The organism is Novosphingobium sp. TK46, assembly GCF_055361525.1.
The window spans coordinates 1,527,456-1,637,181 of record NZ_CM143963.1 but is presented as its reverse complement, the minus strand read 5'-3'; the positions used below and the strand labels follow the sequence as shown (position 1 = coordinate 1,637,181).

Annotated in this window: 114 protein-coding genes and 1 tRNA gene (2 of these 115 only partly in view); 55 read left to right on the top strand and 60 right to left on the bottom strand. The window is 65.1% G+C overall.

What is annotated here, in order from left to right:
- Positions 1-495, top strand: the 3' portion of a protein-coding gene (locus tag ACXJ1Z_RS07875; RefSeq protein ID WP_463780837.1) for an ATP-binding protein. Its footprint begins 351 nt before the window's first position; 495 of the gene's 846 nt are visible here — the last part of the coding sequence; its start codon lies beyond the left edge, outside the window; it ends in the stop codon at positions 493-495.
- 16 nt (positions 496-511) lie between these two features.
- On the opposite strand, the gene ACXJ1Z_RS07870 is transcribed toward ACXJ1Z_RS07875, so the two are convergent.
- The gene (locus tag ACXJ1Z_RS07870; protein ID WP_463780836.1) at positions 512-1,987 is read right to left on the bottom strand and encodes a PQQ-dependent sugar dehydrogenase; all 1,476 of its coding nucleotides are present in this window, start codon (positions 1,985-1,987) and stop codon (positions 512-514) included.
- A gap of 62 nt (positions 1,988-2,049) precedes the next feature.
- Between ACXJ1Z_RS07870 and ACXJ1Z_RS07865 the strand changes: the two genes are divergently transcribed.
- Both ACXJ1Z_RS07865 and ACXJ1Z_RS07860 read left to right on the top strand, forming a co-directional pair.
- Positions 2,050-2,538, top strand: a complete 489-nt coding sequence (locus tag ACXJ1Z_RS07865; RefSeq protein WP_463780835.1) for a GAF domain-containing protein — start codon at positions 2,050-2,052, stop codon at positions 2,536-2,538.
- Between the two features lie 416 nt (positions 2,539-2,954).
- Positions 2,955-3,479 (top strand): glycine zipper 2TM domain-containing protein, encoded by a 525-nt coding sequence (locus ACXJ1Z_RS07860; protein WP_463780833.1) that lies wholly within the window; start codon positions 2,955-2,957, stop codon positions 3,477-3,479.
- A 45-nt stretch (positions 3,480-3,524) separates the two neighbouring features.
- On the opposite strand, the gene ACXJ1Z_RS07855 is transcribed toward ACXJ1Z_RS07860, so the two are convergent.
- The 6 genes from ACXJ1Z_RS07855 to ACXJ1Z_RS07830 all read right to left on the bottom strand — a co-directional run bounded on the left by ACXJ1Z_RS07855 (position 3,525) and on the right by ACXJ1Z_RS07830 (position 9,356).
- Positions 3,525-4,472 carry a ParB/RepB/Spo0J family partition protein gene (locus ACXJ1Z_RS07855; protein ID WP_463780831.1) on the bottom strand — a complete coding sequence of 316 codons (948 nt, stop codon included), beginning with the start codon at positions 4,470-4,472 and terminating at the stop codon, positions 3,525-3,527.
- A complete protein-coding gene (locus tag ACXJ1Z_RS07850) occupies positions 4,469-5,245 on the bottom strand; it encodes a ParA family protein (protein ID WP_463780830.1) in 777 nt (258 codons plus the stop codon). The genes ACXJ1Z_RS07855 and ACXJ1Z_RS07850 overlap by 4 nt, the downstream gene beginning before the upstream one ends.
- The gene (rsmG, locus tag ACXJ1Z_RS07845) at positions 5,242-5,877 is read right to left on the bottom strand and encodes a 16S rRNA (guanine(527)-N(7))-methyltransferase RsmG (RefSeq protein WP_463780828.1); all 636 of its coding nucleotides are present in this window, start codon (positions 5,875-5,877) and stop codon (positions 5,242-5,244) included. Before rsmG ends, ACXJ1Z_RS07850 begins: the two co-directional genes overlap by 4 nt.
- Positions 5,874-7,712: a tRNA uridine-5-carboxymethylaminomethyl(34) synthesis enzyme MnmG gene (mnmG, locus tag ACXJ1Z_RS07840; RefSeq protein ID WP_463780827.1), complete on the bottom strand. Its 1,839-nt coding sequence runs from the start codon at positions 7,710-7,712 to the stop codon at positions 5,874-5,876. Before mnmG ends, rsmG begins: the two co-directional genes overlap by 4 nt.
- Before the next feature lie 68 nt (positions 7,713-7,780).
- Positions 7,781-9,103, bottom strand: a complete 1,323-nt coding sequence (mnmE, locus tag ACXJ1Z_RS07835; protein WP_463780826.1) for a tRNA uridine-5-carboxymethylaminomethyl(34) synthesis GTPase MnmE — start codon at positions 9,101-9,103, stop codon at positions 7,781-7,783.
- Positions 9,093-9,356, bottom strand: coding sequence for a DUF6489 family protein (locus tag ACXJ1Z_RS07830; protein ID WP_463780824.1), 264 nt, complete (start codon positions 9,354-9,356; stop codon positions 9,093-9,095). Before ACXJ1Z_RS07830 ends, mnmE begins: the two co-directional genes overlap by 11 nt.
- A 101-nt stretch (positions 9,357-9,457) precedes the next feature.
- On the opposite strand from ACXJ1Z_RS07830, the gene ACXJ1Z_RS07825 reads away from it, so the two are divergent.
- On the top strand, positions 9,458-10,156 hold the full coding sequence (locus ACXJ1Z_RS07825; protein ID WP_463780822.1) for a dienelactone hydrolase family protein: 699 nt from the start codon (positions 9,458-9,460) through the stop codon (positions 10,154-10,156).
- A 240-nt stretch (positions 10,157-10,396) separates the two neighbouring features.
- Here the strand turns inward: ACXJ1Z_RS07825 and ACXJ1Z_RS07820 are convergent, their stop codons facing one another.
- The 4 genes from ACXJ1Z_RS07820 to hemE all read right to left on the bottom strand — a co-directional run bounded on the left by ACXJ1Z_RS07820 (position 10,397) and on the right by hemE (position 14,113).
- Positions 10,397-11,116: a TerC family protein gene (locus ACXJ1Z_RS07820; RefSeq protein ID WP_463781199.1), complete on the bottom strand. Its 720-nt coding sequence runs from the start codon at positions 11,114-11,116 to the stop codon at positions 10,397-10,399.
- Positions 11,117-11,137: 21 nt separating this feature from the next.
- Entirely contained in the window at positions 11,138-12,394 is a 1,257-nt protein-coding gene (rho, locus tag ACXJ1Z_RS07815) for a transcription termination factor Rho (RefSeq protein WP_463780821.1), read from the bottom strand.
- Positions 12,395-12,616: 222 nt separating this feature from the next.
- On the bottom strand, positions 12,617-13,057 hold the full coding sequence (locus tag ACXJ1Z_RS07810; RefSeq protein WP_463780819.1) for a CopD family protein: 441 nt from the start codon (positions 13,055-13,057) through the stop codon (positions 12,617-12,619).
- Between the two features lie 30 nt (positions 13,058-13,087).
- A complete protein-coding gene (gene hemE / locus ACXJ1Z_RS07805; RefSeq protein WP_463780817.1) occupies positions 13,088-14,113 on the bottom strand; it encodes a uroporphyrinogen decarboxylase in 1,026 nt (341 codons plus the stop codon).
- Positions 14,114-14,464: 351 nt separating this feature from the next.
- Between hemE and ACXJ1Z_RS07800 the strand changes: the two genes are divergently transcribed.
- From ACXJ1Z_RS07800 to ACXJ1Z_RS07755, 10 genes are all read left to right on the top strand, one after another.
- Complete coding sequence (locus ACXJ1Z_RS07800) at positions 14,465-15,310, top strand: pyruvate, water dikinase regulatory protein (RefSeq protein WP_463780816.1); 846 nt, start codon at positions 14,465-14,467, stop codon at positions 15,308-15,310.
- A complete protein-coding gene (locus ACXJ1Z_RS07795) occupies positions 15,307-15,891 on the top strand; it encodes a Maf family protein (protein WP_463780814.1) in 585 nt (194 codons plus the stop codon). The genes ACXJ1Z_RS07800 and ACXJ1Z_RS07795 overlap by 4 nt, the downstream gene beginning before the upstream one ends.
- Positions 15,888-16,745 (top strand): shikimate dehydrogenase family protein, encoded by an 858-nt coding sequence (locus tag ACXJ1Z_RS07790; RefSeq protein ID WP_463780813.1) that lies wholly within the window; start codon positions 15,888-15,890, stop codon positions 16,743-16,745. Before ACXJ1Z_RS07795 ends, ACXJ1Z_RS07790 begins: the two co-directional genes overlap by 4 nt.
- Positions 16,742-17,338, top strand: coding sequence for a dephospho-CoA kinase (gene coaE, locus ACXJ1Z_RS07785; protein ID WP_463780812.1), 597 nt, complete (start codon positions 16,742-16,744; stop codon positions 17,336-17,338). The genes ACXJ1Z_RS07790 and coaE overlap by 4 nt, the downstream gene beginning before the upstream one ends.
- Positions 17,339-17,387: 49 nt before the next feature.
- Positions 17,388-18,071 (top strand): DNA polymerase III subunit epsilon, encoded by a 684-nt coding sequence (gene dnaQ, locus ACXJ1Z_RS07780; protein WP_463781198.1) that lies wholly within the window; start codon positions 17,388-17,390, stop codon positions 18,069-18,071.
- Between the two features lie 24 nt (positions 18,072-18,095).
- Entirely contained in the window at positions 18,096-18,659 is a 564-nt protein-coding gene (gene hpf / locus ACXJ1Z_RS07775) for a ribosome hibernation-promoting factor, HPF/YfiA family (protein WP_463780810.1), read from the top strand.
- A 156-nt stretch (positions 18,660-18,815) separates the two neighbouring features.
- Positions 18,816-19,277 (top strand): PTS sugar transporter subunit IIA, encoded by a 462-nt coding sequence (locus ACXJ1Z_RS07770; RefSeq protein WP_463780808.1) that lies wholly within the window; start codon positions 18,816-18,818, stop codon positions 19,275-19,277.
- The gene (locus ACXJ1Z_RS07765) at positions 19,252-19,740 is read left to right on the top strand and encodes a PaaI family thioesterase (protein ID WP_463780807.1); all 489 of its coding nucleotides are present in this window, start codon (positions 19,252-19,254) and stop codon (positions 19,738-19,740) included. The genes ACXJ1Z_RS07770 and ACXJ1Z_RS07765 overlap by 26 nt, the downstream gene beginning before the upstream one ends.
- 26 nt (positions 19,741-19,766) lie before the next feature.
- Positions 19,767-20,087: a DUF1491 family protein gene (locus tag ACXJ1Z_RS07760; RefSeq protein WP_463781197.1), complete on the top strand. Its 321-nt coding sequence runs from the start codon at positions 19,767-19,769 to the stop codon at positions 20,085-20,087.
- A 190-nt stretch (positions 20,088-20,277) separates the two neighbouring features.
- Positions 20,278-20,925, top strand: coding sequence for a cell wall hydrolase (locus ACXJ1Z_RS07755; RefSeq protein ID WP_463780805.1), 648 nt, complete (start codon positions 20,278-20,280; stop codon positions 20,923-20,925).
- Positions 20,926-20,969: 44 nt separating this feature from the next.
- Here ACXJ1Z_RS07755 and xth read toward each other — a convergent pair whose 3' ends face one another.
- From xth to ACXJ1Z_RS07740, 3 genes are all read right to left on the bottom strand, one after another.
- Complete coding sequence (gene xth, locus ACXJ1Z_RS07750) at positions 20,970-21,743, bottom strand: exodeoxyribonuclease III (protein ID WP_463781196.1); 774 nt, start codon at positions 21,741-21,743, stop codon at positions 20,970-20,972.
- A gap of 11 nt (positions 21,744-21,754) precedes the next feature.
- Positions 21,755-22,078 carry an iron-sulfur cluster insertion protein ErpA gene (gene erpA / locus ACXJ1Z_RS07745; RefSeq protein ID WP_463780804.1) on the bottom strand — a complete coding sequence of 108 codons (324 nt, stop codon included), beginning with the start codon at positions 22,076-22,078 and terminating at the stop codon, positions 21,755-21,757.
- A 73-nt stretch (positions 22,079-22,151) separates the two neighbouring features.
- A complete protein-coding gene (locus ACXJ1Z_RS07740) occupies positions 22,152-22,580 on the bottom strand; it encodes a CBS domain-containing protein (RefSeq protein WP_463780802.1) in 429 nt (142 codons plus the stop codon).
- Positions 22,581-22,706: 126 nt separating this feature from the next.
- On the opposite strand from ACXJ1Z_RS07740, the gene ACXJ1Z_RS07735 reads away from it, so the two are divergent.
- On the top strand, positions 22,707-23,000 hold the full coding sequence (locus tag ACXJ1Z_RS07735; protein WP_463780800.1) for a hypothetical protein: 294 nt from the start codon (positions 22,707-22,709) through the stop codon (positions 22,998-23,000).
- A 15-nt stretch (positions 23,001-23,015) separates the two neighbouring features.
- Here the strand turns inward: ACXJ1Z_RS07735 and ACXJ1Z_RS07730 are convergent, their stop codons facing one another.
- The 5 genes from ACXJ1Z_RS07730 to ACXJ1Z_RS07710 form a co-directional block, all read right to left on the bottom strand.
- Complete coding sequence (locus ACXJ1Z_RS07730) at positions 23,016-23,417, bottom strand: (2Fe-2S) ferredoxin domain-containing protein (protein ID WP_463780798.1); 402 nt, start codon at positions 23,415-23,417, stop codon at positions 23,016-23,018.
- A complete protein-coding gene (locus tag ACXJ1Z_RS07725) occupies positions 23,414-23,845 on the bottom strand; it encodes an acyl-CoA thioesterase (RefSeq protein ID WP_463780797.1) in 432 nt (143 codons plus the stop codon). The genes ACXJ1Z_RS07730 and ACXJ1Z_RS07725 overlap by 4 nt, the downstream gene beginning before the upstream one ends.
- A 76-nt stretch (positions 23,846-23,921) precedes the next feature.
- A complete protein-coding gene (locus tag ACXJ1Z_RS07720) occupies positions 23,922-24,392 on the bottom strand; it encodes a DUF2497 domain-containing protein (protein WP_463780795.1) in 471 nt (156 codons plus the stop codon).
- Positions 24,389-25,891, bottom strand: a complete 1,503-nt coding sequence (locus ACXJ1Z_RS07715) for a TolC family outer membrane protein (protein WP_463781195.1) — start codon at positions 25,889-25,891, stop codon at positions 24,389-24,391. Before ACXJ1Z_RS07715 ends, ACXJ1Z_RS07720 begins: the two co-directional genes overlap by 4 nt.
- 68 nt (positions 25,892-25,959) lie before the next feature.
- Positions 25,960-26,571, bottom strand: a complete 612-nt coding sequence (locus ACXJ1Z_RS07710) for a protein-L-isoaspartate O-methyltransferase family protein (RefSeq protein WP_463780794.1) — start codon at positions 26,569-26,571, stop codon at positions 25,960-25,962.
- Between the two features lie 155 nt (positions 26,572-26,726).
- Between ACXJ1Z_RS07710 and ACXJ1Z_RS07705 the strand changes: the two genes are divergently transcribed.
- The 3 genes from ACXJ1Z_RS07705 to ACXJ1Z_RS07695 all read left to right on the top strand — a co-directional run bounded on the left by ACXJ1Z_RS07705 (position 26,727) and on the right by ACXJ1Z_RS07695 (position 30,472).
- Positions 26,727-28,247, top strand: a complete 1,521-nt coding sequence (locus tag ACXJ1Z_RS07705; protein WP_463780793.1) for a fumarate hydratase — start codon at positions 26,727-26,729, stop codon at positions 28,245-28,247.
- 145 nt (positions 28,248-28,392) lie between these two features.
- The gene (locus tag ACXJ1Z_RS07700) at positions 28,393-29,700 is read left to right on the top strand and encodes a sensor histidine kinase (RefSeq protein WP_463780792.1); all 1,308 of its coding nucleotides are present in this window, start codon (positions 28,393-28,395) and stop codon (positions 29,698-29,700) included.
- Complete coding sequence (locus ACXJ1Z_RS07695; RefSeq protein WP_463780791.1) at positions 29,693-30,472, top strand: LytR/AlgR family response regulator transcription factor; 780 nt, start codon at positions 29,693-29,695, stop codon at positions 30,470-30,472. The genes ACXJ1Z_RS07700 and ACXJ1Z_RS07695 overlap by 8 nt, the downstream gene beginning before the upstream one ends.
- Before the next feature lie 97 nt (positions 30,473-30,569).
- Here the strand turns inward: ACXJ1Z_RS07695 and ACXJ1Z_RS07690 are convergent, their stop codons facing one another.
- Both ACXJ1Z_RS07690 and ACXJ1Z_RS07685 read right to left on the bottom strand, forming a co-directional pair.
- A complete protein-coding gene (locus ACXJ1Z_RS07690) occupies positions 30,570-30,869 on the bottom strand; it encodes a UrcA family protein (RefSeq protein ID WP_463780789.1) in 300 nt (99 codons plus the stop codon).
- 273 nt (positions 30,870-31,142) lie between these two features.
- Positions 31,143-31,433, bottom strand: coding sequence for a UrcA family protein (locus tag ACXJ1Z_RS07685; RefSeq protein ID WP_463780787.1), 291 nt, complete (start codon positions 31,431-31,433; stop codon positions 31,143-31,145).
- Between the two features lie 256 nt (positions 31,434-31,689).
- Here ACXJ1Z_RS07685 and ACXJ1Z_RS07680 point away from each other — a divergent pair, with 256 nt between their 5' ends.
- The 3 genes from ACXJ1Z_RS07680 to ACXJ1Z_RS07670 are packed head-to-tail and all read left to right on the top strand — an operon-like array spanning position 31,690 to position 33,782.
- A complete protein-coding gene (locus tag ACXJ1Z_RS07680; RefSeq protein WP_463780786.1) occupies positions 31,690-31,956 on the top strand; it encodes a hypothetical protein in 267 nt (88 codons plus the stop codon).
- Between the two features lie 43 nt (positions 31,957-31,999).
- Entirely contained in the window at positions 32,000-32,899 is a 900-nt protein-coding gene (locus tag ACXJ1Z_RS07675; protein ID WP_463780785.1) for a diacylglycerol kinase family protein, read from the top strand.
- 10 nt (positions 32,900-32,909) lie between these two features.
- Entirely contained in the window at positions 32,910-33,782 is an 873-nt protein-coding gene (locus ACXJ1Z_RS07670) for a metallophosphoesterase family protein (RefSeq protein WP_463780783.1), read from the top strand.
- Positions 33,783-34,332: 550 nt separating this feature from the next.
- Here the strand turns inward: ACXJ1Z_RS07670 and rpsI are convergent.
- The 4 genes from rpsI to ACXJ1Z_RS07650 form a co-directional block, all read right to left on the bottom strand.
- On the bottom strand, positions 34,333-34,869 hold the full coding sequence (gene rpsI, locus ACXJ1Z_RS07665) for a 30S ribosomal protein S9 (RefSeq protein ID WP_463780782.1): 537 nt from the start codon (positions 34,867-34,869) through the stop codon (positions 34,333-34,335).
- Complete coding sequence (gene rplM / locus ACXJ1Z_RS07660; protein ID WP_463780780.1) at positions 34,869-35,348, bottom strand: 50S ribosomal protein L13; 480 nt, start codon at positions 35,346-35,348, stop codon at positions 34,869-34,871. The genes rpsI and rplM overlap by 1 nt, the downstream gene beginning before the upstream one ends.
- A 166-nt stretch (positions 35,349-35,514) precedes the next feature.
- Positions 35,515-36,318, bottom strand: coding sequence for an aspartyl/asparaginyl beta-hydroxylase domain-containing protein (locus ACXJ1Z_RS07655; protein ID WP_463780779.1), 804 nt, complete (start codon positions 36,316-36,318; stop codon positions 35,515-35,517).
- 94 nt (positions 36,319-36,412) lie between these two features.
- On the bottom strand, positions 36,413-37,477 hold the full coding sequence (locus tag ACXJ1Z_RS07650; protein ID WP_463780777.1) for a COX15/CtaA family protein: 1,065 nt from the start codon (positions 37,475-37,477) through the stop codon (positions 36,413-36,415).
- A gap of 108 nt (positions 37,478-37,585) precedes the next feature.
- Between ACXJ1Z_RS07650 and ACXJ1Z_RS07645 the strand changes: the two genes are divergently transcribed.
- Positions 37,586-37,957: a MerC domain-containing protein gene (locus ACXJ1Z_RS07645; protein ID WP_463780776.1), complete on the top strand. Its 372-nt coding sequence runs from the start codon at positions 37,586-37,588 to the stop codon at positions 37,955-37,957.
- Positions 37,958-37,974: 17 nt separating this feature from the next.
- Positions 37,975-38,970, top strand: a complete 996-nt coding sequence (gene thiS, locus ACXJ1Z_RS07640) for a sulfur carrier protein ThiS (protein ID WP_463780774.1) — start codon at positions 37,975-37,977, stop codon at positions 38,968-38,970.
- Between the two features lie 44 nt (positions 38,971-39,014).
- Here the strand turns inward: thiS and ACXJ1Z_RS07635 are convergent, their stop codons facing one another.
- The 4 genes from ACXJ1Z_RS07635 to ACXJ1Z_RS07620 all read right to left on the bottom strand — a co-directional run bounded on the left by ACXJ1Z_RS07635 (position 39,015) and on the right by ACXJ1Z_RS07620 (position 44,033).
- The gene (locus tag ACXJ1Z_RS07635; RefSeq protein WP_463780773.1) at positions 39,015-39,194 is read right to left on the bottom strand and encodes a hypothetical protein; all 180 of its coding nucleotides are present in this window, start codon (positions 39,192-39,194) and stop codon (positions 39,015-39,017) included.
- A gap of 156 nt (positions 39,195-39,350) precedes the next feature.
- Positions 39,351-41,159 carry an AMP-dependent synthetase/ligase gene (locus ACXJ1Z_RS07630; protein ID WP_463780772.1) on the bottom strand — a complete coding sequence of 603 codons (1,809 nt, stop codon included), beginning with the start codon at positions 41,157-41,159 and terminating at the stop codon, positions 39,351-39,353.
- A 21-nt stretch (positions 41,160-41,180) separates the two neighbouring features.
- Positions 41,181-42,980, bottom strand: a complete 1,800-nt coding sequence (gene ggt / locus ACXJ1Z_RS07625) for a gamma-glutamyltransferase (RefSeq protein ID WP_463780770.1) — start codon at positions 42,978-42,980, stop codon at positions 41,181-41,183.
- Positions 42,981-42,992: 12 nt separating this feature from the next.
- Positions 42,993-44,033: a quinone-dependent dihydroorotate dehydrogenase gene (locus ACXJ1Z_RS07620; RefSeq protein ID WP_463780769.1), complete on the bottom strand. Its 1,041-nt coding sequence runs from the start codon at positions 44,031-44,033 to the stop codon at positions 42,993-42,995.
- A 401-nt stretch (positions 44,034-44,434) separates the two neighbouring features.
- Here ACXJ1Z_RS07620 and ACXJ1Z_RS07615 point away from each other — a divergent pair, with 401 nt between their 5' ends.
- The 10 genes from ACXJ1Z_RS07615 to ACXJ1Z_RS07570 are packed head-to-tail and all read left to right on the top strand — an operon-like array spanning position 44,435 to position 51,405.
- On the top strand, positions 44,435-44,917 hold the full coding sequence (locus ACXJ1Z_RS07615) for an SUF system Fe-S cluster assembly regulator (protein WP_463780767.1): 483 nt from the start codon (positions 44,435-44,437) through the stop codon (positions 44,915-44,917).
- Positions 44,914-46,425 (top strand): Fe-S cluster assembly protein SufB, encoded by a 1,512-nt coding sequence (gene sufB, locus ACXJ1Z_RS07610; RefSeq protein WP_463780766.1) that lies wholly within the window; start codon positions 44,914-44,916, stop codon positions 46,423-46,425. Before ACXJ1Z_RS07615 ends, sufB begins: the two co-directional genes overlap by 4 nt.
- Positions 46,422-46,778 (top strand): hypothetical protein, encoded by a 357-nt coding sequence (locus ACXJ1Z_RS07605; RefSeq protein ID WP_463780764.1) that lies wholly within the window; start codon positions 46,422-46,424, stop codon positions 46,776-46,778. Before sufB ends, ACXJ1Z_RS07605 begins: the two co-directional genes overlap by 4 nt.
- On the top strand, positions 46,775-47,314 hold the full coding sequence (locus ACXJ1Z_RS07600; RefSeq protein WP_463780762.1) for an endonuclease domain-containing protein: 540 nt from the start codon (positions 46,775-46,777) through the stop codon (positions 47,312-47,314). Before ACXJ1Z_RS07605 ends, ACXJ1Z_RS07600 begins: the two co-directional genes overlap by 4 nt.
- Entirely contained in the window at positions 47,311-47,772 is a 462-nt protein-coding gene (locus ACXJ1Z_RS07595; RefSeq protein ID WP_463780761.1) for a hypothetical protein, read from the top strand. The genes ACXJ1Z_RS07600 and ACXJ1Z_RS07595 overlap by 4 nt, the downstream gene beginning before the upstream one ends.
- A gap of 8 nt (positions 47,773-47,780) precedes the next feature.
- The gene (sufC, locus tag ACXJ1Z_RS07590) at positions 47,781-48,524 is read left to right on the top strand and encodes a Fe-S cluster assembly ATPase SufC (RefSeq protein ID WP_463780759.1); all 744 of its coding nucleotides are present in this window, start codon (positions 47,781-47,783) and stop codon (positions 48,522-48,524) included.
- Complete coding sequence (locus tag ACXJ1Z_RS07585) at positions 48,521-49,255, top strand: SufD family Fe-S cluster assembly protein (RefSeq protein WP_463780758.1); 735 nt, start codon at positions 48,521-48,523, stop codon at positions 49,253-49,255. The genes sufC and ACXJ1Z_RS07585 overlap by 4 nt, the downstream gene beginning before the upstream one ends.
- On the top strand, positions 49,252-50,499 hold the full coding sequence (locus ACXJ1Z_RS07580; RefSeq protein ID WP_463780757.1) for an aminotransferase class V-fold PLP-dependent enzyme: 1,248 nt from the start codon (positions 49,252-49,254) through the stop codon (positions 50,497-50,499). The genes ACXJ1Z_RS07585 and ACXJ1Z_RS07580 overlap by 4 nt, the downstream gene beginning before the upstream one ends.
- Entirely contained in the window at positions 50,499-51,008 is a 510-nt protein-coding gene (locus tag ACXJ1Z_RS07575; protein ID WP_463780756.1) for an SUF system Fe-S cluster assembly protein, read from the top strand. The genes ACXJ1Z_RS07580 and ACXJ1Z_RS07575 overlap by 1 nt, the downstream gene beginning before the upstream one ends.
- Positions 51,009-51,045: 37 nt before the next feature.
- A complete protein-coding gene (locus ACXJ1Z_RS07570) occupies positions 51,046-51,405 on the top strand; it encodes a HesB/IscA family protein (RefSeq protein WP_463780754.1) in 360 nt (119 codons plus the stop codon).
- Here the strand turns inward: ACXJ1Z_RS07570 and ACXJ1Z_RS07565 are convergent.
- A complete protein-coding gene (locus tag ACXJ1Z_RS07565) occupies positions 51,402-51,794 on the bottom strand; it encodes a hypothetical protein (RefSeq protein ID WP_463780753.1) in 393 nt (130 codons plus the stop codon). The genes ACXJ1Z_RS07570 and ACXJ1Z_RS07565 overlap by 4 nt on opposite strands.
- A gap of 197 nt (positions 51,795-51,991) precedes the next feature.
- Between ACXJ1Z_RS07565 and ACXJ1Z_RS07560 the strand changes: the two genes are divergently transcribed.
- Entirely contained in the window at positions 51,992-52,999 is a 1,008-nt protein-coding gene (locus ACXJ1Z_RS07560; RefSeq protein WP_463780752.1) for an adenosine kinase, read from the top strand.
- Between the two features lie 28 nt (positions 53,000-53,027).
- A complete protein-coding gene (locus tag ACXJ1Z_RS07555) occupies positions 53,028-53,537 on the top strand; it encodes a 3'-5' exonuclease (protein ID WP_463780750.1) in 510 nt (169 codons plus the stop codon).
- A 2-nt stretch (positions 53,538-53,539) separates the two neighbouring features.
- Here ACXJ1Z_RS07555 and ACXJ1Z_RS07550 read toward each other — a convergent pair whose 3' ends face one another.
- Together ACXJ1Z_RS07550 and purD are read right to left on the bottom strand one after the other, a co-directional pair.
- Complete coding sequence (locus tag ACXJ1Z_RS07550; RefSeq protein ID WP_463780749.1) at positions 53,540-54,067, bottom strand: hypothetical protein; 528 nt, start codon at positions 54,065-54,067, stop codon at positions 53,540-53,542.
- Positions 54,068-54,077: 10 nt separating this feature from the next.
- Positions 54,078-55,358, bottom strand: coding sequence for a phosphoribosylamine--glycine ligase (gene purD, locus ACXJ1Z_RS07545; protein WP_463780747.1), 1,281 nt, complete (start codon positions 55,356-55,358; stop codon positions 54,078-54,080).
- Here purD and xseA point away from each other — a divergent pair.
- The 4 genes from xseA to ACXJ1Z_RS07525 all read left to right on the top strand — a co-directional run bounded on the left by xseA (position 55,357) and on the right by ACXJ1Z_RS07525 (position 59,103).
- Positions 55,357-56,835, top strand: coding sequence for an exodeoxyribonuclease VII large subunit (xseA, locus tag ACXJ1Z_RS07540; RefSeq protein WP_463780745.1), 1,479 nt, complete (start codon positions 55,357-55,359; stop codon positions 56,833-56,835). The two genes, purD and xseA, sit on opposite strands and share 2 nt — an antisense overlap.
- A 27-nt stretch (positions 56,836-56,862) precedes the next feature.
- Positions 56,863-57,066, top strand: a complete 204-nt coding sequence (locus ACXJ1Z_RS07535) for a DUF2093 domain-containing protein (RefSeq protein WP_463780744.1) — start codon at positions 56,863-56,865, stop codon at positions 57,064-57,066.
- Between the two features lie 29 nt (positions 57,067-57,095).
- Positions 57,096-57,971: a M23 family metallopeptidase gene (locus ACXJ1Z_RS07530; RefSeq protein WP_463780742.1), complete on the top strand. Its 876-nt coding sequence runs from the start codon at positions 57,096-57,098 to the stop codon at positions 57,969-57,971.
- 88 nt (positions 57,972-58,059) lie between these two features.
- A complete protein-coding gene (locus ACXJ1Z_RS07525; protein ID WP_463780741.1) occupies positions 58,060-59,103 on the top strand; it encodes an esterase-like activity of phytase family protein in 1,044 nt (347 codons plus the stop codon).
- A 38-nt stretch (positions 59,104-59,141) separates the two neighbouring features.
- On the opposite strand, the gene rpmB is transcribed toward ACXJ1Z_RS07525, so the two are convergent.
- Positions 59,142-59,432 (bottom strand): 50S ribosomal protein L28, encoded by a 291-nt coding sequence (gene rpmB, locus ACXJ1Z_RS07520; protein WP_463780740.1) that lies wholly within the window; start codon positions 59,430-59,432, stop codon positions 59,142-59,144.
- Between the two features lie 144 nt (positions 59,433-59,576).
- On the opposite strand from rpmB, the gene ACXJ1Z_RS07515 reads away from it, so the two are divergent.
- The gene (locus ACXJ1Z_RS07515; RefSeq protein WP_463780739.1) at positions 59,577-60,005 is read left to right on the top strand and encodes a nucleoside deaminase; all 429 of its coding nucleotides are present in this window, start codon (positions 59,577-59,579) and stop codon (positions 60,003-60,005) included.
- 1 nt (position 60,006) lies between these two features.
- Here the strand turns inward: ACXJ1Z_RS07515 and ACXJ1Z_RS07510 are convergent, their stop codons facing one another.
- Together ACXJ1Z_RS07510 and nadC are read right to left on the bottom strand one after the other, a co-directional pair.
- A complete protein-coding gene (locus ACXJ1Z_RS07510; protein WP_463780738.1) occupies positions 60,007-60,699 on the bottom strand; it encodes a ribonuclease T2 family protein in 693 nt (230 codons plus the stop codon).
- Positions 60,696-61,553: a carboxylating nicotinate-nucleotide diphosphorylase gene (nadC, locus tag ACXJ1Z_RS07505; RefSeq protein WP_463780736.1), complete on the bottom strand. Its 858-nt coding sequence runs from the start codon at positions 61,551-61,553 to the stop codon at positions 60,696-60,698. Before nadC ends, ACXJ1Z_RS07510 begins: the two co-directional genes overlap by 4 nt.
- An 87-nt stretch (positions 61,554-61,640) precedes the next feature.
- On the opposite strand from nadC, the gene dctA reads away from it, so the two are divergent.
- On the top strand, positions 61,641-62,924 hold the full coding sequence (gene dctA, locus ACXJ1Z_RS07500; RefSeq protein WP_463780734.1) for a C4-dicarboxylate transporter DctA: 1,284 nt from the start codon (positions 61,641-61,643) through the stop codon (positions 62,922-62,924).
- 80 nt (positions 62,925-63,004) lie between these two features.
- Here dctA and ACXJ1Z_RS07495 read toward each other — a convergent pair whose 3' ends face one another.
- The 10 genes from ACXJ1Z_RS07495 to ACXJ1Z_RS07450 form a co-directional block, all read right to left on the bottom strand.
- Positions 63,005-63,802: a LytR/AlgR family response regulator transcription factor gene (locus tag ACXJ1Z_RS07495; RefSeq protein WP_463780732.1), complete on the bottom strand. Its 798-nt coding sequence runs from the start codon at positions 63,800-63,802 to the stop codon at positions 63,005-63,007.
- A gap of 95 nt (positions 63,803-63,897) precedes the next feature.
- Positions 63,898-65,061, bottom strand: a complete 1,164-nt coding sequence (locus ACXJ1Z_RS07490; RefSeq protein ID WP_463780731.1) for a sensor histidine kinase — start codon at positions 65,059-65,061, stop codon at positions 63,898-63,900.
- Positions 65,062-65,139: 78 nt separating this feature from the next.
- A complete protein-coding gene (locus ACXJ1Z_RS07485; RefSeq protein ID WP_463780729.1) occupies positions 65,140-65,889 on the bottom strand; it encodes a DsbA family protein in 750 nt (249 codons plus the stop codon).
- Positions 65,890-65,899: 10 nt separating this feature from the next.
- A complete protein-coding gene (locus ACXJ1Z_RS07480; protein ID WP_463781194.1) occupies positions 65,900-67,255 on the bottom strand; it encodes a M48 family metalloprotease in 1,356 nt (451 codons plus the stop codon).
- Between the two features lie 110 nt (positions 67,256-67,365).
- Entirely contained in the window at positions 67,366-68,214 is an 849-nt protein-coding gene (locus ACXJ1Z_RS07475; RefSeq protein WP_463780728.1) for a PAS domain-containing protein, read from the bottom strand.
- Between the two features lie 83 nt (positions 68,215-68,297).
- Positions 68,298-69,584 (bottom strand): MFS transporter, encoded by a 1,287-nt coding sequence (locus ACXJ1Z_RS07470; RefSeq protein WP_463780726.1) that lies wholly within the window; start codon positions 69,582-69,584, stop codon positions 68,298-68,300.
- A gap of 51 nt (positions 69,585-69,635) precedes the next feature.
- A complete protein-coding gene (locus tag ACXJ1Z_RS07465) occupies positions 69,636-69,983 on the bottom strand; it encodes a DUF2141 domain-containing protein (protein ID WP_463780724.1) in 348 nt (115 codons plus the stop codon).
- A 65-nt stretch (positions 69,984-70,048) separates the two neighbouring features.
- Entirely contained in the window at positions 70,049-70,783 is a 735-nt protein-coding gene (locus ACXJ1Z_RS07460; protein WP_463780723.1) for a sterol desaturase family protein, read from the bottom strand.
- 134 nt (positions 70,784-70,917) lie between these two features.
- On the bottom strand, positions 70,918-72,348 hold the full coding sequence (locus ACXJ1Z_RS07455) for a DEAD/DEAH box helicase (protein ID WP_463780721.1): 1,431 nt from the start codon (positions 72,346-72,348) through the stop codon (positions 70,918-70,920).
- Between the two features lie 354 nt (positions 72,349-72,702).
- Complete coding sequence (locus ACXJ1Z_RS07450) at positions 72,703-74,058, bottom strand: malonyl-CoA decarboxylase domain-containing protein (protein WP_463780720.1); 1,356 nt, start codon at positions 74,056-74,058, stop codon at positions 72,703-72,705.
- Between the two features lie 230 nt (positions 74,059-74,288).
- On the opposite strand from ACXJ1Z_RS07450, the gene ACXJ1Z_RS07445 reads away from it, so the two are divergent.
- The 7 genes from ACXJ1Z_RS07445 to ACXJ1Z_RS07415 all read left to right on the top strand — a co-directional run bounded on the left by ACXJ1Z_RS07445 (position 74,289) and on the right by ACXJ1Z_RS07415 (position 85,163).
- Positions 74,289-74,362, top strand: a tRNA-Gly gene (locus tag ACXJ1Z_RS07445).
- Between the two features lie 271 nt (positions 74,363-74,633).
- Positions 74,634-75,041 (top strand): hypothetical protein, encoded by a 408-nt coding sequence (locus ACXJ1Z_RS07440; RefSeq protein ID WP_463780719.1) that lies wholly within the window; start codon positions 74,634-74,636, stop codon positions 75,039-75,041.
- Positions 75,041-75,781 (top strand): cellulose synthase operon protein YhjQ/BcsQ, encoded by a 741-nt coding sequence (locus ACXJ1Z_RS07435; protein ID WP_463780717.1) that lies wholly within the window; start codon positions 75,041-75,043, stop codon positions 75,779-75,781. The genes ACXJ1Z_RS07440 and ACXJ1Z_RS07435 overlap by 1 nt, the downstream gene beginning before the upstream one ends.
- A complete protein-coding gene (gene bcsA / locus ACXJ1Z_RS07430; RefSeq protein WP_463780716.1) occupies positions 75,778-80,154 on the top strand; it encodes a UDP-forming cellulose synthase catalytic subunit in 4,377 nt (1,458 codons plus the stop codon). The genes ACXJ1Z_RS07435 and bcsA overlap by 4 nt, the downstream gene beginning before the upstream one ends.
- A complete protein-coding gene (locus ACXJ1Z_RS07425) occupies positions 80,154-83,693 on the top strand; it encodes a cellulose biosynthesis protein BcsC (RefSeq protein ID WP_463780715.1) in 3,540 nt (1,179 codons plus the stop codon). The genes bcsA and ACXJ1Z_RS07425 overlap by 1 nt, the downstream gene beginning before the upstream one ends.
- Entirely contained in the window at positions 83,690-84,163 is a 474-nt protein-coding gene (gene bcsD / locus ACXJ1Z_RS07420) for a cellulose biosynthesis protein BcsD (protein WP_463780714.1), read from the top strand. Before ACXJ1Z_RS07425 ends, bcsD begins: the two co-directional genes overlap by 4 nt.
- Positions 84,153-85,163: a family 8 glycosyl hydrolase gene (locus tag ACXJ1Z_RS07415; RefSeq protein WP_463780712.1), complete on the top strand. Its 1,011-nt coding sequence runs from the start codon at positions 84,153-84,155 to the stop codon at positions 85,161-85,163. Before bcsD ends, ACXJ1Z_RS07415 begins: the two co-directional genes overlap by 11 nt.
- Positions 85,164-85,299: 136 nt before the next feature.
- Here the strand turns inward: ACXJ1Z_RS07415 and ACXJ1Z_RS07410 are convergent, their stop codons facing one another.
- The 4 genes from ACXJ1Z_RS07410 to ACXJ1Z_RS07395 form a co-directional block, all read right to left on the bottom strand.
- Positions 85,300-86,025, bottom strand: a complete 726-nt coding sequence (locus ACXJ1Z_RS07410) for a M23 family metallopeptidase (protein ID WP_463780711.1) — start codon at positions 86,023-86,025, stop codon at positions 85,300-85,302.
- 117 nt (positions 86,026-86,142) lie between these two features.
- Positions 86,143-86,979 carry a ferritin-like domain-containing protein gene (locus ACXJ1Z_RS07405; protein ID WP_463780710.1) on the bottom strand — a complete coding sequence of 279 codons (837 nt, stop codon included), beginning with the start codon at positions 86,977-86,979 and terminating at the stop codon, positions 86,143-86,145.
- Between the two features lie 2 nt (positions 86,980-86,981).
- Positions 86,982-87,455 (bottom strand): peroxiredoxin, encoded by a 474-nt coding sequence (locus tag ACXJ1Z_RS07400; RefSeq protein ID WP_463780708.1) that lies wholly within the window; start codon positions 87,453-87,455, stop codon positions 86,982-86,984.
- Positions 87,452-90,181 (bottom strand): bifunctional [glutamine synthetase] adenylyltransferase/[glutamine synthetase]-adenylyl-L-tyrosine phosphorylase, encoded by a 2,730-nt coding sequence (locus tag ACXJ1Z_RS07395; protein ID WP_463780706.1) that lies wholly within the window; start codon positions 90,179-90,181, stop codon positions 87,452-87,454. The genes ACXJ1Z_RS07400 and ACXJ1Z_RS07395 overlap by 4 nt, the downstream gene beginning before the upstream one ends.
- An 81-nt stretch (positions 90,182-90,262) precedes the next feature.
- Here ACXJ1Z_RS07395 and ACXJ1Z_RS07390 point away from each other — a divergent pair, with 81 nt between their 5' ends.
- Positions 90,263-91,984 (top strand): M28 family metallopeptidase, encoded by a 1,722-nt coding sequence (locus ACXJ1Z_RS07390; protein ID WP_463780704.1) that lies wholly within the window; start codon positions 90,263-90,265, stop codon positions 91,982-91,984.
- An 18-nt stretch (positions 91,985-92,002) separates the two neighbouring features.
- Here ACXJ1Z_RS07390 and chrA read toward each other — a convergent pair whose 3' ends face one another.
- The 4 genes from chrA to sucC all read right to left on the bottom strand — a co-directional run bounded on the left by chrA (position 92,003) and on the right by sucC (position 96,558).
- Positions 92,003-93,211 carry a chromate efflux transporter gene (gene chrA, locus ACXJ1Z_RS07385; RefSeq protein WP_463780702.1) on the bottom strand — a complete coding sequence of 403 codons (1,209 nt, stop codon included), beginning with the start codon at positions 93,209-93,211 and terminating at the stop codon, positions 92,003-92,005.
- A gap of 224 nt (positions 93,212-93,435) precedes the next feature.
- Entirely contained in the window at positions 93,436-94,365 is a 930-nt protein-coding gene (locus ACXJ1Z_RS07380; RefSeq protein ID WP_463780700.1) for an electron transfer flavoprotein subunit alpha/FixB family protein, read from the bottom strand.
- 26 nt (positions 94,366-94,391) lie between these two features.
- Positions 94,392-95,141, bottom strand: coding sequence for an electron transfer flavoprotein subunit beta/FixA family protein (locus ACXJ1Z_RS07375; protein WP_463780699.1), 750 nt, complete (start codon positions 95,139-95,141; stop codon positions 94,392-94,394).
- 217 nt (positions 95,142-95,358) lie between these two features.
- A complete protein-coding gene (gene sucC / locus ACXJ1Z_RS07370) occupies positions 95,359-96,558 on the bottom strand; it encodes an ADP-forming succinate--CoA ligase subunit beta (RefSeq protein WP_463780697.1) in 1,200 nt (399 codons plus the stop codon).
- A gap of 165 nt (positions 96,559-96,723) precedes the next feature.
- Between sucC and ACXJ1Z_RS07365 the strand changes: the two genes are divergently transcribed.
- Positions 96,724-97,518, top strand: a complete 795-nt coding sequence (locus ACXJ1Z_RS07365) for a 3'(2'),5'-bisphosphate nucleotidase CysQ (RefSeq protein ID WP_463780695.1) — start codon at positions 96,724-96,726, stop codon at positions 97,516-97,518.
- 27 nt (positions 97,519-97,545) lie between these two features.
- On the opposite strand, the gene ACXJ1Z_RS07360 is transcribed toward ACXJ1Z_RS07365, so the two are convergent.
- Complete coding sequence (locus tag ACXJ1Z_RS07360; RefSeq protein WP_463780694.1) at positions 97,546-98,805, bottom strand: capsule polysaccharide biogenesis protein; 1,260 nt, start codon at positions 98,803-98,805, stop codon at positions 97,546-97,548.
- 239 nt (positions 98,806-99,044) lie between these two features.
- Between ACXJ1Z_RS07360 and ACXJ1Z_RS07355 the strand changes: the two genes are divergently transcribed.
- Complete coding sequence (locus ACXJ1Z_RS07355; RefSeq protein WP_463780693.1) at positions 99,045-100,505, top strand: LTA synthase family protein; 1,461 nt, start codon at positions 99,045-99,047, stop codon at positions 100,503-100,505.
- Between the two features lie 11 nt (positions 100,506-100,516).
- On the opposite strand, the gene ACXJ1Z_RS07350 is transcribed toward ACXJ1Z_RS07355, so the two are convergent.
- Positions 100,517-101,290 (bottom strand): SDR family NAD(P)-dependent oxidoreductase, encoded by a 774-nt coding sequence (locus ACXJ1Z_RS07350; protein WP_463780691.1) that lies wholly within the window; start codon positions 101,288-101,290, stop codon positions 100,517-100,519.
- Between the two features lie 189 nt (positions 101,291-101,479).
- Between ACXJ1Z_RS07350 and ACXJ1Z_RS07345 the strand changes: the two genes are divergently transcribed.
- Entirely contained in the window at positions 101,480-102,019 is a 540-nt protein-coding gene (locus tag ACXJ1Z_RS07345; RefSeq protein ID WP_463780689.1) for a sterol desaturase family protein, read from the top strand.
- 21 nt (positions 102,020-102,040) lie between these two features.
- Here the strand turns inward: ACXJ1Z_RS07345 and ACXJ1Z_RS07340 are convergent, their stop codons facing one another.
- From ACXJ1Z_RS07340 to ACXJ1Z_RS07320, 5 genes are read right to left on the bottom strand one after another with little or no spacing between them, the layout of a single operon-like run.
- Positions 102,041-103,237, bottom strand: a complete 1,197-nt coding sequence (locus tag ACXJ1Z_RS07340; protein WP_463780687.1) for a glycosyltransferase family 4 protein — start codon at positions 103,235-103,237, stop codon at positions 102,041-102,043.
- Positions 103,234-104,910: a capsular polysaccharide export protein, LipB/KpsS family gene (locus tag ACXJ1Z_RS07335; protein ID WP_463780685.1), complete on the bottom strand. Its 1,677-nt coding sequence runs from the start codon at positions 104,908-104,910 to the stop codon at positions 103,234-103,236. The genes ACXJ1Z_RS07340 and ACXJ1Z_RS07335 overlap by 4 nt, the downstream gene beginning before the upstream one ends.
- Positions 104,907-105,560 carry a histidine phosphatase family protein gene (locus ACXJ1Z_RS07330; RefSeq protein ID WP_463780684.1) on the bottom strand — a complete coding sequence of 218 codons (654 nt, stop codon included), beginning with the start codon at positions 105,558-105,560 and terminating at the stop codon, positions 104,907-104,909. The genes ACXJ1Z_RS07335 and ACXJ1Z_RS07330 overlap by 4 nt, the downstream gene beginning before the upstream one ends.
- Complete coding sequence (locus ACXJ1Z_RS07325; RefSeq protein ID WP_463780683.1) at positions 105,557-106,369, bottom strand: 3-deoxy-manno-octulosonate cytidylyltransferase; 813 nt, start codon at positions 106,367-106,369, stop codon at positions 105,557-105,559. The genes ACXJ1Z_RS07330 and ACXJ1Z_RS07325 overlap by 4 nt, the downstream gene beginning before the upstream one ends.
- A 1-nt stretch (position 106,370) precedes the next feature.
- On the bottom strand, positions 106,371-107,360 hold the full coding sequence (locus ACXJ1Z_RS07320) for a KpsF/GutQ family sugar-phosphate isomerase (protein WP_463780681.1): 990 nt from the start codon (positions 107,358-107,360) through the stop codon (positions 106,371-106,373).
- Between the two features lie 204 nt (positions 107,361-107,564).
- Here ACXJ1Z_RS07320 and kdsA point away from each other — a divergent pair, with 204 nt between their 5' ends.
- The 3 genes in view from kdsA to ACXJ1Z_RS07305 are tightly spaced (at most 60 nt apart) and all read left to right on the top strand, a layout consistent with a single transcriptional unit that may run on beyond the window.
- The gene (gene kdsA / locus ACXJ1Z_RS07315) at positions 107,565-108,401 is read left to right on the top strand and encodes a 3-deoxy-8-phosphooctulonate synthase (protein WP_463780680.1); all 837 of its coding nucleotides are present in this window, start codon (positions 107,565-107,567) and stop codon (positions 108,399-108,401) included.
- Between the two features lie 60 nt (positions 108,402-108,461).
- Entirely contained in the window at positions 108,462-109,490 is a 1,029-nt protein-coding gene (locus tag ACXJ1Z_RS07310) for a phytanoyl-CoA dioxygenase family protein (protein WP_463780677.1), read from the top strand.
- Between the two features lie 57 nt (positions 109,491-109,547).
- Positions 109,548-109,726: the 5' portion of a hypothetical protein gene (locus tag ACXJ1Z_RS07305; RefSeq protein WP_463780675.1), read on the top strand. It continues 148 nt past the right edge of the window; the window shows 179 of its 327 coding nt (coding positions 1-179); its start codon is at positions 109,548-109,550; its stop codon lies beyond the right edge, outside the window.

The following is a 109,726-nucleotide window of genomic DNA, read 5'->3' as shown; positions in this document are numbered from 1 at the left end:
CTCGTGCAGCTTGCGCAGGATGCCATGTCCTCGATGGCGTCGCTGTTTGCCGCGCTTGCCCGGCAGGATCGTCAGTTCCTAATCTTCATCGACGATCTGGGTTTCGAGGAGGACGACGCGTCGGGCCCTCGCCTGCTGCGCTCCTGGCTTGAGGGTGGAGTCGAGGCACGTCCCGCCAACGTCCGGCTCGCCGTAACCTCGAACCGCCGCGTGATCGTTTCACGGTCGATGTCGGAGCAAGATGATCCCATCAACGCACGCGACGTGGTGGACGACCGGCTCGCGCTTGCCGACCGTTTTGGGCTGGCGATCGGCTTTCACAACTGCAGCCAGGACGATTACCTGGCAATCGTGGCTGGATATGCCGCCGAATTCGGTCTGCAATGGCAGGCTGCGGACGCGATCGAATGGGCACAACGGCGCGGTGGCCGATCGGGCCGGGTCGCGTGGCAGTACATCGCGGAACTTGCCGGACGTACCGGCAAGGTCCTCTGATGCCGTCGCCTCTGTCTTAGCGCGACGCTCCACCCGTCGCCGCTGGCGAAGCGGTCTTGGGTGCGAGTGGCAGGGTCGGATCGATCAGCTCCTTTTCCGCCTTCATGTGCTCTGTCACGACCGCTTTTGGCCCGGCGGAGGGCTTGGCCCCCGGCGCCACGACACGCCACACGACGCCGCCGGTATCGTCGCTGACCAGCAGGCCGCCGCTCTTGTCCCAAGCCAGCCAGACCGGACGCCCATGCGCCTTGTCACCGCCCTGCTCCAGGAAGCCGCCAAGCACCGGGACGGGCTTGCCGCGCGGGTTCCCGTTGGCATCGAACGGGACGAAAACCACATCGTAGCCTGCTGGCGGCTTGCGGTTCCACGAGCCATGGCGCGCCACGAATGCACCGTTGGCATAGCGTTCGCCCATGCGATTGCCCGCTGCCGAAAACGTCAACCCGAGTACGGCGGTGTGCGCGCCCATCGCGTATTCGGGCTTGCGGGTGTACTCCAGCATGTAGGTGTCCATCGGCCATGTCACGCGGTCGTCGAACTTGTCTTTCCAATAGACCCACGGCCAGCCGTATTGCGCACCCACCGGTACGTTGGTCAGGTAGTCTGGCACCAGGTCAGGGCCCAGCATATCGCGTTCCTGAACCACCGCCCACATCTCGCCGGTAGAAGGGTTCCAGTCCATGCCATTGGGATTGCGCATGCCGGCGGCATATTGCCGGCGCTTACCCGTGGCGGTGTCGATCTCCCAGATCGCAGCGCGGCCCGTTTCAGCGGCCATGCCGTTGTCCGCGATGTTGGTTGCCGATCCCACCGCGACGTAAAGCTCCTTCGCGTCCGGCGTCAGCAGCAGATTGCGCATCCAGTGATTACCCCCCGCGGGCAGATCCATCAGCTGTCGCGGCTTACCCACCAGCGTCGTGGCGCCCGGCGTGAACGCGAATTCCAGCACTGCGTCGTGGTTGGCGATATAGAGCTTGCCGTTGGCATAGGCCATTCCGGACGGGGAGTGCATATCCGCCTTGCGAAAGACGAAGCGACCTTCCGCTTTGCCGTCGCCATCGGCATCGCGCAGCAACATGACGGTGTCTGGAGACGGATCGGCTGCCCCGACGCGGCCCATGAACAAGGTCATGAAAAAGCCCTTGATGCCGCCTTCGCGCCCACCAGCCGGGGCATTGGTCAACGCAACAAGCACATCGCCATTCGGCAATGTCAGCATCGTTCGCGGATGATCCAGTCCATCGGCGAAACGCGCGACCGCAAGACCCTGCCCGGGTTGCGGGGCCAGATTCGAACCCCAACCCGCTGGCTTGGCCAAGCTGACGCTGGGGATCGTCTGCGGTTCAGGGTCGACGAGCAGCGGATCGGTGCCCGTCGTGGCCAGAGTCGCCTTGTCGGAACGATGCGCCAGCTGGAAGTAGGCGAACAAGCCACCCACCATAACCGCGATGACGACCAGAACGATAAGCGCCTTGCGCTGCCAGCTTTTCATGACGGCAAAGATAGCCTTCGTCAGGCTATGCGACAACTGCCGCGTTGGCTATGCCAGCCGCCATGTTCGACTTTGCACCCCAGACGAATTTGCCCAAACCTCTCCTTTATGCGGAGCTGGCGCAGTCCGCCAAGGCTTTATGCTCCGACGAACCGGACGCGATCGCCAATATGGCAAATCTGGCGTCGTTGCTTTGGCTGTCGATACCGGACCTGAATTGGGCCGGATTCTATCGCGTGATCGGCGACGCGCTCGTGCTGGGCCCGTTCATCGGCAAACCTGCCTGCATCCGCATACCGTTCGGCAAGGGTGTTTGCGGAGCAGCCGCGGCGACGGCATCGACACAGCTGGTACCGGACGTTCATGCCTTCGAAGGCCATATCGCCTGCGACGCCGCCAGCCGTTCCGAACTCGTCGTACCGATCCTGGTGGCTGGGCGCGTTGTCGCCATCGTCGACCTCGACAGCCCCCTGCCCAGTCGTTTTGACGCACAAGACGCAGCAGGTATCGAATTGCTGGCAAGTACGATCGCACCCTTCCTGCAGCGCTGATAGTCGCACTGTCCCGGATTGCTCCGAACTGGCACAGGCCTGCAATCCTACCCGATGAGACTTGGCCAAACATGGCCTCGGATGGTAACTTTGGCGTTAAGACCGATGAACTCGGTAATTTCGATGCGAAAGGACGCCTGATGCCGCTCCGCCCTTCCCTGTCTTCTGCCGCGTCATTCGCGACGGCTGCCCTGATTGTTCTCTGCACGGGCACCGCTGCTTTTGCGGCGGATGGCGGATGGCGAAACGGCAGCTGGTACGATGACGTCGATGTCGGACCCCGACGTCCCGCACCTCCATCACGCGACGATCGACGCTATCCCGATCCGGAACCGCGCCAAGCGCCGCGTGATCTGCGAGACGACAGAACCGCGCAGGAAGAATCACGGTTCTCACAGCCAGGGGCTGATGCATGGTTGGCAGACTGTCGTCGCCGCGTCTCTGCCCGCGATAACGGGGTTGGCGGTGCTGTCATTGGTGGAGCAGTAGGCGGACTGGCCGGCAACCGTATAGCCGGAAGGCACAATCGTACCGTCGGCACTGTCGCCGGTGTAGCGGTGGGCGCGGTAGCCGGATCGGCGATCGACCGCGCGGAAGATCGCGGCACAGCGCAAGATGAGTGCGAGGCTTATCTCGATGACTATTACGCGCGCTATGCCGAGGGGCAACAACCGCAGCCACCCTACGGCTACGACCGTCCCCGATACGCCTCGGGATACGTACCGGCATATACGCCGGCCTATGCGCCCGGATATGCCTACCCCGCCGCAAATTGCTGCACTCCCGTTCAGGTTCAACCCGAATGCACGGAAACGATCGAGTATGTCTATGAGGACGTTCCGGTACCGCGCCGTACTTACCGCCGCGTCGCCAAACGCCAGCGCGTGGTCGCCGACAAGCGCATCAAGATCGTTCCCGATAAGCGCGTCAGCTTGAAGTAGGAGACTGTCCCGCAGATCGTCGAAAGACTGCCTGCGGGATCGAACTCAGATCGACCCACCGGTGAGGCGCTGGCAAACCAGATCAAGCTGGTCCAGCGTCGCGTAACGGATCGTCACCACACCCGATCTGGGATCGGCATCGGATTGGATCCGGACGGGCAAGCCAAGGACTTCTTCGAGCTGACCCTGAACGGCTACGATGTCGGCATCCTCACTGGCATTGCGCGCAGTTCGCGGTCGCCGTGGCGCGGAATCTGCTCGCAAGCTTTGCCTTATCACCTTTTCCACTTCGCGCACCGACATCTGCTTGTCGACTGCGGCTTGGGCTATGGCTTCGGCATCTTCGGATCCGATCAGCGCCCGCGCATGCCCCATCGAGAGCGTCCCGCGCTCTACAAGCTCGATCACGGACTCCGGGAGGGCCAGCAAACGCTGAAGATTGGCGACGTGACTGCGGCTTTTGTCCACCATCCGCGCGATCTCGGCCTGAGTCAGACCTTCGCTCTCGGCCAGACGATTGTAGGCTCGGGCTTCCTCGATCGGATTGAGATCCTCTCGCTGAAGGTTCTCGATAAGTGCGAGCGCCATCACGTCCCGTTCGGATAGCTCCCGGACCAGCGCCGGTATCTCGTGCAGCTTTGCCTTCTGCGCAGCGCGCCAACGACGCTCACCAGCCACAAGCTGATAGCGCCCATCGTCGAGCAGTCGCACGACGATGGGCTGAATAACTCCACGCTGCGCGATCGAAGCTGCCAGTTCCTCAAGTGCTGCCTCATCGAAGTGACGACGAGGCTGATCGGGGTGCGGCACAATCTGAGCGACCGGCAACGTCGCCAATCCCAAAGCACGAGGCTCGTCGCGGCCATCCTGTCCTGATCCTGACGACACTGAAGCCTCACGCCGGGTCTCTCCGAGCAAAGCGCCCAACCCTCGGCCCAATCCCTTCGATTTGGCTTTCGGACCGGTCGGGCTTGTCACCGCTCCCTCGTTCATGCGGCAATCCTTTCCTGGGGCAGGCGCGTAATAAGCTCACGTGCCAGCGCGATATAGGCGCGGCTGCCTGCGCAGGCGTGATCGTAGATCAAGGCCGGCACCCCGTGACTTGGTGCTTCCGACAAGCGAACATTTCGTGGGATCGTGGTCTCGAACACCAGCTTGCCGAGGCATGAGCGCACGTCCTCGGCGACAAGGTCGGTCAGGCGGTTACGTCGATCGAACATTGTAAGTGCGACACCGATGATCCCGAGGTCAGGATTGAAGCGCTGCTGCACGCGATCGACGGTGCTGAGCAACTGGCTCAAGCCCTCAAGTGCGAAAAATTCGCACTGCAACGGCACGAGCAAAGTATCTGCAGCCGTGAGCGCGTTAAGCGTCAGCAAGCCAAGTGATGGCGGGCAATCGATAAGGCAGACATCGTAGCCAAGGTCAGGGCGCAAGGCAGCACGCAACCGATGCGCCCGATCCTCCATCGTCACCAGTTCGATCTCGGCGCCCGACAAATCCACAGTAGCGGGGCAAAGATCCAGCAGAGGTATCGCCGTCGGCATGATGCACTGCTCGATCGGAATCCGATCGACCAGCACATCGTACGTCGACCGCTCCCGCTCACCCGGACCGATGCCAATCCCGGTCGAGGCGTTACCTTGGGGATCGATGTCGATAAGAAGGGTCTTCCACCCCGTCGCGGCCAGCGCGGTTGCGACGTTGATAGCCGTCGTGGTCTTGCCCACTCCACCCTTTTGATTGGCGATAGCTATGCGGATCACGAGGGAGCGTCCTTTCGGCCATGAAGCCTGCCGACCACGACACCTGCGTCGGAATCGGTGATCGACGGTTGAATATGGAAAGCATGACTCCAGCCAACCAAGCTTTCGAGTTCTTGCGCCGCTGAACGTCCTTTGGGCAACACCCAGATCGTGGCGCTTGTGGAAAAGCGCGCCGCCATTTCCAGCAAGGCCGGCAAAGGCGCAAAGGCACGTGCCGAGATTACGTCGAATTTTTGTATATTCATCTGCTCGAGCCGCTGACCAGCCACGTCGACGTTCCGGAGCTTCAGCATCTCCGCAGCACGGTGCAACCACTCGATGCGCCGACCCCGCGACTCCACAAGCGTGACCGTGATATCTGGCCTGAGAGCAGCAATCACCAAACCGGGAAAACCTGCGCCAGCGCCAAGATCGACCCATGATAGGGATGTTTCACGTGGAACATGCAGCAGCAGTTGCGCACTATCTGCAATATGCCTTCGCCAAATTTGCTCGAGCGAATTTGCCGACACCAGGTTCTGGCATTCGTTTTCGACTCGGAGAAGCTCGATAAGGCGATCCAGTATCTCGGCGTCGACCAGCTCGAATTCACCAAGTGTCCATCGCCGGGCGTCTGCTTCCGTTTCGATCATGCTGCGATACGTCGGGCATGAACCAGAAGCGCCGCTAGCGCTGCCGGAGTGATCCCAGGTACCCTGCCCGCCGCAGCCAAATTCGCAGGCCGGGATTTCGCGAGGCGTTCGATCATTTCCGTCGACAGTCCCGGTACGTTCGCGAACGGAAAATCATCGCAGAGGGTCAGCTTCTCACTTGCCCGAAGATCCCGCAACTCTCGCTCTTGCCGTGCGACATAAGGTGCGTAGGCGATGTCTTCCTCAATCTCCGACAGCAATTGTACGTCTAGAAATCCACTCGCCTTCCAAGCCGCAAATTGCGCAGTCCTCGCCTCTTCATGCTTCAACCAATCGCGCAATGCGCGCGGCGCCGCTCCGCCGTTCATTGGACTGAGGGGCAGATCTTGAGAGCGCATGGGCATATCAAGCCGTTCATCCATTTCACTTCGTTGTTCTTCACGACACGCAAACCACGCCTTGCGCTCTTCGCCGATGGCGCCAATTTTCAGGGCCAGAGGCGTAAGCCGGCTCGCGGCATTGTTCGCTCGCAAACGTAATCGGTACTCGGCCCGGGCGGTCAACATACGGTAGGGTTCGCTCACGCCTTGCAGTGTGAGATCGTCTACCATCACCGCAAGATAGCTGTTCGCGCGATCAAGCCTTGGCGGCTCCTTCTCGAGGATCGCACATGCGGCATACATTCCGGCGATCAAACCTTGCGCCGCTGCTTCCTCGTACCCCGTCGTTCCATTGATCTGCCCAGCGCAATAAAGCCCGGCGATATCTTGCAATTCAAGCGTCGGCCGCAAGGCCCGTGGATCGATATGATCGTATTCAACTGCATAGCCAGCAACGACCATTTCAACACTTTCCAGCCCACTCATGGTCCGCAGCATCGTGAGTTGGACGTCGGAGGGAAGCGAGGTGCTAATGCCATTCGGATACACCAGATGGGTGTTCAAACCCTCCGGTTCTAAAAAGACCTGATGTCCGTCACGATCAGCGAAACGATGGATCTTGTCCTCAATCGACGGGCAATATCGCGGGCCCCGGGCATCTATCGCCCCACTGAACAACGGCGAACGATCGAGATTGGCGCTTATCACGTCATGACTTTGAGCGTTCGTGCGGGTGATGGCGCAAAAGACTTGCGGGTTAACGCGTGGTCCACCCATGCTCGACATGGTCCACTGGTCCGGATCCGAGGCTTGCTCGTCAAGGCGCGACCAGTCGATGGTTCGCCCATCGAGCCTTGGCGGTGTACCTGTTTTTAGACGAGACATGGGAAGCTTCAAGTCGCGCAGTTGGTCTGCCATCCGCAAAGCGCTGCCCTCGCCAATCCGTCCACCGTGAAATTGTTCAGTCCCTCGAAACAGCGAGCCGCCCAGGAACGTGCCCGTGCACAGTACGGTCGCTTGCGCTTTCAGGCTGGAACCATCCGCCAACTCGACGCCATTAACCCGACCGCCTCTAACGATCAGCGAGACGGCCTCTCCCGCGATGCAGAAAAGATTGGCATGGCGCGCCAACTGAGCTTGGATGGCGATCTTGAATTTCTGTCGGTCGGCCTGGATGCGCGGCCCTTGGACAGCGCTTCCCTTGGAGCGGTTGAGCATGCGGTAGTGGATCGCCGCTGCGTCAGCGGCCCGACCTATCAATCCGTCGAATGCATCAACCTCGCGAACAAGATGGCCCTTTCCCAAACCACCGATTGCGGGATTGCAGCTCATCGCACCAATCGTCGCAAGATCAAAGGAGACCAGAGCCACCTTTGCCCCCATTCGCGCGGCTACAGCCGCCGCTTCACAGCCAGCATGACCACCACCAATCACCACTATATCGTATTCGTGCATTCGCGGCATTTAGCGTGAAGCACAGCTTTGGTCGAGATCTGCGCAGCGCCGATGTTCCACGTGAAACATCATTTTCCAATGCAGAACCTTGCGAAGAGGGTATCTAGCATATCCTCCGTGGCGGCCCTGCCTAGCAAGCGATCAAAGGCCTCTCGGCTGAACCTCAGCGATTCTGCCTTGATCAGCAAATCCGAAGAACTGCTGGCTTCAGCCAATCCGGTACGCGCAAGCTTCAGCGCATCGGCTTGCCTGCTGTTGAGTGCGATCTGGCTCAGAGGAGGTAAGCGCTGCCGGGCGAAATCAACGAGATCATCTTGAAGCTTGCGAACACCCGATCCAATCAAACCGGATACCTCGTGGCGCGCGCCTGGTTTGCGTTGCGGCAATGGGGCGTCGCAGAAGCTGGCGATTTCCCAAAGCGGTTCGCCCTTTCCCTGATCTTGCTCACCCAACCATAAGACAAGGTCCGCTCTCGCTACAGCCGCGTGAGCGCGCTCGATGCCGATAGCTTCTATCTCATCACCAGCGGTCTCACGTACGCCAGCGGTATCGGTGAAGACGAACGGGATACCCGCCAATGACACATGCCGCGTCAGGACATCGCGCGTCGTACCTGCGACCGGTGCCGTAATCGCTGCCTCGTCCTCAACAAGCCGGTTGAACAGGCTGCTTTTGCCCGAATTCGGTGGTCCAGCGAGGACCACGCGGAACCCGTCCTTCAGCAACTCGGCGCGCGGTCGCTCGAGAAAGGCGTCGATGGATTGAATAAGTTCGGCCAGATCGATCCCATCAGTCGAGGAAAGCGATCCCGCGACATCATCTTCGTCGCCGAAATCCAGCAAGGCCTCGATGCCGGCTGACGCTTCGAGAACCCTATCGCGCCAAGCCTCGACTTGCTTCGACAATTGACCGCCAGCGACAGCAAGAGCCTGCCGACGTTGCGACTCCGTTTCCGCGACCAGCAGATCGGCCAACCCTTCGGCTTCGGCAAGATCGAGACGACCGTTGGCGAAGGCGCGTCGGGTGAACTCTCCCGGTCTGGCAGCGCGCAGTCCCCGAACATCGGCAAGGGTGGCCAAAACCGCCGCCACGACTGCCCTTCCCCCATGAAGATGCAGTTCGGCCAGATCCTCGCCCGTCGCCGTTTTCGGACCGGGAAACCAGAGGATCAATGCGTCGTCGAGTGTCTCACGCTCCCGGTCTCGCAGACGACGGAGGCTGGCTTGACGAGGTGGCGGCAGATTGCCCGCAATGGACGTGAGCGCCAGAGCCGCTTCGGACCCGCTGATCCGGACCACTGCGATCGCTGCGGGAGGGGCGCCGCTCGAAAGCGCGAAAATCGTATCCGTGCTGGCTACAGCAGCGAGATCGCCGGGTCGTTCAATCGCCATCCTTCTTGCCACTGTTTCCGGACATGGCCATCGCTGCTCCGCCTTCCATCAACTGCTGGAACAGCTTCATTCCAAATTGCCCCATGGGCGCCATCTGCTTCGCCATGTCCTGAAGCTGGTCGACGGTGCCCACGCCCTGCATGGCCTTGGTAATGGCGTCCACATAAACGTCGTTGGCGCGCGTGACATCCGGTAGCCCCAGGAACCGCCGCGCCTCTTCCGGCGAGCACTCAACCTCGACATTGACTTTCATCGGGCGCTCCTGTGGCGTCGTTTGCGTTTCTTTGCTGACACATACGCTTGGCAATGTCCATCTTGCCCGCGTAGTCCTGCATGAGGCGATGGAGAGCTGATATGACCACCAACACACACATACCGACATTCGATGGTACGGGATCGATACCAGCCTATGTTCTCGAGCCGAAAACCGCGACCAAGGGGGCAATCATCGTCCAGCAGGAGATCTTCGGCGTCGATGCCGGCGTGCGCAAGAAGTGCCAGGATTGGGCGGATCGGGGTTATCTGGCGATCGCACCGGACTCTTTCTGGAGGCAACAGCCCGGCGTCGAGTTGGACGCGGACGTTCCCGAGCAGTTCAACGAAGCCGTCGGCTATATGATGAAGCACGATTTCGACCTTGGCATCGAGGATATCGAGGCGGTCATCCGATGGGCGCGCAACGATCGCGGTGTGTCCAAAGTGGGCCTCGTGGGTTTTTGCATGGGCGGACGTATCGCCTATATGGCGTCAGCACGAACCGACATCGACGCATCCGTCGGTTACTATGGCGTGATGATCGACCAGATGCTGGGTGAAAAGCACGCGATCGCAAAGCCACTGATGCTGCACATCCCCACCGCCGATCATTTCGTGTCGCCCGAGGCGCAGCGCGCAATACACGAAGGTCTAGACGATCATCCGAAGGTGACCTTGTATGACTACGAGGGTCTAGATCATGGCTTCGCAGCCGAGATTGGATCCCGCAGGGATGACGCAGCTGCGCAACTGGCGGACAAACGCACTGCGGCATTCTTCGGCGAGCATCTCGCCTAGCCCACTACGAACCAAACAGGCCTCGCGGCGACAATATCATCAGCCGTCGCACAATGGCTAGGCCTAATGGTCAGCTATGGCTCTGGCTAAGGACTTGTCGCCAAGCGGGGCCAAAGTAGCTCGGCGGCCCGGCGTCGAGTAACCTTCGAAGCTAGGGCCGGCGGCAGACACGGCTCACGACTTGAGAACAGCGCTCGCACCGGACCTGGATCATGCCTGGGCCCGGTGCCAGCGCTGGCGTCAGAACAAGGTACCGACGCCAAGTTGCGGGTCGATCCAGCCTTCGTAGATCATCTTGCCGGCGACGTAGAGGATGACGATCAGGCCAACCCATGCGATCCAGCGAAAACGTTCGATGTAACGCGCGATGATATTGGCTGCGAGGCCCATCAGAGCGACCGCGAAGATCAAGCCGACGATCAGGATGCCGGGATGCTCGCGAGCCGCCCCAGCAACGCCCAGCACGTTGTCGATGCTCATCGACACGTCCGCCACCGCCACGGAAATAGCAGCCGCTGCGAAGGACTTGGCGGGTTTCACGCCCGAGTTTTGATCACCGTCGATTTCGGGTGATCCGGGAGAGTGGCCGGGCACAGCCAACTCGCGATACATCTTCCAGGCAACCCACAGCAGCAGCAGGCCGCCGGCAAACACCAAGCCCACGATCCCCAGCAACCAGGTCACGATCAGTGCGAATCCGATCCGCAGAACCAGCGCAGCCAGAACGCCGATCAGGATGACCTTCTTGCGCTGCTCGGTCGGAAGCCCCGCCGCCAACGAACCGACGACGATGGCGTTGTCTCCCGCCAGTACGAGGTCGATCATCAGAACCTGCAGAAAGGCTGCCATAGCCGAAGGCGTGCCGATGTTCGAGAAGTCGTCGACGATGTGGCCCCAGATCTCTCCCGGTCCCCCCAGAGAGGGAGCCGCAGAAGCCGCGGCAGCGAGCGTCATGAGCATGTTCATGTGCGTACCTCTCGCTTACTGGTTCATCGTGGCAAAGAAGTCCTCGTTGGTCTTCGAGTCCTTCATCTTGTCCAGTAGGAACTCCATCGCATCGACGGTGCCCATCTGCATGAGGATGCGGCGCAGCACCCACATCTTGCTGAGCTGATCCTTGGGAACCAGCAGCTCCTCCTTGCGAGTGCCGGACTTGCCGACATCCAGCGCGGGGAAGATGCGCTTGTCCGAAACCTTGCGGTCCAGGATGATCTCGGAGTTGCCGGTGCCCTTGAATTCTTCGAAGATGACCTCGTCCATGCGGCTACCGGTGTCGATCAGGGCGGTGGCGATGATCGAGAGCGAACCGCCCTCCTCAATGTTGCGCGCCGCGCCGAAGAAGCGCTTGGGCCGCTGAAGGGCATTGGCGTCGACACCGCCGGTCAGCACCTTGCCGGAGCTTGGCACCACGGTGTTGTAGGCGCGGCCCAGACGCGTGATCGAATCGAGCAGGATCACCACGTCGCGCTTGTGCTCGACGAGACGCTTGGCCTTCTCGATCACCATTTCGGCGACCTGGACGTGACGCTGTGCCGGCTCGTCGAAGGTCGAGGAGATCACCTCGCCCTTCACCGAGCGCTGCATGTCGGTGACTTCCTCGGGACGTTCGTCGACCAGCAGGACGAGCAGGAACACCTCTGGGTGATTGTCGGTGATGGCCTTGGCCATGTTCTGCAGCAGCACGGTCTTGCCGGTGCGCGGCGGCGCCACGATCAGCGCGCGCTGGCCCTTGCCTTGCGGACTGATGAGATCGATCACCCGCGCCGACTTGTCCTTGACCGTCGGATCGACGCAATCGAGGTTCAGCCGCTCGTTGGGATACAGCGGGGTCAGGTTGTCGAAGTTGGTGCGATGGCGGACCATCTCGGGCTCGTCGAAGTTGACCTTCGTGAGCTTGGTGATCGCGAAGTAGCGCTCGCCGTCGCGCGGGGCGCGGATCTCGCCTTCGACAGTGTCCCCGGTGCGCAGGCCCCATTTGCGGACCTGGTTGGGCGAGACGTAGATGTCATCGGGCCCGGCGAGATAGTTCGCCTCGGGGCTCCGCAGGAAGCCGAAGCCGTCGGTCAGCACCTCGATGGTGCCCAGACCCATGATCTCTTCGCCATCCTCGGCGACTTCCTTGAGGATGCCGAACATGAGGTCCTGGCGCCGCATGGTGGAGGCGCCCTCGACGCCGAGGCCTTCGGCCATCTCGACCAGCTCGGCGGGGGTCTTCTTCTTGAGTTCTTTAAGGTGCATCGTGGGGGTCTTTGTCTATCCGGAAAGGAAGTGCGGGAACTGGCCGGCGGACCGATGGGCTTGGGGAAAGCGGATCCGGGCGCAGCGAGGCATGCTCGCAGGCCCTGTGCCGGAACCTACTCTAGATAAGCGGCGAGAGCCGCGGGGTCAACGGAATCGATACGTAAGCGTGAAACGGCTCGTCACACCTCAAATCAACCCGCGATGCCGCGACACTTGCGTCTAGAAGGGCTTCACGACCACCAGTACAACGATCAGCGCCGCGGCGAGGCCCGGCACCTCGTTAAGCAAGCGCAATTGCTTGCCCGACAGCCTGCGCTCACCCTTCGCCAGCTTCTTCGAGTACCCCACCATCCAGCCGTGATAGCCGCTCAGCGCCAGGACCAGCAGCAGCTTGACGTGGAGCCATCCGACCACCCACCAGTTGCCGCTGCTCGCCAAGGCGATGCCGAGGATCCACACCAGGATCAGAGCCGGCGTCAGGATGATCTTGCGCAGCTTCGCCTCGCGATCGACCCAGCGCGCTTCTTCCGCCGATCCCGCCTCGCTCTCTTGGTGATAGACGAAGTAGCGCGGCAGCATGAACAGACCCGCCATCCAGAAGATGACGAAGATCACGTGACCGGCCTTGAGCCAGAGATAGATCACCGAGAGCGACTCCATGGAGGCATCCTAGCGTAACGCGCGGCCAAGTCAGCCCGCCCATCCGCGAACGGTCGACAATAATCGCTCGACGTGGGCGATGGGCGTGTGCTGGCCGATGCCGTGACCCAGGTTGAAGACATGCGGCCGGTCCGCGAAGGTGTCGAGAATACGCAAAGTCTGGCGATCCAGCTCGTCGCTCCCGGCCAACAGCAGCAGGGGATCGAGGTTGCCTTGCACCGGCATGCCTTGGGGGATCGTGCGCGCCGCCCATACCGGATCGATCGTCTCGTCGAGACCAAGCGAGTCGACGCCGGTTTCGCGGGCATAAGCTGGCAGCTTCTCGCCCGCACCCTTGGGAAAGCCGATAATCGGCACCCCGGGATGCCGCTGGTGGATAGCCTTCGTGATCGCAGCATTGGGCGCGATCACCCATCGTTCGAACTCGGCGGGGGCGAGACTGCCCGCCCATGAATCGAACAATTGCACGGCTTCGGCCCCGGCGACGATCTGGCCGGAAAGATACGCGATGGTGACCGAGACGATCGCATCGATGATCGCCTGAAATGCTGCTGGATCGCCATAGGCCATTGCCCGGGCGTCATGCTGGTCGCGGCTGCCTTCACCCGCCACCATGTACGTCGCGACGGTCCAGGGACTCCCCGCGAAGCCGAGCAACGTGGTGTCCGGTCCTAGTCCAGCGCGAACCTTCGCTACCGTTTCGTATATCGGCGACAGGCGCGAGGGCACTGCCTGCAAGCTTGCGAGCGTCGCATCGACCAGGCGCGGGGTCAGACGTGGTCCCTCGCCTGCCAGAAAAGCCAGATCCTGGCCCATCGCGTAGGCCACGATGAGAATGTCGGAGAACAGGATGGCGCCATCGAACCCGAACCGCTCGATCGGCTGGAGGGTGATCTCGGCCGCGGCGTCGGTATCGTAGACGAGCGCGAGGAAGCCACCCTTCTCGGCTCGCAAGGCGCGATACTCGGGAAGATAGCGTCCGGCCTGTCGCATCAGCCATACGGGACGGGGTTTGATATTGTCGCCCTTGAGGACGTTCAGAAGCACTCCGGGCATCGCGTCGTTCGAGTCCTACTTAAAATAAAAGAGATTCTAGAAAAGGATGATGGAGTTAGTTGGTCCTGTGGATTGTGGGGACAACGGCGCCTTGCCCGATTTGTCCGGGGTTGAACACCCTCGCCTTGATGCGCGACTCCCCTGCCCGGTATCGTCAAGCGAAGGTTGTTCGCCTTATCCCCAGGCTGTGGAGGACGGGTCCGGCCTGTCGGCAAGTCGAGGCCGCGAAGGCTGGCAGTGGGGGTGAAATGGCCGCTGTGAGTTGTCACCCGATTGCTCCCGTGGTTTATGCGCATGCTATCCACAGGTCTGCCGACAGGGCGGCCGATAGACCCGCAGAGACCTGATTTCATGGCGCGTTTCCATCTCCATCTGCTGTCGGATTCCACGGGTGAAACGCTGGAGATGATCGCCAAGGCCGCCTTGGCCCAGTTCGACGATACCGAGGTGGTACGGCATTTCTGGCCGATGGTCCGTTCGCAGCAACACCTCGATCGCATCATGGGCGAGATCGCGGCCAATCCCGGCCTCGTCTTCTTCACGCTGGTCAACGACGAGACACGCGAAAAGCTGGGGGCGCGTTGCCAGTTGCTTGGCCTGCCGGCGATCGCCGTGCTCGATGGCGTGACCGATGCGCTCGAGGTGCTGCTGGGTCAGGAAGCGAAAGGGCGCCCCGGCCGCCAGCACCGGTTGGACGAGGCCTATTTCGCGCGGGTCGATGCGATCCAGTTCACCATCGCGCATGATGATGGCATCGGCTGGGAGAACTGGGAGGAAGCCGATATCGTCCTTGCCGGGGTTTCGCGCTCGTCTAAGACGCCCACGAGCATCTATCTTGCCAATCGCGGATACAAGGTGGCCAATATCCCCATCGTGGTCGAAAGCCCGCCTCCGCCGCTGCTCTATGGCTTGAAGCGCCCGCTCGTGGTGGGCCTGACCACGGCTCCCGACCGCCTTATCCAGATCCGCCGCAATCGCCTGCTTTCCCTGAGCCAGTCCCCCGACACCGATTATGTCGATCAGAGCGCGGTGGAAGCCGAGCTGAAATATGCGCGGCGCATGTTCGCGGACAATTCCTGGCCGGTCATAGACGTCACCCGCCGGTCGATCGAGGAGACGGCGGCGGCAGTGATCAACCTCTACAACGAACGCGTCGCCGCGGGCGAACAGGGCGTTGCCGGACCGCGACCGATATGATCCTGGCATCCAAGAGCGCATCACGTCAGGCGATGCTGGAAGCGGCGGGTGTCTCGTTCGGCGTGCTTGCGGCGAACCTCGACGAACGCAAGATCGAAGCCGAGCTCGGGGTGTCCGCCGCGCCGCGCGATGTCGCGCTTGCCCTCGCGAGGGCAAAGGCCTTGGCGGTATCGGTCCAGAAGGCTGGCGAACTGGTGCTTGGTAGCGACTCGCTGGTCGAGTGCGAGGGCCGCCGGTTCGACAAGCCAGCGAGCCGCGAACAGGCTGCGGAACATTTGCGCTTCTTTTCGGGGCGCGTGCTCCACCTGCACAGCGCCGCGGTGCTCGCGAACAATGGCGAGGTGCTGTGCGAGGATGCCAGCCTGGCCGCCTTGCACGTCATCGACTTATCGGATCGTTTCATCGACCAGTACCTCGACCACGAGTGGCCTGCGGTGGCTGGCTGCGTCGGCGTGTTCCGCATCGAAGGGCGCGGAGTGCAGCTGTTTCGCAAGATCGACGGCGATCATTTCACCGTTCTGGGCATGCCGCTGCTGGCGGTGTTGTCGTTCTTGCGCGAACTGGGCGAGTTGCAGCAATGAGCATGCCCTATGCGGAGGTGATCGGCGATCCCATCGCACAATCGAAATCGCCCATAATCCATGGGTTCTGGCTCGATCGGCTCGGTATCGAGGCGCGATACGAGCGATGCCATGTCACGGCAGCCGGACTGGCGGGATATCTCGAAAACCGGCGGCACGATCGCGACTGGCGTGGCTGCAACGTAACCATGCCTCACAAGCAGGCGGTGTTGCCGTTGCTTGACCGCATCGATCCGCTCGCCGCACGGATCGGGGCTGTAAACACCATCGTCGCTGACGATGCGGGCGGGCTGACGGGCTACAACACCGACGCGCCGGGCTTCCTCGAACCTTTGCGTGAGGAACTGTCACAAGCGCACCTTTTCCGGATGGCTCGGGTGGTCGGAACAGGTGGCGCCGCCCGCGCGGTCGTCGCGGCGTTGGCGGACGTCGGCTTCGTCATCGTCCTTGCCGGGCGAGATCCGGGCAAAGCACGGGCGCTGCTCGATGAGCTTGCCCCGCGTGGCGAGCATCACGCCATCGGTCTGGAGCACTTCGCAGCGCCGACCGATTTCGCCTTCGATGATCGTGACAGACTGCTGGATCTCGTGGTGAACGCCAGTCCCTTGGGGATGGCGGGGCAACCGCCGCTGACATTCGATATCAGCCATGTACCGCCCGCCAGCCTGGTCTACGACATCGTGACCAATCCCCTCGATACGGCTTTTTTGAAGGCCGCCCGCGGGGCCGGGTTCACGACGATCGACGGACTTTCGATGCTGATCGGCCAAGCCGATGCGGCGTTCACACGCTTTTTCGGTGCCAGTCCACCACGGGATGAGGACGCCCGGTTGCGCGCCCGGCTCCAGGCATGAGCGAACCCAGGATAGTCGGGCTGACCGGCTCGATCGGCATGGGCAAATCGACTGTGGCGGCCATGCTGCGCGATTTCGGCGTGCCCGTTTTCGATGCCGATGCCGCAGTGCATGAACTGCAGGGTCCGGGCGGCGCGCTGCTGCCTGCGATCGAGGCGGCTTTCCCGGGCAGCACCCACGACGGCGGCGTCGACCGCTCGAAACTGGGTGCTCTCGTATTCGGCAACCCCGATCAGCTGGCGCGGCTCGAAGCTATCGTGCATCCCGCCGTTGCGACGTTGCGAAGCGCGTTTCTGCGCGACAATGCCGATCAGCCATTGGTGGTCTTCGACATACCATTGCTGTTCGAGAAAACCGGCCGTCGCGGGCTGGACGCGGTGGTCGTGGTTTCGGCCCCGGCGGACGTACAACGCGCGCGCGTGCTTGCCCGTCCGGGAATGACCGAGGAAAAGTTCACGCAGATACTCGAGCTGCAGGTTCCAGATGCGGAAAAACGTGTGAAGGCGGATCATGTCATCGATACGGGCCGTGATCTTGCCACCACGCGCGCGGAGGTAAAGCGCCTCGTGGATAGGCTGACGGCGACTGTATAATCCCGTTACGGGCCTTGCGCGCCAGCAACCACGCGTCGATATGGTAATGATGCGAGAGATCATTTTCGACACCGAGACGACTGGCCTGGATCCCAGGACAGGAGACCGGATGGTCGAGATCGGTTGCATCGAGATGTTCAACCGGATCGTCACCGGGCGTTCGTTCCATGCATACTACAATCCCGGGCGGCCGATGCCGGCGGAGGCCGAAGCGGTGCACGGTCTGTCCGAGGCGTTCCTGTCGGACAAGCCACAGTTCGCCGATCGCGTGCACGAATTGCTCGAGTTCATCGCCGACAGCCCCCTGATCGCGCACAACGCGGCTTTCGACTTCGGTTTTCTCGATGCGGAAATGCGCATCTGCGGCCACCCGCCGGTCTGCCGAACCCGGATGATCGATACCGTCGCCCTGGCTAGGGTAAGGCACCCCGGCGCCAAGCTTTCGCTCGACGCGCTGTGCAGCCGATATGGCATCGATCGCAGCCATCGCACCAAGCACGGCGCCCTGCTCGATGCCGAATTGCTGGCCCAGGTCTACGTCGAGTTGCGTGGGGGTCGCCAGATCGGCCTAGAATTGACCGCCGAGGATGGCGCGTCGCAGATCGTCACGCAATCCATCGTCAGGCGTGAACGTGTGTTTCGCGCGCCACGACCGCATCAGGCCAGCGCGCAGGAACTGGCGGCACATGCCGGGTTTCTAGCCACGATCGAAACGCCGATCTGGTCGAATTGAGTTCAACAAGAGGAGAGAACGCCCATGGATATCCGCGTTTCCGGCCATCAGGTCGACACGGGAGAAGCGCTGCAAAGCCATGCCAGCGAGCGTCTCACGGCTATGGTCGAGAAGTACTTCAGCCGTGCGATCTCCAGCCACGTGACCTTCGGCAAGGCTCCGGCTGGCGCGTTTCGCTGCGACATCATCATGCATGTGATGCAGAACCTCGTGCTCAAGGGCACCGGCAGCGCGCAGGATGCGCATCCCGCATTCGACCAGGCTGCAGAGAAGATCGAAAAGCAGCTGCGTCGCTATAAGCGTCGACTGGTCGACCGTAGCGCGCAGAGCACGCATGCGATGGCCGCGGGCGATGCTGCCTACACGATCTTCGAAGAGCAGGCCGAGCGGGAAGATACCGAGGCGGATGCGCCCCTGGTCATCGCCGAAACGCGGGTGGATGTCCCCGAAGCGACGGTTTCGGACGCAGTGATGATGCTCGACTTGCGCAACACCACCGCGTTGCTGTTCAAAAATGCTGGCACCGGACGGCACAATATGGTCTATCGGCGAGGCGATGGATCGATCGGTTGGGTCGAACCTTCATGACCCGCTGAGCGGGCGTTAGCCTTACGGATCGCGGAAGTCAGGGCCAAGCCCCCGGTCATGCCGGGGGTTTGGTGTTGATGGCACAGACGATGGCATGAAGCTTGGTGGCGACATGCATCCGGGACCGATTACCTCGAAACCGAATTGAACCTTTTGATGAGCGCCCTTTTCATCCTGATGCCAGAGGCCGTGACCATGGCCGCAGATGGCGACAAAGCCGCGATCCTTGCGCGTCTGGCCGATCTGTTCGCCAGCGTCTATGATCTCGATCGAGAGCTGGTGCTGTCGCGCGTGACGGAGCGTGAGCAGCTTGGCAGCACGGGATTCGGTCGCAACGTGGCAATCCCGCATGCCCGGCTTCCCGGCCTCACCCGGCCGGTAGCGGCGGTGATCCGGCTGAACACACCTGTCGAATTCGAAGCGGCGGACGGCATGCCTGTCGATCTGGTATTCGGCCTGCTGTCTCCCGATGGCGCCGGGGCGACGCATCTTCACGCACTGGCGGCGATCTCGCGCATCATGCGCGACGAACGGATGCGCGCGGCCCTGATTGCCGCACCCGGTCCGGACGCGCTTTATAGCCTGCTATCCAATGTCATCGACCGCGACGCCGCCTGAGGCGGCTTCCGGCGCCCAGCTACACTGGCGCGCGCTGGAGGGGCTCTATGCGTCCGCCCCGATCAACCAGCTGTTCCGCTCCAGCCTGACCGTCACCGCCGAAGGCAGGGCCCGCATCGTTTTTCCGGTGGAGCCCACTGTGTTCCATGCGGCCGGCGCCGCACATGGCACGATGTATTTCAAGATGCTCGACGATGCGGCATTCTACGCCGCCAATTCGCTCGTCACCGATCGCTTCTTGTTGACGACCGCCTTCAACCTGCACCTGACCAAGCCCGTTCGTGGCGGGATGATCGTGGCCGAGGGACGCTGGGTCAGCGGGCGACGGCGCGTTCTGGTGGCCGAGTCGCGATTGGTTGACGAGGAAGGTGAAGAGATCGGACGCGGAACCGGTACGTTCATGCGCTCGCGTATCCCGCTTTCGAGCTTGCCGGGCTACTCTGGCGCGGACGCTATCGCTTGAGCGAACCTGCCGCCCCGCGCCTTCCCATGCATCTTCGGGTCAGTGCCCTGATTCGCCGCGTGCAGGCCGAAGGCGGCTTTGCCACCGTGTTGGCGAAAGGCGAACGCGATGCCGGCACGCTGTTGTTGGTGCTGACGGACAGGGGCGCACTATCGACCGCATACGAGCGCATGCCGCAGGCGGACGGCAGCCGAAAGTGGTCTCTGACCAAGGCCCAGGATGCAGACGATCCCCACGCATTCGGCGAATATCTCGAGCGACGCCAAGCTCAGGATCCCGATCTGTGGGTCGTGGAACTGGACATCCGCAACCCCGAACGCTTCGTCGACGACATGGTTGATTGCTGATTGACTTCGCAGATGCGGTAAGCCATCCGCCTCCTCGCTCACAAGCGAAAGCGGCTTGGCGGCGCAGATCAGCGCTCCAGCTAGCACGCAGACGGGGGGCCATCGGCTGGCGTGCACATCGAATGAACGTGCTCAAGGAACAAATCGTTCCCGCCTGCGACGGATGCCCACCGCTTTTTGAACGTCTTTAATGCGAAGCAAAGTACGGTTGGCAAGCGCGGTTGCGCTTGTCGGAACGCTGGTGACGGCCATGTTCAGCGTTCGAGGGTCGGTAGCGTATGCCGAGGCGATGATCCCGACGCTCATGCTTCCGGAAACGTCGACCCAGTTCGTTTCCCAGCCGATGGTGCAGGCTCTGCCCAAGAATGCCGACGGCACCGTCGCTACCGGTGAGCAGGATGATCATCTGGCCGAGGCGCATCAGGCCGGATCGCTCGATGCGCTCGTCGACCAAAAAGCCACCGATACCGATCTTACCCCCGAGATGCGCTGCCTTGCCGGAGCAATCTACTTCGAAGCGCGCGGCGAGTCGCTGGAAGGCCAGCTTGCTGTCGGGCGCGTGGTCGTGAACCGCTCGAAGTCGGGTCGCTTCCCGGCCAGCTACTGCGGCGTCGTCTATCAGCCATCGCAATTCTCGTTCGTGCGCGGAAACAGCATGCCATCGGTTCGCGCCGGATCGCAGGATTGGCGCGAAGCGATTGCGGTCGCGAAAATTGCCGACGAGGGAAGCTACAAGAGCGAAGCCAGCGGTGCGTTGTTCTTCCACGCAGCCCGCGTTTCACCCAGCTGGCGCCTCACGCGTCTGGCGCGGGTCGACAATCACATCTTTTACCGTTGATTTGATCGTGACCCCGGATGCGATCCGGGATCAACGAAGCGCCATCACGCTCGCAGGGTGACCCATACCGGCGCATGATCGCTGGCTTTTTCGCGGCCACGGTGCGCCTTGTCGATACCGCAACCCGTCAGGCGATCGGCCAGTTCCGGCGAGAGCAACGCGTGATCGATGCGAAAGCCGTGATCGCGTTGCCAGGCACCCGCCTGATAATCCCAGAACGTCCACACCCCGCCACGCGGATTGTAGATCTCCAGCGCATCGGTCCAGCCATCGTATTGCAGTCGACGATAGGCGTCGCGCGTCTCCGGCTGCATCAGGGCATCGCTGGCCAGCGCTGGTGGTGACCAGATATCCCGATCGTTGGGTACGACGTTATAGTCGCCGGTGACGATCGCCGGCACTTCCTCGGCCCGGATCGCGTCCATGCGGCTGCGTAAACGGTCCATCCATCGCAGCTTGTAGTCGAATTTGGGGCCGGGCTGGGGATTTCCGTTGGGCAGGTAGATGCAGGCCACGCGGATGCCGAAGACGTTTGCCTCGATGTAACGCGAATGTTCGTCCTCGGGCTCACCCGACAATCCGCGCTGCACTTCGACCGGCTGCTCGCCATCGGCCAGTATGGCGACACCGTTGAAGCCTTTCTGGCCATGCCAGATCGCCTTGTAGCCCAGCTTTTCGAACTCGGCGGCGGGAAATCCCTCGTCCTGGGTCTTGATCTCCTGCAGGCAGGCGACCGACGGACGTGTCTCTTCAAGCCATTCCAGCAGGCGCGGCAGCCGCGCCTTGATGCCGTTGATGTTGAACGATGCGACCTTGATCAACGTGTCGCTCAAACCGCGAAGCTTGAACCGCAACCGCAGCCGGCGCTCGCTTGCGGATTTTCGACCTTGAAGGCCGAGCCTCCGAGCGACTCGACGTAATCGACCGTGCAACCGGCCACCAGTTCAAGGCTCATGTCGTCGACCGCGAGGCGAACGCCATCGGTCTCGACGATCGTATCGGCATCGTCGATGGCGTCGGCCAGACCGAACTTGTACTGGAAACCCGAACATCCGCCGCCTTCGACCGAAAGCCGAAGGATCGCCGGCTTGCCTTGCTTTTGCGCGATCGTCGCGACGCGGGCGGCAGCGGAAGGGCTCAAATTCGGCGGCATGATATCCATGTCCGTCGATGTAGGCGTGGCAAGGGCTGGCGGCAAGCGCCGCACGGCGCGCTATCGCGAGCGTTCAGGCGGACTGGATGTAGGCTCGCATCGCTTCGGCTTCCGTTTCGATCTGGTCGATCCGATGCTTCACCAGATCGCCGATCGAGACGAAGCCGATCATCCTCTCATCCGCGATCACCGGCAGATGTCGGATGCGGCGCTTCGTCATCAGTGACAAGGCCGCCAGCACCGACGTGTCGGGATGCGCGGTCACGGCTGGCGCGGTCATCACGTCTCCAACGGTCATCGCCAGCGCTTGTTGGCCGGCGTCACGCAATCGATAGACGACATCGCGTTCGGAAAAGATGCCCGCCAGCTTGCCGTCATGCAGCACCGGCATCGCGCCGATACGGCGATCGGCCAGCAAGGCTATCGCTTCGCTCACCAGCGTGTCGGTCGTGCAAGTCACGACCGTGGTGTCGCGGCCTTCGATAAGACGCCCGATATTCATCGCGTGCTCTCCCGTTTTTGCTATGAAGGCACGATAACACGACGCGTGATCGAGGCCAATTCGCTTGCATCGAAGCGGATGTGGATCCCCCTTGCAGCCGCGCCGCAGCCGTCGCACATAGACGCGATGATACCGCGTTCCCCCCTCGATGATCCGGAGAAGGCCGCGCACGCCTGGGCGCGCTATCGCCGGATCATGCGCTGGATGATGCTGGTGACCGTTACGCTCGTGCTAGGTTCGCTCTGGGTACTCTACCGCAGCAACGGCATGGTCTCGATCCATCTCTATATCGCCGCGGCATTGGGGATCGGTTTCACGATGCTGCTGACATCGGCATTGATGGGCCTGATCTTTCTGTCGAGCGGAACGGGTCACGACGACTCGATCAGCAACAAGCTTGAGGAAGAGCGTAACAAATAGGCAGCCTCCGGAACGTCAGTCCTCGATCGCGGTGCCTTCGAGTTGTGGATCCTGCGTCGGTCGCAAGCGGAAATCCTCGACCGGGACGCCGCCGATGAGGTGCTGCTGGATGATCTGCTCGAGAACCGGCTCGGTGCAGGAGTGATACCATACGCCGTCGGGCCAGACGACGGCGATAGGTCCGGCAACGCAGATACGCAGGCAATCGGCCTTCGTGCGGGCGACCCCGCCGCGACCGTCGAGGCCGAGTTGCTTCAGGCGCTTCTTGAGGAATTTCCAGGCAGCCGCGCCCACTTCAGGTCGGCAACACTCACCCTTCTGCGGTTCGGCGCACAGGAAGATGTGGCTGGCGATACCCGTGCCGCCGGCCTTCGCCAGTGCATCGCGCGCCTTGGTGACGTCGGTCCGGCCGCTCATGCGCGCAGGGTCCAACGATCGCTGGACTTCACGAGGGCGGCAGGCATCGGAGCAGGGCCATCCGGTCCCACGGTCACGATTACCGCACGCGAGAATGCTATCGTGCGACTGGCTTGCGTCGCCAGTTTGACCAGCGTCTGGCTGGTCCGCCCGATCTGTTCGGCGGCGACGTGAATCTCGACGGGTTCGGAGTAAGACCCTTGGCCCAGGTATTCGATCGTCACGCTCGCGACCATCGAGCTTAGTCCGGCAAGCTGCGCGGTATAGTTGCTGGCACGATGGAAGCGGACGTGCGCCTCTTCCATCATCGAGGCCATGGCCACGTTGTTGATGTGCATGTTGACGTCGAGATCGCCGAACCGCGGCTCGATGCGGCAGGTGAACGGATAGCGTGCAGGGTTCAGAAACGCAGGATCGGGCTTTGCCATGGACGAAGAAGTAGGGTGCCGTCCGTGCTGCGTCCAGAGAGCGACATCGGATCTCCTCGTGCGGCGTCGCTTGCGATCAGGCTTTCTTGCCGACGATCCGTGCGATCTCTGCCGCGACCAGACGCTCGACCAGCGCAGGAAGGTTCTTGTCCAGCCAGTCGGTCAGGGCAGGGCGCAGCAGTTCGCGGGTGAGACCTTCCAGAGACGTTTCGCCCGAGCGGACGATCTGCGGAATCGCGCCCGGACCCGAGATCGCGGCCAGTGCGGCCAGCGAATCGCGCATAGCGGCGCGCGTGTTCTCGGTGAGCAGCGGGGCAGCGGTATCGGTGGCAGTGTCGGTTTCGCTCTCGCTCTCGACCGGCTCGCTGGCGACGGCCTCGGTCAGGTCGAGGACGTCATCATGGTCGTGAACCGCCTGCTCGGCCGGCGCCGCCGTCACCGGGTCTTCGCGGCGCGGCGCATCGAAGCCGACGCGGGCATCGCGCGCGATGACCTGCTTGATGGATGCCAGGATCTCTTCGACCGTGGGTTCGCCGTTCTGTTTCATGGCCGTGTTGCCCCTATTGCCCCTGCCGGTCTTTCCGCCCCGGTTGCCGGAGCGGTTACCCCCGTACCCGCATCGCCCGGCTGGATCGCGGGTGGCGGAACATCCGCCGCCGGTATGTCCGCAGCTTGCACCGGCGTGTCAACGGTGCGCGTCGCCTTTACGACCGGTGCCGGATCATCGTCGAAGTCGAAGATCTTGCCACGTACTCGTTTGTAATTGACTGCGGGATCGTACAGCACGCCGCCGTCGAGATTGAGGTCGCGGGCTTCCGCGCGGCCCATGGCGGCGAGCAGCGAGAAGCCGGCGACGTAAGCATTGCGCCGCGCGATGACGAGCTGGACTTGCGCGCGCAATCGCTCCTGTTCGGCATCAAGGATGTCGAGGATGGTGCGGTTGCCGACGCTGTTTTCGGCCTGGACGCCTTCGAGGCTGAGCGCGGCGGCATCGACCGCCGTCTGGTTCAGTGCGATCAGTTCGGTGGCGGCGATGTAGGACTGATAGGCCGAGCGCACCTGGGCGACGACGCCCCGCTCGGTGGCGACCTGGTTTTCCATCGTCGCGGAGGCATTGGCCTGCGCCTGCCGGCGTTGCGCCGCCGGGCGGCCGCCCTGGAAGATCGGGATCGACAGTTGTGCGCCGACCTGAGCCTGCTTGTCGGTCTGCGAAACGCCCACGACGCCGCTGGCGAGCGTGTTGAAATAGTTGTTGTAGGTGCCCGACGCGAACAGGCTGACCGTCGGCAGGCGGCCGGCTCCCGCCACGTCGATGTCGCTTTCGGCGGCCTTCACCCGTTCGCGTGCGCCGACCAGGTCGGGATTGTTGTCGAGAGCGTAGGTGACCGCGTCCGTCGCGTTTTCCGGCAGGTTGGGCAGCGGTGGCGGCGCTTCGAGATCCTCGGGCGCCTTGCCCACCAGCTGGATGTAGCGTTCGCGCGCGTTGGCGAGGTTAGCCTCGGACGTACGCAGGTCGCCGCGCGCGAGCGCCAGGCGCGACTGGCTTTGCGCCACGTCGGTGCGGGTGAGATCGCCGAACTGGAACCGGTCGCTGGTGGCCTGCAGGTTGGTGGAAAGCGCCGCCACGTTGCTGCGGTTCAGCCCGACGATCGCCTGGTTCTGGATCACGTCCATGTAGGCCGTCACGACCTGGTTGAAGAGCGATGATTCGGTGCCGCGCAGATCTGCCTGCCCGGCGCCGACCCGCAGCTTTGCCGCCTTGATCTGGTTCTTGACGCCCCCACCGGAGTAGATCGGGATGCTGAGGTCCGCACCGGCCGCACCGGCGCGCTGGGGCGCGTTGAACGAATTGACGCTGCGCTGGACGATCTCGGTATAGGACGCGGTGACGCCGAGGTTGGGCCGTCCCGCAGCCTTGGCAATCGGCACGTTCTCGTCGTTCGCGCGCTGCTGGGCCCGCGAGGATTCAAGCGTCGGGTTCGTCTGATACGCCTCGACCAGTGCCTGCGTCAGAGTGTCCGCCCGCGCCACGCCATGGCTCGCCATCGCGAGCGCCAGCGCCGCCAGACCTGCCCCATTGCGGATACCGGCACGCGTCGCGGACCGGACCACGATCAGAAACTCCAGCGTTTGGGAGCGCCGAATTGCGGAAGTATGGGAATGCCGATCTCGGCCAGCGGCAGCAGCGACACGTTGGTGCCTGACTTTTGCCCGATCGCGATACGGGTGACGCCGCGCAGGACCTGACCGGTGGAGATGCGGCCGCCTTCGGCCAGTCGGTCGACCAGTGCGTCGGGCAGCACTTCGATCGCGCCGTCGATCACGATCAGCGAGTAGTCGCCATCGCCGCGCTCCAGCGCCTCCGCAGGGGATAGCGCATCCAGCGAGCCGACCAGCGGGCGCAGCAAGGCTGCCAGATAGCCCGCACCATCGCCGACCAGCAGCGCCTTGTCCGACCGGATAGGCCGTGCTTCCGCCAGCAAGCGTCCCTGCACGATCGGCGCTGCAAGCATCCGTCCGTCACCCAGCGGTATCGCGCGATCGATATAGGCGGCCTCGCGCATGGAAGCAGGGACGAAATCCTCACGCGGGATCGTGCCCATGGCATCAAGGATCCACGGTTCGTTGACACCGCTGGTACGCAGCTGGCTGTCGATCATGGCCCGGCGTGCCGCGGCGCTGGTATCGCGCTGATCGTGGACGACGCGTTCCTCGGTAACCGTCATTGGCTTGGCTATTCCCTCATCGGCCCGTGACCTTGCCGGGCATCTGCGCTCGAAGCGCCTTCTAAGTCATGGTCCAGTCGTGGCCAAGCGCTTTGACGGACCCACCGTCACGCGACTATGGAATCGATCAAGACCGTATCAGGAGTGCAACGATCATGGCCGAAATGGTCACCATTCGCGAACAGGACCTTATCGAGAGCGTCGCCGACGCGCTGCAATACATCAGCTACTTCCATCCGATGGACTACATCCGCGCGTTGGGTGCCGCCTACGAGCGCGAGGAGAGCCCCGCCGCCAAGGACGCGATGGCGCAAGTGCTGGCCAACTCCAAGATGTGCGCACAGGGGCACCGGCCGATCTGCCAGGACACCGGGATCGTCAACGTGTTCCTGAAATGGGGTCAGAACTGCCGACTCGAAAGCGACATGTCGATGCAGGAAGTCGTCGATGAAGGCGTGCGCCGGGCGTACAACCACCCCGAGAACAAGCTGCGCGCCTCGATCGTCGCCGATCCCGCGTTTACCCGCCGCAACACCAAGGACAACACGCCTTGCGTGCTCAACGTCGAATTCGTGCCGGGCAATACCGTCTCGGTCGATGTGGCGGCAAAGGGTGGCGGCAGCGAGAACAAGTCCAAGTTCAAGATGATGAACCCCAGCGAATCGATCGTCGACTGGGTGATCGACATGATCCCGCAGATGGGCGCCGGCTGGTGCCCGCCCGGACAGATCGGCATCGGCATCGGCGGCACCGCCGAAAAGGCGATCCTGCTGGCCAAGGAGTCGCTCATGGAAGAGATCGACATCCACGAGATCAAGGAGCGCGGGCCCCAGACCGATACCGAGAAGCTGCGGCTGGAGATTTTCGAGAAGGTCAACGCGCTGGGCATCGGCGCGCAGGGGCTGGGCGGTCTCACCACCGTGCTCGACGTCAAGATCAAGGAGTGGCCGTGCCACGCGGCCGGCAAGCCGGTGGCGATGATCCCCAACTGTTCGGCGACGCGCCACGCGCACTTCACGCTCGACGGTTCGGGGCCGAGCTTCCTCGAGACGCCCAATCTCGACGAGTGGCCCGACGTCACCTGGACGCCCGACAAGGAAGCCAAGCGCGTCGATCTCGACACCCTGACGCCCGAGGAAGTGCAGAGCTGGAAGCATGGCGATCGCCTGCTGCTCAACGGCACGATGCTGACGGGGCGTGATGCCGCGCACAAGCGGATCAAGGACATGCTCGAGCGCGGCGAGGCGCTGCCCGTCGATTTTCGCGGCAAGGCGATCTACTATGTCGGCCCGGTCGATCCGGTGATGGGCGAAGTGGTCGGACCGGCAGGGCCGACGACCGCGACCCGGATGGACAGCTTCACCGACATGATGCTCGACCTTGGCCTGCTGGCGATGATCGGTAAGGCCGAGCGCGGGCAGGGCGCCACCGAAGTCATCGCCAAGCACAAGGTCGCCTACCTCATGGCGGTCGGCGGTGCGGCCTATCTGGTCGCCCGCGCGATCCGCGAAGCGCGCGTGGTCGGCTTCGAGGATCTGGGCATGGAAGCGATCTACGAGTTCACCGTGTCGGACATGCCGGTGACCGTAGCGGTCGATTCGCAAGGCAACAACGTGCACCAGCTCGCGCCGAAGATCTGGAAGGAGCGCATCGCGCGCGAAGCCGCGACCGTCTGATCATCGCGTTCCGAGGCGACACTCGCGGCGCCAGCGCCGGGGGTGTCGCCCGGGACCGTGGCGGATCGCCGCTTCGACCAACAATCGACCTGATCCGACCGGCGTACTGGCTTGCGCCCCGGCGTTCGCGCTACCATGATCGGCCATGACCGACCTCGCCCATCCTCGCGTACCGGCGCGCCTCGTGCTGGCTTCGCTTGCCGCGTTGTGGGCGTGCTATTTCACCGTCGCGACGCTACGCGGGATGTTGCTGGGCATCGATTTCGTCTGGCCGATCGTCTCGCGGCGGCTGACGATCTGCATCGTCTCGATGCTGGTGATGGCAGCGCTGTGGCCGCTGCTGCAGCTGTTCGACCGCAAATCGTTCACCACCCGGCTGCTGGTGGTGGTACTGGGCGCGCTTCCGGTCAGCCTGGCCTTGAGCCTGATCAACGAAGCCATCTTCGCCGACGTCGAGGTCGTCACCACCAGGCAGGATTCGACCGAGCGCACCGTGAGCATCTCTCACGATGCCGCCGGCAACATCCTGGTGGATCTGCCGCCCCCCGCTCCACCGGTCCCGCCAGTGCCGCCGGGCGCGACCCGCAGCGAGGCCCCGGCACCGCCGGCCGTGCCGACGATCACCCGCGAAAAGGGGGAACACACCATCACCATCCACTCGGGGGACAAGGACGCCGGCGCCGCCATGGAAGTGTCCGGCAAGGACAGCCATAACCGCTGGGTGCTGATCGCCGACACCGCGTTTGGTCGCTACTTCCTGGTCCTGGCCTGGGCCGCGTTCTATTTCGCGCTGGCGAAGACCGAGCAGGCACGCGCGGCGGAGCGGCGCGAGGGCGAATATCGCCGCGCCGCCGAACAGGCCGAGCTGCGGTCGTTGCGTTACCAGATCAACCCGCACTTCTTGTTCAACACGCTCAATTCGCTGTCGGCGCTGGTGATGGTGGGCCGGCACGACGATGCCGAGACGATGATCCAGACGCTGTCGACCTTCTATCGCCACACGCTGTCTGGCGATCCCACCAGCGACCTGTCGCTGGCCGACGAGATCGAACTGCAGAAGCTGTATCTCAAGATCGAGTCGGTCCGCTTCCCCGACCGGCTCAACTGTGAGATCGATGTCGCCGAGGATGTCGAGCGGGCGATGGTGCCGGGCATGATTCTGCAGCCGCTGGTCGAGAATTCGGTGAAGTACGCTGTCGCCGCCACCCAGGCGAAAGTCTCCATCGTCATCGCCGCGTGGCGCGAAGGCAGCCAGCTGGTGGTGACGGTCAGCGATGACGGACCGGGCACCGCGGTCGCCGGCACGCACAGCACCGGCATCGGCCTTGCCAACGTGCGCGATCGCCTGCGCGCCCGGTTCGGCACCAACGCCTCGTTGAAATTCGGCAGGCCGGCCAAGGGCGGCTTTCGCACCACCTTGCGGGTTCCCATGCAGGAGCAGCGCGATGACTGACCCATCCGTGCCTGACGCTGCTCCCTTGCGCGCGCTGATCGTCGACGACGAGCCACTGGCCGTCGAACGCTTGCAGATGATCTGCGCCCGGCTCGACGGCATCGCCGTGATCGGCACCGCTGGCGACGGCGAGGCCGGGTTGCGGCTGATCGACGCGCTGGCGCCCGACCTGGTGCTTCTCGACATGACGATGCCGTTGACCGACGGGCTGGGCGTGGCGCGCGCCTTGGGCACGCGGCCAAGCCCGCCCGCGGTGATCTTCGTGACCGCGCATGATGGCTTCGCGGTGGAGGCGTTCGATCTGGATGCGATAGACTACGTGCTCAAGCCGGTCTCGCCCGAGCGGCTGCAGCGCGCGGTGCAGCGGGTGGGATCACGGCGCTCCCGGTTCGTCGAGCCGGCGGAGACGCAGGCCGCGGCCGCAAGCCTGTGGTTGACCGAATTCTGGGTGCCGCATCGCTCCGAGTTGGTACGCATCGCCGCCAGCGACGTCGAACGCATCGATGCCGAGCGCGACTATGTCCGGCTTCACGTCGGTGGCGCGCTGGGTGCGCAGAGTTTCCTGCTGTTGCAAACGATCACCGGGCTCGAACAGCGGCTCGACCCGGCGCGCTTCATCCGCATCCATCGCAGCTGCATCCTGCGCCGGGACGCGATCACGGGATTGCGCCACGAAGGACTGGGCGTGTGGTCGGCGGAACTGGCCGACGGTACCGCGCTGCGCATCGGCCGGACCTACTTGCCCGCCGTCAAGAAGATGACCGGTCGCTGAGATCGCGGCAGAGCGCCGGCACACAAAAAGGCGGGCCCTGGTGAGGGGCCCGCCAGTCGGTCTCCATGGTTTCTTGTAGGGACGCCGTGAAAGGGGATCAGCCGCCGCGCTGGATATCGCCGAGGATCGTGGCCATGGCGTTGCGCGCACGCACTTTCGCCTGGCGATAGCATTCGACGGTCGATCGCGCGGGCAGGCGGGTTCCGGTTATCGTCTCGTCGTAACCGCACGCTTCGCGCGCCGCGACGTCCAGGCGTCGGGCCAGCTTGCTCTGGCCGGCAGGGGTGGCGAGGTCGAGATCCTTGTAGCGCACCGAAACCTCGCTTGCGAGCACCGGGCTCGCAGCGGCGAGCGTGGCGGCGGCGGCAGCGGCAACGAACAGGGCGGTCTTGAGCATCTTGGGTTCCTTTGCAGTGGCGCCGGCCTGGAGTGAGGCGGCCCGTTGACCCGGATGTGCGCCGATCGAACCTTGCCCGCATCGCCGGCTCGACGGCGGCACGGTCGGGATCGACCAGCGCCACCATGACGGCACCAACGACTTCGGGGATCGACGAACGGCATGGCCGGGCGCGCTGTCGGTCGCGCGGGAGACGGGCGGGCGTGTGTGGCCCATCAACGAAAAAGGCGGGCCACCGGGGCCCGCCATCGTGATCTGCGACGAAGCGCATATTCAGCCGCCGAGGCGGTCGTTCCGCAGGCGCATGGCCATCTCGGCATGCGCTTTCGTACGGGCCTGGCGATAGCAGGTCATTGCATCATGGCTTGGCAGGCCTTGTCCGTCGCGCAAATCGCAGGCGATTTTGGCGGCGCGGTTGATGCGGTGGGTGAAGGCCTTCTGACCCTTGGCGGTGGCAAGGTCGAGATCGCCGTAACGCACCACCACATCCTTGGCGAGGACGGGCGCCGAAGTGGCGACGGTAGCAAGGGCAGCGGCGGCGGCGAACAGAACGGTTTTGATCATCGTACTTCTCCGGTTTGATGAGCCGGGTGAACGGTGCGTCGGGCGGCTCGATGCGTGGCTTTTGCCTATCGCCGCGCAGGCCCGCCTGCCTCGCTCGACCGCCGCCTTGCCGGCATCGACCGGCGTTGACGCTGCCCGACGAACGACGTGTCCGCCCGACCAGCGCCGAACGGCCCGACCCTGCCGTCCGCTCGAACGGACATGGCGCATTCGCGTATGGCCAGGCCTGCCCCGCCGACCTACATTGGGGGGACAGATGGCTATCGTGATCGTCTTCATCCTGGGAATCGCCAACTTCGCGCTGCACCGCGCGGTGCTGGAGAGCGATCATCCGCTGGTCGACTCACTGCCCGCCATGTTCCGGTTGCTGGGCGGCCGGATGAGCCTGGTGGTCGAATTCGCCATGCTGCTGGGGGCGATGTGGATGGTCTCGGCCGGATCGGCGGGCTGGGCGCTGGCCTATGTCGGCTACAGCGCCATGAACGGACTGGCGGCCTGGCTTATTCTTTCCGGACGCGCGTGACAGGGGAACCTAGTTTCCCCGGTCCTGTTCTGCGGGAATGAGCATGGAAAACCCTGCGCCGTCAGCGGCGACTTCGGCATCGGTCGGCCCCGCCAAGGCGGCCCGGCTTTGGCTGGTTCGCAACGAGGCCAGCGGCAGCAACGACGAAGCGGCGTTGACGGCCCTGCGCGATGCCTTGTCGACGGCCGGGATCGCCTTGCTGGGGGAAACCTGCTTCCCGTGTGATGAGCCGCCGTCAGTCGCCGACCTCGATGCCAAGGGGGCCGATACGATCGCTATTTTCGCGGGCGACGGCACGATCAGCTCGATCGTCGCCACGCTTTCGGGCTGGCAGGGTACGGTGCTGCCGCTTCCCGGTGGCACGATGAACATGCTGGCCCGGCGCCTGCACGGCGATGCCACTGCGCCTGAGATCATCGCCCGGTTCGATGGCGGCATCATCAGGCGCGTACGTCCCACCGTTCTGCGTTCACGCCATGCGACCGGGCTGACCGGGGCGCTCGCCGGGCCCGGAACCGCGTGGGCCGACGTGCGCGAGGCGATGCGCGCGCCCAATATCAAGGAGCTGATGGATACTGCGGGAGAGGCCATTTCCTCATCGGCGGGCGGATCCAAGGTGGTCTGCCGCGACAGCGATTGCGGCCGCGACGAGGGCTATACCGCGATCACCCTGACGCCGCGGGATGATGGTATCGAGGGCGCGGGGTATTACACCGAATCGCTGATCGACTTCGCCCGGCATGGGTTCGCCCTGCTTCAGCGCGACTTCCGCAACGGACCCAACGAATCGCTTGGGCGTCACGACGTGATCCATATCGCCAGCACCGATGGCGAGCCGATGGGTTTGCTGATCGACGGCGAATCGTACCAGGGCGCGGCGGAAGAGGAGTTCGAGCTGGCTCAGAGCGATGTCGATTTCTGGGCGACCGCGGATGCATCGTGAGGCGAGCGAGATGAACGACACGATCGCCCGGCGTCCCATCAAGCTGTTCCACGTCAGCGACATCCACTTCGGCCTCGAGGATCCCGCCGCGCTTGCCTGGGTCGAGGATTGCATCGGCGCGGAGCGGCCCGATGCGGTGGCGGTGACCGGCGACCTCACCATGCGGGCCCGGCATCGCGAATTCGTCGCCGCGTGCAAATGGATCGGGTCGCTCGACGTTCCGGTGACGGTGGAGATCGGCAATCATGACATGCCGTACTTCAATCCCATCGAACGCTTCCTCGACCCATACAAGCGCTTCCGCAGCATCGAGGCGGTGCTCGAGCGCGAACTTGACCTTGGTGGAGTAGCGCTTGTGCCGCTCAAGACCACGGCGCGGGCGCAGTGGCGGACCAACTGGTCGCGCGGCTGGATCACCCGCCCGGCGCTGGCCAAGACGCTCGCTCTGATCGACGCGCTGCCGCCGGGCACGCGAGTGCTCGTCACCGCGCATCATCCGCTGGTCGAAGTGAATTCGCGCGGAAACGTCCTGACCAAGCGTGGCAAGCTGGCGCTGGAGGAACTCGCCAAGCGCAAGGTCCTCGGGGTCCTGACGGGTCATGTCCACGATCCGTTCGACCTGATCGAGCAGACCGCCTTCGGTCCTGTACGGATGATCGGCGCGGGAACGCTGTCGAAGCGGGTACGCTCCACGCCTCCAAGCTTCAATCAGATCACAATCGACGGCGACAAGGTGCAAGTGGAAGCCCGCAATCTGCAACGGGTGCCGACACCCGACATGCAGATCGACGATGTGCCCGAGAACGCGCTGCCGCCGCGCACGCCGGGCGAACCGGTCTCGCCGATCGCCGCCGTGCCGGCGCAGGATCCGCCAGTACATTAAGCGGCTGACAGTATGTTCGTCTGGAGAGCGGGCATGCGAATGTGCCCGCCGGCGAGCGCGGGGTTACGCCAAGGGAAACACACGGCGGACGTTGCGGCCGGCGCGGGGTACCTGGCGCGACAGGCTTGGCTCGCGTTCCATCTTGCGACCGGCTGACGGGGGAAGCGCGTAAGCGGACCGCCAGCTCGACCTTCTTGTCATGCGAGGCCCGGGCGGCGAAAGGTTCGCAGAACACCGCCGGTTTGAACGATCGGGAGAGCCTGCGGGCGTGCCGCCGGTATGCCGATCGTTGGCAATCGCATCGGGTGCAGGCGCCCGTCTGTGAAGCGCCGGCCGCACGGTGCGGGGTGGTGTCGAACAAGGCCCTGTCCGCCCGCACCCGCCATTTACCGGATCAGGCCGAGACCTGCTCCAGTGCTGCAGCATATAACCGATACGGTTCATATAGTCAAGATCGTTGTGTCATGCTGATGGGCAAAAGCAGAAAGGGCCCGTGGTTTCCCACGAGCCCTCCCAATCGTGACCGTCGCCACGAAACTGGAATTTGAAATCAGCGCTTCGAGAACTGGAAGCTCTTGCGCGCCTTGGCACGGCCATACTTCTTGCGCTCGACCACGCGACTGTCGCGGGTTAGGAAGCCGGCGGACTTCACCGCGGCGCGCAGCAGCGGCTCGTACTTGCTGAGAGCCTGGGCGATGCCATGCTTCACGGCGCCGGCCTGACCCGACAGGCCACCACCCTTGACGGTGGCGACGATGTCGTACTGATCGACACGATCGGTGATCTGGAAGGTCTGCGCGATAACCAGACGCAGGGTCGGGCGGGCGAAGTACACAGCCTGATCACGGCCATTGACGGTGATCTTGCCGCTGCCGGGCTTGAGCCAGACGCGCGCAACGGCGTCCTTGCGGCGACCGGTCGCATAGGCGCGGCCCTGCTTGTCGATTTCCTGCGGGCGGATCGGCGCGGCCGGACCGGTGCGAACCTTGGGCGCTTCAGGCGCTGCGTCCTCGGTGCTGAGCGGCGCGTTGGCGGTCAGCTCGGCGAGGTCGGACAGGCTCTGGACGGAATTTTCGGTGTCGGACATTACGCACCCACCTTGTTCTTGCGGTTCATGGATGCAACGTCGAGCGGCTGGGGCTGGGTGCCCGCATGCGGATGCTCGGTGCCGCCATAGACATGCAGTGCACGCATCTGGTCACGGCCAAGCGGTCCGCGTGGGACCATACGCTCGACGGCCTTTTCCAGCACGCGCTCGGGGAAACGACCGGCGAGGACCTTGTCCGCGGTGATTTCCTTGATGCCACCGATGTAGCCGGTGTGCTTGTAATAGGTCTGCTGCTTCAGCTTGTTGCCGGTGAAGCGCACCTTCTCGGCGTTGATCACGACGACGTGATCGCCGCAATCGACGTGCGGAGTATAGCTGGGCTTGTGCTTGCCGCGCAGCAGATCGGCGATGATCACGGCGACCCGGCCGACGACCAGACCCTCGGCATCGATCAGATGCCAGTTCTTCTCCACCTCGGCCGGCTTGATCGACCGGGTGACCTTCGTAAGCGCCTTCATGGCTGGTCTTATCCCTATGACTGTGTCGCGCCGCCGGCTGTCGGAAGCGCGAGAAGGCGGCCCAATCGTTCAGATCCGTCGCAGAGTCAAGGATTGCGCGGGTTTGCCGAGAGGTAAAATAATACCGTTGATGCTAATGCATCGTGGCGCGGGCGTAAAATGCCGCTCAGGGCCGGACCGCGACGGCGGGGTTGTTGCTGGCGCGCTCGATCGCCTTGGTGATGTCCTTCACGAACCGCGAATGGCGCACACCGAACAGAAAAGTGTTCTGGATCAACGTGCCCAGCCACCGACAGGGCCGCTTGATCTGGATCAGCAGGACGTAGCGATCCTCATCGGTCTCGTTCCAGACCTCGTGATTGAACATGTCGTCGAACAGGAAGGACTGGCCATCCGCCCAGGTGAGCACATGAAGCGTGTCGGGGCCTTCGAGGTGCATGCGGCATCGGTCACGCTCGGCCGGGGCCCTGAGCGCCAGGTGGTAGGTCAGCATGCCCTTGGTCATGCCCCAGTGACGAGGGATGTGGCCGCCGGCTTCGAGGACCGAGAAGTTGGCGGTGACCAGTCCGGGCACACGCTCGATCGCGGCGGCGGTGATCGGCGCCCGCGCACCGTTTATGGCCAGGCGATAGCCGTAGCCTTTCAGGAAAAAGGCCCGCCAGCGACGGTCGGCGGCGATCCTGCCATGATCGAAGGAGAGATCGCCCAGCGAAGGAATGTCCTCTGCCCGGATGCGCAAGGCCTCGTCACGGATCGCCTGCCAGTTGTGTTCCAGCTCGGCGATCCACGGGAAGAAGGCCTTGTCCTGCACGGCCGCGTCGGGGATCCGGGAGTTGCGCATGATCACGCGATCGATCTTGGGGCGCAGGTCCTTGCCGATCTGGAACAGCGACTTGTTGACGAACGGCACCTTCCATCCGCGTGCGCTTACGGTCTTCTGCCAGTTCAATGCCGCCTCCACTTGCGCCATTTGCCGGCTGCACTGGGGCGCCGGCGGTCTCGACCTAGGTCGTTACATTCAATGCGGCGCATGGCCAAGCCCAACCCAAAGCGGATCCGCGGCCCTACCGCTGCGCCCGCGCAGGCCTGCGGCCCAGGGCATGCGCACCCCACACGGTGGCGCACAGCAGCAGCGCGCCGACAAGCTGGTGCGCCACCGCGATCCACAGCGTGACGCCCGACCAGACGGTGAAGATGCCCAGCAGGATCTGCGTGCCGAACGCGGCATGGATGGCGACCGAAATCGGCCGATGCTTGGCCTTGATCCGTCGCGCCAGCACGATCAGCGCGACCACCGCAGCCCAGGCCCACCAGCGATGGAAGAAGTGGACGAAGTAGGGATCGCTGAACGGCACCAGCGCCGGCTCTACCCCATCCGGGAAGACGCGGCCCTGCATGAGCGGCCAGGCATCCCAGTTGCCCCAGCCCGCACCGGCGACGACGCCCGCGCGCATTCCGGCCAGCAACGCGCCGAAGAACAGCTGCACCGCCACCAGCGCCAGCGCCACGGTGCCGATGCCGGCAAGCCGGGCGCGTGGCTCCCCGCGCTTGAGCGCCAGCAGGTCCAGCGCGGTCCACACCAGGCCGGCCAGCGTTGTCAATGCCACCAGCAGATGCGCCGCGAGGCGAAAGTGGCTGACCTTCACGTCGTTGACGATGCCCGACGACACCATCCACCAGCCGACGGCGCCCTGCAGGGCACCCAGCGCCAGCAAGGCGAGCAGGCGCGGCTTGTAGCCGCCCGGGATCGTACCCTTGAACCAGAACCAGGCCAGTGGCGCGGCAAAGGCCAGCCCGATCACGCGCGCCAGCAGGCGATGCAGCCATTCCCAGAAGTAGATGAACTTGTAGGTCGCCAGCGTCATGCCGGCAGGTCCGTTGACCTGGGTGTATTGCGGCGTGCGCTGATAGGCGGCGAATTCATCTTGCCATTGCCCCTGGGTCAACGGGGGCAGGGCGCCGGTGACCGGCTTCCATTCGACGATCGACACGCCGGATTCGGTCAGACGGGTGATCCCGCCGATCACCACAATCGCCAGGATCATCAGCGCCACGATCGTCAGCCAGCGCACCATCGGCACGATATCGTCGCTGGTGCCAAGGATCGGTTTTCCGGAAACATTCCTCATGGCTGGCGTCCCTGCTCCCACGCCAGACGTTTCGCAAGCCGTGCGGCGAGGAACTGTTTTTGCCCATGTGGGTTGTCGGATGATACAACATCACATATCTGGAACCCCATGCACCGCGCACTCACCTCGATTCGTAGCCGGATGGACGGCCTGGGCGTGGTCCTATCGGGCTTGTGCGCCGTCCATTGCGTGCTCGGCGTTGTGCTGGTCGGCGTGCTCGGGCTGGGCGGACAAGTGCTGCTCGCCCCCGAAATCCACCGCTATGGACTGGCGCTGGCGGTGGTGATCGGCGGCATATCGCTGGGTTTCGGCGCCTTGCGGCACGGCCGCTTGGAGCCACTGGTGCTTGGCGCCGCGGGGCTTTCGCTGATGGCCGCGGCGCTGTTCGTCGGACATGGCCTGCCCGAAGCGGTGTTGACGATCTGTGGGGTCTCGCTGGTCGCCGCGGCCCACATCCGCAACTTGCACAAGCCGGGTTGAGCGTTATCTGGCGCAGCATGACCGTTCAACTGCAGCTCACCGTCAACGGCGACCCCCGCCGCATCGCGCCTGGCGCAACCATCTCCGATCTGGTGGCAAGCCTCGATCTCGATCCGAACAAGGTCGCGGTCGAACGCAATGCCGTGATCGTTCCGCGCTCCACGCTGGCGCAAGTTGCGCTGGCCGATGGCGATACGCTGGAGATCGTGCATTTCGTCGGTGGTGGCGATGCGCCGCTCGCGCCTGCGGACACCTGGACCGTGGCCGGTCGTACTTTTCGTTCGCGGCTGATCGTCGGCACCGGCAAGTACAAGGATTTCGCCCAGAACGCCGCCGCGCTGGAAGCCAGCGGCGCCGAGATCGTCACCGTGGCGGTGCGCCGGGTCAACGTGTCCGATCGCAATGCGCCGATGCTGACCGACTTCATCGATCCCAAGAAAGTCACATACCTGCCCAACACCGCGGGCTGCTTCAACGCGGACGATGCGATCCGCACGCTGCGCCTGGCGCGCGAGGCGGGCGGCTGGGATTTGGTGAAGCTGGAAGTGCTGGGAGAAGCGCGCACGCTCTATCCCAACATGCGCGAGACGCTGCTGGCGACCGAAGTGCTGGCCAAGGAAGGCTTCCTGCCGATGGTCTATTGCGTCGACGATCCGATCGCGGCCAAGCAGCTCGAGGATGCCGGCGCCGTCGCGGTGATGCCGCTGGGCGCGCCGATCGGTTCGGGGCTGGGTATCCAGAACCGTGTCACCATCCGCCTCATCGTCGAGGGTGCGAGCGTGCCGGTGCTGGTGGATGCGGGTGTCGGTACCGCGTCCGACGCGGCCGTGGCGATGGAACTGGGCTGTGACGGTGTGCTGATGAACACCGCCATCGCCGAGGCCAAGGATCCGATTCGCATGGCCCGCGCGATGCGGCTGGCCGTGGAAGCGGGGCGCGAGGCCTACCGTTCCGGCCGGATGGCGACCCGCAAGTATGCGGATCCTTCCAGCCCGCTGGCAGGCCTGATCTGATCTAGGTCTTCGCGCGTCCCCGTCGCAGGACGGGGAAGGGCGCTTTAGCGCATGACCTTGCGCTCTTCCTCACGCATGGAGTCTTCGCGCACGCGCTTTGCGCTGTCTTGCGACACGCGATCCAGCCTGCGATCGCGATTGCGATACTGGAACGTGCCATAGATCAGCGCGAGGCCCAGGATGATCGGGCCACCGATGATGAGGAATCCCCAAAGATATTCCATGTCTTCTCTCCACTTGCGGGTGGCAAAAGGTGTGGAGATTCAAATCTTTCAGCGGCGAGTTCGTTCCGACGTGTCCATTGGGGCCAACTGCCGCGCGCCCAGGTGATTGGCCGCGAGGCCTGTCCGAGCCAAGGGCATCAACCCGGATCCGCCGCTCTACACGCGATAGAGCGCGTCCAGCCGATCGCCATAGCGGGCCTTGATTTTGTGACGGCGGATCTTGAGGCTGGGGGTCATTTCCTCGTTCTCGATCCCGAACGGTTCGTCGGCCAAGGCGAAGCGGCGTACCTTCTCGATCACCGACAGCTCAATGTTGACCCGATCGATCGCGGTGCGGATCGCAGTGCTGAAGGCCGGATCGGCGTGTAGGGCGCCGGCGGCGACGCCGTTGGCCTTGGCCCAGCCGTCCGCCCATTCGGCGTCCGGAACGATCAGCCCGACCACGTAGGGTCGCCGGTCGCCCGTCACCATGGCCTGGCCGATCTCGGGCTGGAGCGTCAGCATCGATTCGACCTTCTGGGGCGAGACGTTGTCGCCCTTGTCGTTGACGATCATGTCCTTCTTGCGGTCGGTGATGCGGATGCGGCCTCTGGCGTCGAACTCGCCGATGTCGCCGGTGTGCAGCCAGCCGTCCTGCAGCACCGCCTCGCTGGCGGGCTGGTTGTCCCAATAGCCCTGCATGACCAGCTCGCCGCCGACGAGGATCTCGCCATCGTCGGCGATGCGCACCTGCACGCCGGGAAGCGGCGGGCCGACGGTGTCCATCGCGATCCCGGCGGCGGGGCGGTTGCAGCTGATCACAGGGCCTGATTCGGTCTGGCCGTAGCCTTGCAGCAGGGTGATGCCGATCGCGTCGAAGAAGTTGCCGATTTCGGGGTTGAGCGGGGCGCCGCCCGATACCAGCGCCTTCAACCGCCCGCCGAACTTGGCGCGGATCTTGGGGCGCAAGGTCGGCGCCAGCAGCAGGTCGAGCGCGCGATCGATCAGCGCGGGCTTGCCGGAAGCCTTGCGGTTGGCCATCGCCACGGCCTTGCCCATCAGCCACTTGGCGGCGCCGCCCTGCTTTTCGGCCTGCTTGATGATGCGCGTGCGGAGGACCTCGAACAGGCGCGGCACCACCACCATCAGCGTGGGGCGGGTCTCCTCGATGTTGGCGGCGAGCTTTTCCAGGCTTTCGGCATAGAAGATCTGGCCGCCCAGCCCGATCGGCACGAACTGCCCGGCGGTATGCTCGTAGGCGTGGCTGAGCGGCAGGAACGAGAGCATCGCCTCGTCGTCGGTCCAGCCGAAATCCTCGTCGATCACCTGGACGGTGCCGGCCATGTTCATCAGAATCATGCCGTGATGCTGGCGCACGCCGCGCGGGGCGCCGCCCGTGCCGCTGGTGTAGATGATGCAGGCGAGGTCCGCGCGGCCGATGGTGGCGATCCGCGCGTCGACGGCCTTGCGCGCCGCAACGGCATCGCCCTGCGTGAACGTCGCCCAGTCGTGCACGGTGAACTTGTTCTGGCCGGCGCGCAGTGGCTCCAGGCTGATGACGTGATCGCAGCAGTCGCTTTTCACTACCGCCGGCAGCAGCGCGCCCGCGAGCTTGGCGGTTGAGACGATCACCGCGCGCACGCCGGCGTTCTGCAGGACGTGGAGGTGATCGCGCGTGGTGTTGGTGGTGTAGGCGGGAACGGTGATGCAGCCGGCGGCCATGATCGCGAGGTCGGCGATGCACCATTCGGGGCGGTTTTCCGAGACGATCATCACCCGCGCGCCGGGCTTCAGGCCCAGCTGCCGCAGATGCTGGGCCATCAGGCAAACCCGCCTCGCGGTCTCGTTCCAGCTTATCGCCCGCCATTCGCCGTCATGCTTGTGGCGCAGGAACGGCTTGTCGCCCAGCGCGTCGGCGCGCGACAGGAACATCGCGACGAGGTTCGGCGCTTGCGCCATGTCGCTGAGCTGCAGGCCGGCCGGCATCGGGAATATCCTCTCGAGACGTTACTCGTGTGCGCCGTTCAATTCGTTCGCGCGCCGCTCGATTACCGTGACAGCCCCGGTCGTGTCCATCGCCACGCCCTCGCTGCGCGGATCGGCGGCACCGACCCACGTTCCACCCACGACCTCTATCGCATTGGCCTTCAGTCCCAGCGGCGCGATCCGCAGCGTTTCGCCCAGCGCCAGCAGCTGCGGCAGCATGGGTTCCAGGTCGCTGCCCTGCTCGATCACGCCGGCCTTGGTACCCGGCGCATAGACCAGCCCCATCGCGATCGCGTCCTGCGCGCTCATGTTCCAGTCGAGCACGCCGATCAGCGCCTTGGCGATCTGGCAGATGATGGTCGAGCCGCCCGCAGCGCCGATCGCAAGCCGTACCGAGCCGTCGGGGCCATAGACGATCGTCGGCGCCATCGAGCTGCGCGGTCGCTTGCCGCCTTCGACGCGGTTTACGACCAGATAGCCGTCCTTGGCCGGGCCTGCGTCGAAGTCGGGCAGTTCGTTGTTGAGCATGTAGCCGTCGACCGCGATGCCCGAGCCGAAGTAGCCGTTGATCGTGGTGGTGACCGAAACCACTTCGCCGTGACCATCCGCGACGGCCAAATCCGTGGTGCCCGGATCGTCCTTGAACGGCGCGCGCTGGCGCGGCGGGGCACCGGCGGGCTGGCCCGGCTCTATGGTGGCGAGACTGCTGTCCTGGCGGATCAGCGCGGAGCGAGCGGCGAGATAGGCCGGATCGAGAAGTCCGGCGACCGGAACGCGGACGTAGTCCGGGTCGGCGACATACGTGTCGCGATCGGCGTAGGCGAGGCGTTCCGATTCGGCGAGCAAGTGCCAGGCCACGGGCGAGTTGCGCCCCAGCTTGCCCATGTCGAACCGCTCCAGCTGCTTGAGGATCATCAGCACGGTGATTCCCCCCGAAGACGGCGGACCCATCCCGCAGATCTTGTACACGCGGTACATCGCGCAGACCGGCTGACGATCCTTCGCCTTGTACGAGGTCACGTCGGATGCGGTCATCGGCGAGGGGCGTGGTGTCGCGGTCGCGAGCGCGGTGGCGATGCGTCGGGCCGACTCGCCATGATAGAACGGCGCGGCCCCTTCGCTGGCGATCCGCTCGAACGTCTTGGCCAGTTCGGGCACGCGCATGGTTATGCCGGTCGCCACCGGGTTGCCGAAGGGGAAATAGGTCTGTTGCGCCCAGCCCGTCATGTGGCGGCCATAGAGGTCAAGCCCGTTGTGCATCCGCGCCGAGACGACGAAGCCGTCCCGCGCCAGGCGGATGGCGGGCTGGAACAGGTCGGCCCAGGGCAGCTTGCCGAAGCGGGCGTGGGCCGATGCCATCGTCGCCAGCGATCCCGGCACCCCGGCGCTGCGCGCGCCGGTGTAGATCTGGCCCCCCGCAAGCGGCTTGCCATTGGGGCCAAGGAACCAGTCGGGCCGCGCGGCCCGCGGCGCGGTCTCGCGCCCATCGATGGTGGTCAGCGCGCCGGCCTTGTCGCTGCGAACATAGAAGGTGCCGCCCCCGATCCCGGAGTTCTGCGGCTCGACCACGTTGAGCGCCAGCATCGTGGCGATCGCGGCATCGGTGGCGCTGCCGCCCTTGCGCAGGATCTCGACCCCGGCGGCGGCGGCGCGCGGGTCGGCGGCGCTGACGATACCGGGTTGCGCCGGCGTCGCCTTTGCGGCGTCCACGCGGTCCGATGGCGAGCCGGTGGTGATCGGCGCCGTCGTCGCGGCGCAGGCGGGAAGCAGGACTGCGGCAGCAAGCGCCAGCAGCCGGGCGGGAGTGTGTCGTGGATTCATCAGGCCCAGCCGTTATTCGCTTCCGATCGCCTCGGCAATGGAAGCGAAGCCATCACGCCGCATCAGCCGGTGGAGCCCGTCGCATATAGCGCGCGCGATACCGGGGCCTTCGAACACCATCGCCGAATAGACCTGCACGAGGCTCGCGCCCGCCTGGATGCGCTGCCAGGCGTCTTCCGCGCTCGCGATCCCGCCGACGCCGATCAAGGGCATGGCGCCGCCGGTCGCCTTGCGAAAGTCGCGCAGCCGCTGCAGCGCCACTTGCCTGAGCGGCGCGCCCGACAGGCCACCCGTCTCGCCCGCATGACGCGATCGCAGGGCCGGTCTGGCGATCGTGGTGTTGGAGACGATCAGCGCATCGATATTGCGCTCGATCGCGACGCTGGCGATGTCGTCGATGTCCACCGGCTCGAGATCGGGGGCGACCTTGAGGAACACCGGCACCGCGCTGCCCAGATTGGTGCGCTCCTCGATCACGGCGTCGAGCAGTTCCTCGAGCGCCACCTTGTCCTGCAGGGCACGCAGGCCGGGCGTGTTGGGTGACGATATGTTGATCGTCACGTAATCGGCCAGCGGCGCCATGGCGCGAAACGCCACCTGGTAGTCGAGCACGCGGTCCGCCGAATCCTTGTTGGCGCCGATGTTGATGCCGACGATCCCGGATTCGCGCCGGCGTTTCGCCAGGCGCTTCGCCGCCGCTGCCACGCCGCCGTTGTTGAAGCCCATCCGGTTGATGACCGCCTGATCCTCGACCAGGCGGAACAGGCGCGGGCGCGGGTTGCCCGCTTGGGGACGCGGCGTCAGCGTGCCGACTTCGACCGAACCGAAGCCCAGTCCAAGCAGGCCGGCGGCGGCGCGCGCATCCTTGTCGAAGCCGGCGGCCATGCCGACCGGGTTGGGAAAGGCGAGCCCGGCAACATTCACGGCCAGGCTGACGCACTGTGCCGGCGCCTTGCGGCTGGGCGCCATCGCCAGCGATCGCAGGGCCAGAGTGTGGGCCACTTCGGGCTCGAGCCGAAAAAGCAGCGGGCGGATGGTTGAGAAATAAGACACAGGCAGGCGCTTAACCGAAATGTAACCTCTGGCTCAATCGGGATACGTAGGTTTCACTGGATTTCTGGCCTCCAGACAGGTGTGTCAAAAAGGACCGCGTGTCCCCATATTTCTCGTCGATGTCGCAATTTTACAATTAAACCCCTCGTCCGGTGCATAGGGAGGCGGTGCGACCCGAAGGGCTCTGTGCCATCTGGCATTCGAGTTCTTTTACACTTAGCGGTTTCCCGCCCTCGTGCGGGAAACCGCTTTTTTGTGCCTGCGAAGATTTCGTTTCCTATGCGACTGGCGTCGGTGGCGGGCTGTCCCGCAGGGGCCCATTGAAACTGGCCGCTCTTTGCACTAATTCAAACCGGAGAAGATCGCTCCGATTTACGGAGTGCTATCCGGGTAGCCTTATTATGCGCTTGTCCAGCATGGCCGATTACGCGGTTGTCGTGATGTCTGCCGCCGCGCGGCATTGCGGCGGTGCGCGCGTTTCGGCGGTGCAGCTGGCGCAGGAGACGGGCTTGCCGACACCGACCGTGCAGAAGCTGGTCAGTTGCCTCGCCGGCGCCGGCCTGCTGCGATCGTCGCGTGGCGTCGGCGGCGGGTTGCAGCTGGCACGTCCGGCCGCGGCGATCACCGTCGCGGACATCGTCGAGGCGGTGGAGGGTCCGATCGCGCTCACCGCCTGCATCGAGGGTGGCAAGCACGAATGCACCCTGGAAGGCGCCTGCACGGTAAGGCCGCACTGGCCACTGGTGAACGAGGCCATGCGCGGTGCTCTCGCCGGGGTCACGCTGACCCGCCTGGTCCAGGCCGCGCCACCCGCTGCGATACCGGCCGCTTCGATACCGGCCGATCCGATGCCCATCACCCCCTCGCCCGAGTACGTTGCATGAACGAACAAGTCGCCCTCAAGGATGCCGACCGCCTCGATCCGGTCGTGCGCGATCAGGCCGCCCACGATGCGGCCGCGCGCGTTGCCGACTACGAGCATGGCTGGTCGAGCGAGATCGAGCAGGAATTCGCGCCCAAGGGCCTGTCCGAAGAGACGGTGCGCTTCATCTCGGCCAAGAAGAACGAGCCGGAGTGGATGCTGGATTGGCGGCTGAAGGCCTATGCCAAGTGGCTGACGATGACTCCGCCGGACTGGGCCAAGCTCAACGTGCCGCCGATCGACTACCAGGAATCGTACTACTACGCCGCGCCCAAGAAGAAGGAGCTGCTCGGCTCCCTCGACGAGGTCGACCCCGAGATCCTGCGCATCTACGAGAAGCTGGGCATCCCGATCGAGGAGCAGAAGATGCTCGCCGGGGTCGAGGGATCGCGCAAGGTCGCGGTGGACGCGGTGTTCGATTCGGTCTCGGTCGCCACCACCTTCCGCGCTGAGCTGGAATCGGCGGGCGTGATCTTCCGCTCGATCTCCGAGGCGATCCGCGAGTACCCGGAGATGGTGAAGAAGTGGCTGGGGCGCGTGGTCCCGGTGCACGACAATTACTTCGCGACTTTGAATTGCGCGGTCTTTTCGGACGGCACCTTCGTCTACATCCCCGAGGGCGTGCGTTGCCCGATGGAGCTGTCGACCTATTTCCGCATCAACGCCGAGAACACCGGCCAGTTCGAGCGCACGCTGATCATCGCCGAGAAGGGCTCCTACGTCTCGTACCTGGAGGGCTGCACCGCCCCGATGCGTGACGAGAACCAGCTTCACGCCGCCGTGGTCGAGCTGGTCGCGATGGAAGATGCCGAGATCAAGTATTCGACGGTGCAGAACTGGTACCCCGGCAACGCCGAGGGTCTGGGCGGCATCTACAACTTCGTGACCAAGCGCGGCCTGTGCCAGGGCGCGCGCAGCAAGATCAGTTGGACCCAGGTCGAAACCGGCAGCGCGATCACCTGGAAGTATCCCAGCTGCGTGCTGAACGGCGAGGATTCAGTAGGCGAATTCTACTCGGTCGCGGTGACCAACAACCATCAGCAGGCCGACACCGGCACCAAGATGATCCACAACGGCAAGGGCAGCCGATCGACGATCATCTCGAAGGGCATCTCGGCCGGCAAATCGAACAACACCTATCGCGGCCTCGTCCGCGTGGGCGCCAATGCCGACAACGTGCGCAACTTCACCCAGTGCGATTCGCTGCTGCTCGGCAAGGAATGCGGCGCCCACACCGTGCCCTACATCGAGGTGCGCAACCCGACCGCGCAGATCGAGCATGAGGCGACCACCAGCAAGATCAGCGACGACCAACTGTTCTATGCGCAGCAGCGCGGGCTCGACACCGAATCGGCGGTGGCGCTGATCGTCAACGGCTTCGCCAAGGAAGTGCTGCAGCAGCTGCCGATGGAGTTCGCGGTCGAGGCGCAGAAGCTGCTGGGCATCTCGCTCGAAGGGAGCGTCGGGTGATCGGGTTCGCAATCATGGCTGCGGCTGCGGCAGCGGCTTCGACGCCCGCTGCCACCATCCCCGCTCCCTACCTCGGCGAGTGGACGACCGATCAGTCGGTCGCATGTGGCGACGAGGATACGAACGGCGTGCGTATCGATCCGCACAACATCGCGTTCTACGAAGCGGGCGGCGTGGTTCGCAGCGTTTCGGAAGGATCCAAGGGTGCTTCGGCGACGGTTGATTTCACGGGCGAAGGCCGAAAGTGGACCGAAGCCGTGCGATTGCGTCCACTTCCTGGCAAGCGGCTGGAACTGACGGCGCTTGGCCAAACCTACACTTATCAGCGCTGCCGGGAAGCGAATCCCCAATGACGATTGAACGCAAGACCCTGGGAGTGAGCCAGGACGCTACAGCCAAGGCAGACCCAAAGGCAGGCTTTGCCGCGACCGGCGCGCGCCTCGACAAGCTGAAGGATCGCGCTCGCGCACAGCGCCGTGCGCCCACGCCCGCGCAGTCGGCGCTTTGGCAGCACATAGGCGAATCGAAGCTGGGCGGCATCAAGTTCACCCGGCAGACGATCGTCGGCTCGACGCTGGTCGATTTCGCCTGCCCTTCGCGCTGGCTGGTGGTCGTGCTCTCGCCCGAGGGCCTGACGGCCGAGGTCGAGGCGCTGCAGGACAAGAAGCTGACCGACGTCGGCGTGCGGGTGCTGCGTTACGCCGAAAGCGCGGTGCTGGACGATCCCGAAAGCGTCGCCAAATCGATCAGTGTCGAGGTGAACAAACCTTTCACCAAGCCAGGCGCGCGCCGGGAGGCGCCGCGCCGCGACGGACCGCCGCGTTCAAGCTATGGCGCGCGGCCACCCCGCCGCGATGCCGGCGGTGGTCGTGGAGGCTATCGCGGATGATGGTCGCGCTGCTCCTGGCGCTATCGACGCCGGCCGAGATCGCGGCGTGGGATGGCTTGCCGATCCCCGACGCGATCGGGGTGCCGGCGGCCAATTATATCACCTGCATCAGCGGCGGGACTTTGGATGACATCGCTGCGGGCACGACCTCGGCTGCGAACGATCGGCGGCAGGCCATGGACCTGACCCTCGAGGATTGCCGCCATGAGCGCACCCAGGCGGCCGAGGCGATGAACGCCAGGATGGCGCAAGTGCCCGGCTGGACCGATCCGGAAATCCGCGCCGCCAAGGTTGAGCGGATCCTGTCCTCCGCCGAGCAACGCGTCGGCTTCATAGCCACGAACCCGGCCGGTTTTCAGGCGATGGTCGCGGCCATGCGGCAATGCCGCGCCGCCGGTGACAACAATTGCGAAGACAAGGCGGCGGCGCATTTGCCCGCGCAATCGAAAGCGAATTGAGAGTTCCCATGCTTCAGATCGATAACCTTCAGGCGACCGTCGCCGACAAGTCCATCCTCAAGGGCCTTTCGCTCACCATCAACGCGGGCGAGATCCATGCGATCATGGGCCCCAATGGCGCGGGCAAGTCGACGTTGGGCTACACCCTGGGCGGACGCCCGGGTTACGAGGTGACGGGCGGATCGGTGTCGTTCGCCGGGCAGGACCTGCTTGACCTGGAGCCGCACGAGCGCGCCGCCGCGGGCCTGTTCCTGGGCTTCCAGTACCCGGTCGAGATTCCCGGGGTGTCCTTCGTCCAGTTCCTGCGCGAGGCGGCGAATGCCCAGCGCAAGGGCCGTGGCGAGGAGCCGCTGTCGGGCGGCGAGTTCCTCAAGCTGGCGCGTGAAAAGGCGGGGCTGCTGCGGATGGACATGGACATGCTCAAGCGGCCGGTGAACGTCGGCTTTTCCGGCGGCGAGAAGAAGCGCGCCGAGATGGTGCAGATGGGCATCCTCGATCCCAAGCTGGCGATCCTCGACGAGACCGATTCGGGCCTCGACATCGATGCGCTGCGGATTTGCGGCGAGGGCATCAACGCGATCATGCGCAAGCCCGACAAGGCGGTACTGCTGATCACCCACTACCAGCGCCTGCTCGACTACGTGAAGCCGGACTTCGTGCACGTTCTGGCCGGCGGCCGGATCATCCGCACCGGTGGTCCGGAACTGGCGCTGCAGCTGGAGAGCGAAGGCTACGAGGCGGTGGTCGCGTGAACACGCTGGCGCTTCCGACCCGGCGGGACGAGGGCTTCCGCTACTCCGACATTGATGCGCTGGCAGGCGTGTGGCCGGTCGCGCGCGAGGACATCACGGTTGCTGCCGGGACCAGCGGCTCGCTTGAGATCGTCGCCACCGATGGAGGCACCGTCGCAAGGCATCTGCTGATCACGCTCGAGGCGAGCGCGACGTTCGACTTGCGCGTGCTGAACGCCGGACCTGCTTTCGGTCGCATCGAAGTCGATGTGATCCTGGGCGAAGGCGCGGATTTCACGCTTGGCGCGGCGCAGCTCGCTACCGGGTCCGAGACGGTCGAGATCGTCACCGAGGTCATGCACGCGGCGCCGAACTCGACCTCCAAGCAGATCATCCGGACCGCGCTCGCCGGCCACTCGACCGGCACGTACCTGGGCCGCATCGCCGTCGCGCGCGGCGCTGACGGGACCGATGCCGAACAGTCGGTGCGGGCGATGCTGCTCGAGCGCACCGCGACGATGAACGCGCGCCCCGAACTCGAGATCTACGCCGACGACGTCAAGGCCGCGCACGGCTGCGCCGTCGGCGAACTCGACGCGCAGGGCCTGTTCTACCTGATGTCGCGCGGGCTCACCCCGCCGCAAGCCAAGCGGCTGATGCTGCAGGCGTTCATTGCCGAAGCCTTCGCCGGAGCACCGGGTGAAGAGGCGCTGAGCGAGGCTGCCCTGACTCGGTTGGAGGCGATCCTATGACGAGCAGCCAGACATTGGTCGACACCGCCGAGCGGGTCGCGGTGACCACCGACATACGTTCGCAATTCCCCGGCATGTGGAATCTCGATGGTTCACCGTGGCGTTATCTCGATACCGCCGCGACGGCGCAGAAACCGCAAGCGGTGATCGACGCCACTGTCCGCGCGATGGGGGTCGACTATGCGACCGTCCACCGCGGCGTCTATGCGCGTTCTGCGGAAATGACGCTCGGCTTCGAAGCCGCACGCCGATGTGTCGCCGCTTTCATCGGCGCGCGAGAGGACGAGGTGGTGTTCACCCGCGGCGCGACCGAGGCGATCAACCTTGTCGCCAGTACCTGGGGGGAAGCCAACCTAAAGGCCGGCGATCGCATCCTGCTGTCGCAGCTCGAACATCACTCCAACATCGTCCCATGGCAGCTTCTGCGTGAGCGCGTCGGCGTCGAAATCGATGTCTGCCCACTGACGCCGGATGGTCGGATCGATCTCGAAGCGGCGACACGGATGCTGACGCCAGCGCACAAGCTCGTCGCATTCTCCCATGTCTCCAATGTGTTGGGCTCCGTGCTCCACGTGGAACATGCCGCCGCCCTGGCGCATGGCGTTGGCGCCAAACTGCTGATCGACGGTTGCCAGGCGGCGCCGCGTATCAAGCTCGACATGGCGGCGCTGGACTGCGATTTCTATGTCTTCTCGGCGCACAAGCTCTATGGCCCGACCGGTATCGGTGCGTTGTGGGCACGGCATGAAATACTCGACGCGATGCCGCCCTGGCATGGCGGCGGTGCGATGATCGACACCGTCTCGTTCGAGAAGACGACGTTTGCCTCGGCGCCACAGCGTTTCGAAGCGGGAACGCCGATGATCATCGAGGCGATCGGCCTGGCTGCCGCGATCGACTGGTTAGACGCGATCGGCCTCGACGTCGCTCAGGCCCACGAGCGTACGCTTGCCGCCAAGCTGCGCGATGAACTGTCGCTGCGTAACGATGTGACGCTGTTCGGGCCTGCAGACTCGATCGGCATCACTAGTTTTGCGCTCGATGGGGTGCATCCGCACGATCTCGGCACTATCTTGGACGAGGAAGGCGTGGCGATCCGGGCCGGACATCACTGTGCCCAGCCGTTGATGGCGCATTTGGGCGTTCCCGCCACGGCGCGCGCCAGCTTTGGGCTCTACAACGACGAAACCGACATCGAGGCGCTCCTGAAAGGGATCGAGCGCACGCGAAGGATCTTTGCCTGATGACCGACAGTACTGAAGACAAGCCGCGCTTCGCGGTCGAGGAAGTCGTTTCCGCCACACCGCCGCCCCGCGCGCGGGTGGACGATGCGGCCGACGATGGCTCCATCGCCAACGAAGGCGCGGCGCACAAACTGGCGCGCAAGAAGGACTACCTCGAAGGTTTTCTAGCGGCGCAGCCCGTAGCCGAAGATCCCAACGGTCCCGGTGGCGCGCTTTACGAGAACATCATCCAGGCGTTGAAGGAGATCTTCGATCCCGAGATCCCGGTGAACATCTACGATCTGGGACTGATCTATGGCGTCGACGTGTCGCTCGATGGTGCGGTCGCAGTGCAGATGACGCTGACGACGCCGCACTGCCCGGTGGCCGAATCGATGCCCGGTGAAGTCGAGATGCGGGTCGCTGCCGTTCCGGGCGTGCGCGATTGCGACGTGGCGCTGGTGTGGGATCCGCCGTGGGACATGGCGAAGATGACCGACGAGGCCAAGCTCGAACTGGGCATGTTGTGACCATTTCCGGCGCAATGTCCGACGTAAAGAGGCTGACATGACGACTGAAACCAAGACCCGCTTACGCCCGGCCGCTGTCATCCTCACCGATGGTGCACATGCGCGCATCGCCAAGCTGATGGCCGAGGCGCCCGCCGATGCGATCGGCGTCAAGCTGTCGACGCCGCGTCGCGGTTGCTCGGGGCTCGCCTATTCGGTCGATTACGTGACGCAGGCGCAACCGTTCGACGAGCGGATCGAAACGCCCGGCGGCCCGTTCTTCATCGACGGCGCTTCGGTGCTCTATCTCGTCGGCAGCACGATGGACTGGCGCGAAGACGATTTTACCGCCGGCTTCGTGTTCGAAAATCCGAACGCCAAGGGTGCCTGCGGCTGCGGTGAGAGCTTTACGGTCTAGCGACCCTTCAGCGCCGCGACGCAAGCGGCGCGGTCGACATCCTGCCCGTCCGAAGAGCGTCGTGCGTCCACGTACGACGCCACGGGTGCGCGCGACGTGGTGGTGGGATACAGAAACACGTCTAGGACGCAGGCTTTGCCGATGAACTGCAACTTGCGGGCATCGCCTTCCCACACGTTCAGGCGGGATGGGCCGAACTGGCGCACCAGCGCACTTTCATCGGCGCCGATGACGGATTCGAGGCCCGGTATCGCCTGGAACTTCGGATCGCGTGGCGGCACCCGGACTGGCGGTCGCACCGTCTGATTGCCGATGATCTTGCCAGGGCGCGAGGCCGTGCCCGCGCCTCCCGTCGATGCGCAGGCCGCAAGCAGCGGCACCAACAGCATGGCTGTGGCTATTGCGCGGAGGGATGGCGGAGTCGGGATCGGGACGCACGGGGAAGCTGGCATGATCGTCGATCGCATTGCCGGGGCTTGGCGGCCTGTCAATGCCGCGCGAGGTTGTCGCGCGTTCGAGCGCACGCTACTCGCGACATGAAGCAGTGCCTGCCTCGAACCGCCAGGCACCAGGGAAAACGCACAGCATGAATGATACCTCGCCCGAGCCGCGCTACGACGTGATCGCGATCGGCAATGCCATCGTCGATGTTCTCGCCCACAGCCGCGACGAGGTGATCGAGGAACTGGGGCTGACGCGCGGAGGCATGGCGCTGGTCGACACCGCGCGGGCCGAGGAACTCTACGCGCACATGGGGCAGACGACGCAGGTTTCCGGCGGATCGGCCGCCAACACGCTGGCCGGTATGGCCGCGCTGGGGGCACGCTGCGCCTTTATCGGCCAAGTCGCCGACGATACGCTCGGCGAAGTCTTCGCGCATGACATCCGCGCCGCCGATATCGCCTTTGCCACTCCGGCGCGCGCGGGCGATCCACCGACCGCACGGTGCATGATCTTCGTGACGTCCGATGCGCAGCGCACGATGAACACCTTTCTGGGCGCATCGCAGTTCCTCCCGGCGGACGCGCTCGACCTCGACGCCATCGCCGATTCGGCAGTGCTTTATCTCGAGGGCTACCTCTGGGATCCCGAGGAACCCCGTCTGGCGATGCGGCAGGCGATCGAAACCGCCAAGGCGGCCGGTAGCCGGGTGGCGTTCACCTTGTCCGACACGTTCGTGATCGACCGCCATGGCGACGATTTTCGCGAGCTTATCGCGCGCGGCGAGATCGACATCCTGTTCGCCAACGCCACGGAACTCGCTTCGCTCACCGGCATTGCCGATTTCGAACAAGGCCTTGCCTCGCTGACCGGCAAGGTGCCGGTCGTGGTCGCGACCAAGGGCGAGGCGGGCGCTGTCGCCATTGCTCATGGCGAGCGGGCCGAAGTATCTGCAGAACCTGTCGCTCGCGTGGTCGATACCACCGGTGCCGGCGACTTGTTCGCGTCGGGCTTCCTGTTCGGGCACGTACGTGGCAGACCGTTGGCCGAGTGCCTGCGGCTGGGCGCGATCTGCGCGAGCGAGGTGATCTCGCACTTCGGCGCTCGGCCCGAAGTCGATCTGGCGGCGCTGGTCCAAGAGCGGATGGGCTGATCGTGATCGGCCGGAAAGGAAACGCAGCGTGACCTACCCGGCCCTGATCGATTTCGAAGCGAGCTGCCTGCCGGAATACGGCCAGTCCTATCCCATCGAAGTCGCGGTGGCGCGGATCGATGGCACCAGCCGCACCTGGCTGATCCGTCCGGCCGAGGCCTGGCGTTACTGGGACTGGTCGCCCGAGGCCGAGGCCCTGCACGGCATCAGCCAGGAGATGATCGCGCGCGAAGGCCTGCCACCCGAACGGGTGCTGGCCGAGCTGACCGAGTTCGTCGGCGAATGCATCGTCTATGCCGATGCCGACCTCGACGCCTATTGGCTGGAAGTGCTGGCGCAGGCGGCTGCGGCCAATCCGCAGTTCCCGGTCCGGTACCTGGGCGAATACATGCTCGAACGCGGCTACACGCGCGAGCAGGTCGTGGCCGCGCTTGAGCAGGCGCGCGAACGGATGCCGACACTGCACATCGCCCGCGACGATGCCAGCCGGCTCGCACTGACCGTCAAGCTGCTGCTCGATGGCGAAGCGAAGGCCTGAGCCTACTGCGCCGTGCCTCTGTCGATTGGGGCGGGTGCGGGTGTCGGCGCGTTGTAACCTCCTTGTAGTTCGCCCAGGCATTGCGCGCGGGCGGCATCGCGATCGGCGACGAGGCGGCCGCTGATCTGCACGGGCAGCGCGCAGCCTTGCTGTGGCTCGATCGGGAATTTGCGCGCGCAACCCTCGCGGGTGCTGAACAGATCGTCGGCGCAATCGTCGTATGCCGCCTGCTGACGCGCGTTCTGAGCGCGGCAACCCGAATTCCAGCGCGCACTGTAGGTCGCATTCGCGGTACCCACGCAAGCCTGATAGCGCTGCTGGGCCGCCTCCCGCCGTTGCGTCTCGGCCAGGCGCGCGCGCTCGAGATCGGCGGTGCGATCGGTGCTCTCCACTTGCTGCCGGGTTCCGGTGTCGAGCGTCTCGTGGATCGCCTGCGCGGGCAGGAAGATGCCGAAGTAATAACCGACGCCCGCGCCGGCCAGCAGCACCGCGCCCGCCAGACTGTATTTCAGAGCTGCGTCGGGCTGCATCGCCACCGCCTCAGACCGCTTCGCGCGCGACTTCGCGCCAGCCGATGTCGCGGCGGCAGAAGCCGGTGGGAAAGTCGATGGCATCGACCGCGGCGTAGGCGCGTTCCTGCGCCTCGCGGACGGTGGCGCCGGTCGCCGTGATGTTGAGTACGCGGCCGCCGCCGGCGGTCAGGTGTCCGGCCGCGTCGAGCGTGGTGCCGGCATGGAAGACCTTGGCCCCATCCACCTCGGCCGCCGCGATACCCGCGATCGATCCACCCTTGTCGGGCGTGCCGGGATAGCCGTTCGCCGCCATCACCACGGTCAGCGCCACGGCGGGCGAGAAGCGCGGCGGCTGGATCGCGGCGAGCCGGCTTTGCGCGCAGGCGAGCAGCAGTTCGACCAGGTCGCTTTCCAGGCGCATCATCAGCACCTGGCATTCGGGATCGCCGAAGCGGGCGTTGTATTCGATCAGTTTTGGCCCGTGACGCGTCAGCATCAGCCCGGCGTAGAGCACGCCGGAGTACGAGCAGCCCTCGTTCGCCATCGCCCGCACCGTGGGGGTAAGGATACGCGCCATCGCCTCGCCCTCCAGCAAGGGCGTGAGCACCGGCGCGGGGCTGTAGGCGCCCATGCCGCCGGTGTTGGGCCCGGTATCGCCTTCACCCACGCGCTTGTGGTCCTGCGCCGAGCCGAACGGGACGATGGTGCTGCCGTCGGTCAGCGCGAAGAAGCTGGCCTCCTCGCCTTCGAGGAACTCCTCGATCACCGCTTCGGCACCGGCTTCGCCGAATCGGCCAGAGAAGATCTCGCGCACTGCTTCTTGTGCTTCGTCCATGGTCATCGCGACGGTCACGCCCTTGCCGGCGGCGAGGCCATCGGCCTTGATGACCACCGGCGCGCCGAACCCGTCGAGCGCGGTGAGGCCGTCCGCCTCGTTCGAGACGCGCACGTACCGCGCGGTCGGGATTCCGGCGCGCTCGCACAAGTCCTTGGTGAAGCCCTTGGAGCCCTCCAGCCGTGCCGCGTCACGGCTTGGTCCGAACACCGAGATGCCCAGGGCGCGCAGGCTGTCGGCAAGGCCATCGACCAGCGGCGCTTCGGGACCGATCACCACCAGGCCGATCGCCTGCTCTTCGCAGAACAGGATGACCGCCGGATGGTCGGTCGCATCCAGCGCGACGCAGGTGGCGTGTTCGGCGACGCCGGGATTGCCAGGCGCGGCGAACAGAGTGCCGCACAGCGGGGATTGCGCCAGCTTCCAGGCGAGAGCATGTTCGCGGCCCCCCGAGCCCAGCAACAGGATGTTCATGGCGCTGCCTTTCGATGACGACGACGATTACGATCTGCGCGGCAACCGCCGCAAGGCGCCGCTCGTAGCGAAGGCTGTCGCGGGCGACAACGCCGAGCCGCTGTCGGTCAGCGAACTTTCGGCACGGCTCAAGCGAACGGTCGAGGATCGCTTCGGGTTCGTGCGCCTGCGCGGGGAGCTCTCGGGCGTGAAGCGCGCCGCATCGGGCCACCTCTATTGTTGCCTTAAGGACGACAAGGCGATCATCGACGGCGTGATGTGGAAAGGTGGGGCGCAACGCCTCGCCTTCCGGCCCGAGGATGGCGTCGAGGTCATCGCCACCGGCAAGCTGACGACGTATCCCGGCCGCTCGAAGTATCAGATCGTCGTCGAGACGATGGAGATCGCCGGTGAGGGCGCGCTGCTGGCCCTGCTCGAAAAATTGCGCGCACGGCTCGCCGACGAAGGCCTGTTTGCCGCCGACCGCAAGCGCGAGTTGCCGTACCTGCCGGCGACGATCGGCGTGGTGACCTCGCCCACCGGAGCGGTGATTCGCGACATCCTGCATCGCCTTGCCGATCGCTTTCCCAGCCGTGTCCTCGTCTGGCCGGTGCTGGTCCAGGGGCAGGGTGCGGCCGAGCAGGTCGCGGCGGCGGTGCGCGGATTCTCCGCGATGCCGCCCGAGGGCGTCGGCAATGTGCCCCGGCCCGATCTGGTGATCGTGGCGCGCGGCGGCGGCTCGATCGAGGATCTATGGTCGTTCAACGAGGAGATCGTCGTGCGCGCGGTTGCCGATTGCACGATCCCGATCATCTCGGCGGTGGGCCACGAGACCGACACCACCTTGTGTGACCATGCCGCGGATCGCCGTGCGCCGACACCGACCGCCGCCGCCGAGATGGCGGTGCCGGTGCGCGCGGAACTGGCGGCGACCCTGGCCGAGCTCGCCATCCGCAAGCAGCGCTGTGCCGCGCGGCCCGTGGCCTTGGGGCGTGAGCGGCTGGACGCGCGCGTCCGCCACTTGCCCAAGCCCGAGGCCTTGCTGGCAGCCAAGGCGCAGCGGCTCGACGAGGCGGGCGAACGCCTGCGCCGGGGCTTGCGGGAACGCGCGCAAGCCGCACGCGGACGGCTTGACTCTCAAAGCGGCAAGCTCTCGCTCCCGCTCCTGCGTCACCGCATCGAACGCGCGGACGAGCGGCTAGCCCGCGCCGGCCTCACGCCGGCCTTGCTGCAACGCCAGCTTGCCACCGCGATCCGGCACTTCGCCCCGGTAGCCCGCGTGCTGCCGCAGCTCGATCCGGACAAGCCGCTGGCCAAGGGCTTTGCCCGGGTCACCGATGCCGCCGGGCAGACGCTGACCGACAGGGCCCAGGCCGAACGCGAGCCGACGCTGATCCTGAAGTTCCGCGATGGCGATCTGACCGTCGCGCCCGGCAGCAGCCCGCGCAAGGTCTCGCGCTCCAGGGAGCTTGGGCCTCAGCAAGGCGATTTGTTCTGACCATGACCATCTGCTAGGAGCGTGGCCATGCTGATGTCCTCTGCCGAACGTCCCGCCACCTTGCGCTATGGCCCCAACGGGTTCCGCATGCTGAGCCCAGGGGACCATGTCCTGTGCGCCGTGACGCTGGAGAAGATCCCGCTCGAAGTGCTGCGTTACTGGAGCGCCGAGCGGCAGGAGCCCTACGCCAGCGCGGAAATCGCTACCCGGCGGCTGCTCGGCGCCTCATGATTCGCGTTCCTTTGTGGTGTGCTGCCGTCATGGCGGCGGTATTGCCTGTGCTTGCAAGCTGCAGTTCGGTTCCCCCACCTGCCGCAAACAATCCCGCCGGCGCCGGCCTGCCCGGCCCTGATCGACCGGTCTATGTACCGGCGCGTCCGGCGACCTTCGCGTTCGCTGGGGAGTTGACGCAAGGCGGCTGGGTGAAGGGCACCGTGCCTTCCGGAACCCGCACCTTGACGCTGGATGGCAAGCCGGTGGCGATCGCGCCCGACGGCAGCTTCTTTGCAGGTTTTGATCGTGACGCCGGTCCGTCCGCGATACTGGTCGCGACGTCGCGCCAGGGCGAGCAGGTGACCCGCCCGTTGGTCATTTCGAAGCGCGCCTGGGCGATCGAGAACGTGAACATCGCGCGTCGCCAATCCGGCCCCTCGGAAGCATTCCTCGCGCTGCGTCGGCCCGAACTTGCCCGGATCGAGGCGGCGCGTACCCGCCAGACCGATGCGATGGGCTGGCGGCAGGATTTCATCTGGCCGGTCAAGGCGCGTATTTCCGGCCGGTTCGGCTCGCAGAGGGTCTATCGCGGGGAGCCGGGGGCTTACCACTCGGGCCTCGACATCGCCGGTGGGCCGGGAACCGCGTTCGTGGCGCCGGCCGATGGCGTGGTGATCCTGGCGGCGGATCGGCCCTTCACGCTGGAGGGCAACCTGCTGATGATCGATCATGGCATGGGCCTGAACAGTGCATTCCTGCATTGCTCGACGATCCTGGTACACGAGGGCGACCATGTGAAGCAGGGCCAGGTCATCGCCCGCATCGGGGCGACCGGACGCGCCACCGGCCCGCACTTGCACTGGTCGGTCAAGTGGAACGATTCGCGGCTCGATCCGATCCTGCTGACCGGGCCGATGCGGTAGGCGTCCGGTCGGCCCTGGGCCGGCATCTTGGCACAGGTTCCTGGGCTGGTGGGGTTGCACCACAGGGCCACTGCCCTATCAGGCCATCGTGCAGCGCAATATCGCTCTCCTGATCCTGCTGCTCGGCGTGACCGTAACCACTTGGTTGCGGTCGGACCGGGTGCTGATCGTGCCCAACGACACCCTTCACTTTCGCGCTCTCAAGCTGCCGCCGGCGCCGATTCTCGCTGCGCATCTCGGTCCGTTCCGGCTGGTCGGCGCCTGGCACATGACGTTGGGATCGTACAAGTTCGGCGGCTATTCGGCGCTCGTGGCGTTGCCCGATGCGCGGTTGCTGGCGGTTGCCGACAATGGCCGTTTCCTGACCTTCATGCCTCCGGGCGGGCGCCCCTATACACCGCGCTTCGGCACGCTGCTGAACGACAAGCGCAACGACAAGCGCAACGTCGATAGTGAATCGGCGACGCGCGATCCGAAGACCGGCACCATCTGGCTGGGGCTGGAATACGTGAACGCCGTGGTGCGGATCGGGCCGCACTGGCTCGAGACCGGGCGCGTCCGCCCGCGCGCCATGGCCAACTGGCCTTCGAACTCAGGAGCCGAAGCGATGGTGAGGCTCGCCGATGGCCGCTTCGTCGCCTTGTCCGAAGGTGCGCAGGAATGGATCTATCCGCATCGCCACGATGGCGTGCTGTTCGCCGGCGATCCCATTGCCGTTCACGGCAAGGCACAGCGGTTCACGTTCGATGGACCGGCTGCTTTCGATCCCGTGGACATGGCGCAGATGCCCGACGGGCGCGTGCTGGTGCTGATGCGCACGCTGATCTGGCCACTTCCGGAGCGCTTCGCCGGCCGGATCGCGATCGGCGATCCGAAGCAGATCCGTGCCGGTGGCGTGTGGAAGGTCACCCAGGTCGCGACACTTGCCTCCGGCCTGCCGATCGACAACTTCGAAGGGATGGCGATCGTGCCGCGCGATGATGGCAAGTTGATAGTTTGGCTGATCTCGGACGACAATCAGACCCAACTGCAGCGCACGTTGTTGTGGAAGCTGGTGGTCGATCCGGCCGACTTGCCCGGCGCTCCCCGATCACGCGAAAAGGCGCGCGGATCGCTCCGCACGCCTAGATAGGTTCGCTTGCAGCGCCCCGCCGAAGCGGAGCGGCTGGATCAGGCGGCGACCGTCTGCTTCTTCTTGAGGTCGCGCTTCACCTTGAGGGCGCGCGCGCTCAGCTTTTCGTCACCGGCCTTGAGCAGCCAGTTGTCGAGACCGCCATTGTGCTCCACCGAGCGCAGGCCGTGGGTCGAAACGCGGAACTTGAAGCTGCGCTCCAGGCCATCGGACAGCAACGTCACGTTCTGCAGGTTGGGCAGGTAGACGCGCTTGGTCTTGTTGTTGGCGTGGCTGACGTTGTTGCCGGTAAGGCGGCTCTTGCCGGTCAGTTCGCAGATACGGGACATGTGTAATCTCGCTAGAAAAATGTCTGTGCCGATTAAACGGGAAGGCGGGCCCTTAGCGAGTCGCCTCGCCAAGGTCAAGTTGTGCACAGGCGTCCGACCCGCTAGCGCCGCCGAATGACCGCGCGATGGCCCCTCCCTTTACCGATGGCGCAGGCGCTTGAACAGGCGCGTTTGGCGGCTTTCGAGGGGGAGGTGCCGATCGGCGCGGTCATCGTCCGCAACGGCGTGGTGATCGCCACCGGACGCAATGCGCCGCGAGCGCGCCATGATCCCACGTCCCATGCCGAGATCGAGGCGATTCGCGCTGCGGCCCAGGTCATCGGCAACGAGCGGCTGGATGGATGCGAACTGTGGGTGACGCTTGAGCCTTGCGCGATGTGCGCGGGCGCGATCGTCCATGCCCGGATCGCGAGGCTGTACTACGCAGCGTCCGATCCCAAGGGTGGCGCGGTGGAGCATGGCGCTCGCGTGTTCGACCACCCGCAGTCGCTGCACCGACCGGAGGTCTATGCGGGGATCGGTGAAGCCCAGGCGGCGGAACTGCTGCGCGGTTTCTTCCGCGCACGGCGATGAGTCAAAGGCCCCGCCAGATCTTCAGCCTTGCGGTATCGGCGGGCCCGAACTTGGCGGAATCGCAACGCTTGGGCAGGAAGCGCCGGGAATAGCACAGGCGTACCTCGCGCAGCCAACCCGTCTTGCTGACTTGCAAGCCGACCTGCTCGGCGGTCCATGCGGGATTGGCGACGACGAAGGCACGGCGAAAATCGCCTGCGGTAAGGCCATCCTGGCGAGAGATGCGATCGGCATCGGGCCACCGGATCGAGCGCCACAAAACTTGCGCCACTTTGAAATACTGCGCCGGCGTCTTGGCCATGCAGCTGCCGTGCTTGCTCCATTCATGTGCCAGCAGCCGCGCCGAAGGCGTCATGCACAAGTTGCCCCGCAGGTCGGCGGGCGACGGCTGCGGGCGGGTGGCGCACCATTGCGGGGAGGGGCCCCACGCCGCTTCGGGCCAGAGCCCATGGAGGATGAAGCCGAAGCGTCCGTCGCGGCCCGAGCATTGCATCGCGCCGCTGTCGCCGCTGGTCTTGCAGTAGTCCGGCGACCAACTCGCCGCCAAGGTATAGCCGGCGATCGCGCTGCGGCGTGATGGACCATCGGGAGTGACGCGCCCGACCGGCTCTATGCGGCTGGGCGGCGTGCATTGATAGGCTTGCGCCAGCGCCGGCGAGGGCAGCAGCGCCAGGACGGCGGCCAGACGCCTCACAGCGGTGTGAAGTCCAGCCCGATGTCGGCGGCTGGCGCGCTCTGGGTCAGGCGGCCGACCGAGACATAGGTGACGCCCGTCGCCGCGATTGCGCCGATGGTGTCGAGGTTGACCCCGCCCGAAGCCTCGGTGGGAACGCGCCCGGCGACGATCGCCACCGCATCGCGCAACGCGATCGTCCCCATGTTGTCGAGCAGGAGGTGGTCCGCGCCTGCCGCCAGCGCCGGTTCGATCTGGTCGAGATGGTCGACCTCGCAGATGACCCGGGCGACACCGGCGGCCTTGGCGCGCGCGACGGCGGGGCCGACGCCGCCGGCCACCAGGACGTGGTTGTCCTTGATCATTGCCGCGTCCCACAGGCCCATGCGATGATTCTGCGCGCCGCCCATGCGGGTGGCGTACTTTTCGAGATGACGCAGGCCGGGGATGGTCTTGCGCGTGTCGAGCAGCGTCGCGTTGCCCCACATCTCCTCGACATACTGCCGCGTCAGCGTGGCGATGCCCGAGAGGTGCTGCACGGTGTTGAGCGCGGATCGCTCCGCCGTCAGCATCGCGCGCGCGCTGCCCGTCAGGCGCATCAGGTGCGTGCCGGGCTTCACCTGCGCGCCTTCCGCCACGAGGATCTCGATCGCCATCGCGGGGTCGAGCTTGCGGAAGAAGGCGGCGGCGATCGGCAGGCCGGCGACGGTGATCGCGTCGCGCGAGTCCATTATGCCCGAAAAGCGCGCGTCGGCATCGATCACGCTTTCCGAAGTGACGTCATGCCCACCGTCGGGCAGGCCGACGCCCAGATCCTCGTCGAGGGTGGCGGTGACGAACGAGTCGAGATCGAAGCCGGGAATGCAAAAAGTCATGGCCGCAGTCTTTTGCGCGTGTCGGACATCTGCGCAAGCGTGGCTTGGTATTCGCGCAAGCGCAGGGTTGCTGCTAGCAGTGTTGCGATGATCCCGACAGCTGACCCCGCCGCGCCGGTGCGCGCGCATCGCTGGTACTCGCACACTTATGTGCAGGTGCTGATCGCCATCGCGCTGGGTGCGCTGCTGGGATATCTGCGCCCGCAAACGGGCGAGGCGATGAAGCCGCTGGGCGACGCCTTCATCGCGCTGGTCAAGATGATCATCTCGCCGGTGATCTTCCTCACCATCGTCACCGGGATCGCCGGTATGCGCGACCTGGCCTCGGTCGGGCGCGTGGCGGCCAAGGCCTTCGGCTATTTCCTGTTCTTCTCGACCCTGGCGCTGTTCGTCGGGCTGATCGTGGCCAATGTGGTGCGGCCGGGGGCGGGGCTGGACATCAATCCCGCGACGCTCGATGCCGGCAAGGTCGCGCAATATGCCGCCAAGGCGCACGACACCTCGCTGGTGGGCTTCCTGCTGGGCATGATCCCGACCAGCCTGGTCTCGCCGCTGGTGGGCGAGAACATCCTCCAGACGCTGGTGGTGGCGATCCTGTTCGGCGTCGCGCTGACGCTGGTGGGCGAGCGTGGCGAGCGCGTGGTGAGCGTGCTGGAAGACGTCGCGGTGGTGGTGTTCCGAATCGTCGGCATTCTGATGAAGGCTGCGCCGATCGGGGCGTTCGGGGCGATGGCCTTCACGATCGGCAGCTACGGCATTGGCGCGCTGGCCAAGCTCGCGTTCCTGGTGGGCACGTTCTACCTGACGTCGATCCTGTTCGTGGTGGTCGTGCTGGGCGCCGTCGGTCTTTGGGCCGGGTTCTCGATCTTCCGCCTGATCGCCTATCTCAAGGCCGAGCTGCTGCTGGTGCTGGGCACGTCCTCGTCCGAAAGCGCGCTGCCGCTGCTGATCGAGAAGATGGAGCATGCCGGTTGCCCGCGCGAAGTGGTCGGGCTGGTGGTGCCGACGGGGTATTCGTTCAACCTCGATGGCACCAACATCTACATGACGCTGGCAGCGCTGTTCATCGCGCAGGCCTGCAACGTCGATCTGACGCTGTCGCAGCAGTTGCTGCTGCTGGGCGTCGCGATGGTGTCGTCGAAGGGCGCTGCGGGTGTGACCGGGGCCGGGTTCGTGACGTTGGCGGCGACCTTGCAGGTGGTGCCGACGGTGCCGCTGGCGGGCATGACACTGATCCTGGGCGTCGATCGCTTCATGTCCGAGTGCCGCAGCCTGACCAACTTCGTCGGCAATGCGGTGGCGGCGATCGTCGTATCGAAGTGGGAGGGCGGGCTGGACCATGCCCGGCTGGACGCAGCGTTGAAGGGATAGGGGGGCTCATCGCCGCTTCGTCATCCCCGCGCAGGCGGGAATGACGATTGACGAAGCGTAAGCTTAGAAGGCTTGTGCCCTCAATGCACGAAGCGGGCGATCACGTCGCGATAGCTGCGGCTCACCTTCACCTGCGCGCCCGAATCGAGCACCAGGAAGCATTCGCCGTTGGTGTGCGGCTTCACCTGACGCACCTGGTTGAGGTTGACGATGGTCGAACGGTGCACGCGCTGGAACACGCGGGGATCGAGGCGGCGCTCCAGATCCTTCATCGTCTCGCGCAGGATCAGCGAATTGTCGGCGGTGCGGATGCACATGTAATCGCCGGCGGCCTCGATGTGCTCGATCGAATCGACATCGATGCGGAAGATCTGGCCGCGATCCTTGATGTTGATCAGCTTTTCGAATCGGTCGGTGCTGGGTTCGGCCTCGTCGGGCATCTGGTCCATCGCATCGGGCGCGACTTCGGCCAGCACCGTCTTGAGCTTTTCCGCCTCCTCGACGCCGCGCTTCTCGGCCAGGCGGGTGCGCACGCGGGCAAGGGTATCGGCCAGCTTGTCGTCCTCGACCGGCTTCATGAGGTAATTCACCGCGTTCGCTTCGAACGCGCGGACGGCATGTTCCTGATAGGCGGTGACGAACACGAACAGCGGTGGCTCGATCTCCATCACGCCCTTGACCACCGAGAACCCGTCGAAGCCGGGCATCTGGATGTCGAGGAAGACGAGGTCGGGCTTTTCGGTCTTGATCTTGCGGATCGCCTCGCGCCCGTTGGAGCACGTGTCGATGATCTCGACGTCGGTGTATTTCTCAAGCCTGAGCTGGAGACCCTGGATGGCCAGCTTTTCGTCATCGACGAGGATCGTGCGGATAGTCATTCGGTAATATCTCCGGCGCTCGAACGCGTGGTCCTCATCAAGGTGTCACCTTGAACGGTGGATGACGCGCGTCGGCAAAAAGCTGCGGCAGTGTATCAGCGTGAGGCGGCTGCGGCGAGTCGAGTGGCCGATGCGGTCTCCCGCACGGTTTCCTGGCTCTCGTAAGGAATCTCGATCACCACGGCGAAGCCGCCTTCGGGCGGTTCGATCGTCTCGAAGCGGTGATCCTCGCCATAGGCCTGAAACAGGCGATCGCGGATATTGGTCAGTCCCACGCCGGTCGAGACCGGTTCACCTCCATCGTATGTCATGCCGGAAAGCCTGTTGTCCGTGGTGGATGTTTGCAAGCCGGGGCCGGTGTCGGAGACGACGATGCGAAGCGTCGAGCCGACGAGTTGCGTGGTGATCGTGATCTCGGCGCCGGTTTCCTGCGGCGCGACCGCGTACTTGATCGCGTTTTCGACCAGCGGCTGCAGCAGCAGCGAGGGCAGCAGCCCCGGCTCGGTTTCGGGCGCGATGTCAAAGGTGGTGCGAAGACGCTCCTCGAAGCGCATGATCTCGATGCCCAGGTACAGCTTGAGCGTCTCCACCTCCTGCGCGACGGTAACGCGGGCCGAAGGCTTGTTGACCAGTGTATAGCGCAGGAACGAGGACAGGCGGCTGAGCATCGCGTTGGCAGGCTCGGTCTGCTTGAGCAGCACCAGCGTCGAGATCGAATTGAGCGTGTTGAACAGGAAATGCGGGTTCAGCTGATAGCGCAGCATGGCAAGCTGCGCCTGCGTCGCCTGATTCTCAAGCCGCAGCAGCTGGTCGTTCTGCTCCTCGACCGTCAGATAGAAGTTGATCGCGTAATAGAGCGCCGACCATGCGCCCAGCAGCGTCGCGTCGTAATAGAAGTAGCCGATAAACAGCTGCGCGAAGCTGGCTTGCGATTCGGCACGGTAGAGCCAGATCACCCAGGCATCGACGAAGGCATAGAGGCCCACCGCGACAGGGATCGCCAGCACGGTGACGCCCCAGGTGACGAGCGGGCGCTGCGAGATGAGCTGGCGGAAGATCACCGCCAGCACCAGCGATATGGAAAACCCGGTGGCGGTGCCGATCAGCACGATGACGAGGAACGTCAGTGGCTGATCGTTGGCGATCGCGGACATCGCCCGCAGCAGCATCGCGCCGGCCCAGCCAACCGCCTGCAGGCGCCAGAAGGCCTGGTTCTTGTTCGCGAAGAACGGGATCGGCTTGATCGGGAGCACGGCCATGGTCCGTGGTACTAGCGCAAAAGATTCGGCGCGGGAATCCTTGTGGTTTCACGAGGTCCAGTCGTGCGGACCACCCGATCAGCTCTTGCGCGCGGCCTTGAGCGCTTCTTCCAGCTTGTCCACGCCCACCGCGCCCGCGATCAGCTCATCCCCGGCGACCCAGCTTGGCGTGCCGCCAAAGCCCAGCTTCTGCGCCAGCGCCAGGTTCTGCCGGATCTCGGCGGCGACCGGCGCGCTGGCTGCGACCTTGTGCGCGCGGTCGAGGTCGAGCCCGGCGGTGCGTGCCGCAGCCTCGATCGTGGCGGGATCGAGTTGCCCGGCGGCGAACATCGCATCGTGGAACTGCGGGTACTTGCCCTGCTCGGCCGCGGCGAGTGCCATGCGGGCGGCGGCGGCGCTGTGTGGGCTGATGATCGGCAATTCGCGCACGACGATCCGCAAGTCCGGGTTCTGCTGCGCCAGCGCGGCGATATCGGCCACCGACTTGCGGCAGTAGCCGCAGGCAAAGTCGGTGAACTCGACCAGTGTCACCGAACCGCGCGGGTTGCCCAGGATCGCACCGGGGAAGGGCTTCTCGACCGGACCGCGAACCTCGGCCAGCTGGCTCTTGCCCTGGTTGCGCTGCAGGTTGTCCATGGCTTCGGGCAGGATCTCGGGGTGTTCGAGAATCGTGGCGCGGACAATCTGCTCGATCGCCGCGCGATCCGATGCCGGAGCGACCTGGCGGTGTGCGAACCATCCGCCAAGCGCGGCGAGGGCCATCAGCGCGATTACGAGCAGGATGCGCGTGGTGCCGCCACTGCCGGGCGTCCGGGTCTGTGTTGTCATGCCGGATCGCCTACTTGCGTTTGCGGGTCTGTTCAATCTCGCCACGCGCCTGGAACTCGATGTCCTGCGCGCGCAACCAGTCGGGAGACCCCTCGGGCAGGCCCATCTCGGCGGCGCGCGCGCTGGTCAGCGCTTCCTCCATGCGACCGCTCAGCACTTGCTGCTCGGCGCTGGCGAGGCGGGCGCGCGGCATGTCCCCCTGGTTGGCGTAGATCACGCCCAGCTGGTACCAGGCGAACGGGTTCTCGCGATCGCGCGCCACGGCGGCGCGCAACACGGTACCGGCCTCGTCGAAGTTCTTGCGGTCTTCGGTCGCGATCAGCGCATGGCCGAACAGCGTGGCGATCAGCGGTTGGTTGCCGGTAAGCTCGGTGGCGCGACGCAAGGGTGCCAGCGCTTCGGTGGCCTTGCCCGCTTCCAGCAGGATCTGGCCCTTCAGCTCGAGGAAATAGGGGTCGTCCGGCGCGGTCTGCAGCAGCGCATCGGTTTCGGCACGCGCGCGGTCGAGCTGCGAATCCTTGTGGTAGGCGTAGGCCCGGGCATAATGGGCCGGAATCGAATTGTTCGTCAGCGGATAGGTGCGCAGCGTGTCGTTCGGTTCCGCCAGAAAGCCGAACAGCTTGGCCTTGACCCTGGTAAAGCGGGCCTCGATCGCGGGATCGCTTGGCTTGTTCCAGGCCGGATCGGCCTGATAGACATCGGTCAGCGTAGCGATCCGGTCCGCGGTCATCGGGTGGGTGCTGTAGAATTCGTCGCCGTCCTGCGGGCGGTAGCCGTGGCGAAATTCCAGCCCCTGCAGCTTCTGGAAGAATTCCAGCGAGCCCTTGCCGGTAATCCCGGCTTTGGAAAGATAGGATGCGCCGGCCGCATCCGCGCTGGCTTCCTGCGCGCGGTTGTACGCGAGGAACTTGCCCATCGCCGCCTGCTGGCCGGCCATCAGCACGCCCATCGCCGCTTCGCCGCCACCCGCCGCCGCCGCCGCCGCGCCCAGCAGCAGCGAAAGCAGGCTGATGTTGGTCGCCGACTTGCCGCCCAGGTTCAGCACGGCATGGCCACCGACGACGTGGCCCAGTTCGTGCGCGATCACGCCTTGCACTTCGTTGGCGTTGTCCGCCTCGTTGATCAGTCCGGAGTTGACGTAGACCGCCTGGCCCCCGGCGACGAAGGCATTGACGCTGGGATCGTTGATCAGCACCACGTCGACATTCTTGGGGTCGAGGCCGCTTTGCGCGATGATCGGCCGGGACATGTCGCGAAACAGCGCCTCGGTCTCGGCGTCGCGCAGGATCGACTGCGCGGCAGCGGGCAGCGGTGCGAGCATTGCGGCCAGACCAAGCAGAAGGGCAGTGCGCCGCGACGATCTCATAGCCCCCGACTTGCGCAGTCGTGGGGTGAACCAAGGCTTGAGCGGGGAAGCTGTCACGCCTTGCGTCATGCCCGCGTCGGCCGTCGCCGTCGATGCTTTTCGCTTGCGATTCAACCGAGCAGGCGGCGCGCGGCATGCTCCAGCAAGCGTGGATCGTCCGGAACCTCGCCGATCAGGGCGATCTCGCCACCCGGCGCCCGGTGGGCCAGCAACATCGCGAATTCCGGACCTTGCGCCGGCAGGGCCGAGAACGGCAGCACGTCGAGCGTCCGCAGTCGGTCCCGTATGTCGCTGTCGAGCGGCGATGGCGGCGCTACCCTGCCGGCCAACGCGTCACCGTCCGGCACGGGCTCCAGGCGCAGGCGGCGAAGCGGTCCGATCGCGGCTTCGATCTCGAACTGCAATTCCTGCGCTATGTGCGTGTCGGCCAGTTCCTTCCAGTTGACGACACCGAAGACGTGGTCGATCGCTTCGCCGTCGCTGGAAAAGGGCAGCAGGATGCCACGGTACAGCACCGTCGCGCCGCGCCAGTTCACGAACTCCGCTTCGAAACCAACGGGCGCCTGGCGGGTAAGGATCTCGTGATAGTGGTCCGCGATTCGCGACAGCAGCGACCCGTCCGGCGCGTCGCTGAGGCGAGCGATGCTGCCGGGAGGGCCGCATTCGTCCGCCAGCGCCGCCCCGATGCGGCTGATCGCGGGATCCGCGTTGCCGGCGCTGAAGTCGATGAGAACGCCGAAGGGCGCAAGGTCGGCAGGCGTATCGATGACGAACGTCGAGAGCGCGGGAAACCGGCGATCCCCCAGCAGACCGGTCCACAAGCTGTAGGCGCGCACCTGCAGACGGCGTTCGGCACGCCCGACCATCATCGGTAACGGTTCGCAGCCGGTCTCGTCATCGTCGGCGAAGGGGGCGGCGTGCCCATCCCGATCGTCCACCTGACCGCGCAAGATCCCCACTGCCTACCCCCTCGCTTCCCGGATCGAAAAGCTCACCCGTCCCGTTCTGGCTTCGCGTGGTAAATTAATCGTGAAGCCGTGCCCTAGGTGGACGTTTTGACGACGCCTTCTCCGGCTTTGGGCAGGGGCGCGACGATGCGCAGGACGATGGCAGAGACGATCAGGAACGCAGAACCGGCGTGCAAGGTGAATGGCAGGTCCCGCGAATCCGCGAGAGCGCCCCAGGCCCACGATCCCAGCGCCATCCCGCCGAAGGTGACCGCCTGATAGATCGACAGGCATCGCCCCAGGATCGCGTCGGGGGAGCGCATCTGGACCGCGGTGTTGATGCTGGTCAGGATCAGCACCCAGGCCATTCCACCCACGAATGCCGCCGGCAGGGCGTACCAGATGACATGCACCTCTGCCAAAAGCGACAGGACGAACACGAACATCAGCGATCCCAGCGCCAGCACCCCTTCCATCTGCAGCTTGCGGCGAATCGTGCCGATGAACGGCGCGGTGGCGATCGAACCGATGCCGAACAGGCCCAGCATCAGCCCGAACTGGAACTCCGTGCCATGCAACTGGTCGCTGACGATGGTGGGCAGCAGCGCCTGATAGGCCGCCAGGCTGAAGCCCAGCGAAAGCCCGCGCAGCAGGATCCGGCGCAGCGGTGGCGAACTGGCGCAAAATCGCACGCCGATCGCCACCGCCGGCAGGATCGCACGCCGGTCGATCGCGCGCGGCTGCGGTCGCCACCATAGCAGGACACCGATCAGACCGATGTAGCTCAGCGCGTTGACGAGGAACGCGAACGATGTGCCCCACACCGAAATCAGCACGCCGCCAAGTGCCGGGCCGATGCTGCGCGCGATGTTGAACGATATGGAGTTGAGCGCGATCGCCTGCGGCAATTGCTTGCGATCGACCTGCTGGCGCACCGATGCCTGCCACGCCGGTGAATTGAGCGCGGTGCCGATGCCGACCGTCAGGGTGAACGCCAGCAACAGCCCCGGGCCGACGATGCCGAGGTAAGCCATCAACGCCAGCACGCTGGAGACGACCAGCATGCCGACCTGTGCCGCCAGCATGACCTGGCGACGGTCGTAGTTGTCGGCGATAGCGCCGGCGAACACGCCGAACAGCATGATCGGCACCGTGGCCGAGGATTGCACCAGCGCCACCAGCTGGTGCGACGTGGTCAGCTCGGTCATCATCCAGGCCGCCGCGATCGACTGGATCGTACTGCCAAGGTTCGAAAACAGGTTAGCGAGCCAGATCGCCCGGAATACCGGATAGCGGAAGGGCGAGAACGTACCGATGCCCACCGGCGTATCGCCGCTGGGATCGCGTATGCCCGCTGTCAGGGAAGATTTCGCATCCGCCACGCCCTGTCGGTACGGCGGGCAGGCGGAGCGGGCAAGCCCTGCCCGAACCGCCTAGAGCAGGTAGCGCATCTTGATCGACAGGTGTTCGGCCGCGCTGCCGACGGAGAAGGCGGCGCTTGCGAACCGCGGTGGACCCATCATCACGGGAGCATCCTGCGAAAAGCCGAAGCCTTCGCGCGGGATCATCAGCCGCTTGTCCAGCTTGCCGTTGCCGTTCTCGTCATGGATGAGCGCGATCGCATAGCGCCCTTCTGCCACCGTTCCGAAATCCAGATTGGGCGAGGTGGCCGGCACGATCAGCCGGCGCGCGGAGGGATCGTTCTGGCATTCGGGAAAGGCGTCGGGCCGAGCCGTGAGGCACGCCATGATGTGGCCCTTGGTGGAACGAAGCCCCGTCACCGCAGCGCTCACATCCGTGCTGGGCAGGCTCGCACCGGCCAGCGCCGGTACGGTCGCTGCCAGAATCAGGGCTGCGAAAGCCCGCGATCGGTCGCGCAGATGTGATCCCAGAACCGGAAGTAGAGGCCGAAGTTGCATTTGTACTGCTCGTGATGGCGCTGATGGTGGCTGGCGGTTATCAGCCAGTTTCCCAACGACGAATGAATGAGCCGACGTGGGAACATCTCCCACCCCATGTGGTTCGTTATGCCCATTATCGTCATCACGAGCAAGACAAGCCCGAGCACGGCGACATGGATCGGGATCAGCAGAACCAGGGCCGGCACCACGATCGCGCCGGTAAGTGCCTCAAGCGGATGGAAACTCATGGCCGCCCAGGCGGTGGGCGGGCGGCTGGCGTGATGCACCGCGTGAGCGGCGGCGAACACGCGCGGACGGTGCATCCAGCGGTGCGTCCAGTAGAACCAGGTGTCGTGAAGGAAAAGATAGACGAACAGCGAGACCGGCAGCCACCACAGCGAATAGGCGTCGATTCGCGTATAGATCCGGGTCCAGCCGTGCGTCTGCCAGCCCCACGCGACGACGCCGGCGGGAATGCCATAGATCGCCGCCGACAGCAGCGACCAGCGAAGCTCACGGCCGATCTGGGGGCCCAGATCGTCGTAGAGGCCAGGGCGGACGCGCGAGGTGATCCAGGCGAACAAACCGCTCGTCGCCAGATAGCGCACCCCGACGATCGCGGTCATGGCCAAAGCCGATACCGCTGCGGCCCAGATCCCGGCGATGAGGCTATCCGACATGGTGCGCCTTATGCCTGTGGCCGGGTCGAGGGGCCAGCACCATCTGAAATCCCGCGACGCCGGCAACGCAAAGCCTCGCCCTTCCCATCACGATGGGAACGACGAGGCTTCGTATAGCGAATATCGGCTAAGCCTCAGCTGGCGCGGCGCACGCTGTCCTTGTGCGCGCCGACGGTCTTGGGACCGCGCGGACGGAAGCTGCGCTTCTCGCCATCACTGGCCGGACGGTCACCCTGCGGGCGATCGCCACGGGGACGATCGCTGCGTGGTGCGCCACCCGAACGCTCGCCGGGGCGACCGTTGCGCTGGCCGCCACCGTGACCACCGCGACCCATGTCGCGACGACCGCTCTGCTCGGCTTCGGTGGTCTTGCGCGAAGGGGCGGGCAGGCGAGCGGCCTGGCGCTGGAAGTCCTCGGGCAAGGGCAACGGCATCAGCTTGACGCGCGTCAGCTTCTCGATATCGCGCAGGTAGGCCTTCTCGTCCGGCGCGACATAGCTGATGGCGATGCCGTCAGCGCCGTTGCGCGCGGTGCGGCCGATGCGGTGGACGTACTGCTCGGCGACGTTGGGCAGCTCGTAGTTGTAGACGTGGCTGACACCCGACACGTCGATGCCGCGCGCGGCGATGTCGGTGGCGATCAGCACGCGTACGGTGCCCTGGCGAAAGCCGCTGAGCGCCGCGGTGCGCTGCGCCTGGCTCTTGTTGCCATGGATCGCGGCGGCGGGGATGCCGGCGGTCATCAGATGGCGCACGATACGGTCGCAGCCGTGCTTGGTGCGGCTGAACACCAGGGCCCGGTCGATCTTGCTGACGCCGTCCTCGTCCTTGGCCAGGCCATCGCGCAAGTTGATGGTGAGCAGCGCCTGCTTTTCGGCCTGGTTGATGTGGATCGAGAACTGCTCGACCCGCTCGGCGGTGGTGGATTGCGGCGCCACCTCGACCTTGACCGGGTTGTTGATGAACTGCTTGCCCAGATCGGCGATCGCCTGCGGCATGGTGGCCGAGAAGAACAGGCTCTGGCGCTCCTTGGGCAGCATCGCAGCGACGCGCTTCAGGGCGTGGATGAAGCCCAGGTCCATCATCTGGTCGGCTTCGTCGAGCACGAAGATCTCGACGTGACGCAGGGTGAGCGCGCGCTGGTCGATCAGGTCGAGCAGACGGCCCGGGGTAGCCACCAGCACGTCGGTGCCACGCTCAAGCGCGCGCGCCTGCTTGCCGACGGGCACGCCGCCGAACACGCACTGCACGTTGATCGCCAGATACTTGGCGTATTCGCGCATGTTGTCGGCGATCTGCGCCGCCAGCTCACGCGTGGGGCTGAGCACCAGCATGCGGCAACCGGCGTTCTGGCGCGGCTTGGCGTCGGCGGCGAGGCGGTGCAGCGACGGAAGCGAGAAGGCGGCGGTCTTGCCGGTGCCGGTCTGCGCGATGCCGAGCAGGTCGCGGCGCTCCATCAGGGCGGGGATCGCCTGACGCTGGATCGGCGTGGGATCGGCATAGCCCTTGGTCTCGAGCGCACGAAGAAGAGGCTCGGCGAGGCCGAGATCGGAAAAATAGGACATGAGTGTCTCTCAAAATGTCAGCAAAGCGCGCGCAAGTCGGCGCGCATCGCACGGGTTCGTACAATGCGACCCTGCGTGAATAAGGAAGCTGGCTTATCGGCAATCGCTCATCCGGAGCGGATCGTCGGACGGTGCCGGGATCTCACGCTGCTCACGAATTGCAGTGAGAAATGGATCCCACGCCGATTGCTGGAGAGGCTGATAGCTGACATTGCGACGATGCGCAAGAAAATTACGCGATGAGTAAGGCCCGATCCTGCAAGGTGCCCGCATTGCGATCCGGCCCTGCCTTGTTCGATGCTCAAGGAACACGAAATAAGCGGGGACCGGTCGCGGGTTATAGGCGGCTGAACCTCAGGCGGGGACCGCATCCTTTTCGGACTTCGACTTCTTCTTGCCGTTTTTGCCCTTGGTGTCCTTGGGCTCGCTATCGTCCAATAGCGTCTGCACGGCCTTGCCCGTCACCACCGTGCCAAGTTCGGTCAGCGCAAAGTGGTTCGCCTCGATTTCGTTCAGGTCATAGACGTAGTTGACCATTACGCCGTGCGCCTGGCGCTGACCATTGGCAGACAAGTCTGCATTGGCATGGATCGCCTCCAGCCGGGCGCCGTTGCCCAGATGGAAGCGCGCCACCGGGTCGAGCGGCTGATCGCCCTTGCCCTTGGCGTTGACGAGGTACTTCGCACCCAGCACGCGCAAGTCCTTGGCGCCGGGCACGGTGCCGTCGGCGCCCTGTTCCTTCGCCAGCCACTTGGCGAAGCCGGGCACCGGCGACAGCGTGGCGAACGTCTTCAACTGCGGCAATTCCTGCTGCAACAGGCCGACCACGCGCTTGATCAGATAGTTGCCGAAGGGCACGCCCTTCAGCCCGTTGCGGCAGTTGTTGATCGAATAGAAGATCGCGCAAGACGCTTCGGCCGGGTCCACGGTCTCGCGTTCCTCGGCGATGATCTGGTGGATCGCGCTGGGCAGTTCCTTGGTCAACGCCACTTCGACGAAGATCAGCGGATCGGACGGCATTTGCGGATGGAAGAATCCATAACAGCGCCGGTCGATCGGCTCGACCCGGCGGCGAAGATCGTCCCAGCCACGGATCTCGTGCACCGCCTCGTAGCGGATGATGCGCTCGAGCAGGCATGCCGGTGAATCCCAGGCGATGCGCCGCAATTCGAGGAAACCGGCATTGAACCAGGTGGTGAAGGCGCCTTCGAGATCGCGGTCGAACGCCGACAGGCTGGGGCTCTTGGGTGCAGCCAGCAGGTCTTCGCGCATGCCGATCAGGCGCTCGGTCCCCTGGGGGGCGAGGTTGAGGACGCGGATCAGCTTCTGGCTGGGCGATTCGGTCGCTTCGTGTAGGCCGCGCGCCGCGGTTTCGTCATGCGCCTGCGTCCACTTGGCGATGGCCTTTTCGATCGCGGCCGCATCCGCCGGATGCGCGTCGTGGATCTTGGCGAGAAATTCCTGGCGCGCTGCCATATCGCTCGCTTCGTACAAGTCGAAGAAAGCGGACGCGAGCGCCGGGCCAGACGCGCGCCCACGCAGCGACAGCAGGGCATCGGCAAGGTCAAGCAGGCTCTCGCCGTTTTCCTCGCGCGGGGCGATGCCGATACCGCGCAGCATCTTGCCAAGGCCCGAGTTCATCAGCAGGTCGAGCGCGTTGCGCCTGCGTGCCGGAGCCTCTGCCTTGATGCTGGTCCTCGCCGTATTCATCGTAACCGATCACCTTATGTCGTGGCGCGGTCGAGCCGGTCGAGCGCGCGAGTCGATAACCTGTATCATGAGGGTTCCGACAGCCATGTGACAAGCCCGTGATCGCCGGCTTCGCCCGGGCGAAGGGCAGGCCATCGTAATCACCACGATCCGCACCGGCAGACCGCAATGCACGGTTGACGCCGCGCCCATCCCCATGGCATCCGCAAGGCACGAGGTGTCCCAGACACGCGGGTATAGCTTAGTGGTAAAGCACCAGCCTTCCAAGCTGGCTATGCGGGTTCGATTCCCGCTACCCGCTCCATCTGGCTGACGCTGAGCCTCGTATTCTCCAGGGTATTTTGAAAGCTAGGGATCGCGCGACAGCGTGGCCGTTGGCATGCACGTTGCCTCTGCGGCTTGGCGGTGTTTCGTCTCGCGCGGGGGGCGTTCATCCGGATCGTGGCCAACGCCGGACCCGCCGGATGAAGATCGCGAATCCAGAGTTCTGCCGTAACCAGGGAGCGTTAGGCCGCGCATTCAATCTGATCTTAACCAATTTTCGACAGAGAGGTTGGGAACAGGGGAGATGCAGTATGCGAGCCGATGCCCGTACTTTGCTCGATCGGTTGGGTAGAAGCGACTTCGCGTACAAGGAGTTTGCGGATCGGTTCAGCGATCTGGAACTGTGGCCTCTTTTCGAGGCCTTGCTCAAGGATCCACGGGTCTTTCGCCAAGACAGCGTGGCGTTGAGCGAGCCGTCGATGCCGGCGGAAGCGGTCGCGGCGCCAGGTATCGCAGGCGCGCGCCCGACGGGGGTCGTCCCGCGCGGTCCTGACGTGCCGACCCCACCCGTCGAGCAGCGGCCCGGTGCGCAATCCTTGTCAGACTTGTTCAGCCGATACGAAAGCGAGGGCCAGGCCGAGCCCGAAGCGCCCGCCGGCCAGGACGTGCGCGCGATACTGCGGCGCTTGTCCGATCTCGACGAGCGGGGAGAGCTCTGATGCCGTTGGTAGTGTGCCATTCCCCCAAGGGTGGAACGGGAACGACGTTTCTCAGCGCCCATCTCGCAAGAGAGTTGTCGGCGCCCGGTCCCGATGGCTTGGCCGGGAATGCGGCGTTGCTGACGCTGTCGGCGCGCGATCTGGCGACGATGCACTTCGGCCTTGATCCCGCGCTGCGCTTGCCGCCGATGGAAGCGTCGGCCGAGGCAACGGTGCTGGCGGGCGGGGTCAGCCTGTATTGCGAGCCAGACGCGGCCAACGATGCGGACTTCCTGCCGCGGATCGAGGATGCGGGTTATCTGGCCATCGGCGGCGACCGGACCCTGGTGATCGACGTGCCTTCGGGGCAGCATGCCTTGGCGCGCAAGCTAAAGCGACATGCGGCGGTGCACGTCTGCCCTTTGACAGCTTCGCCCGATTGCCTCGCGTTGTTGCCGCAACTTCTCGAAGAGGCAGGTGAGCGCACGGCGTATGTCTTCGGCAAGCTTGACGAGACGAGACGGCTGGGCCGTCACGTCGCGGCGTTCGCGCGCGAAGTTCTGGGCGAGCGACTGATCGCCAAGATCCGCAACGACCAGGCCGTACCCGAAGCGTTGGCGATGCTGCAGACGTTGGCGCGCTATGCCCCGGCAAGCGCCGCGCTGGCCGATATCAGGCACGTGGCGATGGCCGTCGCCGCGATCCTTGCCGAGCAGCGCGGAGCGGCTGATCTCGACGTCGACGCGAGCCAGGCGGCATGAGCGCGCTTCGCAAACGACGCTGGATGAGGCCGGAAGCGCTGCTGGCGCTGCCGATCGCGCTGATCGCGGCGATGGTGATCGGCGTCCCGCTCGACAACTTCGAGCAATGGATGTTCGCGCTGATCGTGATGGCCGGCGCGATGGCGCTCAAGCGCTGGAAAAGCCGCAAGGGCGCGATGGCGCTGGGCCTGCTCGCGGTGCTGGTGTGCACCCGCTACATGTTCTGGCGCACGACGCAGACGCTGTCGTTCGGCACCTTGCCCGAATTCGTGTTCGGCGGTGGTCTGTATCTGGCCGAGCTTTATGCCTGGGTCATCCTGGTGCTCGGCTTCGTCCAGACCAGCTTTCCGCTCGACCGGCCTGTGCTCGAGCCGATCGGCGAACCCGATACCTGGCCCACGGTCGACATCTACATCCCGACCTACAACGAGAGTCTCGAGATCGTGCGCAACACGGTCTTCGCGGCGATGGATCTCGATTACCCCGAGGACAAGTACCAGGTCTTCATCCTCGACGACGGCAAGCGGCCCGAGTTCCGCGCCTTCGCCAAGGAAGCGGGCTGCGGCTACATCACCCGCGACAACAACCTGCATGCCAAGGCAGGCAATCTCAACGCGGCGATGAAAAAGACCGAAGGCGAACTGATCGCCATCTTCGACTGCGACCACGTACCGACGCGGGCGTTCCTCCAGTTGACCGTCGCCTGGTTCCAGCGCGACCGGAAGCTCGCGCTCGTCCAGACACCGCACCACATGTACTCGCCCGATCCGGTGCAGCGTAACCTCGCCAGCACGATGGGCGAGATGCCGGGCGAGGGCGACTTGTTCTATGGCGCCGTTCAGGGCGGCAACGACTTGTGGAACGCTACCTTCTTCTGCGGCAGCTGCGCGATCATCCGCCGCGAAGCGCTGGCGATGACCAACGGTTTCGCCGGCGAGACGGTGACCGAGGACGCGCACACCGCGCTCAAGCTGCAGCGCATGGGCTGGAACACCGCCTACATCAGCGCGCGCCTGTCCGCCGGTCTCGCGACCGAGCGGCTGGTCCTCCACGTCGGCCAGCGCATCCGCTGGGCGCGCGGGATGACGCAGATCATGCGGATCGACAATCCGCTCAAGGGCAAGGGCCTGACCTGGCAGCAGCGCCTTTGTTACCTGAACGCGATGCTGCACTTCCAGTATCCGCTGCCGCGCATCGTCTTCCTGACCAGCCCGCTTGCCTACCTGATCTTCGGCCAGAACATCATCCAGGCCAGCGCCGGCCTGATCTTCGCCTATGCCGCGCCGCACCTGTTCTGCTCGTCGGTCGCCAACGAGCGCACGCAGGGAGGAGACCGCCGGCCGTTCTGGGGCGAGGTCTACGAGACGATCCTGGCCTTCCACCTCGTCAAGCCGACGGTCATGACCTGGTTCCAGCCGCACAAGGGCAAGTTCAACGTCACCGACAAGGGCGACTTGCTCGACAAGACCTATTTCGACTGGGTGGTGGTGCGCCCGCACCTGGTCTGCATCGGCCTGATGATCACCGGGATCGTCATGGGTATCGTCAAGCGCGTCTTCTTTCCACATCTGTTCAACATTCAAACCGATACCTTGGTCCTGAACATGGCCTGGGCGATCTTCAGCCTGATCATCCTGCTCGCCGCCGTCTCGGTGGCGCGTGAAACCCGCCAGACCCGTTCGGACATCCGCATCCCGGTGCGCCTGCCAGTCACCGCGCATCTGGCCTCGGGCCATGTCGTGCCCGCGCACACCATCGACATCTCGATGGGCGGAGCCGCACTCGAACTGCCGGCGGAGTTGCCGGTGCGCGATCGCGAAGTCGTCCACCTCACCATGGCGATGGGCGACGAGACGCTCGCGATCCCGGTCGAGACCGTCCGCATCGCCGGCGAGATGGCCTTCGTCCACTTCCTCAAGCTCGACGTCATGGCCGGCCGCCATCTGGTGCGCGCGGTGATGGGGCGCGCCGACGCCTGGCACCCGAGTGGGCCGACGCCTTCCGTCAGTGGCCTAAGCTCCATCAAGGATATCATCGTGGTCGACCTCGTCACCGTAAAGCGGATGCTCCACCTCAATCGCACCGAACGCCAGAAGATCCGCAAGAGCGAAGCGGCCAAGCCCGACGCGCCGCTGTCGAAGGCGGCGGCGATCGCGGCCACGCTGCTGGCAGGGCTTGGTGCCATCGTCGGCCTGGGTACGCCGCAGCCGGTCCGCGCGGCGACCGTTTACGATGCGCCTCCCGCTGCCGGGGCGGACATCTCGCGCCGGCTCAGCCTCAAGGATTTGCGCATCAAGCAGCCGGTGCGCTTGCAGGGAACGCACGGCGAGATCGGCATTCCCTTCGGCCTGCGTTCCGATCGCGTGGTGCTCGACGCCTCGATCACGATCGACACCGCCTGGTCGCCGGCCATGCTGGACGACATGAGCCAGCTGGTCGTCATCCTCAACGGCGAGGTCGTGCGCACCATCCCGCTCACCCGCGCGAATTCGGGCGGCGCCACCTTTACGGTGCCGATCAATCCGGCGCTGTTCCTGCCGGGCGACAACCAGCTCAACCTCAGGCTGATCGGCCACTATACGCGCGACTGCGAGGATCCGTTCAACAGCGCGTTGTGGGCCAATGTCAGCAACACCCGCACCTGGATGGACCTCAAGCTCCAGCGCATCGCCCTGTTGCCCGACCTGGCACGGCTGCCCGGCCCGTTCTTCGAGAAGGGCGACAACAAGCCGCTCAACCTGCCGTTCGTGTTCGCCGGCCAGCCGCACGGTGGCGAGTTGCAGGCGGCGGCCAGCATGGCCTCGTGGATGGGCAGCCTCGCCAGCTATCGCGGCTTCAACTTCCCGCCGCTCTACGGTCGCCTGCCCACCGGCAACGCGATCGTGTTCATGACCCGCGGAACCCGCATCGATGGCCTGAACTTCAATCCCGACCGGCCGTCGGTGGCGATGGTCAAGAACCCGCGCGATCCGCTGGGCATGCTGCTGGTGGTGATGGGTAGCGACACGCGTGAGCTTCGGATGGCGGCGGCGGCCGTCGCCAACGGGCGCGGCGTGTTCGGCGGCACGCAGATGAACTTCGATGGCGTGCGGATACCGACGTATGGCGCCTATGGCGCGCCCCGCTGGATCCCGACCGACCGTGCGGTGAAGCTCGGCGACATCATGGAGCCCTACGAGTTGCAGGGCATGGGCTTGCCGCCCGGCCCGCTGACGGCTCGCTTCCGCGTCGCGCCGGACTTGTTCTTCTGGCCCCGTCAGGGCGGCAAGCTGAACCTGGGCTATCGCTATCCGGTCGCCCAGTGGCTCGACAAGCGCGCGTCGCGCCTCGACGTGTCGATGAACAGCCAGTACCTCAAGACGCTGCCGCTCGGCGGCTCCTGGTGGCGCGACTGGTTTTCGGGCGCCGCCGCCAGCAGCTCCGATTCCGATGCCGGCGTCGTGCTGCCCCGCTACAACCTGTTCGGCTCGAACGAACTGACCTTCGACTACAACCTGATCATCGCCGACAAGAAGAAGTGCACCGGCACGCTGCCCGACAACGTACGCGTCTCGCTCGACCCCAACAGCACGATCGATCTGACTTCGGCCTATCACGGCCTGATGATGCCCGATCTGGCAACGTTCGCGGGTGCGGGCTTTCCCTTCACCGTGCGCCCGGACCTGTCGGAGACGACGGTGTTGATGGCGCGCGATCCGGCGCCCGCGTCGGTCGCCGCGTTCCTGACGCTGATGGGTCGGTTCGGCGATGCCACCGGCGTCCCGACGAGCGGCGTCACGGTGACATCGCAGGTCGACCCGGCCCAGCTTGAGGATCGCGACATCCTGGTCATCGGCAGCAGCGCGATGGCGGGCGTCTCCACCTTGTTCCAGAATGCCCCGCTGACCTACACCGATGGCGTCCTGCATGTCGCCGAACGGTCGCCGCTGCAATATGTCGGAGCGCTGTTCGGTGGCATGAAGTCCGACAGCCCGGCGGATGCCGAGCCGGTCGTCTATGGCTCGCGCGAGTTTTCGGGCATCGTCAGTTTCAAGTCCCCGTTCGGCTCGAAGCGCACCGTCGTCGCCCTGCTGGCGGATGACGGATCGAGCTTGCCGATGCTGGTGGATGGCATGGCCGACGACAAGATCAACGCCTCGATCCAAGGCGATCTGGCGGTGACATCGGGCGAGGGCATGACCAGCTTCGCGATCGGCTCGACTTACTGGGTCGGCTCGCTACCGTTGTGGATGAAGGCGGCATACTGGTTCAGCCAGCGCCCGGTGTTGATGGGCCTGTTCACAGTCATGCTGGCGGCCCTGCTGGCGAGCCCCGTGTACTACTACTTCCGCAGACAGGCGGCACGCCGTCTCAGCCAGAAGGATTTCCACTGATGTCCGCGCGTCTTCGCGGCCTGCGGCTGACCGTGGGGGTCCTGCTCGTGTCGACGGCGGGGATCGGCACCGCGCTGGCGGCCAATCCCGCAGTCGATGCGCTGGTCAAGCAGGCGCAATACTGGAAAACGAAGGGGCGTGATGACCTGGCCGAGCAGGCGATGCGCCGGGCTCGCACTCTGGACCCGAATGCCAGGGCAGCCGCAGCCGCGGCGCCCCCGGCCGCGCCGAGGCCCAAAGCGGTGCCAGCTGCCAGGCCCGTGGCCCCCGCTGGCCGGACGTCCACCAAGCCTGCCAAGACCGCCGTGGCGAAACCGGCACCGGTAAAACCCGCCCCGGCCAAACCTGCTGCGCCCTCGTCCTCGGTCCGGGCGGGGCAGGCGCGGGTTGCCGGGTACGATGCGCTGAACGACGGCAGCGTCGATCAGGCGGCGAACCAGTTCCAGAAGGCCCTGTCGGTCAACCGCCGCGATCCCGAGGCACTTGGCGGCCTGGGTTTGGTGCGGTTGCGCCAGCAGCGGTTCGCCGAGGCTGCGGACCTGCTGCAGCAGGCTTCGCAACTGGGCAAGCGCAGCCAGTGGGCGAGCGGGCTTGCCGCCGCACAGTTCTTTGCCGGGATCGGCCATGCGCGTGAGCAGCTCGCCGCCGGTCGCCTGGCCGATGCGCAGGCCGCAGCCGAGGCGCTGGTCCGCATGGGCTATCCGCAGCCCGCCCCTGCGTTCGAGTTGCTGGGCGATATCTACGACAAGCAGGGCCGCTACGTCGATTCGGCCGACTTCTACCGCCAGGCACTGCAGGGTGGCGCGCAGGATGATGCGCGCCTCCAGTCGCGCGCCGCGCGCGGCCGGGCTCTCGCCGCCGCCGAGCACGGTGACGATTTCAACGCCGAGCGTGAATTCCAGAACGGCCTGTTGCTCGACCCCAAGGATCCGTGGATCCGCTACGAATTCGCCCGTTACCTGGTCAAGCGCGGGCGGGTGTCGGATGCCGACGGTCTGCTGCGCGCCTTGTCGGGCGCGGGCACCCCAGATGCGACGTACGCCGCCGCGCTGGTCAGCAACGACATGGGGCGGACCGGCGAGGCCGACCGCCTCATGGGCACGATCCCGGAAACGCAGCGCACCGCGCCGATGCGCAGCTTCGCCATCGGGGTGAAGGTCGACGCGGCGATCGCGCGAACGAAATCGCTGGCCGCCGGTGGCCAGCAGGCCCAGGCCGTCAGCGTCCTGCGCCAGTTGGGCCAGATGCCGGCAGTGCCCGCGGGCAAGATGCCGGCCATCGCCGACGCGCTGATCGATCTTGGTGATACCGGGGCGGCGGTGACCGTGGCGCAAACCGCAGCCGACGGCGGTAATCTGGATATCGACGGTTATGCCTCGGTCATCGGCGTGCTGACGCGTGCCGGTCGCGAAGATCTGGCGCAAGCGGCGCTGCAACGCGCCTCGCAAGTGGCGGGCAGCGGGCCCGATGGCCAGCGCGCCTATGCGCGCATGGGCGCGACGCTTTCGATCGCGCAAGCCGACCGCGCCCGCCAGGCAGGGCAATTCGCCACGGCATTCGACATGCTCCAGTCGGCCTACAACGCCGCGCCCGACAACGTCGCGGTGCTGGCGGCGCTGGGCCGTCTCTACCAGTCGGGCGGGATGTCGGCACGCGCCGCGCAGACCTATCAACTCGTGCTGTCGCGAAGCCCGCGCGACAAGGATGCGCTGCTCGGGCTGGCCGCTGCGGCGCAAGCCGCTGGCGACAACACACTTTCCGAAAAGGCCCAACGCGACGTGCTCGACGCCTACCCCCAGGACTATCAGGTGCGGCTGTCGCTTGCCGATGTCGAGCGTGCCCGTGGTGACGAACGCGGCGCGATCCGTATGCTCAAGGACGCGCGCTCGCTCTACGCGGGGGGTGGGCTTGCCGCCGCCGGGGGCAATCCTTTCGCCGGCATGGGCCCGGCGCAAGGGGGCAATCCGTTCCGCAACCAGGCGGCACCGATGGGCCCGGCGGCGCCGACGCAGATCAATCCCTTCGCGTTGGGTGGCGGCACGCGATTGCCGCAGGCCGCACCTATCCCGCAGAGCTTCAGCGGCGGTGGCGGTGTGGCGATGACGCCGGCAAGCTACAGCCCGGATCCGGCGCAAAGCTATCCCGCGTCCTATCCGGAGCAAGCCTACCCGGCGCAGCCGCAAGCGCAGCAGGGTTATCCGCAGCAAGCCTATCCGGCGCCGGCTTATCCCCAAGCCGGCTATCCGGCGCCGCCCTACCCGCAGCAATCCTATCCCGCACCCGGCTACCCCGCGCCCAACCCAGGCTACCCGGCTCCGGCGGCGGCGGCAGGCTGGACCAATCCGGGCGCGCCTTCGGGCGGCAGCTATGCGGCCGATCCCGTGCTGTCGCGCATCCAGTCCGACATCGCCGCGCTTTCGGAAGATACCGGCCCGCGTGCCGACGTCAGCACGTCGTATCGGGCTCGCTCGGGCGAGAAGGGCCTTAGCCGGCTGGACGAGATCAAGGGCAACGTGAAGCTGTCGACCGGCATTGCCGGCGGTCGCGTCTATGCCAGCGGTGAAGCCGTTGTCCTGGATGCCGGCGAGCCGACCGGATCGGGCCTCGCGCGGTTCGGACGCAACGGTTCCGCCGAAGCGCGCGCGATCGTCGCCGAGGAAGCATCCGTGCTGGCGCGCGCGGACACGCAGCATCGCTCCGGCCTGGCGCCGGCGATCGGCTACGAGAGCGATCTGGTGAAGGCCGAGGTCGGCGCTACGCCGATCGGTCTGGGCAAGACCAAGTTCACCGGGCGGGCGGAAGTCTCGCCCAAGATCGGTGCGAACGCCCTCGTTCGGGCCTGGGCGGAGCGCAAGCCGGTGACCGACAGCGTCATCTCCTATGCCGGCACCCGCGATCCCGTGACCGGCGAGCGCTGGGGCCAGGTCATGCGCACGGGCGGTGGGGTCGGCTTCTCGTACGACAAGGACGGCAACGGCGTTTACGCCGAAGGGCGGTACAACCAGTATCGCGGGCGCAACGTGCGCAACAACGACGGGATCGAGGCGAATGCAGGCGGATACCTGCGCGTGCTCTCCACGCCGCAATCGAAACTTAGCGTCGGCCTCAACGTCAATTACCAGAAGTACGACAACAGCCAGAACTACTTCACGTTCGGGCATGGCGGATATTTCAGCCCGCAGGACTTCATCAGCGTCAGCGTTCCGATCACCTATGCGATGGACACCAGTTCGCTCGAGCTGAAGGCGTCGCTGTCGCCGGGCTTTCAAAGCTACAGCCAGGATCAGGTGCCGCTCTATCCCACCGATGCGGCTGCGCAGGCAGAGCTCGACCGTCTGAAGCTGCTCAACACCGACGTGCGATCGACTTACGACAGCATCAGCAAGACCGGCTTCGCGGTCGCTGCCGACGCCTCGCTGTACTATCGCGTCGGTCCCAGCACGCGCGTGGGCGGCGAGGCGAGCTACAACACGTTCGGCAGCTACAAGGAATTCCGCTCCTCCCTTGGCGTCCGCCAGACTTTCGGAACCCAGCCATGAAATATGATCCGGTCCACCCGATGTTCTCTCCCGCGGCCGCGGCGCTGCCGACAGCGGCATCGCCCTCGCACGCGATCCTCGCCACCGCGCTGGTGGGCGAGCTTGGCGAGGCGATACCCCCGGCGCAACGTCATGGCTTCTATTGCGCCGTCGGGCGCCGGATGGCCGCCGCGGTGTCGCTGGAGGGGGTGCACGATCTGGCCGAGCTCGCCGATCGCGTGAACGCGCTGTGGCAGGTGTCCGGCTGGGGCGAAGCCGATGTCGCCATCGATCATGATGCGATCTGGGTGCATCATCGCGACGCACCCGCACCCCCTGCCGGCATTCCTGCCAAGGCATGGCTCGACATGCTGCTGGCGGTTCTTGAAGGGGCATACGATGCCTGGTTCCGCGGGCTTGGCAGCGGCCCGACCTTGCGCACGACTGGGTCCTGTAAGGATGCCACGATCGAGTTGCGACATGGTCGTTGACCGGCGCGAGTTCTCGCTTGGTCTGGTGCTGGCGCTGACGGCGGCCTGCAGCAGCACCGGGGTGCAGGGGCGGACCGAGCCGGCGGGCGGCTGGTGGCGCCTTTACAAGCAGCGGTTCCTCGATGGATCGGGCCGGATCGTCGATACCGGAAATGGCGGCATCAGCCACTCCGAAGGACAGGGGTATGGGATGCTGCTGGCGGTCGCATCGGCCGATCAGGATGCTTTCCAGGCGATGGCGCGATGGACGGATGCGAACCTGACCGTGCCCGGTGACGACCTGTACGCGTGGCGCTTCGATCCGCGCCAGCCGAACCCGGTATCCGATCCCAACAACGCCACCGATGGCGATATGCTGATCGCCTGGGCGCTCGCGCTGGCGGGTCAGAAGTGGGGGAACGACGGTTATCTCGCGCGATCTGCTAAGCTTCGTGGCGCGATCCGGCGCGATTGCGTGGTCGATCAGTTCGGGCGACAATTGCTGCTGCCGGGCCGGATCGGTTTTGCCGCGCCGGGCAACGTGACGGTCAATCCATCCTATTACGTGTGGCCCGCGCTCGACGCGTTTGCCGCCCTTGATGGCGCCGCGACGTGGAGCGGGGTGATCGCATCCGGCGAGGCGCTACTGCGACAGGCGCGGTTCGGGCCCTTGAACCTGCCTTGCGACTGGGTGTCCGTCTCCTCGGCCAGCGCGGTCGCGCCGGCTCGGGACAAGCCGCCCCGTTTCGGCTTTGATGCGATCCGGGTGCCGCTGTATGCGCAGATGGGCCGGCGCGCGTCTCTGGCGGGAGACGCGGCGTCGTGGTGGCGCGCCGTCATGGCGCAGCATCGCGCGATCCCCGCATGGATCGATGTCGTCACCGGCGAGGAGGCGCCGTACGCGGTGTCGAGCGGCGGTGCCGCGATCGTGGCGAAGGTGACCGGCACCGCCGCGCCGATGCAGCTTGCCACCGATTACTTCGCGGCCTCGCTACAGATGCTGGCGGCGGCGCGCCTCTAGCTGCGTCCTGGTGGCGGGAGCGCACCGCCACCATTTGCCCCGCATGAATCAGAAAAGGCGACCTCGCGGCCGCCTCTCCCTCCTCTTCCAACTCTAGCGCGGCCGGTTCAACCGGCCCGGCAGCCCTCCGTCTGGCTCAATGGCCCGAGGAGGCGAGCGAAACGCGCTCCGACTGCATGTAGGGAACCGGGTTGACCGCGTTGCCGGCGACGCGGACTTCGTAATGGAGATGCGGGCCGGTTGAGCGGCCGGTGGTGCCGACGAAGCCGAGGATGTCGCCCTTGTGGACATGCTGGCCCTCGGCGACGTTCAGTCGCGACATGTGGCCATAGCGCGTCTCGAGGTCGTTGCCGTGCTCAAGCTGCACGTAGAGGCCATAGCCACCGAACCAGGCGGCCTTGCCGACAACGCCATCGGCGGTGGCATGGATGGGGGTGCCGACAGGAGCGGAAAGATCGACGCCCTTGTGTGCGCGCATGCCGCCCAGCACCGGGTGGACGCGCATGCCGAAGTTGCTGGTCATGGTCAGGCCGTCGAGCGGGGTGCGCGACGGGATCGAGACCGGGCCGCTGATGCCGGCGGCGGCGCGGGCCGAGGCCGAGAGCGGCGATTTGCCCACCGACGCGGCAAGGCTGGCGTTGCCGGTTTCTTCGAAGTTCTGCCACGAGCTGAACAGCTTGCGGAACTGCTCGTCCTCACCACCGCTGGCGCTTTTTTCAGCGCCTTGGGCAGCGCGCAAAGGAGCGGAGATATCGGTGTTGGCGGCGTTGGCCTGGGCCGCTTGTACCGAAGCGAACAGGGAAGCTGCAGCCAGGACGCATGAAGCGATGCGGAACCCGGCGAATGAATGCGTTACGACCAACTCGCGACACCTTGTTTTCCGCCGTTTCCGTTGCCGGTACGGCGTGTTTCATCGATCCCTACGGCACGGATGCCGAAGGTCTGTCTGTTTGGAGATGGTCGGTTACCCCCCGCCGCCTCACGAGAACGCGGGTATCGCGGAAGTGGTTAACGGAACAAGGCTGGCGTACCAATCCCGCGATAAACCGGCTGACCGCCGCGCTGAGTCGTTGAACGGTTCTTTGAGTTGCCCGTGGAAGTGGTTTTGAACCAGTGATTTCCAAAGAGAATCCGCTGGCCGTCCGCTCGTTTCGGCAAGCGCGACAAAGTGCTTTACGCCGATCCGGACGTGGCGGATCTCGTCGTCAAGGACGCGACTCAGGATAGCGGCACCGGTCCGATCGCCGGCCAGCCGAACGCGATCGAGCATGGCCGGCGTCACGTCGAGGCCTCGCGCTTCCAGCACCATCGGCACGACCGCCAGTCTTGCGGCGACATCGTGTGTTGTCGCCGCCGCCGCATCCCAAAGGCCGCCGTGGGCAGGAAGCGCGCCATAGAAACTGCCCATCGATCGCAAGTGGCGGTCGATCATGGCGAAGTGCATCGCCTCCTCGCCGGCGACCTGCAGGAAATCGCCGACGAACTCAGCTCCCATTTCGCCGCCGAAGCGACCCGCCATGTCGAGGGCGAGATCGATCGCGACGAACTCGATATGTGCGAGCGAATGCCATAGCGCGATGCGTCCACGCTCGGAGCCGGCCTTGCGGCGCTTGGGCATGCGGTTCGGCGGCAACAGCTCGGGCGCGGAGGGCCGCCCCGGCGTATCGGGCATCGCCACCGCGAACACCCCGGTGAGCCGCCCGAGCCGCCAATCGCGCGCCACGCGGCGGGTTGCCATGACTTTAGCCCTGGGCTCTTGCGCCAGCAACGCGGCGCGGATTGCACCCGCCACGCTGCCATCAGACGGTTCGGGCACGGTCAAAGGGCTTGCGCGGCTTCCAGTACCGCCGACGCGTGCCCCTTCACCTTCACCTTGTCCCACACCTGCGCGATCCGGCCGGCGGCGTCGATCAGGTAAGTGGTGCGGACCATGCCCATGTACGTGCGGCCATAGTTCTGCTTCTCGGTCCAGATTCCGAGCGCATCGGACAGGCCGCCTTCGGCCGCGTCGCTGGCAAGTGTGACGCCCAGATCATGCTTGGCGATGAACTTGGCATGCTTGGCCGGCGTATCCTTGCTGACGCCCAGCAGGGCCACCCCGGCTGCATCGAACTGGGGCTTGAGCGTGGTGAAGTCGATCGCCTCGGTGGTGCAGCCGGGCGTGTCGTCCTTGGGGTAGAAGAACACCACCAGCGGCTTGCCGGCATGAGCGGAGGCCTGGATCGTGCCACCATCGGGTAGTTCCAGGGCGATATCGGGGAAGGTGTCGCCAATGGCGGGACGGTTGCTCATGATACGATCTCCAGTTCCTCGCCAAAGGCATGGTGCCATGCCGCGGCGACGGTGGCGCGGGCCCGCAGCAGTCCGGCCACGACTTCGTCCCAATCGCCGCAAGCACACGCGCGCGCAAGCGCTTCGCGTGCCGCGGCCGGGGGCACTTGCGCATCGGGGGCCAACAGGCGGGCAGCGACCAGGAACCGCGTAAGGGCGGCCTGCGCCTCGGCCAGTTCGGTGGGAAGCAGGCCGGCGGCGACTAGCGCGGCTATCGCCACGTCCAGATCCGGATCGAGGCCGACACCGTCGCGCAACTGAATGAAATGGATCAGGAACTCGCAGTCGACCAACCCCCCGCGCGCGAGCTTGATGTCGAGCGGCCCGCGCGGCGGTTTGTGCGCCGCCATCGTTGCGCGCATCTCCAACACGTCGGCGCGCAGTTTGGCGGGATCGCGTGGCGCCGCGAGGACCGAGCCGACGATTTCGGCCAGCTCACGCGTGGCGGCCGGGGAGCCATAGACCGGTCGTGCCCGGGCCAGGGCCATGTGCTCCCAGGTCCACGCCTGCTCGCGCTGGTAGCGCGCGAAGCTGTCGAGGCTGGCGGCCGGGGGGCCTTGCGCGCCCGAAGGCCGCAGCCGGGTGTCGACCTCGAACAAGGCGCCTTCCGCCGTGGGCGCGGACAGCGCGCCTATCACCCGCTGGCCAAGGCGGTTGTAGTACAACGTCGCCCCGATCGGCCGTCGGCCATCGGATTCCGCCGCGAAATCGCCGGTGAACAGGAACACCAGATCGAGGTCCGAAGCATGGGTCAGCACGCCGCCCCCGAAACGGCCGAGTGCCAGGATCAGGAACTCGCTGTGCGCGACGTTGCCGTGGGCACGGCGAAAGTCGGCGTGCGCGGCATCGGTGAGCACGCAGACCGCGGCCTGCGCCACGCGGGCGAGCGCCGCGCCGATCGCGATCGGATCGCGGGTGCCTTCGATCAGCTGGACGCCCAGCGCGAACCGCCACTCGCCCACCTTGCGCCGTACCGCGTCCAGGATCCGCTGGTAATCGTCGTCGGCCTCGAACCGCGAAAGCGCGACGACGAGTTCGTCGACGCTGCCGGGCAGTTCCAGCGCGCTGGCGTCGATCAGCGGATCGAGCAAGTCGGCCCGGCGGGCAAGCGCATCCGCCAGCGGCGGTGCTAGCCCAAGGATCCGGGCGAGCCGCAAGGTCAGGCCCGGACGCGCTTCCAGCAGCCGGAACAGGTTGATCGCGCTGGGCAGATTGTCGAGCAATTGCTCCCACCGTGCCAGTGCGCGCTCCGGCTCGGGCGAGGCGGCGAGCGCGGCCAGCAGATCGGGCCGGATCGCATCGAACGCCACGCGTGCGGCATCGGAGCGCAACGCGCGCATCCGCCCGCTGGTCCATCCCGCGATACGCGTGGCGGTGCTTTGTGGATCGGCAAAGCCCAGTCGGGCAAGCATCTCGACCAGCGGCTCTGCCGAGACATTGCTGCTGGCACCCGTTGGATTGGACAAGATCAGCGAATCGTACAGGTCGCCCACTCGGGCGGTGATTGCCGCCACCTCGTCCACCAGTGTCTGACCATCAGCCAGGCCATCGAGCCGGGCGACGTTGTCCAGCGCGTCGAAGCTGGCGGGAAGCATGTGCGTCTGCTGGTCCTGTACCATCTGCAGGCGGTGCTCGATCGTACGCAGGCGGTCGTAGCTGGTGCCCAGCACTTCGGCGTCTTCAGTGGCGATCAGGCCGGCATCCGCTAGCGCATCCAGCGTTTCGCGTGTTCCGCGCAATCGCAGCGATGGGTTGCGGCCGCCATGGATCAACTGGTGGACTTGCGCATAGAACTCGATTTCGCGGATTCCGCCACGGCCTTTCTTGAGGTCGAAACCCGGACCCGCGACCGCCTTGCCGCGCGAACTGGCACGGATCTGCGTGGTCAGCCGGCCGATCTCGGCAATGGCTCCGAAATCGAGGCTGCGGCGCCACACGAACGGGCGGATGGCGGCAAGGAACGCCTGGCCCGCCTCCACGTCCCCGGCGGCGGCGCGCGCGCGGATGAACGCCGCGCGCTCCCAGGCCAGCGCCGAGGTTTCGTAATGTGTCAGCGCGCCATCGATCGAGATCGCCAGCGGGCTGATTTCGGAGGCCGGGCGCAATCGCAGGTCGACGCGAAAGACATAGCCCTGGTCGGTGACGTTCGCGAGCGTCTCCACCACTGCGCGCGCCACGCGCTGCGCCGCTTCGCCGGGCTCATCCCGTTCCCGGCGGGGCAGCAGCGCCGGATCATAGAGCAGGATCGGATCGATATCCGAGCTGTAGTTGAGCTCACGCGACCCGTGCTTGCCAAGCGCCAGCGCGAAGAACCCAGTGGTCTGTTGGCCGGGATCGAAATCGGGCATCCGGCGGCGTATCCCGGCGACGATCGCGGCGTCGAGAGCGCGATCGGCAAAGTCCGACAAGGCACCGGTGACGGTCAACAGAGGGAAGGCGCCGGCCAGATCGCCGATGGCGAGCGCGAGCGCCAGGGCCTGCTTTTCGCGCCGCAACGCGCCACCGACATCAGTGGCGCCACTTCCCGCCTGCCGTGCCCATTCCAGTGCGGTTTCGCCTTGTCCTGTCGCGAGCAACGCCGCGAGTTCGGGCAGCTGGTTCAGTCCACGCGAGAGATAAGGCGCATGGGCATGCGCCCGTGCGATCGCATCGGCCCAGTCGACGCTCGAAGGCTTTGCCACTGTCATCGCCAGCGTTCATGCGGGTTCGTGCCCGCGCGGGCAAGCCGGGCATTGTGCCGGGGGCTGGCGTCTGGCACCACTGCAGGCATGAACAGCCCCTATGTCACGATGAAACCTGTGCTTTCCTGCCTCGCCATCCTGGCGCTATCCGCCTGCGCGACGGCGCAGCCGATCGGCAAGCCGGGGACGGCGCTGCCACCGCCCAGCGATCCCCCGCAGGAGAGTGCCGCGGTACCCGCCGTCTCGCTCGAGCTGATGAAGCAGATGACACAGCGCCTGTCTGCCGACGATTTCGAGGGCAGGGCACCGAGCACCGCGACCGAGCCGCGCGTGCTCGACTATATCGTCGGCCAGTTCAAGGCGGCGGGTTTGCAACCGGGCAACAAGGGTCAGTGGCTGCAGGACGTGCCCACGGTCGAGATCACCGGACAGCATCAAAGCACGTTGTCGGTAAATGGCGGCAAGGCGCCACTCAGCTTCGCGTTCGGGACCCAATGGGTCGGCGCCAGCTATCGCGTCACGCCCAGGACCACGGTCAAGGACAGCCCGCTGGTGTTCGTGGGCTATGGCATCGTCGCGCCGGAGCTGGGGTGGAACGACTATGCCGGGATCGACATGAAGGGGAAGACCGCCGTCATCCTGGTCAACGATCCCGATTACGCCGACGAGGGTGAGCAAGGCCTCTTCAAGGGCCGGCGCATGACCTACTACGGCCGCTGGACCTACAAGTTCGAGGAAGCCGCGCGGCAGGGTGCGACAGGCGCGATCATCGTCCACGATACCTTCCCCGCCGCCTATGGCTGGAACGTCGTCAATTCCAGCTGGAGCGGTCCGCAGTACCACGTTCAGACGCCGAACGATGGCATGGACCAGACCCAGGTCAACGCCTGGGTGCAAAAGGACGTGGCGCAGAAGATCCTCGCCGCCGCCGGCAAGGATCTTGGCACGTTGACCAAGGCGGCGCAGGCGAAGGGGTTCAAGCCGGTGCCGCTGGGCCTGACTGCCAACGTCTCGTTCGACAATGCGATCCGCAAATCGACCTCGCACAACGTCGTGGGCATCCTGCCGGGCAAGACGGCGCCCGATCAGTATGTCCTCTATTCCGCGCACTGGGATCACCTGGGCCGCTGCACGCCCGACAAAACCGGCGACGCGATCTGCAACGGCGCGGTCGACAACGCCACCGGCGTCGCCGCGCTGACCGCCATCGCCAAGGCCAATGTAGCGATGGGTCCGGCAGCGCGCAGCCAGGTGTTCCTGGCGGTGACGCTGGAGGAATCGGGTCTGCTCGGATCGGAGTTCTACGCGCAAAACCCGATCTTCCCGCTCAATCGTACCGTTGGCGGGGTCAACATGGATGCGCTGCTGCCGGGTGGGCGGGTGCGCGATTATGGCATGACCGGGGGCGACAAGTCCGAGCTTACCGACCTCTTCCGCACGGCGCTGACAGCGCGTGGCCTGGTCGAAGCGCCCGAGACCACGCCCGAAAAGGGCAGCTACTATCGTTCGGATCACTTCAGCATGGCCAAGCGGGGCGTGCCGATGTTCGCGGTCGATCGCGGGGTCGACCTTGTGGTCGGCGGCAAGGCGGCGGGCCAGGCCGCCAACGACGACTATACCCAGAACCGCTATCACCAGCCCAGCGATCAGTATTCTGACAGCTGGGACTGGTCCGGTATCCAGCAGGACGTGGAACTGTTCACCGCACTCGGTCGCCAGTTGGCCGATAGCGACAGGTGGCCGAACTGGCGCCCTACCGACGAATTTCGCGCCGTGCGCGACAAGGATTGTGCGGGCAACTGCCGGTAGGCGAATCGTGCGCGCCGGCTAGGGCCTCAGCAGCAACCAGCCGATCGTGGCGCCCGCCGCGACGATTGCGGGCGTCACCCACGCTCCCTTGAGGCGCCAGGTCGCTGCCAGCGCGGCGGCAAACAGGGCGATGCTCGTCAACGGGTATCGGTCCTGCCCGGCGACCGTGGCTGCCAGGTGGACGAATGTCGCGGCGATGATGCCGACTACGGCTGCGGCGATGCCTTCGAGCACCTTGTGCAGCGCCGGATTTTCGACGATCGCCTCGAGTCGTTCGAACAGGACCAGGGAGAAGGCGAACGCCGGCAGAAACATGCCTGCCGTGATCATGAGCGCTCCGGCAAGGCCCCCCGCGACGTAGCCGACGAACGTGGCAAAGATCACCAGCGGCGCCGGCAGGATGCCGGCCAGGGCGATTCCGTCCAGGAATGTCGCATCGCCGATCCAGCCCCGGCCGACGGTATCCTCCCGGACATAGGGGATCGCCGTGTAAGCCCCGCCGAACGTCAGAAGGCCACCCTTCAGCCCCGCAAGGAACAATGCCCCGGCACTGACCGCCGCTCCGGCAGCCGGCCTTGTCGCCGCCATGTTTGGACTGCTTGTCTCCATCATGATCGCCACGCCGATGGCCATGACGATGACCGTCACCATGAGCAGCCGGCGCTCCGACGCCGCATAAGCCAGACCCGCCGCCACCAGCGGGATCCAGAACGGCACGCCGGCCATCGTCGCGACGAAGCTTGCCGCCGCGATGACGGAAAGTGCGGCGTTCTCGATCACATGCTGGCCGATTCGCACCACCGCACGCAGGATGATCGCGAGTACGGTTATCTGCACGCCCAGCAGAACATAGGCGAACTCGGCATTGCCGGCGATCCAGGTGACATAGGCCCTGCCCGCCGCCAGCATCAGCAGGAAGCCTGGCAACATGAAGCCAAGTCCCGCGAGCAGGCCACCGAGGCGACCCTTGGCGATCATGCCCAGATGCACGCACAATTCGTGCGCCTCGGGCCCCGGCAAGACCTGCAGAATGGCGAGGAGGCGATTGAAGCGTCCGCTGCTGATCCAATGTTCGTGCTCCACCAGCGCCTGGCGCAACATCGCGATCTGAGCCACCGGCCCTCCGAATGCCAAGGCTCCGAAACGCAGGAATTTGAAGAACAAGGCCGGCGCGCTGATCGCCGGAGGCCGTGGCGACGCGCTGTCGGGGATAGAAGGCAGGGACATTTGGCAAGCGCTCCTGACGCCGCGATCGCGGCGAATGGAGCGGACTTGGACGATGGCCGTCTGATCGGGCGTCCGCTTTGGCCCGCTGCCTCGGGCTATCGCGTCAGGCGGCCTGCTTCGTCAAGTGCCGCCGTTCGCCACGCCCGACAGCCTCTAGCGAAGCCAAGAAAAAAGTCCGGCCGTCGCCGACCGGACTTCTAATGATGCGCAGCTCGATGCGAACGTCAGAGCTTTTCGGTCAGTTCCGGAATCATGGTGAAGAGATCGCCCACCAGGCCGATGTCGGCGACCTGGAAGATCGGAGCATCCTCGTCCTTGTTGATGGCGATGATGATCTTGGAATCCTTCATGCCAGCAAGGTGCTGGATCGCACCCGAGATGCCGACCGCGATGTAGATTTCCGGCGCGACGATCTTGCCGGTCTGGCCGACCTGGTAATCGTTCGGCACGTAGCCCGCGTCCACGGCAGCGCGGCTGGCGCCGACAGCGGCGTGCAGCTTGTCGGCCAGCGGAAAGATCAGCTTCTGGAAGGTGTCGGCATCCTTGAGCGCGCGGCCACCCGAGACGATGATCTTGGCGCTGGTCAGTTCCGGGCGCTCGTTCTTGGCAAGTTCGGAGCCGACGAAAGTCGACAGACCCGATTCGCCAGCACCTGAAACCGTCTCGACACTGGCCGAGCCGCCGCTGGTTGCAGCCTTCTCGAACGCGGTGCCGCGCACCGTGATGACCAGCTTGGCGTCGCTGCTCTCGACCGTGGCGATCGCGTTGCCGGCATAGATCGGACGCGTGAAGGTCTTCTCACCCTCGACCGAGAGAATGTCGGAGATCTGCATCACGTCCAGCAGCGCGGCCACGCGCGGCGAGACGTTCTTGCCGGTGGTGGTGGCGGGCGCGAGGAACGCGTCGTATTCGCCCATCAGCTGGACGATCAGTGGCGCGACGTTCTCCGCCAAGGCGTTGGCGTAGGCGGCATCGTCGGCTAGGAGCACCTTGCTCACGCCGGCGATCTGCGCGGCGGCATCGGCCGCGCCCTGTGCGCCCGAACCTGCGACCAGGGCGGTCACGTCACCCAGCTTGGCGGCGGCGGTGACGACCGCGAGGGTCGCGTCCTTGACGGTGGCGTTGTCGTGCTCGACCCAGACTAGCGTCTTCATGTCAGTATCCTTTCAGACCGGCGTCGTCAGTTCGCGACGCCCATGTCCTTGAGCTTGTTCACCAGCGAAGCGACGTCGGGCACCTTGATGCCGGCGCTGCGTACCGCAGGCTCCTTGACGTTGAGCGTCTTGAGACGCGGCGCGATCTCGACGCCGAAGTCGGCGGGCGACTTCACGTCGAGCGGCTTCTTCTTCGCCTTCATGATGTTGGGCAAAGACGCATAGCGCGGCTCGTTCAGGCGCAAGTCGGTGGTGACGATCGCGGGCAGCGACAGCTTCACGGTCTCGAGACCGCCGTCGACTTCGCGCGTCACCGAGACGCTTTCGCCTTCGACTTCGACCTTGCTGGCGAACGTGCCCTGCGGACGGCCGAGCAACGCGGCGAGCATCTGGCCGGTCTGGTTGGCGTCGTCGTCGATCGCCTGCTTGCCCAAAATTACCAGGCCGGGGTTCTCTGCCTCGACGATCGCTTTCAGGATCTTGGCGACCGCGAGCGGCTCGACCTCGGCATCGGTCTCGACCAGGATCGCGCGATCGGCGCCCATGGCCAGCGCGGTGCGCAAGGTTTCCTGCGCCTTGGTCGGCCCGACCGAGATCGCGATGACCTCTTCGGCCTTGCCGGCTTCGCGCAGGCGAATGGCTTCCTCGACGGCGATTTCGTCGAAGGGATTCATGCTCATTTTGACGTTCGAAAGGTCGATGCCGGTGCCGTCGGCCTTGACGCGCGGCTTCACGTTGTAGTCGATCACCCGCTTGACGGGGACGAGGATCTTCATGCGGTACGGTCCTCTCTGCGGCGCGACATTGATTTAGTCGCGCGATTAAACAGGTACGCGGGAGACGCCATTGCGTTCCGAGCGGCCTACGTCAAGCCCTGCTAGAGGGCGGGCGGTCACACTTTGCGGCTATGACGATGAAGGTAGCAGGCGGCAGATACAAGAAAGGCCCGCCGTTGCCGACGAGCCCCTCTCGTAAATCATGCGTTCGTGCAGATCAGGCGGCTGCCTTGACCTCCGCGACGATCTTGCGGGCGGCGTCGCCCAGGTCGTTGGCGGGAACGATCGCCAGGCCTGAGTTCGCGAGGATGGCCTTGCCTTCCTCGACGTTGGTGCCTTCCAGACGGACGACCAGCGGAACCGAGAGGTTCACTTCCTTTGCCGCTGCGACGATGCCGTCGGCGATGATGTCGCACTTCATGATGCCGCCGAAGATGTTGACCAGGATGCCCTTCACGTTGGGATCGGACAGGATGATCTTGAAGGCTGCGGTCACCTTCTCGGTGGTGGCGCCGCCGCCCACGTCGAGGAAGTTGGCCGGGAAGCTGCCATTGAGCTTGATGATGTCCATCGTCGCCATGGCGAGGCCGGCGCCGTTGACCATGCAGCCGATGTCGCCATCCAGCTTGATGTAGGCCAGGTCGTACTTGCTGGCTTCGATCTCGGCGGGATCTTCCTCGGTCTCGTCGCGCAGGGCGACGACGTCGGGGTGACGATACAGCGCGTTCGAATCGAAGCTCATCTTGGTGTCGAGGACCAGCAGGTTGCCGTCCTTGGTCTCGACCAGCGGGTTGATCTCGACCATGTCGCAGTCGAGGTCGATGAAGGCAGTGTAGAGCTGCTTCGACAGCTTCTGCGCCTGCTTGTTCAGCTCACCTTCCAGTTTCAGGCCGAACGCGACGGCGCGGCCGTGGTGCGGCTGGAAGCCCTCTGCGGGGTCGATGGTGATGGTGACGATCTTTTCAGGCGTCGAGTGGGCGACTTCCTCGATGTCCATGCCGCCCTCGGTCGACACGATCATGGCGACTCGGCCGGTCGAACGGTCCACCAGCATCGAGAGGTAGTATTCCTTCTCGATGTCGACGCCGTCGGTCACGTACAGACGGTTGACCTGCTTGCCGGCATCGCCGGTCTGGATGGTGACCAGCGTGTTGCCGAGCATCTCCTTGGCGTTCGCCTCGACCTCTTTGATCGACTTTGACAGACGCACGCCGCCCTTGGCATCGGCGCCCAGTTCGGTGAACTTGCCCTTGCCACGGCCACCGGCGTGGATCTGCGCCTTTACGACGTAGAGCGGTCCGGGCAGCTGCTTGGCGCCGGCGACGGCTTCCTCGACGGTGTGCGCGGGATAACCTGCGGGAATCTGGATGCCGTACTTGGCCAGCAGTTCCTTGCCCTGGTACTCGTGAACGTTCATCGCTGGGTCGCCTTTTTGCTGGAGTTTCGCGACAGCCTTGCCGCGCAGCGCCTGGGGAGGGCCTGATGGGAAATGATGCGCTGCCGCATAAGCATATCGGGCTCGCCTTGAAAAGGGCCGGCAGGTCTCCGATTAGGTCTAGGTGCCAAACGAAAACGCAATCCGATGATCGATCGTGCCCGCCTGGAGGCAATCGTGCGCGAGGCCGGCCGGATCGCCTTGTCGGCCTGGCCGGGTGATGGCCATGCGCTGGACGTATGGGACAAGCACGACACCACCCCGGTTTCCGCCGCCGATATCGCGGTCGATACCTTCCTCAAGCGCGAATTGAACGCGCTGTTGCCATCGGCGGGGTGGCTGTCGGAGGAGACGGCCGATGCGCCCGCTCGGCTGGATCGGTCGCTGATCTGGCTGGTCGACCCGATCGACGGCACGCGCGATTTCGTACGCGGGCAGACCGGCTGGGCGGTCTCCGTCGCCCTGGTGAGCGCGGGACGGCCCCTGATCGGGTGCCTGTTCGCGCCCGTGCGGCGACGGTCGGAAGGTGGCGAGATGTGGCATGCCGAGGCGGGGCAGGGCGCGGCGCGCAACGGCGAGCCTCTGCGCGCGACTCGCCGGATCGAACTGCCCGGTGCGCGAGTCCCCGCCAAGGCCTTGCAGAAGGAGGACGCCGATCTGGTGACGGTCGAGCAGCCCAACTCCATCGCGCTGCGCATTGCCATGGTCGCCGCCGACGAGGCGGATCTGGTGGCGACGCTGCGCTGGGGCTTTGAATGGGATATCGCCGCCGCCGGGCTGATCGCGCGCGAGGCCGGCGCGGCGGTGACCGACGCGTTCGGCCAGCCGCTCAACTACAACAAGCGCGACCCCAGGGCATTCGGCACGTTGGTTTCGTCACCCGCGATGCATGCCGCCGCGGTCGAGCGGCTGGCGGAGCGGGCCCGGCGCCTGTCCGCCTGACCGCTGTTGGTCTGACCGGCGCAGCAATTATTCAGGCAACATCGGTCGCCCCTCGAAGCGGGCGACGGCGTGACGCACGACCTTGTCCAGCGCTTCGTCGGAGAAAAACCCGCCGGGGATCAGGCACCGCTCGACCAACACGCGGCGCAGCGCCGCGAACGTGACCTTGTCGGGCGGTACGGGATCGCCCCAGAAGGCGTCGATGCCACCCTGGTAGGTGATATCCGCGATGTCATAGATCGCGTGGCCAAGCGCGACCACCGGTACACCTTCGGCCAATGCGAGGGTGCCACTGGTGCTGTTGATCGTGATCATGCCCAGCGCCCTTTGCGTGACCGGGACGATGTCACCCCAGGCCATGTAATCGACCCGATCCGCCACTCCGAACAGTTCCGCCATGTCCGACGTTTCCTGCCTCCAGTCGCGCACGCCGTTGTCGAGTGGATGCTCCTTCACAAGCAGGCGGGTGTGCGCCGGCGCGTGCGTCGCGAACGACCCGATGACCAGCTTGAGCGCGTCGGCGATCCCGGCGAAGGGCGAATGCAGCCGGATCTGCGCGTCGGAATCGAGTTGCAGCGGGAACAGGTAATAGGCGGCATCGGACGTCTGCAGTCGGTTCACCAGGTTCTGGCTGCGCCGCTGGTTGTCCTTGCGGCGGCGCAATTTACGCGCCCAGCCCATCGCCTCGACCAGCGGATGCCAGGGGCGATGGTTGGTCCAATGCGGATAGTGCCAACGTGTCAGCACGTCGGCTGCGTTATAGAGCAGTCCCTCGATCGCGCGGCGACGAAAGGAGGAGGGTACTTGCGCATGGGGCGGAACCGGCGGAAGGGCAGCCGCGGTCTGGCGATACCATGCCGGATCGCGCGGGAGCGACGAGTGACCGTTCACGCCGCCCAGTTCCAGTGTCACCCAGTCCGGGCGGATGTAACCTTCCTCGAAGACATGCACCGCGACGCCAAGGTCGCGGCATAGCTTGATGGCAGGCAGGTGATGGTCACGGCAATCGCCGAACAAAGTGACATCCGTCACCGCATATTCGCGGATCACGCCTTCGAGGAAACCGGGCCAGTCGTTCAGCGAACCGCGATAGTCGACACCGCCCGGCAACCGCCAGAACAGGCGGTCACCGCCATTGAAGTTGATCTTGTGGACATCATGGCCCGCCTGGATCAGCGCCTGTCCAAGGCGGCGGAACATCGGGCCCATCAGCCCTTGCAGCAACAGGACGGAGCGGCGCGCAGGTTCACGAGCCTCCTGCGCCGCGTTGTCCAGACGATCCGACATCGAACACCTAGCTCCCGGACAGCCGGTCGCAAGTGGCCTCCGGCTTGGTTTGTCAGCCCCGATAGTTTGGCCGTGCTCGCGGAGCAACCCTGCGGCGCCACCGGGGCCGAGCCGAGCGTCCCTTTAAAAGCCGATCCAGGTGACAATCGGCCGGCGGGCGGCTATCAGCGCGGCCCCGACTGGCGGGGTCTCGCTGCAGGATCGCGCGACGAAGCGATCATACGGCAAGGAGTGTGGCAGTGACGCCCGAAATGCAGCTCGCAGCGGCTCTCGCGGGATTGGTGGGCGCACTGCTGATCGATGCTCTCGCTCGCCCGAGAGGCGCACGAAGCTGGGCGGGCCTGTGGTTGCTCGGGTGTCAGGTGGCTGCGATGTTCGGGCTGTTCATGGCTTTGTGTGGCCATGTCGCGGTGTCCGTGGCGCTTGCGCTTGCGTGTCTGGCGCTGCTTGTCGTGGCCTCCAACGCGAAGCATGCGATGCTGGGCGAGCCGCTGGTGTTCTCGGATCTGGCATTGGTCCAGGCCATCTTTCGTCATCCACAGTTCTATTTGTCCGCGGTTCCGCTCTGGCAGCGTGCGCTCGCGGGTCTGGCTGCGGCTTTGCTGCTGGCGGTGATCGTCTGGTTCTTCGTTCCCGGCTTGGCCCCGCATATATTAGGCTGCGTGATCGCCGCTGCGTCATCGATCCTTTTGGCGATCAGCCTGAGAGTTCCTCGTCTGCACGCTTCGATGGCCGAACCGCGTCGCGATGCGGGTGTTGCACGTTTGGGCCTGACGCCCAGCTTGATGCTATATTGGCGCAAATGGCGGGAGAGCCGCGATCCGCCACCTTGCCCGCACGTCGCGCGCCTGCAGCCATCCGCCGCGACGGATCTGGTCATCGTCATTCAGTGCGAGAGCTTTGCCGATCCGGTCGAGCTTTTCGGCGATGCGAACGTCGCCTTGCCGGCGCTTACCCGGGCCAGGGACGAGGCATGGCAGCATGGCCACCTCGAAGTGAGCGGTTTCGGCGCTTACACGATGCGAACGGAATATGGCGTGCTGTTCGGGCGAGAGGAATCCGCGCTCGGATTTCGTCGCTATGATCCGTTTTTGACCGCGCTTGGCGAAGCCAGTTTTGCCCTCCCGGCCCGGCTTGGCGCCGCTTGGCGCAGCCTGTTCATCCACCCTCACGACATGCGGTTCTACGGCCGGGACCGGATCATGCCTGCGGGCGGGTTCGCCGAGCTGATCGGCGAGGAACGCTTCGTGCCGCCCGGGCCCGGCGAGGGCCGCTATGTCACCGATGCCGCGATGACCAACGAGATCCTCGAGCTTGCGCGAACATCGCCGGCCAAGAGCATGCTCTATGCGGTGACGATCGAGAATCACGGCCCCTGGGCACCGTCCGCGGCGGCGGGCGGCAGCGACCTGATCGGCAGCTATATGCGGCTTGTGCGGCACAGCGATGCCATGCTCGGCAAACTGATCAATGGCATCGCCGTCTTGCAGCGTCCCGCCATGCTCGTCTTCTTCGGCGATCACCGCCCCAGCATACCCGGAGCCACCGATCCAGCGGGCGAGCGTCACACGCCTTACGTCATGCTGCGCTTCGACGAGGCCGGCCAAATCGTCGCCGGGGGCAATCGCCGTGTGGATCTGACCCCGGCAGGTTTGCACCACGCGATTCTCGACGATGTGCTTGGCGTGGCCATAGCGTAGCAGCGCCGGGCCTAGGGTTGAGGCAACGAGAGCAGCAGGCGATCGCGCAGGGATGCGGGAAGGATGCGGTCGAAAACCCTGAGTAGCGCGAAGGGCCACGGCAGGATGACATGCGCCCGCCGACGTTGCACTGCGCGAACGATTTGGTCTGCGACTGCTTCGGGTTCGATGGCAAAAGGTCTGCCAGAGACCTTCTCGCCGGACGCGTCCGTATCGAAAAAACCCGGCGAGACCAGCGTCACGGCGACTCCGTGCTGACGCACAGCCAGGCGAAGGGCATCGGCAAAGCGGGCGAGACCTGCCTTCGAACCCGAATATGCCGCCGCGAACGGCAAGGCGTGGAATGCAGCGGCTGAGCCCACGAAGACCAGGCCACCCGACCGACGCGCCACCATGCGGCCAGCCAGGGCGGCACCGATTGCCGCGGGGGCGGTGAAGTTGACGGCGCCAAGCCGCGCGACGAGTTCAGCGGTTTCGACCAGGTCGCCTGATCCGCGCACGTCGCCAAGGCCCGAGGCGAAAAGCACAAGATCGAAGGGCGTGGCCGCATCGTCGGCCAGTGCACATTCAACTGCGGCGGCAACATTCGTGAGATCGAGCGACCGCACCGTCACATCGGCGCCCGAGGCGCGGCAGGCACTGGCAGTCAGGTCCAATCTTTTCGAATCGCGCCCCCACAGCGACAAGTGGACACCCGGAGCAGCATAGCGCGCCGCCAGGGCTCTACCGAGCGCGCCTGATGCTCCGATCAACAGGATGCTTTCAGGTCGCGGAAAACGTGTCATATTCGTCTCACTCGGGAGAATTGCGGATCACTGGTTATCAGCGATAAGATCGTATTCATCGGCCCGACCCTATGAAGCTTGACAGACCCGACCTGCTGCTGTCCACGGTGCTCCATAATGCCCGCTCTATATTCCAGCTCTAAACGTGCCCGCTTGTTTGCGAACTCACACCTAGAGCAATTGACTTTGATGTCGCCGAAGCTCTTTGCGATCAGTTGGTCGGTGTTGCTGCCGACGATCGCCTGGGTGGGATGGGGTAGTGCCGCTCCGCTGCACGCCGTCGTGCTTGTGCTGGCCGGCCTGATGGTCTGGACTCTCTTCGAATACGGCATGCATCGGTTCGTGTTTCACTTCGCCTCCAAGCACGTGATCCTGCGTCGCATCGTGTTCCTGATGCACGGCAATCACCACGAAAATCCGAACGATCGCTTGCGCAACATGATGCCCTTCATCGTCAGCCTGCCCATCTCCGCCATCGCCTGGGCGTCCAGCCTGGCGCTCTTGGGCGCGAGCGGCACCTGGTTGTTCCTGGGCTGGATCTCGGGCTATGTGATCTATGACGCGGTGCATTACGCATGCCACCAGTGGCCGATGAAGGGCACCATTGGTCGAGCGCTCAAGCGCCACCACATGCATCACCACTATGTCGACGAGAAGGCCAACTACGCCATTTCGGCGATCTTCTGGGATCGCATTCTTCGTACGCGCATCACCTCGCTCAAGCGCTGATTGGCTGCAGTTGCATGGGCGCTATAGCCCTTGCAGTGTCGCGATCGCGGACGTGGCGATTTCGATATGCCGTTGCCACGTCGGTGCTTTCCAGTCGGCTATCCGCGTGCACTGCGCGGCAAAGCGTGGCCCCCGCGTCGCATAGTCCACGATCGCGGCGCGCCAGCCGGGTCCATCGAGTGGATCGAGGTAGTCCGGGACATGACCACCCACCTCGTGCAGCGCCGCGATATCGCTGGCGATCACCGGAACGCCGACTGACAAGGCTTCTGCAACCGGCATGCCATAGCCTTCGGTGAACGACGGCATCAACAACGCTCTGGCGCCGCGAAGCATCCCGGCAAGATCCGCATCCGAGCATCCATTGCGTTCCTCGACATGCCCGGCCAGCCAGGGGCATCGTTCCAGCATGTCGATCACCTGCTCGTTCTCCCAGCCGCGCCGGCCGATGATGACCAGGCGCGGTACCTCGGCGGACGGGAGGCTCTGCGCAAGATCGCGCCACAGATGCAGCAGCAGCAAGTGATTCTTGCGCGGTTCGATCGTCCCCAGACACACGAAATAAGGTCGCGGATCCGATTGCGGCGGCGCGGGCGTGTCGGGCAAGCGCTCGGTTCCCAACAAGGCGATGTGAACGGACGGGTGACGGTCGCCGCTGTCGAGCCACGGCTGTAGCGAGCGCCCGGTGGCCGCGGAGTTGACGATCACCGCATCAGCAGTTGCCGCGATCGTCTCGATCCGCTGACGATGCAGCGCGGCCCCGCTTGGACGCGCATATTCAGGATACTCGATCGGGATGAGATCGTGCACCAGGCAAACGAAGCGAGCCCGCTCCCGCGCGAGGATACGCTGCACCTTGGTACGATCGGTCAGGTGATGAGGCGATACCTGGACATAGACGGGGTCCTGCAGGTCGGTCACCTCGCGCCTGGGCCACAATTTCGCAAGCTGAGGCAGGATCGAAAGCAGAGAGCGCTGCGGCGGATGAGCCTCCTGGCTCGACCAGCGCCGCTCGAGCTCATCGAGGTATGCGATAGCCGCGTCGCGTGGAAGACGGCCATACCGTCCTATGGGGTGGACCGCGGCGAACGTCAGGGCATCGCCATAATGCTGGATGAAGCCCCGCGCATAGGCCATCTCCACCCGGTCGACGCCGGATGGCGTGGAATAACGGACGCGCGAGATCAGGCGGGAGATGTCGAGGATCACGGCGCTCATCGCAGGGCTGCCGATAACCATCCTTGCCAGCGACGCAAGGGGGCGATCCAGGCAAGGCGATTGGTCGCGCGATCGGTCGCCATGCGGCCGACCAGCACTTCGGGCGGGCAAGGCAGTCCGGTCACCGGATCGAGGTAGCGGGGATAGACGATAAGCACGCCGGCGACGAGCGCATCCAAAGTGAGTTCTCGTCCCCGCCGGTGTGGCACCGCGCCTAGGTCACGCGTGAGGCCCCAGCCGGCGTAGAAAGGCGTTCCGTGGCACGTCACCGCACAACCGCGCAGCAGGGCCTCGAAACCGGTCAGAGAGGTGAGCACATGAACCGCATCGGCGACGCCGAGCAGAGTCGCCATGTCGGGGCCCCGCACGATCCGATCGGCGAACTGCAATACCTCGTCGTCCGGCACCGATCCCTTGCGATGACCGGCATCGACATCGGGATGTGGTCGGAACCAGATCTCGGCGTCGGGCTCCAGCGCGCGGGCGCGGCGCAAGACCTCGAGATTGGAGGTCAACCCGCCACCACCGGCCACCACCGACATGTCGTCTTCCACTTGCGCGGCGACGAGGACGAGACGGCGTTCGGGCTGGTGATCCGGCACCGGGGTGGCGGCTCCTGCGGCATACTTGCTGATGCCGGCCGCCACGATCGTTTCACGCAGGCTCCGCGCGCGATCGAGAAGACGTTGCGAAAACGTGGTCGTGGCGAGGATATGCTCGAGATCGCTTGGTCCGGCAGGATCGAAGTGGATCCCACGCGCGTCGACGACGACTGAGGAAGGCGGCACCAGATGTACCCCAAGCCCGACCGAGCGCACGAAGCCGTCCTCGATGCGCACCAGCGGCACATTGCGGTCACGGCTGCTGGCGATCAATTCGCGCGAGACGCGTGACGGCCAGACCGCGAGCGCACCGCCATGTCTCGCGGCGCAGGCAAGGGCACGCGCCGGATTGTGGAACAAGCGCACCGGGCGTCGCGGGTGCCACAGGAAGCGGCGAATCTCCGCGCGCTTCCACCAGGCCATGCCGCAAGCCGCAGCAATGCCATGGTTCGCCTTCAGCATCGCACGCCATGTTCCAAGCAACTCGATCGTGACCTCGATCGTCGTCGGCGCGTCGGCAAAAGGATTGCGCCATACTGCGGCGAGCAGCGCCTCGGCCACCTTGGCATCGAGCCGATCCGGGCCATCGTCGGGAGCCCCGAATGGTCCCGGCGAAAGCACCTGTACCGGCAATCCGATGATGCGGGCGATGGCCACCCATTCGTCGTCTCCGTGCGTCACCAGCGATCGCGCACCGTCCAACGCAGACCAGGGATCGACATCCGTACGCCATGCGCCTCCGTCCTTCCGCACGGCGCGAGCCACCTGGCGCGCCGTGCGGCGATCGGGAGCGATCCATAAGGTCGACCGACGTTCCGCCATGGTCCTGCCATCGTGTTCGCGAGCAAAGTCACGGCGATCGCGAAGGCGCACGACAGTATCGACCGGACCATCAATGCGCGCATCGTCATCCCAGAACCGACCACCGACACGCGCGGCGCGCACCATCGCGAACAGCGAGGCGATATCATGCGATACCTCCTTCGAAGGCGCCTCGGCCACGGTCGAGACCGTCGCGTCGGCGCCCGGAAACGGCGGAGCGCGCAACAGGGGGAGCGGGCTCTCGTTCATGGACGGCGGCCCCACACCGGCACTTCCAGGCGGCCGTTCGGCGCTCGACGGATGACACCATAGCTCCCGGTCGGCAATTTGAGCCCCGACAAGCCGAAACTCGCGAGCTTCAGCGCTTCATCCGCCAGAAGAGCGAAGCGCGCCGCGCCGTTGCTCGTGACGATCAGCGTCGTGCCGAACAATGGTGTTGCGAATAGCGAACGCCAGGCGGCCAGACGCATGTCGGCCTCGACATGCCAGCCTGCGGGCGAGATTGCGGCACTGTCCCAGTCGGTCAAGGCCGCCGCGCCGATCCTCGCCACCACGGCGTCTTCGGGCATGTTTTCGTCAGGACCATGATCGATTTCGCGCAACCATTCCGCAGTTTCGATCGTCACGGGCGAGCCATGGCTCTCAAGCACCGCCTGCGCGCTTTGACGGGTTCGCCGCAACGGCGAGGCCAGCACGCGATCGAAGACGATCCCATCGTTCGCGAAATGGGCGCCCAAGGCTTTTGCCTGCTCCAATCCTGCCTTGGTGAGCGGGAGGTCGGTCCGCGCACCGATTCGCCGCGGGATATCGCCCGCCTCGAAGGTGTTGCCATGGCGCATGATGATGAACATCGTCCGGCCATAGCCGCTCTGCGCCGCCGAATACCAGACCCGGCTCAATGCGGGAACGGGTCACCCAATCGCGCGATGGTCGCTTCGGCCAGGGCCAGGTCGGCGGGCGTGTCGATGCCGGACATGGCGTGTTGGGGGGCATCGACCGCGACGGTGGCGATGGTGCGGCCTGCCTCGAGGAAACGAAGCTGTTCGAGCCCTTCGAGTTGCTCGTAGGTGCTGGCCGGAGCAGACGCGAACCAGTCCAGCGCGGCCATGCGGTAGCCATAGAGGCCAAGATGCTGCCACACCGGCGAAAACGGCGACTGTGTTCGCAGCTTCTCCTCGTCGCGGATGGCGGGCTGGATTGCCTTCGAAAACCACAAGGCCCGGCCGTCCTGACCACGCACGCACGTCGTCCCGCTGAATGGGGAGGCTTGCTTGTGCGCGCGCAGCCGGTCGAGTCGCTCCCAGTCGAGCCGGTACACCGGGGTCGCCACGTCGGCTTCGCCGGACCGCAAGGTCGAGAGTAATCCCGCCACGACATGCGGCGGCACGAACGGCGCGTCGCCCTGCAGATTGACCACGCGCGAAGGCGGCTGTGCCCGCGTCCGCGCCGCGGCGCATGCGCGTGCCGAACCTGAGTCGAGCGCGGTGTCCGTCATCGCCACCTCCACGCCGATTTGGCGGGCATGGTCGGCGATGCGATGATCATCGGTAGCGACGATCACGTCGCAAGAGCCGGCAGTCCGGGAAGCCGCTCGCGCGATGGCGACGACACGTTCCAGCAGCGTGCGTCCAGCAATCAGAAGTAGCGGTTTGCCGGGAAGACGTGTGGATCCATACCGCGCAGGAACGACGATCAGGTCATTCGCCAAATCAGGCGACGCCTGCCCTGACGATGTCGTGCATGTGGACGATGCCGGCCAGCTTGCCGTCGTCTTCGACAACAAAGAGCACGGATACCGCATTCTCATTCAGGAGGCGCAATGCTTCCGAAGCCAAGGTCTGCGCGCTCACCGCCACCGGGCGGGGCGACATATGCGCGCCGATGTCGTCGTTCAGATCGTGAACCGCAATGCAACGACGCAGGTCGCCATCGGTAAACGCACCGACCAGCATGTCGTCTTCATCGACGACGGCCGTGCAGCCGTAGCGCTTGAGGCTCATTTCGATCGTGGCGCTTTTGACCGAAGCCGTGCGCAGTACGCGCGGGATCGAATCGCCGGCGCCCATGATCTGGCTGACGCGGCACAGCTGCGCGCCAAGGCGCCCGCCGGGGTGAAAGGCCTGGAAGTCCGAGGGCGTGAAACCGCGCGCTTCGAGCAGTGCCATCGCCAATGCGTCGCCCAGCACCATCTGCAGCGTCGTCGAAGAGGTCGGCGCCAGTTCGTTGGGGCAAGCTTCCCGCACCGCCGGCATGGCGAGACAAACGTCGGCGATGCGGCCCGCCGTGCTGTCGGCGTGGGACGTCGCGACGATCAGCTTGATGCCGCGAAATTTGCAGTAATGAAAGATATCGCCAAGCTCGGTCGTTTCACCCGACCAGGTGATCGCCAGAACTACGTCGTTGTCTGTGATGACGCCCAGGTCGCCGTGGCTGGCTTCGCCGGGATGGAGATAGAGCGCAGCCGTACCGGTGGAGCGCATGGTCCCGGCGATCTTGCGGGCGATATGCCCGCTCTTGCCCATGCCCGTGACGATCACCCGCCCCCGCGTGCTCACGAGCAACTGGATCGCTGCCTCGATCGCCCCGGCCAACTGAGGCGAATGCATCGCCTCGCGCAGGGTTTCGAGAGCCTTGAGCTCGATATCGAGCGTCCTGAGGGCCGATGCGGAAGACCGCGTGGATAACACTTCAGATGCCATCGCGAACTCGGATCGTTGTATAATCAGCTGCTTGCCTAACCGGTAAACAAGTCGGGAGCGGTAATTGAAGGTTCCGGGGATTGCCAGCCGTTTCGTTAAGCTCCAAGGGAGCGCATCCGTTTGGATCGCGAACCGAGACATTTTTGCATCGCGAAATCGCAGCCGGCGGGTGACGAGACCGGCGATGGCAGAGGCAGGCAGACAATGATCTTTCACGACCATGAGATCAACGCCCGCTCGCCCTTGTTCGTGATCGCAGGCCCCTGCGTGATCGAGAGCGAGGAACTGGTGCTGTCCGTCGCGCAAAGGCTGGCGGATATCGGCCGGCGGCTGGGCCTGCTGGTGGTATTCAAAAGCTCGTTCGACAAAGCCAATCGCAGCTCCGATCGATCGTTCCGGGGGCCCGGAATGGATGAGGGGCTGCGCATTCTCGAAAAGGTGCGGGATGCGACCGGCCTGCCGGTGCTCACCGACGTGCATGACGCGACGCAAGTCGCGGCGGTGGCCGAAGTGGCGGACATTCTGCAAACCCCGGCTTTCCTGGCTCGACAGACCGACTTCATTGCGGCGGTTGCGGCAGCCGGCAAGCCCGTCAATATCAAGAAGGCCCAGTTCATGGCGCCGGCCGACATGAAGCAAGTGGTCGCCAAGGCACGCAACGCGGCCAGCACGGCCGGGAAGGATCCCGACGCTTTCATGGTATGTGATCGCGGAACCTCGTTCGGCTACAACAACCTGGTGTCGGACATGCGCGGGCTGGCGATCATGGCCGAGACCGGCTGCCCGGTCGTATTCGACGCGACTCACTCGGTGCAACAGCCAGGTGCGCTGGGCGAGAGCTCTGGAGGGCAACGCGAATTCGTGCCCCTGCTGGCAAGAGCGGCGGTCGCGGCCGGCGTCTCGGGCGTGTTCATGGAAACGCATCCGGATCCCGATCGTGCATTGTCCGATGGACCCAACGCCTTGCCGCTCGATCAGTTCGAAGGATTGGTGGCGCGCTTGCAAGCCATCGACGCAGTGGTGAAGAGTGCTGAAGCCTAACCCCTGGTACACCGCAGGTCGGCCATGCGGCGGCACGAGGACGGACCGAAGCAAAAGACGATGAACATCCGAAGGCTTCTGCTGGCTCCGTTTTGGACGGTGCAGTTGCTCACCTCAGCCAAGAGCTTCCTGGACAATCCGATCATCGGATCCCGGCGCCTGAACGCCCGGGGTCTTCACCTTGCGCGCGTCAGGCTGGCAGCAAGCCTGACCGCATGGCGCCGCCGCCGGCTTGCTCGACGTGTCAGGCCGGAATGGCGCCAGGCCTTCGACCGTGATGGCTTCGTCATCATACCGGACGTGATACCCTCTGCTGAATTTGCCCAGTTGCGCGACGCAATCCTCGCTTATCGCGGACCTGCGCGCGAGATGCGGCAGGGTGATGCGATCACCCGCCGGCTGGCCATCGATCCCGCCATGCTCGCGGCGGTTCCGGACCTCGGCCAGCTTTTGGCTCGGCGAGATCTGGTGGCATTGTTCCACTATGTCTCCAGCTTCCGGACCACCCCCCTGCATTATGTGCAGACCATCGCCAGCAAGGACGGCACGCCGGAAGCTGATCCGCAGGAGACCCTTCACGCCGACAGCTTCCATGCGTCCTTGAAGGCCTGGCTGTTTCTTCGCCCGGTTACGATCGAGGATGGACCGTTCACATTCGTACCAGGGTCTCATCGCTTCACCACCGAGCGGCTGGCCTGGGAACATCGCCGCAGCCTGCCCGATCCAAGTAGCATCGATCGCCTGTCTGCGCGGGGATCGCCGCGGGTTTCGGCGGAGGATCTGACGGCTATGGGCTTACCCGAGCCTCGAGCTCTGGCGGTATCGGGAAACACGCTTGTCGTAGCCGATACGGTCGGATTTCATGCGCGCGGTCCTTCGGCCCATGCGTCCGAGCGAGTCGAATTGTGGTCCTATGCGCGTCGCAATCCGTTCCTGCCTTGGCTGGGCGGAGATGTGCTGAGCGTGCCCGGCCTGGCCGAGCGTCGGGTGAACTGGCTGTGGTACTTGCGCGACAGGCTGGAGACGCGACTGGGCCAACCCTGGCGCCCCGCAGGTGTTCGTACCGCCACGGATGATGTCATCAACTAAGACATTTGGCTGGTCGTTTGCGCCGTTCCACCCGGGCCTGACACCTATCGATGTTGCATGTCGCGATCGATCGGGCATCCTGCCGACATGGAATATCTGGCGCATGCCTTGGTGGCGATAGCCGTGCAGTCGATCATCGGACTGCTCACGGGTAGGTGGTGGACCGGCGCAGCGCTTGCTTCCGGCTACTTTCTAGGGCGGGAAGTCGCGCAGGCCGAATATCGATGGATTGAATG

Bases quoted from the DNA above. Each gene is read 5' to 3' on its own strand.
- mnmG (WP_463780827.1), bottom strand. From the start codon at position 7,712: ATGCACGAATACGATATAGTGGTGATTGGTGGTGGTCATGCTGGCTGT.
- ACXJ1Z_RS07490 (WP_463780731.1), bottom strand. From the start codon at position 65,061: ATGGCCGTGCTCCCGATCAAGCCGATCCCGTTCTTCGCGAACAAGAAC.
- rplM (WP_463780780.1), bottom strand. From the start codon at position 35,348: ATGAAGGCGCTTACGAAGGTCACCCGGTCGATCAAGCCGGCCGAGGTG.
- ACXJ1Z_RS07390 (WP_463780704.1), top strand. From the start codon at position 90,263: ATGAACAGCCCCTATGTCACGATGAAACCTGTGCTTTCCTGCCTCGCC.
- rsmG (WP_463780828.1), bottom strand. From the start codon at position 5,877: ATGATCGAAACGGAAGCAGACGCCCGGCGATGGACACTTGGTGAATTC.
- ACXJ1Z_RS07800 (WP_463780816.1), top strand. From the start codon at position 14,465: ATGGCGCGTTTCCATCTCCATCTGCTGTCGGATTCCACGGGTGAAACG.
- ACXJ1Z_RS07560 (WP_463780752.1), top strand. From the start codon at position 51,992: ATGAATGATACCTCGCCCGAGCCGCGCTACGACGTGATCGCGATCGGC.
- ACXJ1Z_RS07575 (WP_463780756.1), top strand. From the start codon at position 50,499: ATGACCGACAGTACTGAAGACAAGCCGCGCTTCGCGGTCGAGGAAGTC.
- bcsD (WP_463780714.1), top strand. From the start codon at position 83,690: ATGAAATATGATCCGGTCCACCCGATGTTCTCTCCCGCGGCCGCGGCG.
- ACXJ1Z_RS07320 (WP_463780681.1), bottom strand. From the start codon at position 107,360: ATGGCATCTGAAGTGTTATCCACGCGGTCTTCCGCATCGGCCCTCAGG.
- ACXJ1Z_RS07395 (WP_463780706.1), bottom strand. From the start codon at position 90,181: ATGACAGTGGCAAAGCCTTCGAGCGTCGACTGGGCCGATGCGATCGCA.
- sucC (WP_463780697.1), bottom strand. From the start codon at position 96,558: ATGAACGTTCACGAGTACCAGGGCAAGGAACTGCTGGCCAAGTACGGC.
- ACXJ1Z_RS07580 (WP_463780757.1), top strand. From the start codon at position 49,252: ATGACGAGCAGCCAGACATTGGTCGACACCGCCGAGCGGGTCGCGGTG.
- rho (WP_463780821.1), bottom strand. From the start codon at position 12,394: ATGCACCTTAAAGAACTCAAGAAGAAGACCCCCGCCGAGCTGGTCGAG.
- xseA (WP_463780745.1), top strand. From the start codon at position 55,357: ATGGCGCTGCCTTTCGATGACGACGACGATTACGATCTGCGCGGCAAC.
- dnaQ (WP_463781198.1), top strand. From the start codon at position 17,388: ATGCGAGAGATCATTTTCGACACCGAGACGACTGGCCTGGATCCCAGG.
- ACXJ1Z_RS07740 (WP_463780802.1), bottom strand. From the start codon at position 22,580: ATGAATATCGGGCGTCTTATCGAAGGCCGCGACACCACGGTCGTGACT.
- ACXJ1Z_RS07350 (WP_463780691.1), bottom strand. From the start codon at position 101,290: ATGACACGTTTTCCGCGACCTGAAAGCATCCTGTTGATCGGAGCATCA.
- ACXJ1Z_RS07485 (WP_463780729.1), bottom strand. From the start codon at position 65,889: ATGACAACACAGACCCGGACGCCCGGCAGTGGCGGCACCACGCGCATC.
- ACXJ1Z_RS07365 (WP_463780695.1), top strand. From the start codon at position 96,724: ATGATCGATCGTGCCCGCCTGGAGGCAATCGTGCGCGAGGCCGGCCGG.
- ACXJ1Z_RS07725 (WP_463780797.1), bottom strand. From the start codon at position 23,845: ATGGCAAAGCCCGATCCTGCGTTTCTGAACCCTGCACGCTATCCGTTC.
- ACXJ1Z_RS07440 (WP_463780719.1), top strand. From the start codon at position 74,634: ATGCGAGCCGATGCCCGTACTTTGCTCGATCGGTTGGGTAGAAGCGAC.
- ACXJ1Z_RS07865 (WP_463780835.1), top strand. From the start codon at position 2,050: ATGTTCGACTTTGCACCCCAGACGAATTTGCCCAAACCTCTCCTTTAT.
- ACXJ1Z_RS07795 (WP_463780814.1), top strand. From the start codon at position 15,307: ATGATCCTGGCATCCAAGAGCGCATCACGTCAGGCGATGCTGGAAGCG.
- ACXJ1Z_RS07710 (WP_463780794.1), bottom strand. From the start codon at position 26,571: ATGACGGTTACCGAGGAACGCGTCGTCCACGATCAGCGCGATACCAGC.
- ACXJ1Z_RS07415 (WP_463780712.1), top strand. From the start codon at position 84,153: ATGGTCGTTGACCGGCGCGAGTTCTCGCTTGGTCTGGTGCTGGCGCTG.
- rpmB (WP_463780740.1), bottom strand. From the start codon at position 59,432: ATGTCCCGTATCTGCGAACTGACCGGCAAGAGCCGCCTTACCGGCAAC.
- ACXJ1Z_RS07380 (WP_463780700.1), bottom strand. From the start codon at position 94,365: ATGAAGACGCTAGTCTGGGTCGAGCACGACAACGCCACCGTCAAGGAC.
- kdsA (WP_463780680.1), top strand. From the start codon at position 107,565: ATGATCTTTCACGACCATGAGATCAACGCCCGCTCGCCCTTGTTCGTG.
- ACXJ1Z_RS07655 (WP_463780779.1), bottom strand. From the start codon at position 36,318: ATGGCGCAAGTGGAGGCGGCATTGAACTGGCAGAAGACCGTAAGCGCA.
- ACXJ1Z_RS07460 (WP_463780723.1), bottom strand. From the start codon at position 70,783: ATGTCGGATAGCCTCATCGCCGGGATCTGGGCCGCAGCGGTATCGGCT.
- ACXJ1Z_RS07615 (WP_463780767.1), top strand. From the start codon at position 44,435: ATGCGCTTGTCCAGCATGGCCGATTACGCGGTTGTCGTGATGTCTGCC.
- ACXJ1Z_RS07630 (WP_463780772.1), bottom strand. From the start codon at position 41,159: ATGCCGGCCGGCCTGCAGCTCAGCGACATGGCGCAAGCGCCGAACCTC.
- ACXJ1Z_RS07450 (WP_463780720.1), bottom strand. From the start codon at position 74,058: ATGAATACGGCGAGGACCAGCATCAAGGCAGAGGCTCCGGCACGCAGG.
- thiS (WP_463780774.1), top strand. From the start codon at position 37,975: ATGACCGTTCAACTGCAGCTCACCGTCAACGGCGACCCCCGCCGCATC.
- ACXJ1Z_RS07495 (WP_463780732.1), bottom strand. From the start codon at position 63,802: ATGACTATCCGCACGATCCTCGTCGATGACGAAAAGCTGGCCATCCAG.
- ACXJ1Z_RS07635 (WP_463780773.1), bottom strand. From the start codon at position 39,194: ATGGAATATCTTTGGGGATTCCTCATCATCGGTGGCCCGATCATCCTG.
- ACXJ1Z_RS07550 (WP_463780749.1), bottom strand. From the start codon at position 54,067: ATGCAGCCCGACGCAGCTCTGAAATACAGTCTGGCGGGCGCGGTGCTG.
- ACXJ1Z_RS07670 (WP_463780783.1), top strand. From the start codon at position 32,910: ATGAACGACACGATCGCCCGGCGTCCCATCAAGCTGTTCCACGTCAGC.
- dctA (WP_463780734.1), top strand. From the start codon at position 61,641: ATGATCCCGACAGCTGACCCCGCCGCGCCGGTGCGCGCGCATCGCTGG.
- rpsI (WP_463780782.1), bottom strand. From the start codon at position 34,869: ATGTCCGACACCGAAAATTCCGTCCAGAGCCTGTCCGACCTCGCCGAG.
- ACXJ1Z_RS07535 (WP_463780744.1), top strand. From the start codon at position 56,863: ATGCTGATGTCCTCTGCCGAACGTCCCGCCACCTTGCGCTATGGCCCC.
- ACXJ1Z_RS07790 (WP_463780813.1), top strand. From the start codon at position 15,888: ATGAGCATGCCCTATGCGGAGGTGATCGGCGATCCCATCGCACAATCG.
- ACXJ1Z_RS07730 (WP_463780798.1), bottom strand. From the start codon at position 23,417: ATGAGCGGCCGGACCGACGTCACCAAGGCGCGCGATGCACTGGCGAAG.
- ACXJ1Z_RS07310 (WP_463780677.1), top strand. From the start codon at position 108,462: ATGAACATCCGAAGGCTTCTGCTGGCTCCGTTTTGGACGGTGCAGTTG.
- ACXJ1Z_RS07720 (WP_463780795.1), bottom strand. From the start codon at position 24,392: ATGAAACAGAACGGCGAACCCACGGTCGAAGAGATCCTGGCATCCATC.
- ACXJ1Z_RS07645 (WP_463780776.1), top strand. From the start codon at position 37,586: ATGCACCGCGCACTCACCTCGATTCGTAGCCGGATGGACGGCCTGGGC.
- ACXJ1Z_RS07825 (WP_463780822.1), top strand. From the start codon at position 9,458: ATGACCACCAACACACACATACCGACATTCGATGGTACGGGATCGATA.
- ACXJ1Z_RS07685 (WP_463780787.1), bottom strand. From the start codon at position 31,433: ATGATCAAAACCGTTCTGTTCGCCGCCGCCGCTGCCCTTGCTACCGTC.
- ACXJ1Z_RS07455 (WP_463780721.1), bottom strand. From the start codon at position 72,348: ATGTCCTATTTTTCCGATCTCGGCCTCGCCGAGCCTCTTCTTCGTGCG.
- ACXJ1Z_RS07830 (WP_463780824.1), bottom strand. From the start codon at position 9,356: ATGAAAGTCAATGTCGAGGTTGAGTGCTCGCCGGAAGAGGCGCGGCGG.
- ACXJ1Z_RS07870 (WP_463780836.1), bottom strand. From the start codon at position 1,987: ATGAAAAGCTGGCAGCGCAAGGCGCTTATCGTTCTGGTCGTCATCGCG.
- sufB (WP_463780766.1), top strand. From the start codon at position 44,914: ATGAACGAACAAGTCGCCCTCAAGGATGCCGACCGCCTCGATCCGGTC.
- ACXJ1Z_RS07675 (WP_463780785.1), top strand. From the start codon at position 32,000: ATGGAAAACCCTGCGCCGTCAGCGGCGACTTCGGCATCGGTCGGCCCC.
- ACXJ1Z_RS07340 (WP_463780687.1), bottom strand. From the start codon at position 103,237: ATGAGCGCCGTGATCCTCGACATCTCCCGCCTGATCTCGCGCGTCCGT.
- ACXJ1Z_RS07735 (WP_463780800.1), top strand. From the start codon at position 22,707: ATGATACCGCGTTCCCCCCTCGATGATCCGGAGAAGGCCGCGCACGCC.
- ACXJ1Z_RS07400 (WP_463780708.1), bottom strand. From the start codon at position 87,455: ATGAGCAACCGTCCCGCCATTGGCGACACCTTCCCCGATATCGCCCTG.
- ACXJ1Z_RS07715 (WP_463781195.1), bottom strand. From the start codon at position 25,891: ATGGCGAGCCATGGCGTGGCGCGGGCGGACACTCTGACGCAGGCACTG.
- sufC (WP_463780759.1), top strand. From the start codon at position 47,781: ATGCTTCAGATCGATAACCTTCAGGCGACCGTCGCCGACAAGTCCATC.
- ACXJ1Z_RS07855 (WP_463780831.1), bottom strand. From the start codon at position 4,472: ATGAACGAGGGAGCGGTGACAAGCCCGACCGGTCCGAAAGCCAAATCG.
- hemE (WP_463780817.1), bottom strand. From the start codon at position 14,113: ATGCCCGGAGTGCTTCTGAACGTCCTCAAGGGCGACAATATCAAACCC.
- ACXJ1Z_RS07515 (WP_463780739.1), top strand. From the start codon at position 59,577: ATGGCGCAGGCGCTTGAACAGGCGCGTTTGGCGGCTTTCGAGGGGGAG.
- ACXJ1Z_RS07765 (WP_463780807.1), top strand. From the start codon at position 19,252: ATGTCATCGACCGCGACGCCGCCTGAGGCGGCTTCCGGCGCCCAGCTA.
- hpf (WP_463780810.1), top strand. From the start codon at position 18,096: ATGGATATCCGCGTTTCCGGCCATCAGGTCGACACGGGAGAAGCGCTG.
- ACXJ1Z_RS07375 (WP_463780699.1), bottom strand. From the start codon at position 95,141: ATGAAGATCCTCGTCCCCGTCAAGCGGGTGATCGACTACAACGTGAAG.
- ACXJ1Z_RS07810 (WP_463780819.1), bottom strand. From the start codon at position 13,057: ATGGAGTCGCTCTCGGTGATCTATCTCTGGCTCAAGGCCGGTCACGTG.
- coaE (WP_463780812.1), top strand. From the start codon at position 16,742: ATGAGCGAACCCAGGATAGTCGGGCTGACCGGCTCGATCGGCATGGGC.
- ACXJ1Z_RS07595 (WP_463780761.1), top strand. From the start codon at position 47,311: ATGATGGTCGCGCTGCTCCTGGCGCTATCGACGCCGGCCGAGATCGCG.
- ACXJ1Z_RS07345 (WP_463780689.1), top strand. From the start codon at position 101,480: ATGTCGCCGAAGCTCTTTGCGATCAGTTGGTCGGTGTTGCTGCCGACG.
- ACXJ1Z_RS07760 (WP_463781197.1), top strand. From the start codon at position 19,767: ATGCATCTTCGGGTCAGTGCCCTGATTCGCCGCGTGCAGGCCGAAGGC.
- ACXJ1Z_RS07690 (WP_463780789.1), bottom strand. From the start codon at position 30,869: ATGCTCAAGACCGCCCTGTTCGTTGCCGCTGCCGCCGCCGCCACGCTC.
- ACXJ1Z_RS07425 (WP_463780715.1), top strand. From the start codon at position 80,154: ATGTCCGCGCGTCTTCGCGGCCTGCGGCTGACCGTGGGGGTCCTGCTC.
- ACXJ1Z_RS07650 (WP_463780777.1), bottom strand. From the start codon at position 37,477: ATGAGGAATGTTTCCGGAAAACCGATCCTTGGCACCAGCGACGATATC.
- ACXJ1Z_RS07360 (WP_463780694.1), bottom strand. From the start codon at position 98,805: ATGTCGGATCGTCTGGACAACGCGGCGCAGGAGGCTCGTGAACCTGCG.
- ACXJ1Z_RS07600 (WP_463780762.1), top strand. From the start codon at position 46,775: ATGACGATTGAACGCAAGACCCTGGGAGTGAGCCAGGACGCTACAGCC.
- ACXJ1Z_RS07695 (WP_463780791.1), top strand. From the start codon at position 29,693: ATGACTGACCCATCCGTGCCTGACGCTGCTCCCTTGCGCGCGCTGATC.
- ACXJ1Z_RS07705 (WP_463780793.1), top strand. From the start codon at position 26,727: ATGGCCGAAATGGTCACCATTCGCGAACAGGACCTTATCGAGAGCGTC.
- ACXJ1Z_RS07435 (WP_463780717.1), top strand. From the start codon at position 75,041: ATGCCGTTGGTAGTGTGCCATTCCCCCAAGGGTGGAACGGGAACGACG.
- nadC (WP_463780736.1), bottom strand. From the start codon at position 61,553: ATGACTTTTTGCATTCCCGGCTTCGATCTCGACTCGTTCGTCACCGCC.
- ACXJ1Z_RS07820 (WP_463781199.1), bottom strand. From the start codon at position 11,116: ATGCTCATGACGCTCGCTGCCGCGGCTTCTGCGGCTCCCTCTCTGGGG.
- chrA (WP_463780702.1), bottom strand. From the start codon at position 93,211: ATGTCCCTGCCTTCTATCCCCGACAGCGCGTCGCCACGGCCTCCGGCG.
- bcsA (WP_463780716.1), top strand. From the start codon at position 75,778: ATGAGCGCGCTTCGCAAACGACGCTGGATGAGGCCGGAAGCGCTGCTG.
- ACXJ1Z_RS07565 (WP_463780753.1), bottom strand. From the start codon at position 51,794: ATGCTGTTGGTGCCGCTGCTTGCGGCCTGCGCATCGACGGGAGGCGCG.
- ACXJ1Z_RS07335 (WP_463780685.1), bottom strand. From the start codon at position 104,910: ATGAACGAGAGCCCGCTCCCCCTGTTGCGCGCTCCGCCGTTTCCGGGC.
- ACXJ1Z_RS07770 (WP_463780808.1), top strand. From the start codon at position 18,816: ATGAGCGCCCTTTTCATCCTGATGCCAGAGGCCGTGACCATGGCCGCA.
- ggt (WP_463780770.1), bottom strand. From the start codon at position 42,980: ATGAATCCACGACACACTCCCGCCCGGCTGCTGGCGCTTGCTGCCGCA.
- ACXJ1Z_RS07755 (WP_463780805.1), top strand. From the start codon at position 20,278: ATGCGAAGCAAAGTACGGTTGGCAAGCGCGGTTGCGCTTGTCGGAACG.
- ACXJ1Z_RS07480 (WP_463781194.1), bottom strand. From the start codon at position 67,255: ATGAGATCGTCGCGGCGCACTGCCCTTCTGCTTGGTCTGGCCGCAATG.
- purD (WP_463780747.1), bottom strand. From the start codon at position 55,358: ATGAACATCCTGTTGCTGGGCTCGGGGGGCCGCGAACATGCTCTCGCC.
- ACXJ1Z_RS07700 (WP_463780792.1), top strand. From the start codon at position 28,393: ATGACCGACCTCGCCCATCCTCGCGTACCGGCGCGCCTCGTGCTGGCT.
- erpA (WP_463780804.1), bottom strand. From the start codon at position 22,078: ATGCCGCCGAATTTGAGCCCTTCCGCTGCCGCCCGCGTCGCGACGATC.
- ACXJ1Z_RS07680 (WP_463780786.1), top strand. From the start codon at position 31,690: ATGGCTATCGTGATCGTCTTCATCCTGGGAATCGCCAACTTCGCGCTG.
- ACXJ1Z_RS07530 (WP_463780742.1), top strand. From the start codon at position 57,096: ATGGCGGCGGTATTGCCTGTGCTTGCAAGCTGCAGTTCGGTTCCCCCA.
- ACXJ1Z_RS07570 (WP_463780754.1), top strand. From the start codon at position 51,046: ATGACGACTGAAACCAAGACCCGCTTACGCCCGGCCGCTGTCATCCTC.
- mnmE (WP_463780826.1), bottom strand. From the start codon at position 9,103: ATGGCGATTGAACGACCCGGCGATCTCGCTGCTGTAGCCAGCACGGAT.